Genomic DNA, 111,708 nt, shown 5'->3' with positions numbered 1-111,708 from the left:
CCCCGACGGGGCGGACGTCCCCGCCGCCGCGCCCCGGCTCCGGGTCGCCACCAGCAACGCCTTCATGGGCGGCATCTCGCCCCGCGCCGTGGTCGACCTGGTCCGCGAACAGCGCGTCGACGTCCTCGCCATGGAGGAGCTCGGCGACTCCGCCGCCGACGCCCTCGACCGGGCCGGCCTGCGCGAACTGCTCCCGCACCGGGAGAAGCCCGCGCACGGCGACACCGTCCTCTACACCCGACTGCCCGTCAGCTCCGGCCCCGACCCGGCCTGGCCGACCACCAACCTGACCGTCGACGTCGGCGGCCGGCCCGTGCAGATCGTCGCCGTGCACACCTACTACCCCCTCGGCGACCCCCGCGCCTGGGCCGACGGCCTGCACCGGCTGCGCGCGGCCGCGCCCGGACGGACCCGCAACGCCGTCCTGCTCGGCGACTTCAACGCCACCCTCGACCACAAGCCGATGCGCGACCTGCTCGCCACCGGCCTCACCGACACCCACGCCCAGCTCGGCGCCGGCCTCTTCCCGACCTGGCCGCAGGACCACCCCGACTACGACGCCCCGCCGCTGATCCAGATCGACCACGTCCTGCACGGCCCCGCGCTGACCGCCGTCTCCGTCAGCGAGCACGCGATGGCCCGCAGCGACCACCGCGCCGTGGTGGCCGAACTCGCCGTCACCGGCTGAGGTCACCGGCCGACACGACCGACCGCCGTCCGCGACCGCCGTTTGCGGCTGTCGTTTGCGGCCGTCGTTTTCGACCGCTGTCCGCGACCGTCTTCCGTGACCGTCGTCCGCGGCGGCGACGCGGCCCCGCCGGAACGGGCAGACTGAGGAGCACAGGAGGTGACCGTGCGAGAACTGGCCAAGGGTGCCAACCTGCCGATCGAGGCCGACACCGTCCGGATCGACCTGGGCCGGCGGGCCGGGCCCGGCACGCCCGGGATCGCCGTGGCCGCGCTGCTGCTGCTCGGCGACGGCCGGGTCCGCGACCGGGGCGACCACGTCGGCGCGCACCTGCCCCGGCACTCCTCCGGCGCCGTCGCCCACCGGGGCCGCACCGGCACCGCCGACGCCCCCGCGGAACGCCTGGAGGTCGACCTCGGCGCCGTCGAACCCGCCGTCCAGCGCATCGTGTTCGTCGCGGCCACCGTCGGCGACGCCACCTTCGGCCAGGTCCCCGACCTCACCCTGCTGCTCGGCGACGCGCGCACCGGCGCCCCGCTGGCCCGCTTCCCGATCGAGGCCGGCCGGGAGACCGCGCTGGTCTGCGGCGAGCTCTACCGCCGCGACGGCCACTGGAAGTTCCGCGCCGTCGGCCAGGGCTACGCGGACGGCCTCACCGGCCTCGCCGCGACCTACGGGCTCCCCGTCCTCCCACCGGCCGCCCCGCCGGCCGCCCCGCCGGTGCCTCCTACGCTCCCCGCGCCTCCTGCCGCTGTGCAGCCGACGGGCCGTCAGGACCCGGGCGCCGGTGCCGGTACCGGTGGCGGTATCGGCGCGGGGGAGGAGCACCTGCCCGTCGACATGCGCAAGCGCCTCTCGCTGCGCAAGCAGCAGGTCGCCGTCAGCCTGCGCAAGCACGGCGCCCAGGACCTGACGGCGCGGGTGATCCTGGTGCTGGACGCCTCCGGCTCGATGAGCACGCTCTACGCGCGCGGGGTGGTCGCCGACGTGGTCGAGCGGATGGCCGCCGTCGCCGCGCAGCTCGACGACGACGGCGAGATGCAGGCCTGGACCTTCGCCAGCAACCCGGCCCGGCTGCCCGACCTGCGCCTGCCCGAGCTGCCGCAGTGGCTCCGACTGCACGTCCGGGTCGGCGAGTTGAGCCTGTTCGGCCGCCGTCGCCCGCGCCCGCCGCAGCCCGACGGGCGGATCGACATGAAGGCCGTCGGCATCCAGAACGAGGAGCAGAAGGTCATCGCGGAGGTCCGCGAGTACGTCCGCCGCCACCCGGCCGCCGCCCCCACCCTGGTGCTGTTCTTCTCCGACGGCGGGGTCTACCGCAACGCCGAGATCGAGCGCGAACTGCGCGCCGCCGTCGAGGAACCCGTCTTCTGGCAGTTCGTCGGCCTCGGCCGGTCCGGCTACGGCGTTCTGGAACGCTTCGGCGAACTCCCCGGCCGCCGGGTCGACAACGTCGGCTTCTTCGCCGTCGACGACATCAGCACCCTCCCCGACCCCGAACTCTACGACCGCCTGCTCTCCGAGTTCCCCTCCTGGGTCACCGCCGCCCGCCGGGCCGGCATCCTGCCCTGACCCGGCGGCGGCCACCCCGGCCGGGAGCCCGTGGCGGGCCGGGACCGGTGCGGCGACGGGCTCAGCGGATGCCGTCCTCGCCCAGCACCAGTTCCCGTTCGACGGCCGAGCCGTCGCCGGGGGCCGGGTGGGTGAGGCCGCTGGGGGCGAAGCCGATCCGGCGGTAGAAGGACTCGGCGCGGGTGTTGTCCTGGTGGACGAAGAGGCGGACCCGGGACACCGCCGGGTCGGTCAGGCCGTGCACGAACTCGACGGCGGCGGCGAACAGTTCGCGGGCCAAGCCGGTGCCGCGCTGCTCGGGGCGGACGAACACGCCGACCAGGTGCGCCTGGTCGATCTCGGCGGGCTCCCCGAGGACGTCGTTGCCGCCGGCCCGTTCGATCAGCACCGTCACCGAGCCGTCCCAGCCGCCGTCCGCCCGCTCGGCGACGAACTGCCGCGACACCACCTCGCCCCAGCCGCCCGCCGCGCGCTGCTGCCAGAACTCGTCCGGCCGGGCGAGCGCGGTCCCGTAGGTCTCCAGGAAGGCGATCCCGGCCAGCGGGTCCTGCAGCGCGTCCAGCCGCAGGGACTTCACGAGGGGCCAGTCCTCGGCGGTGACGGGGCGGATGAGGTGCTTCATGCGCGCATCATCGTCGCAGGTCAGCGCCCATGGCAAGCGGATTTCCGGGAACCGGACCCGCTCCGGGACGAGCCGCTGCGCCGGATGCCCGACGCCCCCGCACGCACTGGGCATCAGGACCGGGCGCTCAGGCGGCCGGGAGGCGGACCACCGCCGTGCCGGCCTGCGACTCGCCGAAGCCCCAACCCGCGACCAGGGCGCAGCCGGTCGCGTCGAGCAGGTCGGACCAGGGCCAGTGCGCGGTGCCGTAGTAGTGGCCGCCCTCGCTGCGGGAGTCCCGTCCGGTGAGCGAGAGCATCCGCAGGTGGTCGCGCAGGCCCGGGTGGGTGAGTGCGGCGAGGCGCTGCTCCCACGGGTCTGCGGCGGCGGTGCGGGTGTGGCGGAGGTCGGCGGGGGAGACCAGGTGGGCGGGGCCGCGTTCGGTGAAGGTGGCGGCGCGCATCGCGTCGTGCAGGGTGCCGTCGGTGGCGACCCGGAGCAGGACCGTCAGCCAGGTGTTCAGCTTCTCGGCCCCGTCGCCGCTCAGGTCGACCCCGTGCCGGGCCAGCAACGGGCCCAACTCCGCGCCGGGCAGCAGGAGTCCGCCGTCCTCGTCGACCGTGGCGAGGGTACGCAGCTCGGCGGTGAACCCCGCCCCGAACGGGCCGGCCCCCTTGTGGCCGTCGGGGCCCCAGGCGCCGGTGCGGTCCACCAGGTCGGGGTCGAAGCGGAACAGCGAACCGGGCAGGTCGAACCGCCAGGTCCAGGGCGAGAAGGGGTACGGCCCGTCGGTGTCGGGCAGCGGGCGGGGCGCCGGGTCCACCAAAACCTCGGGGGTGGTCCAGTCGTTGGGGAACAGGAACTCGTCCAGCGTCTCCGAGGCGTGGTAGACCCCGTAGCGGGCCCCGGCCTCCGCTGTCCGCCCCGCCAGCAGGATCGTGAAGGCCCGCTCCAACTCGGCTTCCCAGCCGACCGGTTCGGCGCTCTGCTCGGTCTCGGACAGCACGATGGACACTCCTCGAATTCTTGTCGCTCCCCCGGCGTGCCACACCGTACCGGCCCCCGCCGACGGCGGCCCCGCCCGGCCCGTCGTCGGTGGGGACGGGCAGGATGGCGGGATGGAATTCGAGAACTCCGCCGCCCTGCACCGGATCTGCGTCGAACGGCTGGGGGAGCGGGCCGGGGCGCAGTTCGCGGCGATGGCCCGGCGCGGGTTCCGGCTGGAGCGGGCGACGGCGGAGCGTCCGGCCGCCGGGCGCTCCCGGCTGGGCGGGCCCGCGCTGCTGGAGCCGGGGGCGGCGTGGCCCGAACTCGACGGCGTCCCGCTGTCGTTGCTCGCCGTGCTGGACACCGACGCGCTCGCCCCGTGGCTCGGCGGGCAGCTGCCGGTCCGGCCCGGGCTGCTCAACTTCTTCCACTTCGACCCGGACGTGCCGTGCGAGGTGTACCGGGAGCTGAACAGTTCCGGCCCGGCGGCCTGGCGGGTGCTCGCCGCCGATCCGACCCGCGCCGTCGAGCGGGCCGCGCCCGCCCCGGCCACCGGGTACCCGGCCCGGCCGGTGCACGCGGCGGGGACGGTGATGCTGCCGGACTGCTGGGACGTGGACGACGGCGACCTCGACTTCGACCGGGACGCGCACTGGGGCGCGACCTCGCTGCTCATCGAGGCGATGGGCGACCTGGACGGCAACACCATGGGCCGGCACTGCGCCTTCGGCTGGCCCGACACCTCCTACACCGCCCAGGTCACCGCCCGGGACGCCGACGGCCCCGCCGTCCACCTGCTCCAGCTCGCCGAGGACGCCGAGCTGCGCTGGGGCTGGGGCGACGCCGGTTCGGCCTACTTCACCGTCCCCGCACGGGACTTCGCGCTCGGCGACTTCACCCGGGCCGAAGGGGCGTCGTACTGCTGCTGAGCCTGCCCCCGGGGTGGTTCCGGTACGGTGGGCCACCATGGTCGAATCCGCACGCGCACCCCAACCCGCACGCGCTCCCGAGTCCGTACCCGCACCCGCACCCGGGATCGAGATCACCGAGGAACTGGTCAGGGATCTGCTGCGGGAGCAGCATCCGGATCTGGCGGGGCTGTCCGTGCGCGAGGTGGCGGGCGGCTGGGGCAATCAGATGTGGCGGCTGGGCGAGGAGTTGGCCGTCCGGATGCAGCGGATGGACACCGGCCCGGGGCCGCAGCTCAAGGAGCGCCGGTGGCTGCCGGTGCTGGCCCCGCGGCTGCCGCTGCCGATCCCCGTCCCGGTGCGGGAGGGCGTGCCGTCGGAGCGCTTCCCCAAGACGTGGACGGTGATGACCTGGGTCGAGGGCACGCCGCTGGAGCACGGCGCGATCACCCGGGGCGAGCACGCGGCCGACGCGCTGGCGGACTTCCTGGCGGCGCTGCACGCGGAGGCGCCCGCCGACGCGCCGGACGCCGCGGACCGCGGCGGCCACCCCGGCCGGTACACCGAGGGGTTCGAGCACTTCCTGCGGGGCGCCGAACTCGGGCCCGCCGTCGAGGCGGACGTCCGGGCGGTGTGGGCGGACGCGGTCGCGGCCCCCGCCTGGGCGGGCCCGCGGCTGTGGGTGCACGGCGACCTGCACCCGGCCAACGTCGTCGTCGCGGACGGCACCCTGGCGGGCGTCGTCGACTTCGGCGACCTCTTCGCGGGCGACCCGGCCTGGGACCTCGCGGCGGCCTGGCTGCTGCTCCCGGAGGGCGGCGCCGCCCGGTTCTTCGAGCGCTACGGGCGGGCGGACGGGGCGGCGGTCCGGCGGGCCCGCGGGCTGGCCGCGCTGAAGAGCCTGTTCCTGATCCTGATGGGCCTGAGCGGCGACCGCGGCCTGCCCGGTGGCAAACCGCACTGGGGCCCGGCGGGCCGCTCCGCGCTGGAACGCGTCCTGCGGGAACGGCCCGAGCTGCCCTGAACTGCCTTGGTCCTGGACGGCCTTGGTCCTGGACGGCCATGGTCCTGAACTGCTTCGACCCGCCCTGATCGTCCACAGCCCGGCCGCCCAGGTGCGCCGTGGGCTCGGGACGGATGGCTCGGGCCGGAGGGCTCAGAGGTGGGCGCGGGCGGTGGCGACGAAGGCGTCGACCAGGTCGCGGGTGGCGTCCCGGCGGGCGATCAGGTCGGGGCGGTCGACGGCCCGGTCGACCTTGCCGATGGCGGTGAACGCCTCCTCGGCGGCCGCGGCGACGGCGGGGGAGCCGGTGCTCAACAGCACCTGGAACAGCGCGTGCTGGGTGGCCGAGCGCAGCTCGAAGGAGCGCCGCCGGATCGCGGTCTCGTCGGCGGCGTCCTCGCCCTCGTGCAGGCAGGTCCAGTGGTGGAACACGGCCTGCCGGAACTCCACCAGCAGGCCCGCGTAGGCCCCGTACGCGGCCAGCCGCTCCTGGCGCAGGCGCTCCTCCTGGCCGGCCCGTTCGGTGCGGCGGGCGGAGCGCTGCTGGAAGACGTGGGTCACCGTCGAGCCGAGCAGCGTGCCGAGGACCGCGATGACGCTCGTGACTATGGCACTCATGGGCGACCATGCAACCAGAACGGGGCCGGGTCCGGGACGCGACGGCTACGAACCGGTCACGGTCCGTTCAGTTAATAGAACTGTTTGTATGTTCACCGTCAGGATTCTGGTCGGCTACCCCTCAGCTACCCCGACTGGAGTCCCGAGTGAGCCCCTCCTCCTCCGCGCGCCGTCGTACCCTCCCGGCCGCCGCGCTGGCCGCCACCGCCGCCCTGCTCCTGACCGGAGTGCAGTACGGCACCGCCTCCGCCGCCACCGGCGGCCGTGACGCGGCGGTCGCCCGGGCCCAGGCCAACGTCGCCTCGCACGCCGACCTGTTCGGCTTCGGCCCCGGCCAGGCCCTGGTCGTCAAGGACGTCGTCACCGACGCGGACGGCACCCAGCACGTCCGCTTCGACCGCACCTACAACGGACTCCCGGTGATCGGCGGCGACCTGGTGGTCCACCAGGACGCCCGCGGCCGGCTCCGCGACTCCTCCCGCGCCAAGGGCCACAACCCGACGGTGAAGACCACCGAGCCCGCCGTCGCCGCGCACACCAGCGCCGCGAACGCGCTGCGCGAGTCCGAGGACATCGCCGGCGCCACCTCCGCGCCGGAGCTCGTGGTGTGGGCCGCCGACGGCGGCGCCCGCCTGGCCTGGCAGACCACCGTCAGCGGCACCGGCAAGCAGGGCCAGCCCACCGGCCGGGTCGTCGTCACCGACGCCACCACCGGCGAGGCCATCGAGAGCTACGACTCCGAGCACAGCGCCGCCGGCACCGGCCACTCGGAGTACACCGGCGACGTCACCATCGACACCACCGCGCAGGCCGGCGGCGGCTACGCGCTGATCGACCCGGTCCGCGGCCACACCACCAAGGACGCCCACAACCTGTCCGCGAGCAGCGTCAAGGCGACCTCCGGCACCCTCTACACCGACGCCGACAACGTGTGGGGCGACGGCAAGAAGTTCTCCACCGACCGGGCCACCGCCGCCGTCGACGCCCACGCCAACACCGCCTGGACGTACGACTACTACAAGAACACCTTCGGCCGGAACGGCATCAAGAACGACGGCAAGGGCGCCACCGTCTTCGTGCACGTCGGCACCAACTGGGACAACGCCCAGTGGTCGGACGCCTGCTTCTGCATGATGACCGGCGACGGCAACGGCACCACCGACCCCGAGCAGGTCGACCTCGACACCATGGGCCACGAGATGACCCACGGCGTCACCAGCGCCACCGCCAACCTCCGCTACAGCGGCGAGTCCGGCGGCCTCAACGAGTCCACCAGCGACATCTTCGGCACCATGGTCGAGTTCTACGCCCACAACGCGGTCGACCGCGGCGACTACCTGTTCTCCGACCAGTCCACCCCGCCGTGGCTGCGCCGCTTCGACAAGCCCTCGCTGGACGGCAGCTCCGCCGACTGCTGGAGCAAGTCGGTCGGCCGGCTGGACGTCCACAACTCCTCCGGCGTCGGCAACCACTGGTTCTTCCTCGCCAGCGAGGGCAGCGGCGCCAAGACCCTCGACGGCGTCAGCTACAACTCGCCGACCTGCAACGGCTCCACCGTCACCGGCATCGGCAACCAGAAGGTCGCCAAGATCTGGTACCGGGCGCTGACCGTCTACATGACCTCCACCACCAACTACTCCGGTGCCCGCGCCGCCTCGCTGAACGCCGCCAAGGACCTCTACGGCGCCGGCTCCGCCGAGTACAACGCGATCGCCGCCGCCTGGAGCGCGGTCTCCGTCTCCTGACGCCGCCCCCGAGTCCCCGCCGGAGCGCCCGACGCCCCGGCGGGGACTCCGGCGTTCCCCGGCACCCCGGCCGGTCCGGCCCGGCGCCGAGACGATCGCGAAAACCTTGTCGGCACAGAGAATTGACTTCCTGTCAGGCACGGATCCGGGCGTGGACGTGGACGTCGTGGCGGCCGTCGGCCTGCTGCCAGGCACTGCGCAGGACGCCTTCGGCGGCGAAGCCGGTCTTCTCGGCGACCCGGCAGGAGGCGGTGTTGGCGACCGCGTGCTGGAGGCCGAGACGTTGGAAGCCGGCGCTCCCGAAGGCCCAGGCGACCACGGCTTCGACGGCGCGCGGGCAGCTGCCGCGGCCGCGGGCGGCAGGGGCCGTCCAGTAGGCGAGTTCGGCGGAGCCGTCGGCGAAGGAGAGGCGTTTGAGGGCGGCGCGGCCCAGCAGGGCATCCGTCCGGGCGTCGGTGACGGCCCAGTGCGCGCCGCTCTCGGCAGCCCAACCGCCGTGCCAGTCGGCGATCCAGGCCGCCGCTTCGGCGAGCGAGTCGGCACGCTGCACGTGCCAGCGCTGGATCTCCGGGTCCTGGTAGACGGCGAGGACGGCGGGGGCGTCGTCCGGGGACCAGGGGCGCAGCAGCAGGTCCCGGCCGGCCCGCAGGGTGGGTTGCGGCCGGGCGGCGAGCGAGCCGGGCGGGACGGCGGGGGCGACGAGGGAGGGCACGGCCCGATTGTTCAAGATCGACGGCCGGGCCGTCCACACCCGTGTCGGGGTGTGGACGGCCCGGCCGTCGGGGTGGGGTGGGTCAGGCGATCGACCAGGTCTGCAGGGTGGTTCCGGTGTCGGTCTGCTGGGTGATCAGGGCGCCGTTGGAGCCGGAGGCGGCGGTCAGGGCCAGGCCGCTGAGGCGGCTGGTGATGCGGTAGCCGCCGGTGACGGGGGTGACGTTCCAGCGCTGATTGGTGCCGCTGGTGCAGGTCCACTGGATGATCGCGGTGCCGGGGCTGGTGGCGCCGCCGTTCACGTCCATGCAGAGGCCGGACTCGCCGCCGGTGAAGGTGTAGGAGCCGTCGGACTGCTGGGTCAGCGTCCAGCTCTGGTTGGCGCCGCCGTTGGCCGTCCAGAGGGCGAGTTGGGTGCCGGCGGTGGTGGAGTGGTTGGGGACGTCCAGCGCCTTGCCGGAGACGGTCAGGCGGCGGGCGCCGGTGAGCACCGAGCCGATCGTCCAGGTGAAGCTGGTGGAGCCGGTCGCGGTGCCGGAGGAGGCGGTGACGGTGACCGTGCCGGAGCCGGTCGTGGTGGGGGTGCCGGAGACCAGGCCGCCGGAGCTGATCGAGAGCCCGGCGGGCAGGCCGGTCGCGGACCAGGTGAGCGCCTTGCCGAGCGAGTCGGTGCCGGTGAACTGGACCGAGACGGCGGTGTTGACGGTGCTGGAGCGGTCGCCCTGGCCGGCGACGGTGACGGTCTCGGGGGCGCTGCCGACGGGGGTCAGGGTCAGGGTCTGCTCGGCCGCGGTGCGGGTCGAGCCGACGCTGTTGCCGGTGGTGTTGGTCCAGGTCCGCACCGGCGTGGTCTCGGCGGTGCGGGCGCTGTCGGCGGACAGGCCGAGCACCAGCCCGCTGTAGCGGTTGACCAGCTGGAAGGTGCCGGTGGCGGTGGCGCCGTTCTTCCCGGCGATCGGGAACCACTGCTGGCCGACCGTCGGGCCGCCTGCCGGGGCCGCGGTGACGGTGGGCTTGGCGCCCCAGGCGCGGCCCGCGTTGGCGGTGGCGTCGACGCCGAGCAGCTGGCCGGTGGAGCCGTTGGCGATCCGGTAGGAGCCGTCGCCGTTGGCGGCGAAGGTCCAGCTCTCCAGGGCGGAGCCGGTCGCGGCGGCGACCGAGGTGGTGGCGGAGGAGCCGGGGACCTGGGCGAGCACCCGGCCGGAGCCGTTGGCGATCCGGTAGCTGCGCGACAGGTCGACCGGCGGCGCGGCGGGCGCGCCGTTGTCGAGGGTCAGGTCGACGTACTGGCCGGAGGCGTTGTTGGCGCAGCCGAAGGCGCAGTAGGAGCGGAAGCTCTTGCCGACGATCGCCGAGGAGGTGCGGTTGGTGCTGTCCAGGAACCAGCGGTACCAGGACGCGGTGTGGTAGCTGCCGCTGTTCCCGATCGGGTACCACTTCTGGGTCGTCAGGTCGTCGGTGGCGTAGTACTGCTGGGGCGCGTTGCCGCTCTGGTCGACGGCCTGCGGCTCGCCGATGTACAGGCCGAGGTAGGCGTTCCAGGTGATGTCCATGACGAACAGCGGCGAGGTCGCCGGGGTCGTCCCGGCGGCGATCTGCTGGGTGGTGGTGCCGGTGTTCGCCGGGTTGTACTCGCCGGCGGCGGGGGTGTAGCCGGTGGTGCTGGAGCCGTCCACGGGCACCATGTTGGACTCGCGGCCGCCCGTGCCGGGCTCGCTCCACGCGCCGTTGTACCACTTCTGCCAGGTGCCGGGCGCCATCTTGCCGGAGATCGGGGCGCGGGCCACGTGCTCGTGGAAGGCCTTCCAGCCGCCGCTCTTGTCGACCACCCGGGAGCCGTAGAAGACGTAGAAGTAGCCGGAGGCGGTGTCGACGAACAGGCGCTGGTCGCCGTCGCCGTAGTAGTACGTCTGGTTGGGGAAGGCCGCGGTGTCGTTGCGCGCCGTGCTGTACGGCGAGGTGATGACGTGGTCCAGGATGCTCCAGGTCCGGCCCTGGTCGGTGGAGCGGGCGTAGTCGATGGCGTCGAAGTGCAGGCCGTCGCCGAACGGCTGCGGGGTGAACTCGTTGTGCACCAGGCCGTACCAGTCGCCGGTGTCCGGGTCGATCCACATGCTCGACAGGTCGCAGTAGTTCTTGTGCGCGTAGCTGGCGCTGCCGACGGCGAGGGTGGCCTGCAGGCCGGTGGGCGAGTTGTCGCAGCGCCAGCTGGTGTCGTTGTTGCGGTCCTGGCTGTTGGCCGGGTTGACGTAGTCGCTGACGGTGCTGGAACGGGTCGCGGTGTCGAAGTCCCGGCCGGTGAAGAAGTCCCAGTAGCGCGGGTCCTTGGCGCCGTACAGGGCGGCGGACTGCTGGAACCAGAAGCTGCCGTCCTTGTCGAGGAACGGGACGGCCGGGGTGTCGGTCGGGTGGCTGTACGTCACGGGGCTGCCGACGGTGACGGTCCAGCCGGAGGTGGGCGGGGTGGCCGAGGCGGTGGCCGGGGGCAGGCCGGTGAGGACGACGGCCGCGGCCGCGAGGGCCGTGGCGATTCTTCCGCGGAGGGCTGGCACTGGTGCGGTCTCCAATTCGCGTGTGGGGGCGCGCGGTTCCCGCGGCCGTCGGGGACGGCGGCGGGCGTGCGAAGGTCCCGTGCGGCGGGGGTTGCCGGAGGACCCGAAAGCGAGGGTGTGTTTATTTCTGCTCGGAACCGCCGAGTTTCGAACAAGTTAGAGCTGCCTCGCCAGGCATGTCAACGCTTGCGCACCGCCCGGGAGATCGGACCGAACGCAACCGAACACGGACCGGCACGACCGCACGGAGCAGGAACCGCTTCGGAATGCCGCCGGAACGCCGACGGGCCGCCCGACCGAGGTCGGGCGGCCCGTCCGGAGGGCGCGCGGGGGCGGCTCCCGTCAGCCGAGGAACGCCTCCGCCAGCGTCCAGGCCGCCAGCAGGGCCATGCACGCGCCGCCGACCCGCTGCACGGTCTTCAGCGGCACCCGCTTGGCGATGAACCGGCCCACCAGCAGGGCCAGCGCGGAGACCGACATCAGCGCGGCGGCCGAGCCGATCGCGGTCGGCAGCCAGCCGTTGGTGGCGGCCAGGTTGGCGGTGGTGATCTGGGTCAGGTCGCCCCACTCGCCGATGAACACCGTCATGAAGGCGGTGCCCCAGACCGGCCAGAAGCCGGTCACCGTCTTCGTCCCGGCCGCGTCATCGTCGTCGTCGCCGCCCGAGCGCAGCAGCACGAACGCGCCGAACGCGAACAGCGCGGCCGAGACCAGGCTCACCACCAGGTGCGGCAGCAGGCCGAGCAGGCTGCCGGCGCCGACCGCGAGCGCCACGTGCACGAGGAAGGCCGCCGAGGTGCCGAACCACACGTACAGCGGGCGCATCCGGGTGCCCATCGCCAGCGAGGCGAACATCGTCTTGTCGGGGAGCTCGGCCAGGAAGATCAGCCCGAAGGCGGTCAGCATCGCCAGGGGGTCGAAGGACATCGGAGTGCTTTCTGCAGGGGCCGGGCCTCGGGCTCGAACGGCACCTGGAAGGCGACGGGCAAACCTTTCGGCCCGACACGACGGAGCCCGGCGCACGGCAGGTGCACCAGGGGTCATGCAAGGGCCGAAGGTCTCGTCCACCCCGGCGACACGCCGCGGCCCGCGGGCCGGGACGGAAAAATCCGTCCAGTATGTCGACCGGCGGTGTTTCGGGACTACTCCCCTTCGCTCCGTCGAGTGTAGGTGATCGTGAAACGCCGGGTAAAGCCGCCCCTGCCGGGCCCCGTACGACGGTCCGGCCGGGGGAGTGGCCCGTTCTCGTCCGTGCGGGCGGGCGGCGATCGGCGGGCTGCGGCGTGGACATGACTGGTGGGTCCGGGAGTGGGGCGGGCGCGGGGTGATTCGTGGACGGCCAGAATCCGGACAGAATCCGCCGCGGGGGCCGGGCGTCCTTTCCGGCGCCGTGGCGCGCGAGTTAGCGTGACGGCGAGTTGGTTGCCCGAGGCACCTTTCCCCGGGCCGCCCCACCGCCGGGTCCGCCCGCGACCCGTCCTCCGGGAAGGGACACCACGATGGCCACCGCCACGCCCGCCTCCCCCCTCCAGCACCCCGCGCCCCGCGGCGGCTGCCCGTTCGCGCCGCCGCCCGCCTACCAGGACGCCCAGCAGCAGGCCCCCGCCGTCCGGGTCTCGCTCTGGGACGGCGCCCCCTGCTGGATGATCACCCGCTACGAGGACGCCCGCGCCGTCCTCTCCGACCCCCGGTTCAGCGCCGACTCCACCCACCCGGGCTTCCCGTTCATCAGCGCCGGAGCCCGCCAACTCGGCACCACCAAGCCGACGTTCATCCGGATGGACGACCCCGAGCACAACCGCCTGCGGCGGATGCTCACCGGCGACTTCACCCTCCGCCGCACCGCCCGGCTGCGCCCCGCGATCCAGCGGATCGCCGACGACCTGATCGACCGGATGACCGAGGGCCGCGACCACGCCGACCTGGTCGCCGACTTCGCCCTCCCGCTGCCCTCCCTGGTCATCTGCCTGCTGCTCGGCGTCCCCTACCAGGACCACGCCTTCTTCCAGGAGTGCAGCCGCGCCCTGCTCAACCGCGAGGCCGGCCTCGACGAGATCGTCGCCGCCCAGGACCGCCTGACCGACTACCTGGACGCCCTCACCGCGACCAAGCGCGACCACCCCGACGACGGCATCCTCAGCCGCCTGGTCGCCGAGGGCGAACTCCCGATCGAGGAGATCGGCTCGATGGGCCGCCTGCTCCTGATCGCCGGGCACGAGACCACCGCCAACATGACCGCGCTGTCGATCCTCGACCTGCTCCGCAACCCCGACCAGCTCGGACGGCTGCGCGCCCACCCCGAGACCACCCCCGCCGCCGTCGAGGAACTGCTCCGCCACCTGAGCATCGTGCACTCCGGCCTCACCCGGGTCGCCGTCGAGGACGTCCAACTCGGCGACGTCCTGATCAAGGCCGGCGAGGGCGTCATCGTCCAGATCAACACCGCCAACCGGGATGAGCACCGCTACCCCGACCCCGACACCCTCGACCTCGACCGCGACACCCGCCGCCACCTCGCCTTCGGCTTCGGCGTCCACCAGTGCCTCGGCCAGCCGCTCGCCCGCCTCGAACTCGAGATCGCCCTGGAGACCCTGCTGCGCCGCCTCCCCGGGCTGCGCCTCGCCGTCCCGTTCGAGGAGATCCGGTTCCGCAGCGAGATGCTCATCTACGGCGTCCAGAGCCTCCCCGTCACCTGGTAGTCCCCCTCGGCCTCCTTCGAAAGGAACCGCACCGTGCGCCTCCACCTCGACCAGGACCGGTGCTGCGGCTCCGGACAGTGCGTCCTCGCCGCCCCCGAACTCTTCGACCAGCGCGACGAGGACGGCATCTCCGTCCTGCTGGTCGCCGAACCGGGCGCCGAACAGCTCCCCGCCGCCTGGGAGGCCGTCGCGGCCTGCCCCGGCGGCGCGATCCGGCTCCGCGCGGACTGACCACCCGCCGGACGCCACCCCGGTAGGCTGCTCCACCGTCCTCGGCGCGGAGCCCAGCAGGGGTCCGACGAGGTTCGACGGCTATGCGGAACGGAGCAGCGGTGGAGACGCGCGGCACGGGTGGCGTCGGAGCGGCCGGGCTCGCCCCGCGCGGGGTCACCGACCTGCGCGGCCGCGGCGGCCCCGACCTGACGCTCCGTTACGCCCGCACCGCCGCCGTCGTGGTCGGCGGCGTCCCCGGCAGCGGCAAGTCCACCCTGCTGCGCCGCTGGGACGCCGCCGTCCCGGTGGTCGACCCGCGCACCACCCGGCTCGCCTGCCAGGCCCGGGTGCCCGCCCGCGTCCCGTACCCGCTCTACCGCCCGGCGGTGCGCCTGCTGCACCTGCTGCGGACCCGCGCCGCGTTCGCCCGGCCCGGGCCGCTGCTGGTGCACGACTGCGGCAGCCGCCGGTGGATGCGGTACCTGCTGGCCCGCTGGGCCCGCCGCAACGGGCGCGAACTGCACGTCGTGCTGCTCGCCGTCCGCCCCGCCGAGGCCCTCGCCGGGCAGCACGCCCGGGCCCGCACCACCGCCCCGCGCACCTTCCGCCTGCACGTGCGCGGCCTGGCCCGGCTGGTCGCCGCCCTGGAACGGCGCGGCCGGGCCGGCTACCCGGGCGCGCACTCCGTCCTGCTCGCCGACGCGTGCTCGCGCGGGCGGCTGGCGGGCGTCCGCTTCGAGGACCCGGCGGGCTGACGGTACGTCAGACGCCGTCCTGGATCCGGCGCCACGGCCGGTCCGCCTCCAGGGCGAGGCCCAGCTCCAGCAGCAGGCGCTCCCGGCCGTGCGCGGCCGACAGGTGGACGCCGATCGGCAGGCCCCCGGCGGTGGCGCCCGCCGGCAGAGCCAGGCCCGGCGCGCCCGTCACGTTGTGCACCGGGGTGAACGCCACGTAGGCGTGCAGCCGGGCCATCAGCTCCTCGAACGGCAGGTTCGGGCTGAGGTGGCCGATCGGCGGGGTGGTGTGCGCCAGCACGGGGGAGAGCAGCACGTCGTACTGCCGGAACACGCCCGTGTAGGTGCGTTCGGCGGCGCGCAGCCGGCGCAGCACGCCCGGGGTGCGGAGGAACTCGCGGTGGAAGGTGTCGCGCAGGCCCGAGGTCAGGCCGTCCAGGCCGGCGGCGCGGAAGCTGCGGTCCAGCAGCAGGCGGCCGGTGGAGGCGATCAGGAAGGCGATGAAACCCCAGTAGAGGGTGAAGTCGCGCTGGAAGTCGGTGCCGAACGGCAGCACGGCGGGCTCCACCCGGTGGCCGAGCGCCTCCAGCCGCAGCGCCGTCCCCTCGACGGCGGCCCGGGTCGGGCCGTCCACCGCGGCCAGCGGCGAGTCCAGCACCAGGCCGACCCGCAGCGGCCGGTCGCCCGGGCCCTCGACCGGGCCGATCGGGGGCAGCGCCGGGGCGCGGCGGACCAGTTCGGCGGCGGCCAGGAACGCGGCGGTGTCCCGCACCGTGCGGCTCACCACGCCGTCCGTCACCAGGTCGATCGGCAGCCGCCGCCCCTGCTCGTTCGGCGCCAGCCGGCCCCGGGTCGGCTTCAGCCCGACCAGCCCGCAGCAGGCCGCCGGGATCCGGATCGACCCGCCGCCGTCGTTGGCGTGCGCCAGTGGCACCACGCCCGCCGCGACCAGCGCCGCGGAGCCGCCCGAGGACGCGCCGGGGGAGTGGCCGGTGTGCCACGGGTTGCGCACCGGCTCGGCCGCCGCGTACTCGGTGGAGGCGTTCAGCCCGAACTCCGGCAGCCGGCTCTTGCCCAGCACCGCCAGGCCCGTCCCGAGGAACTGCTCGACGAACGGCGCGTTCCGCCCGGCCGGGCGCGGCGTGAACGCGGCACTGCCGTGCCCGGTCGGCACGCCCGCCAGGTCGACGTTGTCCTTCAGGTACGTCGGCACGCCGAACAGCGGCCCGCCCTCGCCCCGGCGGCTGCGCGCGGGCGGGCCCGGGACCGGCGCCGCGACGGGCCGCAACTCCCCGTCCACCCGCGCCGCCCGCTCCAGCGCGGCCGCCGCCAACTCCGCCGGACTCACCGCCCCGGACCGCACCAGCGCGGCCAGCGCCACCGCGTCGTGCTCCCCCAGCGCATCGTCCCCGAACGCGTGCACCCGCCCCACGGCCACCCCGCCCCTACTCATCGGTAATCCCCTTGGCCCGCCCGAGTCTAGAGGCTGCCCCACGCCCCCGACAGTGCCCGGCCACAGCCCTCGACGCACCGCAGGCCCCTCCCGCGCGGGCGGGGAGCGGGGCCGGCTCCTCGGCCGGTGCGAGGGGAGGCGGTCGCGTGCGGCCTACTGGCCCGCTGTCCGGGCTGCTGAAGCCCGAGGCGGCGAAGGCACTCCACCTACTGGCGAACTCTGGCTGAACGCCCCGTTGTCGGACGGAAGTTGCCGATAGGCCTGCGGGTGCGGCACTTCTTCTGCGACCGCGCCCGGTGTCGGCGGACGACCTTCGTCGAGCAGGTCGCCGGGCTGAGCGAGCGCCACATCCGGCCCAGCGTCGGACTGAAGGAGTGGCTACGGGCCGTCCGTCGCCACCGAGTTGGGCGGCCGGGTCGGCGAACGGCTGTGCCACAAGCTCGGCATCGCCGCCGAACGGGCGGAGCCGGCGCCCGAACTCCCGGTGATCGACCTACTGGCACCGGAGCTGCCCAGGACGCCGATCGTCGAGCGCACCCGGGACCGCCATGCGGACGTCCACCGGCTGCTGGAGCAGAAGCGGACGATCGGCGCCATCGCCATCCTCACCCGGCCGTGGGACGCGACTCCTGAGCATCCTGGCGGAGCGCTCCGCAAGCGAAGGCATCGAGCAGTGTGCTCACTTGCAGCCTGAGTTCGGGAGCAGAAGCGCCCAGGACACGGACAGAGACCTCACTGCCGCCGGTGGCGTTCGCCAGATACACCTCGACCTGGCAGCTCACCCCGGCGAGCGGATAGCAGTACCAGCCGTTCGACCGCTCGTCATCGGTTGCTTCCAGACCGAGCGCCACCGCCTGCCAGTCGGTGGCATCGAAGTCGTAACCGACGTACTGACCCACAAGGGTCAAGAACGCTTGCACGTTCGCACTCCAGATCCAACCGCCTACAGCCCCATACGGGTCAACCTCTGCCATCGCGCCAGTGTCCCACACGGCCACCTGGCCCATGGTCTACCGCGAGGTCCCTGTTCGCGGAACTCCGGTCAGAGCCCTGAAAACGGCCGCCCGGGACCCGCCGGTCGGCCGGACCTGCTCGCCTCGATTCCCCACCTGCGGGCGGGTGCGACGGGGCGCCGCAGTTCGTGAGTGGAGCGGCTCGGTCGGCGACCTTGTCAGCGCACGGCGCTCCGCACTGCCGAGGCCCGGGAGCGTGCCGATCAGGACATGGTTGAATCGGCGGATGAGTGAGCCCTTTGCCGACCTGGGCGTCGTCACAGCACCGTCCGGCGTACTGGTCCTGGGGATGGCCGGCTGGATCGACCAGTGGTCCGAGCACGGCGCACCGCTGTCCGGGCGGGCACTGGCTGCCGGGCAGCGCGGTGGCGGCCACCTCCACGAGCCTGCGGACGGCCCGTGCGAGGAGTGGTTCTGCGAGGCGGTCGCCGTGCCGGCCGCGCCCGACCGGCCGCTGAAGGTCCGCGCGCAGACGTGGTATGCGTACGACGGGCCGGTCATCACGGTCCTGGAGGTCGACCTCGGCCTGCCCTGGCCGGGCGATCCCGGCGGTGAGCCGATCCTCCTCGGCGACCTGCCGATCGACCGGTGCGGCATGGTCCTCGGGGACGCCCGCGCCCTCGACTCGTTCGTCGGGCTGTCCGGCGAGTCCATCGACGGGCTCGCCGACGTCACCTACTGGGGGAAGGACGAGGACGACGCCCACGCCCGTTTCGGCGGCGACCCGCTGTCCCGGGCCGACGGGCGCAGCGGCCCCTACGGACACCTCGACCTCCCCCTCCACGAGGCCCGGGAGCTCGCCGACCGGATCCGGAACTGGCTCCCGGACGGGCCCCGTAGCGGCCTGGTGGTCTCCGCGGACGCCCACACCCACTTCCACCTGCTCAACCGGTCCGGCGAGAGCCACCCCCTGCTGGCGGGGCAGATCGAGCTCGACGGAGCCCGGATCATCCAGCTGGGCTGGGATCCCGGCGACCACTCCATGCGCCACCACGGCGAACGCGCCTGCGGCCAGGTCCATGCCGTCACCCTGGAACGGTCCGGCACCACCACCCTGCTGCGCTGGACCATCCCTGCGGAAACCGACGGGCCCGCCTAGGCAACCGTCCCGGAGGACGGGCGGCCCCACGGCCCTCGCCCGCCGATTTCTCCCCTGCTCCACCGGTCCGAGCGCCCGGCCGCCCGCTGGGAACGACGCCCCGACCTCCGCAACGGCCGTGTCGCTCAGGCTGCTCGTTCCGCCGAGAGGATGATCAACCGGCTTTCTTGTACGGCCTGTTGGTCGGACCGGAGTCCGGCTGCGACTCGGACGGTGTCGGGCAGGTGCTCGCGGTGGCCGTGGTGTGCCGGGCGAGGGTGCGCCGGTTCTTGAGGGGGCGAGGATCCCGCACCGGTGGTCACCCAGGGAGCAGCAGCAGGGGTGGCGCGTCACTGCGGAACGCGCGGGGCCGTCCCCGCAGGCGCGGAGAAGGGCCCCACCACGATCAGATATGTTCGAAGCCGTGGCTCTGGAGTGCGCGGTCCAGGAACCAGAAGGTCCTGCTGATCGCGTGGCGGGGGAAGGTGGTCGCGTACGGGGCAGCGGCCGCAGGGACGGAGTCGCAGCCGTCCTCGACGAGGACCAGGACGCGGTCGAAACCGCGGTGGCCCTGGAAGAGGCCGATCTCGTGGATGACGTTCTGACGGGCGATCAGGTGACCGTCGCCGGTGGCGTCCTCGGCGGTGAGCACGCATACCGCGAAGCTGCACCGCTGCAGGTAGTCGCCGAGGGCGTCGGTGACCGGGCGGCTGCCCCAGGAGTCGGATTCGAAGGAGTAGACGGGAACACCGAAGCGCTGCTCCACGAACGCTTTGACCGCAAGCCATTCGGGGCTGCGCCCGTGGGCGATGAAGACGCCGGCCGGTTGGGCGGCGGTGCGTCGTGCGGCGTCCAGCGTGCGGATGAAGTCGCGGGTGACGTCGGCGAGTTGGGCGTGTCCGTGACTGCCGACGTAGCGCAGCTTGTGTCGGGCGAGGGTCATGCCGAGCAGGCAGCCGAGTTCGATCTGGAGCCGGTCCCCGGCCAGTACGGCGAGCAGGCCGGCGGCGAAGACGTCTCCGGCACCGGTGGCGTCCTCGATCTGGTCGTCGGCGAGGACGACCTGGGGGTAGAAATCGTCGAGTGCCTTGGCGTTCTCGCGACGCCACGCGTGGATTCCGGTGCGGCGTTTGACGATGACGACGCCGTGTGCGCTGTCGAGGCGCTCCAGCAGGCGCCAGGCGACGTCCTGGTCGGTGTCGTGGTCGGTGCGGTGGCCGAGTTCGTGGAATTCGCGGTGGTTGAGCAGGAGGTAGTCGGCGAGAGCGATGATCGCGTCCACCTCGGGGGTGGGTTCGGTGCTCCAGACGTGTCCGGGGTCCAGGCTGATACAGGTGGCGGGGCTGGCCCGTTTGACGGCCCGGAGGAGGGCGAGGAGCCGAGCGGGAGTGCGGTCGTCGAGGAAGGAGGTGACGTGGACGACGCGGGCTGTGGCGAGGTAGGCGACGAGTCGGTCGAAGGAGGCTTCCAGGTGGTCCGCCATCGCGGTGTTCGCGCCCGCGTGGGTGAGCAGGGTGCGTTCGCCGTCCTCGGTGTAGGAGAAGCAGACACCGCACAGGTGCTCCTCGTCGTGGAAGACGAAGGGGTGGTCCACGCCAAGGGCCCGGAGCTGCTGGACGGCGGACAGGCCCGGGCCGGGGACGCGGCCGGCGACCCCCACGTAGCCCAGGCGCAGATCGAGCTGGAGCTGGGCGAGGGTGTTGATCGCGTTGAACGCGGAGCCGCCGAGCGAGGTCTGCAGACCTGAAGCGTTGGCCGCTTCCAGGGCCGCGTACACGGTGGCTTCGTCAACCGCCGCTTCGGTTCCCCACTCGGGTGCGGGACGGCCGTTGTCCAGCAGTTCGGCGATCCGTGTGCCCAGCGGTGGGAGCCGGTCCGCTCCGGTGCCGCGTTCCGAGTGGGTGATGTAGTCGAGGTTGAGTGCGCCGATCCCGACCACGTCCAGGGCGAAGTCCGCGCGGGGCGCCGGCGGCGTTCCCCCGTCCGATTCAGCTGTCATGCCGGCTGCCTCCTTGGGGCAGGAGCCCTTCTCTGACCAGCATTCTTTCCAACTCCATGAAGGTGCTGTCGATCCGCCCGGGGGCGAAGTCCATGCGGATCAGGCCGGCGTTGTTCGAGAACGGTTCACAGCCTTCCTCGGCCAGGATCGCCACCCGTCCGAACCCGTAGTAGCCCTGGAAGATGCCCACTTGGTGAACAGTGTCCTCACTGGCCCGCCGCTGGCCCGCCGCCATCAGCCGGGACGCCGACAGTACCGAAACGGCGAAACCGCAGCGGACCAGTTGATCCCGCAACAACTGCGGGAAGTCCGGGCCCGACGGGTGGGTCCGGTCCAGGGTGTGGACCGTCAGGTGGCAGTCCTCCTCGAGGAACTGACGCAGTGCCTCCCACTGCCGCCCGCCGTCGTGGGCCACCAGCACTGCGGTGGGGCGGGTGCCCGGGCCGGTGAGTGTCTCCGCGGACTGCAAGAACCCGTCACGGCCCAGTGCCGGCAGGGCCGACGCGGGCAGGTCGCGGTGAGCGATCCGGTAGCGGGACAGGCTCAGTCCGAGGAATGACCCCAGCTCGACCTGCAGCCGCCCGGAGACCAGGGAAGCGAGAACGGAAGCGGCGAATACGTCGCCGGCTCCCGTCGCGTCCTCGATCGCGGTCTCCCGCACCGGCCGACGCAGATGGAAGCGCTGCGCGAGGACACCGGCCGGAGAGGACCGGAAAACCTCGATCGCGTCGTAACGCTTGGTGGCGAACACCGTGCAGCCCGGCGCGCAGCGGGCCAGGATCCGACGTGAGAGGACTTCGTCCGATTCGCCGAGCGCGTATTCGCCCAGTGCCTTGAACTCCCGGTGGTTGACGAACAACAGGTCGCTGAGCGCCAGGATCCCGTCGATCGCCGCGTTGCGGTGCGCGGCCCAGTCGAAGCCGGGGTCGAAGCTGATCCGCAGAGCCGGGTTGAGACTGCGCGCCCGTGTGAGTACGTCGAGCATCACCGAGGGCGTGGTGTCGTCCAGGAAGGAGGTGACGTGGACGATCCGGGCGCCGGCCAGGTAGGCGGAGATCGCCTCGCCGTTGATCTGCAAGTGTTCGGCCATCGCGAAGTTCGCACCTGGGTGGGTGAGCATGACCCGCTCCACGTCGTCCAGGTAGGACAGGCAGATCCCGCACAACTGGCCGGGCCTGCGTGCCACCCAGCGGCGGTCTATCCCCAGCAGGTCCATCTGCCGGACGAACGACAGCCCCGCGGTCTCGATCCGGCCCACCACGCCCACATAGCCCAGTCGAATCCCCAACCGCATCTGCGCCAAAGTGAACACCGTCAGCCAGGCCGAGCCGCCGAGCGAGGCGTCCAGCGACGATGTACCCAGACGCTCGATCGCTTTGGTGATGGTGTGCTGGTCGACCGGCCCCTCGGTGTTCCACTCGAACCGCGCTGTCGACTCGGAGACCCGCTCGGCCATGCGGGCGGACAACCGGGACGCGCTCGCAATGTAGTCCACATTCAACGCCCCGAACCCGACGATCTCCGGAGAGCGATTGCCGGTCGAGCCCCTGCCAGCCCCCATGACGCCCCCCGTCAGACCCAGCGAAGTCCCTCACGAGGACATACCCGTCCTCGCGTCCGTTCACCACCCGGGCACCCAAGGGATATTCGGGCGGACGCCGTCCACAGCAGGGGCCATCGACCTGCGGGCGTGAGCCCGCGTCCGAGCGGGCTCAGCATGCCCACCGGTCGTATCCGGGCGGGAACTCACCACGAAGAAGTCCGGTGAAGGCACGACCACAGGCCAACAGAGGGCCGGTGGGCAGGTCCGCGTCGAACGCCTCATGATCACCGCCCGTGCCGAAGGAGTTCGCGAGATCCTTCGGGATGGCCGGAGCCCATGCGAGCAGTCGCTGGACGGCGCGCTCCGAGAGCCCAAGCACGAGCGCGACGCGATCGGGCTCCGTTCCAAGGTGCTTGTCCAAGCACGACGAGACACATCCCATGAAGCCGGCCGTGGCCTGCGCCTGCCAGTCGTCCCGGGCGTCGGCCAGCCATACCGGAGCCTCAGCGACCGCCCCGGCTTCCTGCGCCAGGAGGTAAAGCCATACTTCGGCCTGGTAGTCGCGGACCCAGAACCCGGAGTCGCGGAAGTCCATGTTCGAGCTGCCCATCCCGCGAGTAGACCACATGGGCGCAGGGAGCCCGCACGGAATTCCGGGCAGAGCCACTTCTGACGGTCGGGACCATCTCCCCGCGCGCGGAGGCGGAGCGCCTGGAAGCCGCTCAGGACGGGGCCATCCCCGCGCGGGCGGGGAGCAGCAGGTGCTGGTCGACGCCGAGACCCGTCGGCCCGTGGACCCGCTGCCCGACCGGGAGGCGTCGAGCTTGGCGGCCTGGCTGGCTGAGCGGCCGGACGTCGAGATCGTCTGCTGGGACCGCGCGCCGTTCTTCGCCGAGGGCACCACGGCCGGAGCCCCGCAGGCCGTCCAGGTCGCGGACCGCTGGCACCTGTGGCACAACCTCAGCGAGGCGGCCGAGCGGGCCGTCGCCCGCCACCGGTAGTGCCTCCGTACGGTAACTCCAGCTCCGAGTAAGGCCGTTACCACCGAATCCGTGCTCCAGGAGGACAACGCGGACCAGCCGTGGCCGACGGGCTTCCGGTTCGCCGATCGCACCCGGGCCCGGCACGCCGCGGTGCACGGCCTGCTGGCCGCGGGCCACAGCCGACGCGCCGTCCAACGGCAGCTCGGCATGACCTGGTGAACGGTCAAGGCGCTGGCCGACGCGGTGATCCCGGAGGATCTCTTCCAGGGTCAGTGGCAGAACCGGCCGTCCGTCCTCGACGGCTTCAAGTTCTACCTCGACGACCGCTGGAGCGAGGGCTGCACCAACGCCTGGAAGCTCTGGGAGGAGATCGTCCCGCTCGGCTACCAGGGCAGCTACCGGCGCGTCCGGGCCTACCTCCGATTCAAACTCACCTCGCCGCAGTCGGTGACCGCACCGCCGCCGTCGCCCCGCACCGTCGCCGACTGGATTCTCCGACGGCCCACGGTGCTGCCCGGGGCCGAGCAGATCCAGCTCAAGACCGTCCTGGCTCACTGCCCCGAGCTCGACGCCCTGACCCGGCACGTCCGCTCCTTCGCCGTCATGCTCACCGAGCGCCAGGGCGAGCGTCTCCCCGATTGGCTCGACGCGGTCCGCCAGGGCGACCTTCCCAGCCTCCACACCCTCGCCGCCGGCGTCGACCGCGACCGGGACGCCGTCGTCGCGGGACTCACCCTCCCCTGGAACTCCGGCGTCGTCGAAGGCCACGTCAACCGGATCAAGATGCTCAAACGCCAGATGTTCGGCCGCGCGGGTTTCGCGCTCCTGCGAAACGGGTCCTGCTGGCCTCATGACGGCCTTGTCGGTGGCCGCTGCGATGATCGCCGCACAACGGTGCGAGGAGATCATCATGGGTACCTGGGACATCGGCCCGTTCGAGAACGACATGGCAGCAGACTTCGCCGACGCGCTGGACGAAGCCGCCGAGGACGAGCGCGAGGCCCTGGTCCGGATGACGCTGATCCGCACCGTCCAGACCCGGGACTACCTTGAAAGTCCTGAGGGAGCCGAGGCCGTGGCCGCCGCCGCCCTCATCGCCGCGCAGTGCCCGGGCGGTGAACCAGTCAGCACAGGTTACAGCCCCGATGAAGCCCTTCCGATCTTCGCCATCGATCTTCGGTCGCTCGCCGTCGAGGCGCTCGACCGCGTGGTTGCCGCGGAGTCCGAGCTCGCCGACCTCTGGGACGAGACAGTGGACGGTCCGAAGTGGCGGCAGACCATCAGCCGCATCCGCGCCGTCCTCGCACCCGAGCCTGAGCCTCAGGAAAACCGACTCTTCGATCTCTAACCGAGTAATGCCAGTGTTACCTGTCATGGAAGTGATGCTGGTGGTGATCTTCGGCAGTTGTCCGTCCTTCGGGTCCTGCATGCGGACCGGGCGGGCCCCGCCACGACTTGAGGCAGTTGGTCTGCCATGATCCTCCGGACCGATGGAGGTACGACATGGCCCTGGACGACCGGACCGACCCGGTTCAGATCATCGCCAAGGTGGGCAACTTCGAGAATCGCGAGCGCGCCATCGAGGTGTGGACGTACCTCGCCATCAAGGCCGGTTGGCAGGTGAGCCTGGCTGTAGCCACACCGGAGAAGTCCCAGGACGGGGACTGCGGAATCGTCGATGTGGAGGGCCTGCATTACCGGATCCGCCTCACGCCGCGCGTTCGGACCATGCTCGCCGAGACGGAGGGCGGCACGCTCACATGGCGCACGGTATTCGCGCACGCGGCCTGGGCCGAGCCAGTTTTGGGGCCGGACAACTACGTCCCCCACCTTGGCCGCGGCTGACCCCGGTCTGCGGCCACCAGAACCGTTACGAGCGGTCATCGCTCCACAGGGAGTGTGCTGTTAATGATCTTCACTGGACAGGGTGAGATTGCCGCGATCGGCAGTCGTTGAGCATGCCTGCCTGCTGTTCTGGCCTGGAGGTTCGGGCTGTTCAGTGGGGGTGGGCTGCGGTGGCGATGGGTTCCTGGTCCGGGCGGGAGATCCCGGCGTTGACCGTGCGGATGGCTCGGGCGAGCAATCCGCGGGGCACGGCGGCGATGTGGGTGCGGGATCACCTGGAGGGTCTGTTTACGGACAGCGACTTCGAGGAGTGGTATCCCGCTGACGGGCGTCGTGGTCTGTCGCCGGCCCGCTTGGCGCTGGTGTCGGTGCTGCAGTACGCGGAGAATCTCACCGACCGGCAGGCCGCCGAGGCCGTCCGGTGCCGTCTGGACTGGAAATTACTGTCTGGGGCTGGAGTTGGACGATGCGGGCTTCGATTTCTCGGTGCTGAGCGAGTTCCGTGACCGGATGGCCGAGGGCGATCGGGCGGACCGGTTGCTGGCGGTGATGGTCGAGCGCTTGGCGGAGGCCGGGTTGGTCAAGCGGCGCAGGCGACAGCGGACCGACTCCACGCACGTCCTGGCGGCGGTGCGGCGGCTGGACCGGATCGAGCTCGTCGGGGAAACCCTGCGGGCGGCCCTGGAGGAGCTGACCGCCGCCGCCGACGACGAATGGGTGTCTGTCCTGGTCACGGACGAGTGGGCCCGGCGTTACGGCCGGCCGGTGCGTTATGACCGGCTGCCCAGGGAGAGCAAGGAGCGCGAGCAATACGCACTCACGGTCGGCGAGGACGGCATGCGGCTGTTCCACGCCCTCCTCGCTCCCTGCGCCCCGGCCGGGCTTCGGCGGCTGCCGCAGGTGGAGGTGCTGCGGCAGGTCTGGGTCCAGCAGTACTGGTACGGCGAGCACGAAGCTCTGCGATGGCGCGGGCCCAAGCAGACCCGAGACCGGCAGAGCCGACGCCATACCATCCGCCGGACGACTCCCGCGGGGGCGGCCGCCGAGGGCAGACCCGATCCGGCGACGGCACGTGTCCCCTGGTCGTCGGTGGAGATCGTCTCCCCTCACGACCCGCAGGCGCGCTTCAGCCACAAGCCCGGCAAGGCCGAGTGGGTCGGCTGCAAAGACCACCAGACCGAGACCTGTGACGACGGCCTGCCCAACGTGATCGTCCACGTCGCCACCACGCCGGCGCCCGAGCAGGACATCGACGCCCTGGAGCGGATCCACGCCGACCTCGCGACGCGCGCTCTCGCCCCGGCCGAGCACCTGGTCGACGGCGGATACGTCACCCCGGCCACCATCCACCGGGCCGGGACCGAGCACGGGATCGACCTGGTCGGTCCGGTCCGCCTCGCTCCGACCTCCCGCGCCCACCCGGGGTTCAACAAGGAAGACTTCACCCCCAACTGGCAGGAGAGAAATCTGACTTGCCCGAACGGCGCGACCAGCCCTCCATGGAAGCCGACACTCTCCGACGGCCAGGAGCGCATGTCGGTGCTCTTCCCCCGCGCCACCTGCCGGGCCTGCGACGACCGCCTCAAATGCACCGGCAACGTCGACGGGAAGGGCCGGCACATCCTTCTGCTACCCCAGCCTCTGCAGGAGATCCAGAACCGGGTGCGACGCGACCAGCAGACCAGGCCCTGGCGCGAGCGATACGCCCTCAGGGCCGGCTGCGAGGCCACCGTCTCCGAGACCGTGCACGCCCACGGCCTACGTCACTGCCGCTACCGCGGCACAGCGAAAACCCACGTTCAACACGTCCTCACCGCAGCCGGAACCAACATCATCCGCCTCCACCAGCATCAGCCTGGAGACAACCGGACCAGCCCCTCAACCCACTTCACGCGCCTCTGCCGGCAGACGACCGACCGGACTCGAACCGGCAGTCACTGAAGATCACCAACAGCATCTGGAAGTTGAGCCAGAACCGGTTCTCGTGAACAAAGCCACGCTACGAAGGCCCGCCTCCAAGGGGCCATCCGGTGCTCCCCGCAGGGGCGGCAGCGGTTGGTTCGGGTGCGGGTGTCGTCGGTGTGGGCCGGGCCTCGCTCGGCGTCGTGGCGGGGTTTTGCTGCCGGTGGTGTCTGCGGCTGCGCCTGAGGCCCCCCGACCGGTCGGGGGGCCTCAGGTGGTTCACTCCGCAGGGCTCACGGGGCGGCGATGGGCACCAGGAAGAACGCGCGTCCGTCGGGACCCACGATGCGCAGTGGCGTGTCGGGCAGGGATTCGAAGACGGCGTCCACCACCGCCTCCGGGTCCGTGGCCCGGGTCAGCGGTTCCCGCAGGGCGCCCCGGACCGCCAGGCGGGTCTCCGGCGACGGGGCCGGCGCCGAGTCGTTGTCCCGCGCCTCGGCAATGCACTCCAGCAGCTGATCGTCGGTCAGGTCCGGGCCCAGGCCGCGGCGCAGGGCGATGGCGGCGGCACCGGTCGCCAGCGCCGCCCGCGAGTGCGCACGGCAGATCTCACCGGGCGTTCCCACGGGCTGGAAGGAAACGGCCGTGCCGATATTGGTCTTCACAGCAAGCCTCCAAAGTGAGCGGAAAGGACACGGAAGTCGGGGGCGAAGAGCGGGCGGATGAGCTGCTCTACCCCCTTGGCCTGCACATACATTGTCTCGCCCGGCACTGACATCCGACCGGCCCCACGGCCTGGCGCCGACCCGGCGGACGGGATGGGCCCTGGTGGTAGGACCGCGCCGACGGGGTCCTGCGCCCGGGCGGGTCGATCGCGGCGCGGGCGCCCTCGCCCGCAGCGACGCAACGACGCAGCGATGCAGCCGAGAAGCCGGTCCCGCTCGGCCCGTCACCGCGTCACCGCGTCACCGACCGCCCCGGCACGGGTGTCTCGGTGGGGGTCTCTCCGGGGCTCAGGTCCTGGGTGCCGAGCACCGAGAGGAGTTCGAGTTGCCGCGCGCCCGGGCTGCCGGGTGGGGCGGTGAACCAGAGCAGTCGCTGGCGGCCGTCCTCGCTGAGCAGGTTGTAGCAGTCGAGTCCGACCACGCCGAGTGCCGGGTGGACGATCCGCTTGCGGTCCATCCGGCGGACCGCCACGTCGTGGGTGGCCCAGAGTTCGGCGAACTCCGGGCTGCGGCGGCCCAGTTCGGCGACCATCCGGGCGACCTCCCGGTCCCGGCCGCGCCGGGCGGCCACCGCCCGCAGGTCGGCGACGAACACCCGGGAGTGGCGCGGCCGGTCCTCGGGCGGGTACAGCTCGCGGGCCTGCGGATCGGTGAACCAGCGGTACACGAAACTCGCCGCGGGGCCGCGCCGCGCCGGGGACGGCCCGAGCAGCGCCCGCGCCAGGTCGTTCTCCACCAGGGTCTCGTGCAGGTCGGTGATGACCCGGGCGGGCGTGTCGGAGAGCCGGTCCAGCAGGCCCAGCAGCGCGGGCTCCACGTGCGTCGACGGCCCGTGCGCGGACGGCGGGACCGGCCGCTCGGCGAGCCGGAACAGGTGGTCGCGCTCGTCCCCGTCCAGCCGCAGCGCCCGGGCCAGCGCGGCCAGCGTCTGGGCCGAGGGCTGCACCCCGCTCTTCGCGCTGCCGCGCTCCAGCTCGGTGTAGTAGTCGACCGACAGCCCCGCCAACTGGGCGACCTCCTCGCGGCGCAGCCCCGGGACGCGGCGGCGCGGCCCCAGCGGCAGGCCGACCTCGGTCGTGCGGATGCGGTCACGGCGGGTCCTCAGGAAGGCACCCAGTTCTGGAAGGTCCACCCCGCCATGGTCGCCCGCCCGGCGGACCGCAACCAGGGGGTGGCGCCCCCCGGGTGGGCTCAGCCCTGGCTGCGCCCGGCGAACCGGCCGAAGGTGGAGGAGTCGGCAGGACGGCGGCAGCACCGCGGCCCGACCGGCATCCCGATCCGTACCAGATCTCTGTCCCGACCCGTACCCCGATCTGTGTCCCGACCCGTACCCGGATCTGCAACCCGATCCGCGCCGAACGCCAGGAGCCCGCCGTGTCCGTCCCCTCTTCCCCCGCCGCCCCCTCCTCCCGGGTCGTGATCGTCACCGGCGGCTCGCGCGGCATCGGCCGCCGCACCGTCGCCCGGCTGGCCGCCGACGGGTACGCCCTCGTGGTCGGGTACGCCGGCCACCGGGAAGCCGCCGAGGACGCGGTGGCGGAGGCCGTCGCCGCCGGCGGCCGGGCGGTCGCGGTGCGCGCCGACGTCGCCGACGAGCACCAGGTCGCGGCGCTGTTCGACGCGGCCGAGGACGCGTTCGGCGGCGTCGACGCCGTCGTGCACGCCGCCGGGCGGATGCACCTGGCCCCGGTCGCCGAACTCGACCTGGCCGACCTGGACGCGCTGTACCGCACCAACGTCCGCGGCACCTTCGCCGTCGTCCAGCAGGCCGTCCGCCGGGTCCGCCCCGGCGGCGCGATCGTCACCTTCTCCAGCTCCGTGCTGGGGCTGGCCTTCCCCGGCTACGGCGCGTACGCGGCCGGCAAGGGCGCGGTCGAGGCGCTGACCCCGATCCTGGCCCGCGAGCTGCGCGGCCGGGACGTCACCGCCAACACCGTCGCGCCCGGCCCCACCGCCACCGACCTCTTCCTGGACGGCAAGGACGCGGAGACGGTCGCCCGCCTCGCCGCCCAGCCGCCGCTGGAACGCCTCGGCACCCCCGCCGACATCGCCGAGGTCGTCGCCTTCCTCGCCTCCCCGGCCGGCCACTGGATCAACGGCCAGGTCCTCCGCGCCAACGGTGGGATCGTCTGACCCGCCGCCCCGTCCCACCGACAGCACCGACAGCACCGACAGCACCGACAACGCCGACAACGCCGACAACGCCGACAGCACCGACAGCATCGACAACGCCGACAGAACAGGAACGACCCGCCATGCCTTTCGCCAACTTCAAGGTCCTCCAGGGCACCCTCACCCCCGAACAGAAGGAGCAGATCGTCACCCGCACCACCGACCTGTACGCCGAGATCTGCGGCGAACGGGCCCGCGCGACCACCATGGTCCTGATCGAGGAGGTCCCCGACGGCGGCTGGGGCATCTCCGGCCGGGTCCTGACCCTCGCGGCGCTCGACGCAACCGCCGACGCAACCGCCGAGGGCGCAACCGCCGACGCCTGACCGGGCCACCCCGGCGCGGGGAGGCCGCGGACCTCATCGTCCCGGCCTCCCCGCCCTGTGCTGCCTCCCCGGTGGAGAACCGGCCGCCCGGGCCGTCCGCGGCGGCCTGCCCTCGCGCGGTGACGAAGGGGACGGCCGACGACGGACCGGAGCGGGACCCGAACCGGTACGACGACGCGGACCCCGGCGAGTCGGGTTGGCACTACCGGCGCCCCGGTCGCCTGCTGGGCGCGCTCCGGCGCGGGCACGGCACCGGCTGCGCCACGGCGGGCGGGGCCACCCGGGAGTCGATGATCAGCGGGGGCGTCCCCACCTGCGGACCGGTCCCGCCCGGTGGGGGCGGGGGAGGAGCATGCGTGCCGTGCGCCGAGCCTCTCGGATCGCACGGCGACCACGCGGTCTTTCGGAGCCGGATCCCCTGCTGCCTCCGCCCGCACGCCGCCACCGTATCGGGCCGGTGGCGGCGTGCGGGGCGAAACCCAGCAGGGTCAGGACGTGGCCTGCGCCCTGATCTGCAGGTAGGTCGTTGCCAGGGTCGGGCTGAGCCCCAGCACGATGCCCCCCTCCACCGGCGGGGCGGGGGTCGGGGGCCGGTCGGTTCCGGAGGGGCTCCGGGCGTCCGCCAGCTGTTGGGAGATCCAGGTCCTGTGCTGCTCCGTCACCTTGCTGCCGAGGACGCCGTCCAGGCAGCCCGCCAAGGTCCGGGCGGCCTGTTCGGACAGGGAGTTCTGGATCTGGCACATGACGATCCGGGGCCGGCCCTCGGTGTCCTGCTGGATGAGGACGGAGAACCTGAAGCCGTCGGGCATCTGTTTCGCCGCGCCGTACTCGGTGTCCTGCGGGAGCCGCGCCGCCGCGTTCGCGGGGTAGTCGTTCTGGTGGAACTCCAGGCCGAACTTCGCGGCGAGCCGGTCCCTGATGGCGACGGCCGTGGACCCGGGAAGCGGCCCGACCTGCCACTGCGGCGATGCGGAGGCCCCGGGCCCGCCCGGGGAAGCCCCGGTTCCGTCCGGGCCGCCTCCCGGGCCGCCGCCCGGGGGAGGAGCCTGCGAGGGCGCGGCCCCCGGGGCGGAGCCGTTCGCCGCCGGGGCGGCGGAGTCCCCGGCGGATCTCGGGTGCCCGCCGGACGAGCAGCCGACCAGCAACAGCAGCCCGGTCACGGCCACGGCCGTGCGGACGTTCGCGCGGATGCCCGCGCTCCGGCCGCTCACGGGACGAACGCCATCGCGTCGATGGCGAGGTCGGGCCCGCTGAAGCCGCCGCCGGAGATCAGGTTGGAGACCATGACCCGGGCGTTGGAGCACATCGGGAACGCGGTACTGCCCAGCTGGAACCAGCCCTGCCCGGCGCTGGACTGGGACTGGTCCAGGGTGACCGTGGTCGGGCTCAGCGCCTGGGCCGGGGTCCCGCACCCGCTGTAGACGAAGTAGGGGACGCTGGTGGCCTGGGCGCCGTGCGAGGGCAGGTGGACGAGGATCTTGTAGGCCTGCCCGGTCAGGTCCGGCGACCAGGTGGCCACCACCTTGTGCGAGACGTTCTTCGGGAGCCACAACCCCGGGCCGAACGGTATCTGGTAGGCGTCCTGGACGATGGTGCCGTTGTCGTAGGTGTGGGTGAAGAGCATGCGCCCGCCGAAGCCCGCCCCGAACTGGTGCAGGTCGACCTTGGCGAAGTAGGTGGAGTTGTCCCAGTTGTCGCCGGTGCGCAGCGTGAACTTGCCGCCGCTGGTGCTTCCCGAGCAGCCGAAGGTGTTCTTCCCCGGGTCGCTCTGGGTGTACACGACCACGGCGCCGCTGCCCCAGGACGCCGGTACGGTGCAGTCGGGCGCCGGGTAGCGGGACACCAGGGCGGGCTCAGGGTCGGTGTCGCTGTAGGCGAGCCGCTGGGTGCTCCCGTTCGCGGACATCGGTGCGGAGACCCAGCTCACCGCCGGACCGTGCCAGTAGCAGGTGGAGTTCAGCGCGGGGCAGCCGGTCCCGGGGGTGCAGTTGTTGCCGCTCCCGCAGTAGAGGTTGTAGTTGGTGGACAGGCTGAGCTTGCCCGCGAGGGGAAAGGTGGGCTGCAGGTAGGCGAAGCGGCCGTTGACGTCGTTCTCCGGCCGCTCGGCGAAGCCGAGCACCTTCTCCTGGTACGGCCACTGGCCCGGGTTCGCCGCATCGGCGTACGAGGCGCGCAGGAACGGCTGCCGGTTGGCCGGGTAGATCGGGTTGGACGGGTTGTTCCGGTAGCCCAGGCCGTACCCGTTCGGGTCCTCCCCGTACGCGTGGTAGCCCGTGTTGTAGGCCCACAGCGCGGTGTACCAGTTCTCGATGTAGTGCGGGTCGCCGCCGTTCGGGAGCAGACCCGCACTGCTGATCTGGTTCCACTTCGCTTCGAGGATCTGCAGGCCCGCCGCGATGTTCGCCGCGTAGTCGGTGGTGATCGCCGTCTTCTGCGCGTCGGTGTACGTGGTGGTGTCCTCGGTGGTCATGCCGGTGGTGACCTGGCCGATGCCGTAGCCGCAGTCGGCCGCCGGGTAGTTGATCGCCGCCGGGGCGGTCTGCCCGGCCGCGGCGCTGGCGGTGCTGCGGAGCAGGTTCTTGTTCCCGTAGAAGTCGTCGACCAGCGGATTGCCGGAGTCGCCCGCCACCGCGTGCCAACTGGCCTGGGCCAGGTTGGTCTCCTGGGCCAGGACGCCGAGCAGCAGTTGGGCGGGGACCATGCCGTGCCCGTAGCCGTTGAGGCCCAGCTCGGGGAACATGCCCTGCGGTGTGTAGGCGGCCTGGCCGGCCGCCAGGTAGTTCGCCGGACGCTGGACGTACAGCGTGTTGCTCACCGCCCGGTCCACCGCCCACTGGACCATGGCCGGCGTGGGCTGGAGCACCTGGTTGTTCGGGTCGTTGCGGTTGATCGCGCACTTCTGGACGATCCAGTTGCTCTCCGACGAGGTGTCCTTGACCTGACCGCCGGTGACGTCGCCCCAGCTGCTGCTGTCCGGGTAGGTCGTGTCCGCGGGAGCCGCCGGGCCCGCCGCGGCGGACGGGGCCGCGGACTTCGCGGCTCCGGACGGCGCGGCCGCCGACGGTGCGGCGGGGGAGCCGGTGCTGAAGACCAGGGTCGGCGCGTCGGCGGCGGTGGTCACCTCCGACGCGTGGCCGGTGCCGTTGCGGACCGTGCGGACGCTGGTCCGCAGCTGGTGCGCGAAGGCGCCGGGGTCGTCGCCGTGGGCGGCCGACCGGGTCACCCAGCCGGGTTCGACGGCGTCCGCGAGCAGGTGGCCCTGCCGGGACAGCGCCACCACCGGTCCGGTGGCCGGCACGACGCTCGGCGCACCGGCCACCGAGGTGTCGATCCCGGTGGTGTCCCCGACCAGCGCGTTGCGGCCGTTGTCGAGGCGGAAGAGCTGGAGGCGGTCGAGTGCGGCCTCGCCCACCCTGGCCAGGCCATGCCGGGTCCAGTGCTCGGCGACGGCCCGCCTCTCCTTGGCGTTCTCCTGGGCGGAGAGCAGGTCCAGGCCGCCGTCGGGCGACGTCGAGAGCGCGAACACGGCGCCGGCCGGCTTGGCGACCTGCTCCAGCTTCCCGTCCGCACCGATCCGCACCACGGCCGAGGCGGCGACGCCGTAGTCGCCGTCGGCGGCGGGCGTCAGGTTGGTGAGCTGCTGGTCGGAGTGGACCGTGCCGGTGATCTTCGCCGAGGCGGCATCGAGCTCCAGCACGTCGGTCGCCCTGCCCTCCGGTCCCGTGTACCGGGAGAGCAGCGCACGGTCCCCGGGGCCGCAGCCGGGAGCGAAGTAGGCCAGCGACACGTTCGACGCCACCTCGCGGGCCCGGCCGGTGGCGGTGTCCACGACGGCCGCGAACCCTCCCGCGTCCGTGCCCTCGGAGTGGTTGGCGACCGCGGTGGGCGCGTACACCACCACCGCGTACCGTCCGGAGCCCGTCACGCAGAGGTTGCCGGTCCAGGTCCCGCCGGTGGTGACCGGAGCGGTGAGGGTGGCGAGCGTCTGCCAGGCGAACGCCTTGTTCTCCCGCGCCGCGTAGACGTGGAACCCGGTCTCGTCACCGGCCCCGGTGATCAGCACGTCGGTGGATTTCCGCCATCCGGAGCCGAGGCTGGAGTCCGGGTCCGGCACGGCGCTGTCCTGTCCGGGCGCCTTCGGCGCGGGAGCGGCGACGGCCGCCTGCGGGAGCACGACCGCGAACAGGGCCGCGGTCACGGTGGCGGCCGTCCACACACGGCGCCGTGCGCGCGACTGCCCGCGCTGGGTGGAGGAGCGCATCAGAACCACTCCCCGCAGACGCTGCCGAGGTGGTCGTCGGTACCGGTCGGGCCGGGCACCGCGAACCTGTCCCGGTCGTCGATGCTGTACTGGTCGCACACCCGGACCGACCGGTGCCAGTCCCTCATCCAGGTCGTCTGGACGTAGGGGTAACTCGTCTGCCCGTACGGATAGTTCAAAGTGTAGGAGGCAACCTCCCGGCCCCCCTCCGGCGCGATCGTCCAGAAGATCGCGTAGTAGTTGTCGGCTCCCTGATTGACCGTCACCTCCGCCCACGTCGACTGGCAGGCGGGCGAGCGGTAGAGCCTGATGAGCGCGTTCCTGCCGCTGACCTCCTGAAGGAGGGACTTGTCCGCCGAGCATCCCGCGGCATCGGGGTACAGCCCGTCGCAGCTGTTGGCCGTGCAGGACACGGCGGCCTGGGCCGGAGCGGCCGGAACCAGCATCGCCAGGAGTGCGGCGAACACCCCGCAGGCCGCTAAGCGAATTCTTCCGCGCACTTCGCTTTCCTCTCTTGTGCGGAATTTCCGCCCGAGGTCCGGATTCCACCGGTCGGCGGCGTCGGACTTTCCTCGGGCAGGCCGACCCTAGGGTATAGAACGCAGACGCACCACTGGATCGAGAAGATTTTTGGTGGATCAAACGGGGCAAAATGGACAGATGGAATGGGCCATCTGTCGACCGGTCCGACGGAGGGTATTCATTTGGCAAATGAAAGGCCCAGAGGTGGTAAATCCAGGCGCATCGGTCGGGTGTCGAAGTCGGCCGGAGAGTGCGGGCGCCACCGGATCGGGCCGTCCGGGCGGCCCGTGCCCCGTGGCCCGGGCGTGGCGCCGACGCGATCGGCCGAATGCCTCGGCTGCCAGAATTTGATCGAGTTCGACCGGAATTTGCCGGGTTGGTCACGGGGTCCACCGCTCCGGCAGTAGAGTTTGCTCACGGAGCGGTGTCGAATTGCGGGGGTTTTGTCACGCGCCGGGCCAGGACGGTGCATCCTGCCGGAAAGGTCTATTTTCCCGTGCGGCCCGGGTATCGGTCGATTTCGACGCCCGGGCCGGCAGGGCTCGGAAAAGCCCCGGGGTGGCCGGCGGTCAGTGGCCGCGGGCGATCCAGGCGGGGAGAGCGGGGGATTCGGCGGCGATGGTGGTGGAGTCGCCGTGGCCGGTGTGGACGACCGTTTCGGGCGGGAGGGTGAGCAGGCGGTCGCGGATCGAGTCGATGATGGTGGGGAAGGAGGAGAAGGAGCGGCCGGTGGCGCCCGGGCCGCCGGCGAAGAGGGTGTCGCCGGTGAAGACGACGCCGAGGTCGGGGGCGTGCAGGCTGACCGCGCCCGGGCTGTGGCCCGGGGTGTGCAGGACGGTCAAGGTGGTTCCGGCGACGGTGAGTTGCTGGCCGTCGGCGAGCGGGGCGTCCGGCTTGCGGTCGGGGTGGGTCTGCTGCCAGAGCACCTCGTCGGCCGGGTGCAGCAGGACCGGGGCGCCCGTCAGGTCGGACAGCGCCGGGGCCGCGTCCACGTGGTCGTTGTGGGCGTGGGTGGAGACCACGGCCAGCAGGCGGCGGCCGCCCAGCGCGGCGGCGATCGCCTCGGCGTCGTGCGCCGCGTCGATCACCACGGCCTCGGTGTCGTCGCCGACGATCCAGACGTTGTTGTCGACCTCCCACGTCCCGCCGTCCAGGCTGAACTCGCCGGAGGTGACCAGCCGTTCGATCCGGGCCGCCATCAGAACACCACCACCGAGCGCAGCACCTCGCCGCGCTGCATCCGGGCGAACGCCTCCTCGACGCCGTCCAGCGGGATCGTCTCGCTGACGAAGGCGTCCAGGTCGAGCCGCCCCTGCAGGTACAGGTCGATCAGCATCGGGAAGTCCCGGTCCGGCAGGCAGTCGCCGTACCAGGAGGACTTCAGCGCGCCGCCGCGCCCGAACACGTCCAGCAGCGGCAGTTCCAGCGTCATCTCCGGCGTCGGGACGCCGACCAGCACCACCGTGCCCGCCAGGTCGCGGGCGTAGAACGCCTGCTTGTACGTCTCGGGCCGGCCGACGGCCTCGATCACCACGTCCGCGCCGTGGCCGCCGGTCAGTTCGCGGATCGCCTCCACCGGGTCGACCGCGCGCGAGTCCACGGTGTGGGTGGCGCCCAACTGCCGCGCCGTCTCCAGCTTGCGGGCGTCGACGTCCACCGCGATGATCCGGGCCGCGCCCGCGAGCCGGGCACCGACCACGGCCGCGTTGCCGACGCCGCCGCACCCGATCACGGCGACGCTGTCGCCCCGGCCGACCTGGCCGGTGTTGATCGCCGCGCCCAGCCCGGCCATCACGCCGCAGCCCAGCAGGCCGGCCGCGGCCGGGGACGCCGCCGGGTCGACCTTGGTGCACTGCCCGGCCGCGACCAGGGTCTTCTCGGCGAACGCGCCGATGCCGAGCGCGGGGGAGAGCGGGGTGCCGTCCTCCAGCGTCATCTGCTGCGTCGCGTTGTGGGTGGCGAAGCAGTACCACGGGCGGCCGCGCCGGCAGGCACGACAAGTGCCGCACACCGCACGCCAGTTGAGGATGACGAAGTCGCCGGGCGCGACCTCGTCGACGCCCTCGCCGACCGACTCGACGACGCCCGCCGCCTCGTGCCCGAGCAGGAACGGGAACGCGTCGTTGATGCCGCCCTCCCGGTAGTGCAGGTCGGTGTGGCACACCCCGCACGCCTGTACCCGCACCACGGCCTCGCCCGGTCCCGGGTCCGGCACGAGGATCGGCACCACCTCCACCGGTGCGTCCTTCGCACGCGCGATCACACCCCGGACCAGCTGAGCCATCCCGAAACCCCTCTCCGTACCCGGCGCGGTCGCGCCTGCGCACGAGCGTATGCCGAACGGGGGTGCCGGACGGGCCATTCGGCCCGGCGGGTCAGGAGGGGGAGGCGGGGGAGCGGGGCCCGTCCGGTGCGGCCGGGCGCGGGACGGACAGCAGGGACCGGCCGCGGGCCCGGGTGAGCAGTTCGTCCAGCAGCGGTTCGGCGAGCAGCGAGACGGGCGCGAGGTGGTCGTGGTCGACCGGCCGCCAGAGCGGAAGGGCCGCCAGGAGCTCGGCCCAGGCGGCCTCGGCGAGCGCGTCGGGGAAGCCCGGCTCGGCGCGCGGCGGGACCGGGTGGGACGCCGGGCGCGGCGCGGGCGCGGCCTGCAGGTGCCGCAGGGGCGGGGCGGCGGCGCCCGGGCGGGCGCGCAGCGCGCGGAGCGCAGCCGGCGACAGCGGTTCGGCGGGCGACAGAGACGCGCCGGGCGACAGCGACGCACCGGGCGACGGGTCCACGGGTCGGGCGGCGGCCCGGTACGCGGCCAGGCGGTCGACCACGGCGTGCACGGCGGCGTCGAACGCGGGCGGGCCGAAGCACAGCCGGAAGCCGGGCTCGGCGGACCGGACGGCGTGCCGGGCGATCAGCTCCCGGACGGGCGGCGGCGCGCACCGGGCGATCCGGGGCAGCGGGCGCGGGTCGCCCGGGCGGGCCTCGCGGTCGTGGCGGGCCAGCAGCGGCAGCAGCTCCCGGGCGAACAGCCGGCCGGTCAGCAGCACGTCCCAGTCCCGGACGTTCCAGAACGGGCCGGTGATCCGGTGCCGCCAGTCGCCCAGCAGCAGGTCGAGTTGCAGGCGGAGCAGGCCCGCGCGCGGGCGGCCGAAGGCGTCGGCCCGTTCGAACAGGCGCAGTGCCGGGTCGACCTGCCCGGCGAGGGCGGCCCGGCGGCCGCGCTCCACCTCGCGGTCCCAGTGCTCCCGGGTCGGGCCGGGCGGGCGGCGCACCGCGTGGAAGGTCCGCCACTGGGCGCGCATCAACTCGCCGAAGGAGCCGAAGCGTTCGGGCCCGGATCCGGACCAGGAGGCCAGCCAGTAGGCGGCCCACTCGCCGTCCGGGGCGACGTCCTGCGGGTCGAGCACCACCAGCGCCGCGTCACCGGACAGCGAGACCCGTAACGCGCGGGCCAGCATCCGGGCCTCACCGGCCGGCCCGCCGCCGGTCGGCCCGCCCGTCGTACCGTCGGACGCCCGCCCCCAGGAGTCGATCCAGTCGCGGTCCGGGGTGTCGCGCAGCCAGGCCAGCCCGGCCGGGCCGGCCAGCCGGTAGATGGACGTCCCGGCGTCCCGCCAACCGTCCGTGACCAGCAGGAACTCCCGCAGCGAGGGCGGCAGTCGGCGGCCCAGCCGGGCCTCGGCCGCCGCGATCGAGGTCTCGCTCGCGGGGGCGAAGCCGAGCCAGCCCGCGCGGACCACCGCCGGGTCGAGCGGGTCCTGCCGTTCGGGGTCGTGCGCGGCGATCCACTCCGCGCTCCACAGCTCCAGGAACGCCCGCCACTCCACCCGGTCCATGCCCCACCCCGTCCGTCCGCACCCCCGGCCGCCCCCGCGGCCGAGGAGCCCACCCCATCACACCGAGCTGACACCCCGTCAGGTGTTCGGTCCGGTATCGGGGACGGGTCAGGGTCGGGGTCGGGCGAGGGGACGCGCCGGGGGGCGGGGTCGGCTTCCCGGGCCGGGGGGCGCGGGGCGCGGTGGGTGTGCGCCGTTCGGGGTGCGGTCGTGGAGCGGTCGGGCGGCCTCGGTGAAAGTTCTGCGAGGACGCGCGGATTCCGGCGGTGGCCGGGTAGCCGGGTGCTGCCTGCACCGACTCCGGAAGGAAGGCCGCCGCGGATGACCGTCGCCACCTGCTGGTCCACCACCGTCACGCTGCCCCGCAGTCCGTACCCGCGCCAGGAGGTCGAGGCGGCGCTGCACTTCGACTCGGCGCTGCCGTACGCGGTGCGCCTGGCCTTCCCGCCGGTCGGACGGATCGGGGCCACCGAGTGGTACTTCGGCCGCGACCTGCTCAACGAGGGGCGCCACGCCCCCGCCGGGGACGGCGACGTGACGGTGGCCCCGGGCGCGGCGGGCGACGTGCTCGTCACCCTGCGCGGGGCCACCGGGGACGCCGTGATCAGCGTCCCGGCCGGGGTCGTCACCGGCTTCCTGCTCGACAGCTACACCCTCGTCCCGGCCGGGCAGGAGCACGCCCACCTGGACCTGGACGGCCTGCTGGCCCGGCTGCGGGACTGACGGCCCCGCGGCCGGGCCGGGCGGGGGTCAGGAGGTCGGCATCAGGACGGTGTCGACGATGTAGACGGTGGCGTTCGCGGTCTGCACGTTGCCGCACAGCACCTTCGAGTTGCCGTTGACGGTGAAGTCCTGCCCGGAGCCGGTGACGGTCAGGTTGCTCCCCTCCAGGGTCTTGTGGCTGCCGGCCAGCGCGGTCGGGGCCAGCCGCCCGGGCGCGACGTGGTAGGTCAGCACCTTGGTGAGCTTGGCCTTGTCGGCGAGCAGCGCGTCCAGGTCGGCCTTCGGGACCTTGGCGAAGGCGTCGTTGGTGGGCGCGAAGACGGTGATGTTCTGCGCCGAGTTCAGGGTGTCGACCAGGCCGGCCTGCTTGACGGCGGTGACCAGGGTGGACAGCAGCGGGTTGTTCGAGGCGGCGGTGGCCACCGGGTCCTGGGCCATGCCGGTGAACGAGCCGGCCCCGTCCTTGGGGACGGCGGCGCAGGCCGCGCCGAACGGCTGGTCGCCGGTGGACGCGCCGGCGGCCGTGGTGGCGGAGGTGCCGCCGCCCGCCATCGGGGCGGACGCCGAAGTCGAGGCGGACGAGGCGGAGTTGTTGTCGGAGCCGCTGCTGCTGCAGGCGCCCAGGGTCAGGGCCAGCGCGCCGGTGGCGAACAGGGCGGTCAGGGTCTGGCGGCGGGTGCGAACGGACATGGTGAAGTGCTCCTCCGAGCTCGAAAAGGTGAAAAGGGAAAGGAAGTTGACGAGAGGTCAGGTGACGGTGACGACGGCGCTGTGCCAGCCCGTCGCGCCCGCCGGGAAGGGTTCGGCCCGCTGTTCGGGCTGCACCGCGCCGGTCGCGTCGGTGGCCCGGACCTCGATCCGGTGGGTGCCGGGCACCGCGCCGCTCCACCGGTAGGACCACTGGCGCCACAGGTCCGGGCCGGCGTCCGCCGCCAACTCGGCCTGCTGCCAGGGCCCGCCGTCGAACCGCAGCTCGACGGCGGCGATGCCCCGGTGGATGGCCCAGGCGGTGCCCGCGACGTCCACCTCCCCGGCCGGGACCTTGGCGAACGGGGCGGGCACCTCGATCCGGGAGGCGGTGCGGACGGCACCGGTGCGGTCCCAGCCGCGCCGCACCCAGTACGGGTCGAACGCGGCGAAGGTGGTCACCTCCAGGTCCACCAGCCACTTGGTGGCGGAGGTGTACCCGTAGAAGCCCGGCACCACCGTCCGGCACGGGAAGCCGTGCGCGACCGGCAGCACCTCGCCGTCCATGGCGACCGCGAGCAGCGCCCGGCGCCCGTCCAGGACCGACTCCAGCGGCGTGCCGATGGTCATGCCTTCCTTGGACCGGCCGACCAGCTGGTCGGCCCCGGCCCGCACCCCGGCCCGCCGCAGCAGCGCCGGGAGCGAGGCCCCCAGCCAGCGGGTGGTGCCCACGTACGGGCCGCCGACCTCGTTGGAGACGCAGGACAGCGTGTGGTCCAGCTCCTCCAGCGGCTCGCGCAGCAGCTGGTCGAAGGTGATCAGCTGCGGGCGGTCGACCAGTCCGTGCAGGCGCAGCGCCCAGTCGCGCGGGTCGATCCGCGGCAGGGACAGCGCGGTGTCCACCCGGTAGAAGCCGGGGTTCGGGGTGCGGAACGGGGACAGTCCCGGCACCTGCGGGTGGACGGCGGCGGGCAGCGGCGCGAGCGGGACGGCCGGCGCGGGCAGCCGGACCGCCTCCCGGGCGGCGGACACGTCGAACCGGCGGTCCGTCAGGGCCCGCCCGCCGACGCCCGCGACGGCACCCGCCGCGAACGTCCCCGCCAGCAGCACCGCCCGGCGGGACACCGGGGGGCCGGCGGCGGGCGCCGCCGCGGCGGGACGCGACAGCAGCACCACCGCCACCGCCCCCACCGCGCCCGCCAGCAGCGCGGGCAGGCCGTCCGCCCGGGCCGCCGTCGGGCGGGACCACGCGGCGACCGCGCCCAGCACCCCGAACGCCCCGAACACGGCCGCGCCGACCCGGGGGAACCGGGACGCCAGCACCCCCGCGACGGCGGCCAGCAGGGCCGTGGCCAGGAAGATCCCGCCCAGCAGCACCGCCTTGTCCCGGGTGCCGAAGGTGCGGACCGCGTACTCCTTCAGCGGCGTCGGCGTCAGGTCGATCGCCGCCGACCCCACCGCGAGCACCGGCGAGCCGCCCGGCCCGGTGGCCCAGGCGAGCAGCTCGCCCGCCCCCAGCGCCGCCGCGGCGGCGGCCAGACCGGTCAGGGCCGGAAGGGCGACGCGCCGCAGCGCTCGGCGGGGACGGTTCTCGTTGCTCACACCCGGCATTCGGGTGCACCGGGGGAGCGGATTGGTGCCGGGGTCGAAGAATTTTCCCCGCCCCTGACGGCCGGTCAGCGAGCGGCGCCGGTCAGGCCGGCGGCTCCAGGAACTCCAGCCGGTTGCCCAGTAGGTCGGAGGCGTAGCAGCGCCGCATGCCGGCCCTGGGGAACCCCGTTCGTGCGGCGCGGCACCGGGGTGGTGCGCCGACCTGCGGCGCCGTGTCCCCGGCAGGACGGCCGCATCATGATCGATCGGGTGTGCGGTGTCCATCGAATTCCGCCGAACTGCGCGGGACCCGTGCCAATCCGGGGCGGGCCCCGGTTCCGAACAAGTGGTGTCGTGTTGTCCAGGTACGCGCGGCCGGGCCGCCCGCGGTCCGCCGCGCCCAGGAGGTCCCCGTGCCAGTCGTCCGCACCAGCCGTGCCGTCCGCGGGACGGTCCCCGGATGAACAGCGTCGTGCCGCTGGGCCTGCCGCGGCGGCCCGGACCGGACCTGAAGGAACTGGTGGCGCGGGTGGTCCGCGGCGACCAGGACGCGTTCTCGGCCCTGTACGACGCGCTCGCCGGGCCGGTGTTCGGGCTGGTGCGCCGGGTCGTCCGGGACGCCGCCCAGTCGGAGGAGGTGGCACAGGAGGTGCTGGTGGAGATCTGGCGCACCGCGGCGAGGTACCAGCCGGAGCGCGGGGAGGTGATGTCCTGGGCGCTGACCGTCGCGCACCGGCGGGCCGTCGACCGGGTCCGCTCCGCGCAGGCCGCCGCCGACCGCGACCGGCGGGCCGCCGAGTCCGCGTACACCGCGGCCTACGACGAGGTCGCCGAACAGGTCGAGGGCCGGCTGGAGCGCGAGCAGGTCCGGCGCTGCCTGAAGACCCTGACCGAGCTGCAGCGCGAATCGCTGACCCTGGCCTACTACCGCGGCTACAGCTACCCCGAGGTCGCCCAGGTGCTCGGCGCGCCCCTCGGCACCGTCAAGACCCGGATGCGCGACGGACTGATCCGGATGCGCGACTGCCTGGGGGTGGGCGCGTGAACACCGCCGACCGGCCCGGCCGCACCGACCCGCACGCGCTGACCGGCGCGTACGCCGTGCACGCCCTCGACCCCGCGGAGAACGATGCCTTCGAACAGCACCTGGCGCACTGCCCGTCCTGCGCCCAGGAGGTGGCGGAATTCGCCGCCACCCTGGCCCGGCTCGGGGCGGCCGAGTCCGTCCCGCCCCCGCCGGAGCTGAAGCGCCGCGTCCTCGCCGCGCTGCCCGCCGTCCGGCAGGAGGCCCCCGCGGTGCCGCGCCCCGCCGTCCGACGGGTCGGCCGACTCGCCCGCAACGCACCGAAGTTCGCCCTCGCGGCCTGCCTGGCGCTGGCCGCCGGCGCGGGCGCCGTCGCCGTCCAGGAGCACCGGGAGGCCGACCGGGCCCGGGACCGGGTCGCCGCGCTCCAGCAGCAGCGGGACGCCGTCGCCGCGCTGCTCACCGCGCCCGACGCCCGCACCGCCACGGTGAGCGCCGACGGCGGCACCGGCACCGTCGTCTGGTCCGCCGACCGCGGCCGGGCCGGCTTCCTCGCCGCCGGACTCCCCGCACCGGGCCCCGGCCGCACCTACCAGCTCTGGTTCGACGACGCCGGCACCATGCGCCCCGCCGGCCTGCTCCCGGCCGGCGACGGCACCCTGCTGCTCACCGGCCCGCTCAACGCCGCCACCGGCATCGGCGTCACCCTCGAACCCGCCGGCGGCTCCGCCCACCCCAGCGGTCAGCCGCTGCTCCTGCTCCCCTTCAGCTGACGAATCGTCACATCGGCCCGGTGAACGGGTCCTCGGCGAAGTGCACGGGAGAGCCGAGGGCCCGTTCGTAGGCCGGCCGGGGGAAGGCGAACGGCCCGAGGGCGAGTTCGCCCCAGGCCGGACGGTGCGGCTGGCGGAAGCCGGCCCAGACGACGGCCCCGGGGGCGGCCGTGATCCGGGTGAGCAGCGGCCAGCACTGCCACAGGCCGCAGTCGCACCCCAGGACCGCGGTCGAGCCGTCCCCGGGCCCCGGCCCGGCGGCCTCGCCCAGGAAGTGCGCCACCGGGTCGCCCAGGTCGGCCTCCGCCAACCCGGCGTACTGCCGGAACAGGAACTCCTCGACCTCCGCCGGTTCCTCGGGGCGCTGCTCCTCCTCCCACCGCGGCCGCACCGCGTCCGCCGCGTGGACCCGCAGATCCGCCCCGTCGATCCGCGCGCCCCACCGCCGGTCGGAGGTGTACGTGAAGAACTCGATCCGCGCCATGGATCGCATTCTCGCCCACCGGGCCCGCCGTCGCGGAGGACGGCGGGCCCGGGGCGGACCTTTCGGCGGGGCGTCAGCGGCGGCGCGGGGGCAGCGGGAAGAAACCGCTGGTGCGGGCGGTGTACTCGGCCCAGCCGGGGCGGTCGGGCGAGAGGTGGCGCTCCAGCATCGGCTTGCCGCTGCCGAAGGCGAGCAGCCAGGTCATCAGGAGCGGGCTCGGCAGGAAGGCCCAGCCGATCGGGGTGTGGGCGACGAACAGGAACAGGCCCCACCAGACGCAGGCGTCGCCGAAGTAGTTGGGGTGCCGGGTCCAGCGCCACAGGCCGCGGTCCATCACCTGCCCGCGATGGGCCGGATCGGCCTTGAAACGGGCGAGCTGGGCGTCGCCGACGGCCTCGAAGAACAGGCCGACGGCCCACAGCGCGGTGCCCGCCCAGGCGAGCGCGCCGAGCCGGTCGGGCAGGTACTGGGCGGCCTGGACGGGCAGCGAGACCACCCAGACCAGGGCGGCCTGCAGCAGGTAGACCATCCGGAACGCGTACCGGGTGCGGGCCGGCCCGGCCGGGGCGCGGGAGAGCATCCGGGCGTAGCGGGCGTCCTCGGGCAGGCCGCGGGCCCGCCACCACAGGTGGACGGCCAGCCGCCCGCCCCAGGCCGTCACCAGCGCGGTCACCAGGGCGCGCCGCCCGCCGTCACCGTACCCGGCGGACAGGCCGTAGCCGGTCAGGGCGACGGCGGCGAAGGCCAGGCCCCAGGCGACGTCCACGCCCCGGTGGCGGCCGGTGCGGACGCCGACGGCGAAGGCGAGCAGCATCACCGCGAGCGCGACCCCGGCGGTGACGGCCAGGTTGAGGCCGAACGCGGCGCCGTTCACCGCGCGCTGTCCCGGGTCAGCAGGACCTGGTGGACGTTCAGGTAGCCGGTCCGGAAGCCCGCCTCCGAGTACGCCAGGTACAGCTCCCACATTCGGCGGAACACCTGGTCGAAGCCGAGCGCCCCGACCTCCGCCTCCCGCGCGGTGAACCGCTCCCGCCACAGCCGCAGGGTCTGCGCGTAGTGCGGCCCGTACGCGTCGGCGGCGGCGACCCGCAGCCGGGTGTGCCGGGCGGTGGTGTCGGCGATCGCCCGCAGCGAGGGGATCTGCCCGCCCGGGAAGATGTACTTCAGGATCCAGGTGTAGGTGTCGCGGGAGGCCAGCATCCGCTCGTGCGGCATGGTGATCGCCTGGAGCGCGACCCGCCCGCCGGGGGCCAGCAGCCGGTCCAGGGCGGAGAAGTACACCGGCCAGAACGGGCGGCCGACCGCCTCGATCATCTCCACGCTGACGATCGCGTCGAACTCGCCGCGCACCGCCCGGTAGTCGCTGAGCCGGACCTCCACCCGGTCGCTCAGCCCGGCGTCGGCGATCCGGCGGCGGGCCAGCGCGGCCTGCTCCGCGGAGAGGGTGACGGTGAGCACCTGCGCGCCGCGGGCGGCGGCCCGGAGGGCGAGTTTGCCCCAGCCGGTGCCGACCTCCAGCAGCCGGGTGCCGGGGCCGACCCGGGCCAGGTCCAGCAGCCGGTCGATCTTGCGGTGCTGGGCCGGGGCCAGCGCCTCCCACGGGGCCGCGGCGGGCGGCCCGTCGAACAGGGCGGCGGAGTAGCTCATCGTCGGGTCGAGGAAGAGCGCGAACAGCTCGTTCGACAGGTCGTAGTGCCGCTGGATGTTCTGCCGGGCGTTCGCCTCGGTGGACAGCTCGGCGGCCGGCGGCCTGGTCACGTACAGGCGGCGCAGCAGGCCCGCGCCGGGCGGCACCAGGGTCTCCGGGCGGTCGGCCAGCGCGGTCAGCAGGCCGGCCAGGTCCGGGCTGTCCCAGTCGCCCGCCTGGTAGGACTCGCCGAAGCCGATCAGGCCGTCCGCGCCGACCCGCCGCAGGAACGCCTGCGGCCGGTGCAGCCGGAGCACCGGCGCCCCGGGCGGGGCGGCGAACAGCACCCGGCCGTCCGCGCGTTCGACCCGCAGGCCGCGCCGCGCCGCGATCCGGCGCAGCAGCCGGGCGGCCACCGCGGCGCGCAGCGGGGCGTGCGGCACCCGGGCGACGTCCGGCCAGCGGTCCGGGTCGACGGCCGGGGCGGACGCGGGGCGGGTGGTGGTGACGGTCATGCGTGGGGTACCTCTTCCACGGTGGGGGCGGGGACGGCGGCGTTGCGGGGGTGGACGGGCAGGCCGCGCAGCCACAGGCGGATGCCCTGGGCGCGGATGTGCAGGCTGACCGCCCAGGTGGCGAACGGGTGCCGCAGCAGGGAGCGGAGCAGGGCGGCGGGCCCGGCCGGGCGGCCGGTGCCGCTGACGGTGGCGGTGAACGCGGGCCCGTCCGGCAGGTCCAGGTGGACGGTCAGCCGCAGGCGGTCGCCCGGCTCCGGGAGCAGCATCCGGTAGTGGCCCTCGACGGGCAGGAACGGCGAGACGTAGAACTCCTTCGCCGCGTCGGCCCGCCCGGCGGCGTCCGGCCGCAGCACGTAGCGGTGCCGACCGCCGTAGGTGTTGCGGACCTCGGCGACGGTGCACAGCGGCGCGCCGTCGCGGTCGCGGCACCAGTACACCGTCAGCGGGTCGAAGACGTGCCCGAGCGAGCGGGCCTGCGCCAGCATCAGCACCCGGCCGCCGTCCAACCCGATGCCGTGGGCGGCGAGTTCGCGCTCCAGTTCCTGACGGATCGTCAGGCCGGGCGCGCCGCCGTGGTCGGCGGTCCGGAACCCGGCCAACCGGCGCAGCGGGCGCGGGAGTTCGGGTATCTGGTCGAGGTCGACCAGCCAGAGCGGGGTGCGGTGCCGGAACACCCGGCGGGGGGTGCGGCGGACGTGCGTGATCCGGGCCTCGTACAGCAGTGCGCCCCACGGCCCCGGCAGGGTCCGGGGGCGGGCGGCGGGCCGGGACGGGTCGTTCACGGTGCCACCGCCCCTGCGGCGAGCAGGTGCCGGGCCGCCGCCAGGCCCGCCCGGCAGCCGTCCTCGTGGAAGCCCCAGCCGTGGTAGGCACCCGCGAACGCCGTCCGGTCGGTGGCGAGTTCGGGCAGGCGGCGCTGCGCGGCGACGGTCGCCGCGGTGTACACCGGGTGCTCGTAGACGGTGCGGGAGACCACCAGGTCGGCGGGGACGGGGCGGTGCCGGTCCTCGTTCAGGGTGACCAGGTAGTCCTCGGCGCCGCCCAGGCCGAGCAGCCGGTTCAGGTGGTAGCTGACCCGGACCTTCTCGGAGGCCGCCTCGCAGCCCGGCATCCGGTAGTTCCAGGAGCCCCGGGCCCAGGCCGCGCGCGGCAGCACCGACGGGTCGCGGTGCAGCACCGTCGGGTTGCGGGAGTAGGCGAACGCGCCGAGCACCTGCCGCTCGGCCGCCGTCGGGTCGGCGAGCAGCCGCAGCGCCTGGTCGGCGTGGGTGGCGATCACGACGGCGTCCACCCGGGTGTGCCGCCCGTCCTCGGTGACCACGTCCACGGCGTCCTGGTGCCGGTGGACGGCGCGGACGGGCGCGGAGCGGTGCACGGCGGTGATCCGCTCGGCGATCCGGTCCACGTAGCTGCGCGAGCCGCCGACCACGGTCCGCCAGGTCGGGGAGCCGGTGACGGAGAGCATGCCGTGGTTCGACAGGAAGGCGAACAGGTACCGGGCCGGGTAGTCGCCCGCGAGGTCCGGGGCGCAGGACCAGACCGCCGCGACCACCGGCGTCATGAAGTGGTGGACGAAGTAGCGGGAGAAGCCGTGCTCCACCAGGAAGTCGCGCAGGCTCGGGTCGCCCTGCCCCGGGTCGGCGAGCAGGCGGCGGGCCAGCCGGTGGAAGCGCGGCACCTCGGTCAGCATCCGCAGGTACCGGCCGCGCACCAGGTTGCCGGGCGCGGCCAGCAGCCCCGAGGGCCCGCGGGCGCCCGCGTATTCCAGGCCGCAGCCCTCGCAGCTCACCGACATGCTCATGTCGCTGTCCCGGGTGCGGACGCCGAGCTCCTCGAACAGCCGGATCAGCTCCGGGTAGGTGCGGGTGTTGTGCACCAGGAAGCCGGTGTCCAGGTCGAGGGCGCGGCCGTCCGCCGCCACCGTCCGCTGGGTGTGCGCGTGGCCGCCGAGCCGGCCGTCCGCCTCGAACAGGTCCACCGCCACCCCGGCCCGGACCAGCTCGTGAGCGGCCGTCAGACCCGCGACCCCCGCCCCGACCACGGCCACCCGCCGCACGGGCCGCCCCGACCGGCCCGGCCTGTGCCGTGCGGGTGACCCCGACCCGTCCGTGGAAATCCCGCCGAGCGCCGTCACGTCGTGTCCCTCTCCGCCGCCTTCGAACCCTTGCACCGGCGATTCGGAACCGCCCGCGCACCGGATTGGTCCGAACGGGCGGCGGGGGCCGGGTTGAGGGGTTCCTGGATGCGTTGAGGGGTTCCTGGAGGCGGGGGCCGGGTCGAGGGCTGCCGGGCGGCGGGGGTCCGGGGGAGGGCTGCCGGGCGGCGGTCGGCCTGGGGCTCAGTCCTCCATGTCCGCGTAGTAGGCGTCCCGGGCGGCCGCGTACGCGGCGACGCTGAAACCCGCCAACTCCCCCTGCTGCTCGGCCTCCCGGAGCCGGGCCAGGGCCGTCGCGGCGTCCGGTGCGGGGTGGGCGGCGAGGTGGGCGAGGGTGGCGGGGAGGCCGTGGCCGAGCAGGAGTTCCAGGTCGACGGAGCAGGCCGCGTCGAAGCTCGCCCCCTTCGCCCGCCAGATCAGCAGCACGTCGTCGAGGGTCCCGCTGTTGAACAGCTGCACGCAGCAGAGCGTCATCAGCTCGGTGTCGCCGTCGCCCTGCGCGCGGCGCTCGCGCGCGGTGTACTCGGCGAGCAGGGCGCGGACCTCCGCCAGCTCCGCCCCCGCCGGGCGCAGCCCGTAGCGCTCCAGGCAGCTCTCCTCGTCCATCGCCGTCCCCCTCCGCTCGTCCGTCCTCGTCGTCCGGGCCCCATCATTCCCGAGCCCCCGGACGGGGCGCGGAACCCCGTGCGGGGCCCGGCCGGCGACTCCGGGATCATGGAGCGATGGACGCCGAGACGCACCGCCTGGACCTCCGGATCGCCGTACCGCCCGCCGACCGCCCGCACGACCCCGTGGAGTGCCGCCCGGTCGTCGACGGGCGCGACCTGCTGGGCCGGGTGCCGTTCGACAGCCGGGCGGCGGAACCCGAGCGACTCCTCGGCCCGGACGGGCTGCTGCACGCGGCGGAGGAGCCGCGCGAGGTGCGGCTCGCGGAGTCCGAGTGCGGCGCCGAGTGCTGCGGGGCGGTGGACGTCACGATCCGGCGCGAGGGGTCACAGGTGTGCTGGGGCGACTGGCGTAACCCGGCGGGCGGCACCCTGGCCCTCCCCGAACTGTGCTTCGACGCCGGACAGTACGCCGCCGAGGTCGACCGGGCCGGCGCCGACCACGCCTGGGAGTGGCCGGCCCGCACCACCGCCCGGCTGCTGGCCGCCCGCCTCCGCGAGCGCACCGACTGGCAGGCCGCCCACACCTGCGAACTGCAGGCCGTGGTCTCCGGCACCTGGGCCCGCGACCAGGTCCTCGTCCTGCTGGTGCACCCGAACCTGGCGGCCGTCGGCGGCGACCTGCCCTGGCTCCAGTTCAAGCAGTCCTTCCCCGTCACCGACCAGGACCCCGCCGTGCGGGCCGCGGCGCTGGAGGCCCTGCTCACCGCCGACGACCCGCGCGAGACCTTCGAAGTCTGCGGCGGCACCCGCGAGTTCGCCGAGGAGCTCGGCTACCCGTGGCCCGGCCCGCGCCGCGCCGCCCGCCCGTCGGCGTCCTGACCGGCTGTCCGGCGTCCGGGCTGACCGGCCGTCCGGCGTCCGGACGTCGCTACTTCCACCGGACCCAGTAGGTGTGCGCGTCGTCGGTGGCCGGGGTCTCCGCGGTGGACGACGGCTCGGTCCAGCGGGCCCCGGTGACGGTGAGCGGGCTCCCGGCGGGAACGCTGACGACCGCGCCCTGCTCGACCGACTGGCCGACCGCGACCCTCCCGGGGGCGTGCGGGCGGCAGGTGGGTGTCTCGATCGCCCCCCGGTTCAGGTGCGAGGTCGTCGTGCCGTCCGAGAGCACCCCTTCCACCAGGAGCGCCTGCCGACCGTTGACGGTCTGGTTCTCGATACCGTCCAGCAGGCCGCGGGTGAAGGTCTCGCGCGGGTCGGCGTTCCACGCCGTGACGCCGTCGGTCGGCAGCTCGGCGGGCATCTCCCCGGTGCCGAGGTTGGTCGTCCTGAAGTGGACGCAGTAGAGGCTGTCGTCGGTCCCCGGGACGGTCGATGTCCTGATCACGGTGATGGAGGTGACGGTGACACCCAGGGTGGTCCGGACGAGGGAGGTGTGCTGCTGATCGGGGCCGGTCTCGTAGACGAAGGGGATCCGGGCCGTCTCCCCCTGCGCCAGGACGCTGCCGGAGGCCGTCTCGCCCGTGCGCAGTGGATGCACGTCGACGGGAGGGTCACGCCACCAGCGGTCGCCGGTCATGTAGTAGCCGGCGGTGGCGAAGGCGCCGATCGCCACCAGGGCGGCGACACCCGTCAGCACGTTCTTCCGCCGCTCGCCGGGCGGGCGGGGGGTTCCGGCGGGCCCGGTGGTGCCCGGTCCGGCGGTGCTCGGCACCTCGGTGCCCGCCGCGGTGGCGGCCGCCGTCGGGGGCGGAGGAGCCGCCGGAGCTGCGGGTGCCGGGTCCACGGGCGGCGGCTCGGCGGGTGCCGGTTCGGCAGCTGACGGGTCGACGGGAAGCGGCTCGGCGGGTGACGGGTCGGTGGGCGGCGGGTCGGTGGGCGACGTACTGCCCGGTGTGTTCAGCAGGGCGAGGGCGGCCGCCGCCGTCGGGGGCCGGTCGGCGGGGTCCTTCGCGAGCAGCGAGAGCACGAGCCGGTCGAGGTGCTCGGGGATCTCGGGGCGCCTGCTGCTCGGCGCGGCGGGCACCCGGTCGAGGTGCTGGTAGAGCAGCGAGGCGACACCGGTGCCGGGGTCCACCCAGACCGCCCCGGTGAGCAGTTCGTACAGCACGCAGCCGAAGGAGTACAGGTCGGTGCGCCGGTCGGTGGACCCTCCCCGGATCTGCTCCGGGGCCATGTAGAGCGGTGTCCCGGTGATGCCGCCGGTCGAGGTGATCCGGGTGGCGTCGGCGAGCCGGGCGATGCCGAAGTCGCACACCTTCACCCGGCCGTCGGTCAGCAGGAAGAGGTTGGCGGGCTTGATGTCCCGGTGGGTCACGCCCTGCTCGTGGGCGGCGCCCAGTGCTTCCAGGACCTGCCGGCCGAACTCCGTCACCTGCCCGATCGGGACGCCGCCGGGGTGCTGGGCGACCACCGCGTGCAGGTCCCGCCCCCGGAGCAGCTCCATGACGAGGAAGAGCAGGGTCTCGCCGCTCTCCTCGACGTGCTCGTCGATGTCGAACACCGTGGTGATGCCGGGGTGGTCGAGGTTGGCCGCGATCTCCGCCTCCCGGCGGAACCGGGCGACGGCGTCCCGGTCGAGCGCGGCGGTCGGTGGCAGCATCTTCACGGCCACCGGCCGGTGCAGCCGCTCGTCCTGGCCGCGCCACACCTCGCCCATGCCGCCGCGGCCCAGTGGCTCGTGGAGCAGGTACCGTCCGGCCAACCGCATGCCGCTACGCAAGATCATCCCCCGATGAACAGGCCATATGACTGATGGGTGTTCAGGTATCGGAGGAGAGCATCTCATCCCGCCCCCGCCCCGCACCGGGAAGGGGCACCCGGCGCACCGGCGGACGCCCGGCCCGGCGCACACCGCCCACACCGTCGCCTTCCGGGGCCGAGCGCGCCCGCGCCACGAAACGCTGCACCAGCGGTGCGAGTGGGGCTCCCGTCCGGGCCGCGCGAGTGTGGAATTCCGGAGCCGGGTGGACGCGGGGACCGCGCCCCCGCAGGCTCCGGGGCGGAGCGGGCGAAGAGGAGCGAGACCATGACCGGGACATCGCTGACCGCGCGGGAACTGGCCCTGCTGGACGGGATCGAGCAGGGCCTGCGCCGGGACGACCCCCGGCTCGGCCGCCTGCTGGAACGCCCGCCGGGACCGCTCACCCGGCTCGCCCACCGGCCCCGACCGCTCGCCGCCCTCGTCGCACTGCTCTGCGTCCTCACCGCGACGGCCGCGCTCTGCGCCGGTGCCGCCGCCGGACCGGTCCGGCTCCCGGCGGCGCTGGCCGCCGGCGGGGCGGCCCTGCTCGGCGGATGGGCGCTGCGCCGCCTGGCGGCGGTGCGGCAGGACTGACGGCCCTTCCGGGCGGGCCGCCCCGCCGAGGAACGTCCGCCGAGGAAGGCCCGTGGGGGCGGCCTGCCGGGGGTGTCCGCCGGGCGGTTGCACCGCAGGAAGGAAGCGGGGCGGCGGACCGTGTCCGCCGGTGGCGGACGGGAGTTGGACGAGGTGTGACAGAGCCCGCGCATACCAGCCCGCTGCCCGTCGTCCGGTTCCAGTGGACGCTGCTCCAGCCCCTGCTCGCCGCGCTCTCGGAGACCGGCGTCCCGCTCCGCCCCGGCGACCTGGACCAACTGCAGCGCGCCGCCGCGATCGGCCCCGACTTCGCCCACGCCCTGGCCCGCTGGATCCGCACCGCCCACGCCTCCGCCGCCCCGCCCCCGTCCACCTGGCCGACCCCGGCCGCCCCGGCCCACCCGGGTCGCCCGGAGCGGCCCGCGCTGCCCGCGCCCCCGGACCGGGATGCCGTCCCGGACTGGAACGCCGTCCCGGACCGGCCCGTGTTCCCCGATCGGCACGCCTCCTGACGGCCCGTCGGGCCACCGCGTTTCCGTTCACCGACCACCCGAACGCTCCGTCGGCGTAACCGTGGCGGGCCGTGACCCGTTGGAACGGACATGCCCGTGATCAACGAACCTCGTCACGTCCACGGCGAGCAGTCGTCCGCCCCGTCGGGCGGCGCGACCACCAGGCCCGTCGCCGGTCGGCCCGTCGCCGCTCGACCGGTCGTCGCCCGGCCCGCCCCCGCCCAGTCGGTGGGGCAGCAGTCGGCGGGGCACCAGGCGGCCGCGCAGCTGCTCGGCCTGCGCGAGGTGATGCTGCCCGCCGCCGTGGTCGCCGCCGCCGACCTCCTGCTCAACGAGGCCCTCGACAGCGAGGACCCCGTCACCCGGGAGGCCGCCGCCGCGACCCGCGGCCGCCTCCGGGCCGCCCTCGGCCAGGCGTAGCCCCCTTCGGCCACCCCTCCGCCGCCCCGCCGGCCGGGCGCGGGCCGAACCCCTCCGCGCCGGGAGCGGCCCCGGTACGCCGAAAACCCCGTGCGCGGCCACCGGCCGTGTGCCAGCCTCGGGCGCATGCCTGCCCGCAACCGCGGCCTCCCGCGCGACCTGTCGTGGCCGCTCACCCCCGGCGACCTCCGCGCGGCTCTCGGCGAGGGGGAGCCGGATGCCGTCGACCTGACGTTCGACGGCCGTTGCTGGGACGACGGGACCCTGCTGCACGCCGAATGGGTTCCGCCGATCTCCTCCAACCACGGCGGCGGCATCCACCCCGTCCTGTGGTCCAGCGTGCGGGTCTCCGTCGCCCCGCTCCCGGCCGCCCGCCGGGCGCTCGCCCGCCGGGTCCTGCGGCAGCACGCCCTGCCCGACCTCGCCGCCTGGATCGGCGCCCTCCGGAGCGCGCCCGAGGCCCGGACCCTGAGCCGGCGCAGCCGGTCCTGGCGCCTGGTGGGCGACGCCGTCGCGCACCGGGACGACGGGCGGGCGTACGGCTGAACCCCGCCCGCGTGAATCCCGCCCGCGGGTTCCGGCCGCCGGAGCGGTCAGGAATCGAGAAGCCCGGGGCGGTGGGGCGGGCCTACCGTCGTGGGTATGGCAATCATCGACACCCTCACCCTCGACGTGGCCGACACCGAGGCCGCCGCCCGCTTCTACTCCGCCGCCTTCGGGCTCGGCGCGGACCGGTTGCGGCTGCGCGCCGCGGCCGAACCCTCCACCGGCTTCCGGGGGTTCACCCTCGCGCTGACGGTGGCCCGGCCCGCCGACGTGGACAGTCTCCTCGCCTCGGCGGTCGCCGCCGGCGCGAGCGTGCTCAAGCCCGCCGCGAAGTCGCTGTGGGGGTACGGCGCGGTGGTGCAGGCGCCGGACGGGGCGATCTGGAAGCTGGCCACCTCGGCGAAGAAGGACACCGGGCCGGCGACCCGGCGGATCGAGGAGTTCGTGCTGCTGATCGGGGTGGCGGACTTCGCGGCGACGAAGAAGTTCTACGTCGGGCAGGGCCTGGCGGTGGCGAAGAGCTTCGGCCGGGTCTACGCCGAGTTCGAGTCGGCGGGCGGCCCGGTGAAGCTGGCGCTGTACCGGCGCAAGGCGCTGGCCAAGGACCTCGGGGTCGACCCGGAGGGCAGCGGCTGCCACCGGCTCACCGTGCACGGCGACGGCGCGGGCGCGGCCGGGTACACCGACCTGGACGGCTTCCGCTGGGCGGCGGCCGCCGCCTGACCCCGCGCCGTGCTACCTTTCCCTCGGCCGTGCGAGAGACAGTGGAGGTGGTACCCGTGAACGCAGTGACGACATGGGTGCTCCCCTCCGGGGTCACGGTCGGGCGATAGGTCGCCCGGGAGCGCCGTTCAGAGCCCTCCCGAAAGGCACGACCGTGCAGAACGCGCAGCACACCGAGAACGCGCAGCACATCCGGAACGCGCAGCACACCGAGAAGATCCGCTTCACCGCCGAGCAGCGGCACGAGGACGGCGTCCTCGAACGCGAGTTCCGACTCGGCGAGATCCCGGGCACCCTGTGGACGCCCGGCGACGGACCCGCCCCGCTGATCCTGATGTCCCACAACAACGGCCTGCCGAAGGCCGATCCGCGCCTGGTGGCGCGGGCCCGCTACACCGCCGCGCGCGGCTACGCGGTGGCCAGTATCGACGCCGCCGGGTGCGGCGACCGGGCGAAGTCCCCGGCCGAGGATCGGGCCCGGGCCGAGTTCCGGGCGGCGATGCAGGCCGGTGGTCCGACCGAGGAGGCCTACGAGTCCTTCATCGGTCCGCTGGTCGAGCGGGCCGTCCCGGACTGGCTGACCGCGCTGGACGCCCTGCTCGAACTCCCGGACGCCCGGGGGCCGGTGGGCTACTCGGGCGGCTGGGCCGCGCTCGGCATCCGGCTCGCGGTGCTGGAGCCGCGGATCGCCGCCGCCGGCTTCTTCGCGGGCGGCTACGTCCCGTTGGCCCGGCGCGCGGAGGCCCCGCGGGTCACCGTCCCGCTGCTGCTCCTGCTCCAGTGGGACGACGAGGGCAACCCGCGGCAGCGCGCCCTCGACCTGTTCGACGCCTTCGGCAGCACGCAGAAGACCCTGCACGCCAACCTGGGCGGCCACACCGGCATCCCGTGGTTCGAACTCGAGGACGGCGTGCGGTTCTTCGACCGGCACCTGAAGGGGCGGGACGCCTGAAGCGTCCTGATTCGGCGTCACCGTCCGCCTGAAAAGCGGTGGTTGGGGCCGGTCGGGGGCACCTAGGATCGGCGACCATGGCTGATCTCCACCCCCCGACCGGCCCCTACGACACCGGGTTCCTCGACACCGGCGACGGGAACCGCCTCTACTACGAACAACTCGGCAACCCCGAAGGCCGGCCCGCCCTGTACGTGCACGGCGGGCCGGGCGCGGGCACGCCGGACCGGCCCACCCGGGCCTGGGACCCGGAGCACTGGCGGCTGGTCCGCTACGACCAGCGCAACTGCGGGCGCAGCACGCCGCACGCCAGTGACTCGGCGGCGGACCTGGCGCTGAACACCACCCGGCACCTGATCGAGGACATCGAGCGGCTGCGCGAACACCTGGGCATCGAACGGTGGTTGCTGAACGGCGCGTCCTGGGGCTCGACGTTGCTGCTGGCGTACGCGCAGCAGCACCCGGAGCGGGTGACCGGGATCATCATCCAGGCGGTCACCACCACCCGGCGGGCCGAGACCGAGTGGCTCTACCGGGGCAACCGGCTGTTCCGGCCGGAGGCCTGGGACCGGTTCGCGGCCCTCGTCCCGGAGGCCGACCGGGAGGGTGACATCTACGCGTTCCTGCTCCGCTACGCCGAGTTGATGGAGCACCCGGACCGCGCGGTGCGCTCCCGGACCGCCGACGCCTGGCTGGCCTGGGAGGACGCGGTGATCTCGGACGAGCCGAACGGCATCCCGGGCATGTACAGCGACCGGGAGCAGGACGCCCGGATCGCCTTCGTGCGGATCTGCGCGCACGTCTTCGGCCACGGCGCCTGGCTGGCGGAGGACCAACTGCTGCGCGACGCGCACCGGTTGGCGGGCATCCCGGGCCGGCTGGTGCACGGGCGGCACGACATGGGCAGCCCGGTGCAGACCGCCTGGGAGCTGGCGAAGCGCTGGCCGGACGCCCGGCTGGAGATCTTCGACGACTCCGGGCACGTCGGGAGCGCGGCGATGCGGCAGGCCGCGCTGCAGGCGATCGAGGACTTCAAGTACCTGACGTAGTGGGGGAGTTGCCGGTCCGCCCCGGCGCGCCCGAGGGGCGCGCGGGGCGGACCGGGGCGGTCACTTCTGCCAGCCGACCGAGGTGATCACGGTGTCGGCGAGGCTGCCGGCGCCGTAGTTGGCCAGGCCCTTGCGGACCGCGACGATGCTGGGGCGCTGGTACAGCTCCAGGGTGTGGCCGAGCTCCCAGATCTTGGCGTCGGCCTGGTTGTACAGCTCGTCGGCCTGCGCGGGGTCGAGGGTGGCGGCGGCCTTGCGCAGCAGGGTGTCGATCTCGGGCGTGCTCAGCTTGGAGTAGTTGCCGAACACGTTGTCGCCCTGCGGGGCGCGGTAGATCGGCACCGTCTTCGACAGCGGGAAGGAGCCGGTGTTGCGCCAGCTGGCCAGGTCGAACTTGCCCTGGTCGATGTACTTGGAGAAGTACTCCTTGCTGGGCACCTTGTCGAGGGTGAGCTTGACGCCGACCTGCTGGAGCATGTTCTGCGCGGCGGAGGCGATGTCCTGCTGGGCCTGGTTGGAGCCGTCGCTGAGCACGTAGTGCAGCTCCAGCGGCTGTCCGTCCTTGGCCCGGGTGCCGCCCGCGTCCTTCCAGCCGGCGGCGTCCAGCCAGGACTTGGCGGTGGCCGGGTCGTAGGCGGCCCAGTCGGCGGAGTTGTTGCGGTAGCCGTTCTGGTTGGTCATGTAGAGGTGGCTGTCCAGCGGCTTGAACTCCACCGGCACGCCCTTGTTGGCGATCTTGATCAGGGCGTTGCGGTCGAGCGCCTTGGCCAGCGCCTGCCGGACCTTCTGGTCGGCGAGCGCGCCGTTGCCGCCGAAGGAGATGTGCACCTCGTCCCAGGGGGTGCCGGTCCGGATCACGCCGTCCTTGGCGTCCTTGAGCTGGCCGTAGGTGGCGGCGGAGCCCGCGGTGGCGAAGTCGATCTCGTTGTTCAGGAACGCCTGGGTGGTCGCGGCGGCGTCCAGCACCCGGTAGGTGAGCCGGTCCAGCTTGGGCTTGGGGCCCCACCAGCGCGGGTTGGGCGTCAGGGTGATGGTCTGCGCGGTCTTGTCGGCGTTGGCCAGCACGTACGGGCCGCCGAAGACCGGGACCTTCTCGACCCAGCCCTCGTTGAAGTCCTTCGGGGTGGAGATCCCGGAGGCGGGCAGCAGCGGGCTGAACAGGCTCTGCCAGTCCGCGTACGGCTCGCTGAAGGTCACCTTGACCTCGCTCGGGTCGGCGCCCTGCTCGACGGCGGAGATCTGCTCGTAGCCGGAGGAGTCGGCCAGGTTGTACGCCGGGTCCTTGCCGTTGGACGCCTTCCAGACCGCCTGGAAGTCGCGGGCGCCGATCGCCGTCCCGTCCGACCAGACCGCCTTCGGGTTGAGTTTGTACGTCACCACCTGCGGCGAGGCCGAGGTGACCTGCGCGGAGGCCAGGTACTCGGGGACGGCGTGGTAGACGCCCTTGGCGTCCGAGCGGAACAGTCTGGGCTCGACGTAGCCCATGATCTCGACCGCGTCGCCGTAGGTGCCGTCGACCTGGTACGGGTTCCACTGGGTGATCCACTGCTGGAGCGGCGAGCGCAGCTCCCCGCCGTCCTTGACGTTGTCCAGCGGCTGCGGGTTGTTGTCCTCGGCGTCGACGGTCGGGGCCACGGTCTTCGCCACGTCCGCCGAACCGCCGCTGGAGCTGCAGGCGGTCGCGGCGAGCAGGGCGGCGAGGGCCGCCGCGGCGGCGCGGCCGATTCGGCGGGTGGCGGGTGTCGAAGGCATCGGGGGAGTCCTCGGATCTCGAAGAGGTGGCGGCCGCCAGGTGTGGCGACACTTGATGGTGGGCAGCCAAGTCGGTGCCGGCGGGCCGAACGTAACAGCCCGTCAGTCCGTCCACCAGGGGGTCGTGCGCAGAACTGATCGAAGTGAAACGCGGCGCAACACCGCCGCAACACCTCGTCCGTATCCGTCTGATCAGCTGTGACCTGCGGGTTCGTCCGACCGTTCGGACCCGTCGGCGCAGCGGGCGCTGGACGGACCGTCCGGGGTGGCGTACAACTGCTGCGCACCAGTGCGTCAAAGTCCGCTCTAACGAAGGCAAATGACCATGTTCCGCAGGTGTGCGAACCACACCGGAGGCAGGCCGTGACCGGGTACCTCGCCAAACGGCTCGGCTACTACGCCGTGCTGCTGATCGCCGCGGTGTTCCTGTCCTACGCGCTCACCAGCACCGCGCTCGGCCCCCGCGCCTACTTCGAGGCCAAGCAGCCGCGCCCCTCCGCCGCCTCCGTGGACCGGCAGTTGACCGCGCTCAACCTCAACGACCGCACCCCCGTGGTCGAACGCTTCGGCACCTGGGCGGACGGACTGCTGCACGCCGACCTCGGCCGCACCATCCACAACACCGCTGTCAACGACGAGTTCGGCCGCCGGATCTGGGTCTCGCTCCGCCTGCTGCTGGTCGGCAGCCTGCTCGGCATGCTGCTCGGCGTCGCCGCCGGGGCCTGGAGCGCGGTGCGCCAGTACCGGTTCTCCGACCGGGCGTTGACGATCCTGTCGTTCGTGCTGCTCTCCACCCCGGTGTTCCTGCTCGCCCTGCTGCTCAAGAACGGCGCGATCGCCGCCAAGGACGCGGCCGGGCACGAGGTGGTCCCGTTCACCGGCTACGAGACCCCCAACCTGGCCGGCGGCGTCGGCGCCCACCTCGCCGACTGGTCGCTGCACCTGCTGCTGCCCACCCTCTCGCTGGCGCTCGGCGGACTCGCCACCTACAGCCGCTACCAGCGCGCCACCATGCTCGACGTGCTCGGCGCGGACTACCTGCGCACCGCCGAGGCCAAGGGCCTCACCCGGGGCCGCGCCCTGGTCAAGCACGGGCTGCGCACCGCGATCATCCCGATGACCACGATGTTCGCCTACGCCTTCCTCGGCCTGTTCACCGGCGCCGCCTTCACCGAGACCATCTTCGGCTGGCACGGCATGGGCGAGTGGTTCATCCAGGCCGTCAACGAACAGGACGTCAACTCCGTGGTCGCCGTCAACCTCTTCGCCGCCGTCCTCGTCCTCGCGGCCGGCTTCCTCGCCGACGCCCTGCACGCCGCCCTCGACCCCCGGGTGAGAACCGCATGACCGCCGAACCGCTGTCCGGTGCGGACCGGAAAAGTGTCGAAGTCGCTTCCGGCGCACAGGCGTTGAGCGTCTCCTCGGTCGCGCCGCGGGGGCGGTTGCGGTTGGCGGTGGGGCGGGTGCGGGCCTCGCGGGGGGCGGTGGTGGGAGTGGTGGTGCTGGTGCTGCTGTTCCTGCTGGCCTTCCTCGGGCCCTGGCTGACGCCCTGGGACTACGCCGTGCCCGACTACACCAGCCTGCGCCAACCGCCGTCCGCCGCCCACTGGTTCGGGACCAACGGGCTCGGGCAGGACGTGTTCGCACAGACCGTCCGGGGCCTGCAGAAGTCCCTGGTGATCGGGCTGCTGGTGGCGGTGCTCTCCACCGGCCTCGCCTCGCTGGTCGGCGCCTGCGCCGGGTACTTCGGCGGCTGGACCGACCGCGCGCTGACCTTCCTGGTCGACCTGCTGCTGATCTTCCCGGCCTTCCTGGTGATCGCCGTGATCTCGCCCCGGCTGCGCGGCACCGGCTGGATCGCCTTCGTCCTGCTGCTCGCCGTCTTCAACTGGATGATCACCGCCCGGGTGGTCCGCTCGATGACCCGCTCGCTGCGCGAGCGCGAATTCGTCGCCGCCGCCCGGTTCATGGGCGTCGGCCCGTTCCGGATCATCTGGCGGCACGTCCTGCCGAACGTCTCCTCGTTCCTGATCATCGACGCCACCATCACCGTCGGCGGCGCCGTGATGAGCGAGGCCGCGCTCTCCTACTTCGGCTTCGGCGTCCGCCCGCCCGACGTCTCGCTCGGCACCCTGCTCGCGGCCGGCGCCTCCGACGCCCCGGTGTTCCCCTGGCTGTTCTACTTCGCCGCCGGACTGCTGGTGCTGTTCGTGCTCGCCGTCAACCTGGTCGGCGACGGCCTGCGCGACGCCCTCGACCCGACCGCCGAGGCCGCCCGCCGCCCGCGCCGCGGCCGCCGGGACCGCAGTCGCCGCAGCCGCCGATCCACCGCCAACTCCCCGCGCCGGAGCAGCACATGACCGCCACCGCCACCGACACCCTGCTCGCCGTCCGCGGCCTGACCGTCGACTTCGGCGACCACCCGGCCGTCCGCGGCGTCGACCTCGACCTGCGGCGCGGCGAGACCCTCGGCCTGGTGGGGGAGTCCGGCTCCGGCAAGTCCGTCACCGCGCTCGCCGTCCTCGGGCTGCTCCCCGGCACCGCCCGGATCGGCGGCTCCGTCACCCTCGACGGCCGCGAACTCGTCGGCCTGCCCTCCCGGCAGCTCGCCGCCGTCCGGGGCCGCCGGATCGCCATGGTGTTCCAGGACCCACTGTCCGCGTTCACCCCCGTCCACCGGATCGGCGACCAGATCGCCGAGGCGATCCTGATCCACCAGGACACCGGCAGGTCGGCCGCCCGCAAGCGCGCCGCCGACCTGCTCGACCTGGTCGGCATCCCCGACCCGGCCCGCGCCCTGGACGCCTACCCGCACGAGTTCTCCGGCGGCATGCGGCAGCGCGCCATGATCGCGATGGCCGTCGCCAACGACCCGGACGTCCTGCTCGCCGACGAACCCACCACCGCCCTCGACGTCACCATCCAGGCCCAGGTCCTCGACGTGCTGCGGACCGCCCAGCGCGAGACCGGCGCCGCGCTCGTCCTGGTCAGCCACGACCTCGGGGTGATCGCGGGCAGCGCCGACCGGGTCGCCGTCATGTACGCCGGACGGATCGTCGAGACCGCCCCCGTGGACGAACTCTTCGCCGCGCCCCGCCACCCCTACACCCTCGGCCTGATCGGCGCCGTCCCCCGGCTCGACGGGCGCGGCGGACCGCTCGTCCCGATCCCCGGCCGCCCGCCCGCCGCCGGTGAACTCACCGGCCCCGGCTGCCCGTTCGCCGACCGCTGCCCACTCGTCGAGGACCGCTGCCGCACCGCCGAACCGCCGCTGGCCGGTGCCGACGCCCACCTCGCCGCCTGCGTCCGCGCCGAGCACCTGGCCGCCACCCGGCCCCGGCCCGCCGAGGTCTACCCGGTGCCCGCCGTCCCGGCCGCCGACGCCCCGCCGCGCGAGCAGCGCGAGAGCGTGCTGACCGTCCGGGGCCTGACCAAGAGCTTCCCCCGGCACGGCGGCGGGCTGCTGCGCCGCCGGATCGGCGAGACCCACGCCGTCGACGGCGTCGACCTCGACCTCCGGCGCGGCGAGACGCTCGGCCTGGTGGGGGAGTCCGGCTCCGGCAAGTCCACCACCCTGTACGAGATCCTGCGGCTGGCCGCGCCCCAGGGCGGCCGGATCGAACTCCTCGGCCGGGACACCGCCACCCTCGACCGGGCCGCCGTGCACGGGCTGCGCTCCCGGCTGCAGATCGTCTTCCAGGACCCGGCCGCCTCGCTCGACCCGCGGATGCCGGTCGGCGACGTGATCGCCGAACCGCTGCTCGCCCAGCGCGTCTCCGGGGCCGAGGCGCGCGGCCGGGTCCCCGAACTGCTCCGCCAGGTCGGTCTGGACCCGGCGCACGCCGACCGCTACCCGCACGAGTTCTCCGGCGGCCAGCGCCAGCGGATCTCGATCGCCCGCGCCCTCGCCGTCCGCCCCGACCTGCTGGTCCTGGACGAACCCGTCTCCGCGCTCGACGTCTCCGTCCAGGCCGGGGTGCTCAACCTGCTCCAGCAGCTCAAGGCCGAACTCGGCCTGTCCTACCTGTTCGTCTCCCACGACCTGTCCGTGGTCCGGCACCTGGCCGACCGGATCAGCGTCATGTACCTCGGCCGGACCGTCGAGACCGGCACCGTCGACCGGGTCTTCGCCCGCCCCCGCCACCCCTACACCCGGGCCCTGCTCGCCGCCGTCCCGCTCCCCGACCCCGCCGCCGAACGGGCCCGCCCCCGCCTGCTGCTGGCCGGCGACCCGCCGTCCCCGACCGTCCGCCACACCGGCTGCCCCTTCCGGGCCCGCTGCCCCGTGCACGCCGCCCTCGCCCCCGAACGCCGCGAGCGCTGCGCCACCGAGACCCCGCTGCCCGAGGCCGCCGCACCCGGCGTCGACCACACCGCCGCCTGCCACTACCCGGAAGGAGACTGACGGGCCGTCGGCGCCGGGGGGTAGGGTCCACGGACCCGCCCTCCGTCGACGGGAGAACCCCGATGACCCGCACCACCCCGCCGCGCCCGGTGGACATCGCCGCGGCCTTCCCCGAACTCGCCCCGCCAGGGCCGTCCGCCTGCACCCGCGCCCCGGCGCGCCGACCGTCCACGACAGCTCGGTCGGCGGTCCGCTGCTCTGGCCCGCCGACGAGCCGTGGCCGGTCTGCGCCGGTCCGCACCCCGAGCAGGACGAGGGCGGCGACCTGCCGGTCTCGCTCGCCGACCTCCGGCGGCGGCGGGAGCTCTGGAAGGTGGAACCCGGCCCGGAACGGAACGCCGCCCTGGACGCCACCTACGACGGCCACCCGTGGAGCCCCGGGCCGAACGCGATGCTCCCCGTCGTCCAGCTGTACGCCCGCGACGTCCCCGCGCTGCCGCGCCCGGACGGCACCGACCTGCTCCAGGTGCTCTGGTGCCCGCTGGACCACGACCCGGAGTGGATGCCCACCGCCCGCCCGGTGTGGCGCTCCTCGGCGGCGGTCGACCGCCCGCTCGCCGCCCCGCCGGAGCCCGCGGACCTCTCCCACTACGGCCAGTACCTCCCCGAGCCGTGCCTGCTCCACCCGGAGGAGGTCACCGAGTACCCGGCCCCGCTGGAGCTCGACCCCAGCCTCCGGCAGCGGGTCGCCGACCACTGCGAGCACGCGTACCCCGGCCTGACCCGGCACTCCTACCAGGAGGAGCTCTCGGTCGCCCCCGGCTGGAAGCTCGGCGGCTGGGGCCCCTGGAGCTTCCGCGACCCCGAGCCCCTCGGCTGCGCCGCCTGTGGGACGGCGATGGTCCCGCTCCTGACGATCGCCTCCGGCGGCATCCGTGACGGCAACAGCTGGGACCCGGTCGAGGACACCGGCCCCGACCGGGACCTCGGCGTCCTGATCGGCCGGGGCTACCACCTCCAACTCCACCGCTGCCCGGCCTCCTTCGAGCACCCGCACCGGGAGGCCATGCAGTAGGCCCGCCGGGAGCCGAAGAAACGGATGGGTCATCCGTATGTGCTAACGTCCAGTCATGCGGATACATCATCCGTTTCTTGCTGCGGGAGGGCACATGACGAAGACGGCCGTGGTCACGGGCGGTACGGGCGGGATCGGCCTGGAGACGGCGATCGGACTGGCCGCGGCCGGGTACGCGGTCACCGTGGTCGGGCGGGACGCGGAGCGCGGAGCCCGGGCGGTCGAGCGGATCGACGCGGGCGCGGCGGCCGGGCCGGCGCGGTTCCTGGCCGCCGACCTCGGCTCGCTGGACCGGGTCCGCGCACTGGCCGGCCGGCTCGCCGCCGAGCACGCCGCCTCGGGGGAGCCGCTGACCGTCCTGGTCAACAACGTCGGCGCGATGTTCCCCCGGCGGCGGACCCTGGACGGCGTCGAGGCGTCCTTCGTGGTCAACCACCTCTCGCCGTACCTGCTGACCGAACTGCTGCTGCCCACCCTCACCGCGGGGGCGCCGAGCCGGATCGTGAACGTGACCTCGGGCGCGGTCGGCGTCGCCAAGCGGGTGTTCGACGGCGTCGAGCCGCCCGGCGGCTACTACGGCTTCCACCACTACGGCCGGGCCAAGCTCGCCAACCTGGCGTACACGCTGGAGCTGGCCGCCCGGCTGGACGGCACCGGCGTCTCGGTGTTCGCCGCCGACCCCGGCGGCGCCGCCACCGGGATGACCGACGGCACCATGACCGACCCGCGGATCGTCTCCCCGGCACTGCGACTGCTGTGGCCGCTGGTGCGCCGCCGGTTCGCACGCTCCACCTCCGGCCCGGCGTCGGCGGCCGCCCGGTCCTCGATCGCCGCCGCCACCGACGCCGCCCTGGAGGGCCGCACCGGCCTGGTCATCGGCCCCCGGGCGGAGCCGGTCGCCCCGTTCCGCGCCGCCACCGACCCGCGCCTCGCCGCGGCGGTCCGCCGCCTCGGCGAGCTCCACGCCCCCGTGGCGGCAGGGTGACGGGCGGCGGGGGTCCGGGCCGTATGATCGGGCGGCAGTCCCCGACACCCGTACGAGCGACCTGGACCCCCGCCGCATGACGACCGCACCGCTGCGCAAGGACGCCGCCCGCAACTGGGAGCGGATCGTCGCCGTCGCCCGCGAACTGGTCGACGGGGGAACGGCGTTGCAGCTCAACGACGTCGCCCGCCGGGCGGGCCTCGGGGTCGGCACGGTCTACCGGCACTTCGCCACCCCCGAGGCACTGCTGGAGACCGTCGCCACCCCCTGCCTGGAGGACCTGGTCGAGCACGGCCGGCGCGCCCTGGCCGACCCCGACCCCTGGCGCGCCCTGAGCGGCTTCCTGGCCCGGGTCCTCGAAGCCCAGGTCACCGACGCCGCCCTGCCCCCGGTCGCCGCCGCCGCCACGGACGCCCTCCCGCGCACCACCGAACTCAAGACCGCCCTCCGCACGGTCGGCACCACCCTGCTCCAGCGGGCCCACCGGGCCGGAGCCGTCCGCCCCGACCTCACCGCCCCCGACCTCGTCCCCCTGGTCTGCGGCCTCGCCCACGCCGTCGCCGTCCACGGCGGCCCCCTCCCCGCCCGCCTCACCACCGCCCACCGCTACCTCGCCACCCTCCTGGAGGGCCTGCGCCCCACCGACCGGGGAGCGGCGGCATGACTGCCCCGCAGCGGACGCCCGAGCAGGCGGTGCGGCCGGGCGCGCTCCTGGACGAGGGGGAGGTCGACCTGCTGCGGCGGGCTCTGCACGAGTGGGGCGGGCCGGCGCGCTGCAGCGACCAACTCGCCTTCGGCATGGGCTTCGCGGACGCCCGGGACCTGCTCGACCGGTGCGGGGCGCTGAGCGGGGCCCTGGCCGACGACATCCCGCTCCGGCCGGCCGACTGGGCGCGGATCCTGCTGGCGGCGGAGATCGTCTTCGTCAGCGACCTGGTCGGCTCGGGCGTCGAGTGGCAGACGACCACGGGACTCGACGACGCGGCCACCCTCCGGACCCTCCGGGGCATCCAGCGCAAGCTCGTCCGGACCCTCAGTGGCCACTAAGGGAAGCGCCCGGAGTGACGCGCCGTCAGGGGTGTGGCGGTGTGGCGGGGATCAGGCGCGGCGGGCCCGGTCGGCCAGCCACGCGTCGTCGGTGAGGGCGCGGCCGAGCAGGGGGCCCGCGTAGACCGTGTAGCCGACGCCGACCAGCCAGGACTGGACCACCAGGACGGTGCCGACGGTGCCGTAGGAGACCGCGTTGGAGACCAGCAGGGGGGCGAAGACCAGGCGGGAGAAGACACGCAGCCCGACCAGGGCGGCCATGGTGGCGACCGCGCCCGGGAGCAGGCGGCGGCCCGGGACCCGGCCGGCCAGCAGGAGGCGTTGTAGGCCCCAGAACAGCAGGATGCCGCCGACGCTGTCGACCGTGATGCCCAGGGCCGGTTGCAGCGGGGTGCCGCGCCAGGGGGAGCCGATCCAGGCGGCCAGCACGATGTAGCCGACCAGCGCGGCCAGTGCCAGCGTCTGCCGCCACACCGAGTGCCACGGGCCGCGGTCCAGCCGCCAGACCCGCTCGTAGCCGCTCTGGACGGCCGACATCAGCGAGATCCCGAAGACCGCGAGCGCGGCCAAGCCGAACGCCGTGGTGGTGCTGAGCACCTGCCCGCGCGAGGCGAACAGCCCGCGCACCGCCTCGCCGCCCCGCCCGTCCAGGCCGAGCGCGGTGGTGATCCACTCCGCGATGCCCGGGCCGCTGGCCGGGAGCGCCGCCGCGATGACGATCAGCAGCGGCACCAGCGTGACGAAGAACAGCGCCGCGAACGCGAAGGAGCGCTGGAGCAGCTCGATGTCCCGCCCGTGCCGCCAGACCTCCAGGGCCGCGTGCCGGAGGTTGCGCGCGCCGTCCGCGACCCGGGGCTGGTGGTGCGGCCGCTCGTTCCGCTGGGGCATCATCACCCCATCCTTGGCACCCGCGGACCGCAGGACAAGATCATCGGCGCGCGCCCGCCCACGAACGGCCGAGCATCCGCCCGGGAACGCCGCCGTTCGGCCGCCCCACGAACGCCTCCGCCCGGCCGATCGGGACGCGGGGGCACGCGGGGGGCATGAGGTCGGGGGAGCCGGGTAGACGGCGGTCACGGCGCGCCCGGTCGGCCCACCCCCCTCCGGCCGGGCCCGCCGCGCGGCACCGGCCGCGTTCCGAGTCCGTCCTTCCGGAGGGAGACCACCATGAACGTCCACCCGCTCCCGCTGGCGGCGGAGTCCGGCGGGCCGCCGCTGCTGGTCGTGATCATCCCCGCGCTGATCATCACCGCCCTGCTGATCGCCGGGTTCTTCTGGGGCAGCCGCCGGGTGCTGGCCCGCCGCCCGCCGCGCCGCCCGGCCGGGCCGCCCGCCGCCCGCGCCGACTCCTGGGAGACCCCGGACGGGGACGCCGCCCCCCGGCCCCCGCACCGTCCGGGAGGCTGACCCGCCGTCAGGACCGCGACCGGCCCCGCCGCCCCGCACGGGCGCCGGGGCCGCGCGCCGTATGATCGAGCGGATTCGGACCGTCCCGGCCCCGGTGCCCGCGCAGGGCGGCGGGCGTCGCGGCTCCGGTCCGGTCCGGCCGTGCGGCCGGCCGAGCGGCGAGGATGAGGGCATGAAGAGCGGGATCAGGGCATGAAGATCGGGATCGTGGAGATCGCCGCGCACGCCGGGGTCAGCGAGGCGACCGTCAGCCGGGTGATCAACCGTCGGCAGGGCGTGGCGAAGAAGACCCGCGACGCGGTCGAGCAGGCGATGGCCGAGCTCGGCTACGAGCGCGCCGTGGAGGGCCAGCTGGTCGCGGTGATCACCGAGCACGTCTCCAATCCGTTCTTCGCCGACGTCGCGGAGCGGATCGAGTCGGCGCTCGCCCCGCACGGCCTGAAGACGATCCTGTGCCCGGCCTTCGCGGGTGGCGTGCAGGAGCGCGAGTACATCTCCGCGATCATCGACAAGGGCATCGCGGCGGTGGTGTTCCTGTCCGCCTCGAACACGGTGGACGGCGCGGACACCGAGATCTACGAGCTGCTGCGCTCGCGCCGCATCCCCTATGTCGGGGTGAACGGCGAGTTCGCCGACGGGGTGCCGGTGCCGGTGTTCTCCACCGACGACCGGCTGGCCGCCGAACTCGCCGTCGACCACCTGCACCGGCTCGGGCACCGGGCGATCGGGATGGTCTCCGGCCCGGCCGGCAACCATCCCGCCGACCGGCGGGTGCGGGGTTTCCTGGACTCGATGGCCCGGCGCGGCATCCCCGACGCCGAACGGCTGGTGGTCCGCCAGTCCTACACCGTGGAGGGCGGCCAGGCCGCGGCGGGCGCGCTGCTCGGCCTCGGGGCCACCGCGATCGTCGCCGCCAGCGACTGGATGGCGCTCGGCGTGATCCGCGGCGTGCGGCGGCTGGGCCGGGCGGTGCCCGAGGAGGTGTCGGTGGTCGGCTACGACGGGTCGATGATCACCGAGTTCACCGACCCGCCGCTGACCACCGTCCGCCAGCCCGCCGACCGCCTCGCCCTGGAGGTCGGCCGCAGCGTCCTCGCCCTGGTCGGCAACCGCGACACCCCCACCGGCGAACTCCTCTTCGACCCCGAACTGGTGATCCGCGCCACCACCGCCCCCGCACCCACCACCGTGCCCACCGCCGCGCCCGCGCCCGGGGCCTGACGGGTCGTCAGGACGGGACGGCGGTGCGGGCCAGGGTCACCACCCGGTCGAAGTCGGCGTCCAGGTGGTCGTCGCCGTGGTGGACCACCAGCAGGCCCCGGCCCGCGGTGCGGGCCTTGAGGGCGTGCAGGACCAGGGTGCGGCCGTCCTCGTCGAGGTTGGCGAACGGCTCGTCGGCGAGGTACAGGTCGGCGTCCTCGCAGAGCAGGGCGGCGATGCCGACCCGCTGGCGCTGGCCGGAGGACAGGTCGGCGGGGAACTGCCCGGCGAGGGCGTCGAGTTCGAGCGCGGTGCGCAGCTCCGGGTCGCCGACCAGCTCGCGCACCGGCAGCGGCGGCAGGTGCACCGGCGCGGTCAGGCCCGCCACCCGGGCGGGGAGGGTGACCAGGCCGCTGTCGGGCGCCAGCGTGCCGGACAGCACGTGCAGCAGAGTGGTCTTGCCGCAGCCGTTCGGGCCGCGCAGCAGGACGTGCTCGCCCGCGCCGAGGGTGAAGTCCTCCAGCGCCACCGTGCTGTCCTCGCCGTAGCGGACCCGGGCGCCGTGCACCGCCACCGCGGGCGCCTGCGCGTGGTACTCGGCCGGCCGGGAGCCGCGCAGCGCCTCGATCCGCCGCAGCACGGCGCCGCTGCGGCGGGCCAGCGGGATCAGGTTGATCAGGTCGAAGATCCCGGTGACGGCCCGCCAGAGCGTGTTGACGAAGGCCAGGAAGCTGCCGAAGGTCATCCGGCCGAGGAAGACGAAGTACGCCCCGATCACCATCGACGCGGTGTCGGACAGGTTCATCACCAGGTCGCTGAGCGTGCTCTGCCGTTGCGCCAGGCGGTAGTTGACGAAGGTGATGCCCAGGTAGCCGTGCAGCGCCTCGCGGTTGGCGGTCCGGGTGCCGGGCAGCAGCAGCCGCAGGCCGCGCAGCGCGTGGAAGGCCTCCAGGGTGCGGGTCAGCCGGTTGATGTACTGCGCCTCGGCCTCCCGCTCGGCCTCGGTGTTGTCGGCGATCCGCCGGGCGACGGCGTTGCTGGCCACTACCAGCGGCGGCACGATCACCAGCAGGATCAGGCTGGCCTGCCAGGACAGGTAGAGCAGCACGCCGAGGAAGGCGGTGGAGGACACCGCCTGCCGGGCGATCCGCACCACGACGTCCACGGCCGGCAGCACGCCCTCGTGGACGTCGTGGTGGACCCGGCTGACGTAGGAGGCGTGCCCGGCCTCGGACAGCTGCCGCCCGTCCAGGCCCAGGGAGCGGTCCAGCAGCTCCAGTTCGAGTTCCAGCACCAGCGCGTTCTCGAACCGCTTGCGCCCGCAGGCCACCCAGTAGCCGAGGGCGTTCAAGGTCAGGCCGAGCAGCAGGTAGCCGGCGCCCAGCAGCAGGAAGCGCCGGAAGTTTCCGGCCAGGATCGCCTGGTCGAACAGCGCCTTCAGCAGCAGCGGGTGCAGCACGGCCTCGGCGCCGCCGGTGACGGCGACGGCCGCCACGATCAGCCCGAACCGGGCCCGGTGCCCGCGCAGCAGCTGCCACAACTCCTTCACCGCGCACCTCCGGCCACGACTTCGTCGAGCAGGAAGTCGGCGGTGCCACCGGAGTTGGCGCGGTGCAGCACCCGCAGCACCCCGGCCGAGCCGGTCAGGTAGTCGGTGGAGCAGCGCAGCAGCCCCTCGCCGGGCACGCCCAGCGGCACCACCCCGTCCCGGCGCGGCATCCCGAAGCGCTCGGCCGGTTCGAACAGGAACACCCGTCGGACGAAGTCGAGTTGGCGCAGCGCGGTGTCCCGGTAGGAGGTGTCGCCGGTGAACGCGGCGGCGTCCAGCATGGCGTCGGCGATCCCGGACATGCCGAACCCGTAGCCGGGCAGCACGCTCTGGCCGATCCGCACGGCGCGCAGCACCTGCCGGGCGGCGTCCAGGTCGCCGTAGCGCAGCAGGACCTGGGCCACGCCCGCCGAGCCGACCTCCACGTACGGCTCCAGCGTGCCCTGGTGGTCGAACATCACCACGCCCTCGTCGAGCAGTGTGGTGTGGTCCAACTCCCAGTCCAGCGCGGCGCGTCCGAGTTCCCGGTAGTGCTGCTCGCCGGTGACCTGGTGCATCCGGAGCAGGAACAGTGCGACGCCGGCCTGGCCGAAGCCGAGCCCGGTGAGCGGCCGGTCGGGGGAGAACTCGTTGCGCCAGAAGGCGTGTCGGCCCTCGCGTTCGACGCTGTCGTACAGTGCCCGCGCGCACCGGACGGCCGCGGCCAAGTGGTCCCGGCCGCCGTGCCGCAGGTGGAAGCGCAGGTCGGTGAGGCCGAGTCCGGCCAGGCCGTAGTAGAAGGTGTGGTCGCCGACCGCCGGGCCGCGCCGGTTCGCCAGCTCCAGCAACTCCCGGGCCCGGTCCGGGAATCCGAGGGTGTCGGCGGTCCAGGCGATCCCGGCCAGGCCGTTCATCAGGCCGTCGGGGTACGCCGCCGGGTCCAGGCCGGCCAGCTGCTCGCCCAGCCACTGCCGCCACTGCGGCCGGACGGGGACGCCGGAGGCGTGCAGCGCCCACAGCACGCCGCTCGCCCCGAAGCCGAGGCTGAGCGGGTTGGTGACGTGCGCGAACGGGTCGGTGGGGAACAGCGTCGCCCGGTCGGGGTCGGCGGCGGCCTCGGCGAAGGCGGCCACGCCGGACTCGACGGCGGCCAGCCCGAGCGCCGACTCGACCACCGGCCCCGGTTCCACCACCTTGACCGTGCGCAGGAGTTCGTCGGTCCGGTCGACCAGTGCGAAGACCTCGGGGAGGGCGGCCCGGCCCCGCGCCAGGTCGGTCAGCAGGCCGTGCACCTCCGGCGGCCAGCCGAGCGCGTCGGTGAAGGTCCGGAACAGGCCGAGCACGTCCGGCCGCAGGTAGGACATCGCCGCGATCGGGAAGACGAAGTAGGCCATGGTGTTCGCCAGGGCGCGCAGGTCGTCGGCCGGACCGGGCGGGCCCGAGCGGTCCTCGGAGTGGCTGAAGCCGGGCGTGTACAGCTCCACGGGCTGCGCCAACTCCCGGTCCCCGTCGGCATCCTGGGGGTCGGCGAGCCGGCAGGCCTCCAGGTCGATCACGGTGACGTGGAAGGTGTCCGGGTCGACCAGCAGGTTCGAGGGCGAGAGGTCGCCGAGCACCACGCCGCGTTCGTGGGCGGCCCCGACGGCGCGGGACAGGCCGCCCAGCACGGCCAGGAAGATCCGCAGGAACTCCCGGGCCCCCTCGGCGGTGATCAGCGGCCGGGCCAGCGGGTTGCGCTCCAGCAGCACCGAGCGGATGTCGGTGCCCGACACGAACTCCTGCGCGATGAACCGGTGTTCCCAGGCGTCGAAGCGGGCGATCGGCTCGGCGAAGCACCCGGAGCCGGCCAGCCGGTTCAGGAAGGTCCACTCCCGGTCGAGGATGTCCGTCGCGTCGTGGCCCCGGCGGGTGTTCGGATTGGTGTGCGGGCGGGCCTCCTTGAGGACGACCTCCCGGTCGCCGTCCGCGGTGTCCGCGGCGGTGTACACCCCGCCGGAGTTGGAGAACTGGATGGCGCCGGTCACCCGGAACCGGCCGCCGAGCAGCCCGTCGTCCTCCGCCCCGCCCTCGGCCGCGTCCTCCTCGACCGGCTTCCAGTCGTCGAACGGCCAGGACTGCCAGGAGGGTTGGGCGAAGCCGGGCTCCCGGTCGTCGGCGGTCGGGCCGTCCGGCCCGGCGATCTGCGGGACCTGCCGCCCCAGCACGTCGAGCCGGTGGGTGCGCAGGAACTGGCCGTAGCGGAAGTACAGCGACTTCGAGTCCCGGTAGCGCACGTCCGACAGCACGTAGGGGCCCTCGCGGCCGTCCAGCAGCTCGGCGAGCTCGGCCAGCAGGACGCGGAAGTCGTCCTCGTCGCGCGGGTAGACCGTCACCAGCTTGCCGCCGCTGCCGCGCGCCATGCCCTTCGAGTTGAGCATCTCGAAGATGTTCAGGTCCAGCGCGATCTTGAAGTCGCTGCCGCGCGCGGTCAGGTGGTCCACCACCAGGGCCGCCACCTCGCGCACCTCGCGGTGGTTCGCCGAGACGTGGATCTTCCAGCCCTGCGCGGGCAGCTCCGGGTCGTGCCGGTGGCTCCACCAGATCCCGCTGCGGACGAACCGGGCCCGCTGCCGCTCGTCCAGCGCGGACAGGAAGTGGTCGGCCCGCGGTTCGTAGTACACGTCCAGCGGGTCGAAGAACAGCGTGTCGTTCCAGGTGAACAGGAACCGGTGGACCCATCGTTCGTCGCGCATGTCCGCCTCTGTCTGGGATCGTCCGCCGCGGGGCGTCGGGGTTGCCCGCCGCGGCGCGGCCGGGGGAACGGCAGGGCCCGGGCGGGAGCGGCTCGCGCCCCCGCCCGGGCCCCGGACGTCAGTTGGTGCCCGGCTTCTCGGGCTCCTTGCAGCAGTTGCTGGAGCTGCTGGTCAGGCTGACGACGCCGGCCTTGGCCGGGGTCACCCGGGGCTGCAGGTTCTGGAGCTTGAGAACGCTCATCCTGGTCTCTCCTTCACGAGGGGTGCGAGGGGGTGGTGCCGGAGGGTCCGAACGAGGCTGCGGCGCCCCGCCCGGGCCCAGGGGTCAGGCGCCGGTCGGCGGCTTCGACGGAGACTTGCAGCAGTCGCTGGAGCTGCTGGTCAGGCTGACGATGCCGGCCTTGGCCGGGGTCACGCGGGGCTGCAGGTTCTGGAGCTTGAGCACGCTCATCCTGATCACTCCTTCACGAGGGGGTGCGCTGACGACGGACCGGTCGGACCCGGACAGGAGCACGGCGCCACCGCCCGGGCCCGGGGCATCAGTTGGTGCCCGGCTTGGTGGTGGTCTTGCAGCAGTCGCTGGAGCTGCTGGTCACGCTGACGATGCCGGCCTTGGCCGGGGTCACCCGGGGCTGCAGGTTCTGGAGCTTGAGAACGCTCATTCCGATCACTCCTCAAGGGGTGGTGGACGCACCGCTGCGTCCACGGGGAAAGGGGCCGTGCCGATCGGCAGGCACAGTCAACAGCAGCCGGTGATCGTGGACATGGCGGAGAACTCCCCATGTTCCGCGCCGCCGTCCCCCATGTTTCCCACCCCCCGCACCGAGCCCTCCCGCCCCTGCCCGCGCCACCTGCCTCCGTCCGTGCCGTCCCCTCTCCGTCCGTGCCGCCCCCTCACGCCTCCCGTTCGGCCGCCAGCTCGGCGGACAGCCGGTGCAGCGCGGCCCGGTCCGGCAGGCCCGTCTTGCGCAGCAGGCTCGCCAGGTGCTTCTCCACCGTCCGGGGCGAGATCACCAGCCGTTCGGCGATCTCCCGGTTCCCCGGCCGGTCGACCAGCAGCGCGAACACCTCGTACTCCCGCAGCGTCACCCCCCGGGCCCGGACCGCCTCCGGAATGCGCTCCCGGCCGCTGCGCCGCTGCACGACGGTGGCGCCGCTGCGGCGCAGCAGCGCCCGGCACGCGCCCGCCGGCGCGGCCGCCCCCAGCGCGTGGAAGTACTCCTCCGCGCCGCGCAGCCACCCCACCGGGTCGCCCCAGCCGTCCGCCAGCGCCGCCTCCGCCACCAGCCGCAGCGCCAGCCGTCCCCCGGTGGGGAACAGGTCCTGACCGCGCACCAGCTCCGCGACCGCGAGCTCGGCCTCCGCCGGCCGCCCCTCCCGGCCCAGCAGCACCGCGTCCGCCGCCACCAGGAACTGGCGGTTCCAGGCCAGTTCCGCCGCCGGCATCGCCGCCACCTCCGCGTACCGCTCCCGCCCGGCCCGGCCCGCCAGCACGTCCAGCAGCGGCCGCAGGCCGTACCGGCCGGTCAGGTAGAAGACGTTCGGATGGCCCCGCTCCCACTCCGCCGCGGCCGCCAGCTCGGCCTCGGCCAGCGGCCGGTCCTCGCGCAGCAGCGCGCACACCGCCCGGCACAGCCCCAGCATCATCGGCACCAGGAACGACCGTCCGCCGCCCGCCCGTTCGAAGGCCAGCAGCCGCTCCTCCATCTCCTTCGCCCGCCCCCGGTGCCCGGCCAGCGTCGCCGCCGTCAGCAGCAGGTACTGGTGCGAGGCGAGGTCGCGCATCCGGCCGGTGGCGTCCAGGCAGCGCGCCACGATCTCCTCGGCCCGCTCCGGATCGCCCGTCAGCACCGCGTACATCGCCAGCAGCGACTCGGCCCGGTGCTCCCGGCCCGGCGACCCCAACTCCCGTGCGGCGGCGAGCGCCTCCTCCAGGATGCGGGCCTCGCCCCGGCGCATGAACGCGTTCGCGCCCAGCCGCACCAGCGCCTCGAACCGCCAGTGCGGCAGCCCGCTCGACTCGGCCACCGCCAGCATCCGGGCCAGACACCCGTCGGCCTCGTCGAACCCCCGCTCCCGGGCCAGCATCGCCAGCAACTGCCAAGCCTTGCAAGCCAGTTCCGGTAGCCCCACCTGCTGGGCGAACTCGGCGGCCAGCAGCGCCCGCCGCTCCGTCCCCGGCAGCAGCTCCGCCCGGCCCGGCTGCAGCGCCAGGTGCCCCCGGGCCACCGCCAGCGCCGCGCGCTGGGCCGGCTCCGGCCGGTCGCCCAGCAACTCCTCTGCCGCCGCCAGCTGTTCGGCCCCCTCCGCGCTGCGCCCCGCCATCAGCGCCGCCCAGGCCAGCCGGGCGTGCAGGTCGGCCCGGCACTCGACGCTCGGCGCGGCCGCCCCCGCCGTCGGCAGCGCGCCCAGCAGTTCCAGCGCCCGGTCCAGCCGCCCCGCCTCGGCCGCCGCCCGCACCAGCGACTCCGCGACCCCGGCCCGGTCCGGCCCCGCCGCCAGCCGGTGCGCCCGCTCCAGCAGCTCCACCGCCACCCCCGCGGCCCCGGCCTCCAGCGCCCGCCGCCCCGCCCCGGCGTGCAGCAGCGCCGCCCCCGCCGGGTCCCCGGCCACCTCCAGCAGGCGGGCGGCGAGGTGCTGCCGCTCGGTGCTCCCCGGGGCGGGCGGCCGCGCGCCCTTCGCGGTACTGCTGCCGCGCGGCCCGTTCCGGCACAGCGCGGCGGCGGCCCGGCGCGCCACGGAGGCCCGTTCGGCGGCGGGCAGACCGGCCGCCAGCGCCTCCCCGACCAGGGCGTGCCGGAACGCGTACCCGTCGGGCACCGTGAGGTCCGAGACCACCAGGTCCGCCTCGACCAGCTCGCGCAGCTCGGCGAACAGCCGCCGCTCGGTCCGCCCCGTCACCAGGTGCAGGGTGTCGACGGTGAACCGGGGGCCGAGCAGCGCCGCCAGCACCACCAACTCCCGGGTCGCGGGCGCGAGTCGGGCCGCCCGCCCGGCGTACGCCCGGACCACCCCCGCCGGGACGGTCGCGGCCAGGTCCCCGACCACCCGCCAGCCCTGGCCCTCCGGCCGCAGCGCGCCGCCGCCGACCATGTCGGCCAGCAACTCCTCCACCAGGTAAGGGTTTCCGCCGCCCACCTCGGCCAGCCGGGCCACCACGCCCGCCGGCACCGCGTCCACCGGCACCCCCAGGCAGGCGGCCGCCAGCTCGCCCAACTCCGCACCGTCCAGCGGCCCGAGCGGCAGCACGGTGGCGACCCGCCGCCGCTCCGCCGCCTGCGACAGCTCGAACGCCGCGCCCGGCTCCGGCCGCAGCGTCGCCATCAGCAGCACCGGGAGCCCCGCCAGGTTGTCGATCAGGTACTCCAGCACCGCCAGCGTCCCGGGGTCCGCGTCGTGCACGTCCTCCAGCACCAGCAGGCAGCCGGCCTCCCGCCCGATCGCGGCCAGCAGTCGCAGCAGCCCCTCCGCCAGCTCGGTCACCTGCTCCGGCCGGCCCCGCTCCTCGCCGGTCCGCCACTCCGGCACCACCGGGGACAGTGCCGCCCGGTACGGCAGCAGCTCCGCGTCCTGCGGCGGGCCCGTCCGGCGCAGGTGCGAACTCAGCGCCTCCGCCAGCGGACGGAACGGCGCCGCCGCCGTGCTCGCACTGCCCCGGCCGCGCAGCACCGCCAACCCCAGCGCGCCGGCCCGCCGGGCGCACTCCCCGGCCAGCCGGGACTTGCCGATCCCGGCCTCGCCCAGCACGAGCACGGCCCGGGCGTCCGGGTCCGGACCGGTGCTCGGGTTCGGACCGGTGGTGTCCGTCGCGGCGCTCGGGTCCGGCACGCCCTCCGATTCCCGACAGTGCGTCAGGAACCTCTCCAGCAGGGCCGTTTCGGCGCCCCGTCCGACCGTGACGGGTGATCTGGTAGCCATGGCCGCAGGCTAGTGCGCGCCCGTCGCGACCCGGTAGGGCCTCGGGGGTCGTGCGCCGCCGGGACCGGGCGGAGCGCCCGGGGACGCCCCGCCCGGTGGGTGGCCTACCAGTCCGCCGAGGCGACACCGTCCCGGTAGGTCCAGGTCATCGTCTCGTACGGGGTGTGCGACAGCATCAGCATCTCGTCGCCCCCGGACAGCGCGGCCGCCCGTCGCCCCAGGGCGCCGCCGGTGCCCCAGAGCCCGCTCCCGCCGGACGGCTGCGCCGCCGACTCGGCGAGCCCGGCCGGCCGAGGATGCTTCGGAGTCTGCATGGGTGGATACCTTCCTTCCGCTGACGGTGACACTGCCGCACACCCGGAAACCGCTCCCCGGGCCGGTGGTCCCCCTCCACCGCGATCACAGGCCGAGCTTCCCACCGGCCACGCCTCCACACAAGATGCCCCCAACCTCCACCTCCCCACCCGATGCACTCCCGAATTGCCCGAGCCCCCGAGCTGCCGACGGCGGCCCGGTCTCCTGGCCGACCGGTCCGGGCGGGGGGTGAGTGGCGCACCGTCCGGCCGGGTCGGCGGAGCGGGACTCGCCGAGAGCCGACGTGTCGGCGCGCCCTGACAGCATCACGGTCATGACCGATCTCGACGACCTCGTGCAACGCGTTTCCCTCCGGGCCGCATCCGACAGCGACAGCCTTCCCGCACCCGTCAGCAGCGCCCGGATCGCGGAGGCCGAGGCGCAACTGGGCTTCGCACTGCATCCCCTGCTCGTGCGCCTGTACCGCGAGGTCGCCGACGGCGGCTTCGGCCCCGACTACCGACTGCTGCCGCTGCTCGGTCCGGGCTCCGGCGTCGTCGGCGAGTACCTGACGCGACGGGAGGCGTCCGTCGGAGTGGAGCACCCGGAGTGGCCCGAAGGCGTCGTACCGATCCTGACCTGGGGCTGTGCCATGTACGCAGGCGTTGACTGTCTCAGCGAGAGCGGCCAGGTCCTGCTCTTCGAGCCGAACCCGTACAGCGGAGGATCGTGGGATCAGTGCTGGTTCCTCGACTCCGACAGCCTCGCAGCGTGGCTGGAGACGTGGCTCGCGGGGACGGGCTGGTTCGAGGAGGACGCCTCCGACGGGGACGACCTGATCGACCCCCGGCCGTGGGACCGGGCCGCAAGCCGACTGTCCTCCGGCGCATAGCGAAACATCGACCCTCCGTCCCACCGACGCAGGCGCTGGCATCCGACGCAGGTGCCGTCATCCCGGGCATGCTCACGGCTTCCTTCGGAGCGTCGGCATCGGGAGGGCGACCGGCGCACTGGCTGCGCCTCTGGCTGTCTGCGCGAGTCCGTCTTCCGCTCCGGCCGGGCGGGGAGTTCCCTGCCGGGGCTCAGGCCGTCGGTGGTTCCTGGAGGTCCGGCAGGAGGCGCCGGCGGAGGCGGGTGAAGGCGGTGGGGGTGGGGCGGTGCGGGAGGAACTCCTTGATCCGGTGGGCGCATTCGAGGGGGCTGGTGGTGCTGGTGTCGCACTCCAGGTCGTAGTCGCCGTGGCGGTGGACCAGGCCGTACTGGTGGGCGGCGAGGCCCGGCGGGCGGTCTCCCCGGGCGGCTTCGCGGCGGGCCAGTTCGTCCGGCGAGCAGTGCACGCCGACGAACAGCACGTCCTCGGGCCGCAGCACCGTCAGGCAGTCGAGCAGCCGCCACGGCTCGCTCAGCACGTGGTCGACCACGATGTCGTTGCCGACCCCGGCCATGGCCGCGATCGAGCGGTGGAAGCCCATCCTGGTCCGCCGCAGCGCGGCGTCGAGTTCCGCCGTCCCGAGCTCGCGCTTGGTGCGCATCGCGTTGAACCCGTCGACCGCCAGGTGGAAGAAGACGCCGTCGGCCAGGACGTCCAGCAACTCCCGGGCGATGCTCGACTTGCCCGAACTGGAGGTGCCGTTGAGGAAGATGATCCGACCGGATGTCATACCGCCATGATCACATGCGGCCCGTACCGCACTCCGGCCGCGCCTGCCCGGGGGCGCGGAGCGGCCGATTCGGCATCACCGGCGGGGGCGTGGGGGCGTGGGCGCACCGACGGGACGAGGGCGGCTGGTGCCGCGTGCAGGGGTGGTGATCGTCGGCTGTTTCGCGGGGGTCGGGCCGCTGCTGCGCAGGGGCGCGGGGCGGGCCGGCTCGGCGTCACCGGCCGGGGCGCAGGTGAACGGGCGCCGGGGGTTGCAGGAGGAGCACCGACGGGACCTGGGTCGGGGAGGCCAGTCGCAGCAGGGTGTGGCCGATCCCGGACAGTCCCACCAGCAGGCCCGGTACCGGGACGGCCCCCGGGGTGCCGCAGCGTGGGCGGCCGTCCCGTTCGATCGTGGCCACCAAGTGCTGCGCCTGCCGCTGTCGGGCCGTTCGCAGGTCCGGGGCGGTCCACCGGGTGAGGAGTTCCAGGCCGCCCGTCCCGCCGTGGCAGAGGCTGTGCTCCGGCAGCGGTCCCGGGCGGGCGGCGACCTGACGGGCCGTCCGCTCCGCGAACTCCGCCAACTCCGGGTCGCGCGCGGCCGACGGCCGGTCGGCCACCGCCAGCGCGACGCCCACCCGGCCCCGGCACCAGCCGTCGAGCCGGTTCGGTGCATGGGCGGCGGACCGCAGGGCGGCCAGTCCGGCCTCCGCCGCCCCGGTCTCCGAGGTCTCCGAGGTCTCCCCGGTCTCCCCGATCTCCTCCGTGGCTTCCGCCCAGCCGAGCAGGGCCCAGCCGACCCCGGCCGCGCCGGTGGCGAAGCCCGCAGCGGGGGGCGGGGGAGCGGCGAGGAGACGGGACGCGAGGGTACGGGCCCCGTCCCGGGCCGCGGTCGAACCGGTCGCCCGGTGCACGGCCAGCAGCGCGGCCAGGCCGCCCGCCAGACCCTCCGCCAGCCCCGGCGCCGACTCGGTCGCGGCGGCCCGCACCGTCAACTCGACGCTCGGCCCGACCAGCGCGGACAGGGCCGGATCGTCCAGGGCGGCGGCCACCGCTGTGACCGCGTACGCGATGCCGCCGAGACCGGCGAAGCCGCCCGGGCCGACCGCCGCGAGGTCCGCCGGCCGGCCCGCCAGCCGTTCCAGCAACGCGGGCAACGGCGCCAACGCCCGGACGGCCGCCGCCGCGTAGCGCTCTTCCCCGGTCCGGGTGGCGAGCCGGGCCAGGAACAGCGCCACCCCGGTGTACCCGCCGCCCAGATCCGCGCCGCACGGCCGCAACTGCCAGTGCCGGTCCCCGAGAAGCTCCAGCCCGAGCCAGTTCGTCCGCCCGCCCCCGTCGAACCCGGACGCCAGCAGCAGGTCACCGACCCGACGGGCTGCGCCCAGCAGGCGCGCGGGGGAGAGGTCGGGGGGGGGGGGGGGGGCGGCTGCTGCGCCGGGCAGTTGTGCGGTGCCGGTGCCGGTGCCGGGGAGCGGGGTCCCGAGGGCCGGCTGCGGCTGCGGGGGCGGGGTGTGGGGGTCGGCGGTGGCGCGGGCGGTCATGGTGGCGCGGACGATCCACTGCTGGGTGGTGAGGTCGGAGTCGTTCAGGGCGCGCAGCCGTGCGGCGGCCCGGGCCAGGCCGGTTCGGGGGAGGGCGGCGGGGATGCGGGTGCCGTCGCCGGACCACAGGTCGGTCGAGCCCGGGCGGGTGGTGAACAACGGGATGTCGCCGTCCCAGAGTTGGGCGATCTCGTGCTCCAGGGTGCCGGGGTGGCCGGGGCCGGCGGCCGGGTCGGTGCCCAGCAGGTGGAAGAGTGCGTCGCGGGAGGCCGCGTCCCGCAGCACCTCCGGGCGGGTCGACTCGGCGAGCAGGGTCGCGTACGTCCGGGTGGGGCGGATCACGACCCGGACCTCGTCGTCCGCGAAGCGGGCCAACGGGCCCTGGGGGTCGAGGAGTTCGGACCGGCCGTCGGCCACCGCCCGGTAGCCGGCGCGGAAGCCGTCCAGCAGGGCGTCCAGGTGGTCGGCGGGTTCGGCCGCGGTGCCGGCCAGGCTGGGGCGGTTGGCGGCACCGGCCAGGGTGCGCGGGCGGCGGACCAGGCGCATCCGGTCGGTGCCGGGGTCGGCCCAGGCCGCCGCGTCCGCCGGGAGCGGGGCGCCTGCGTCACCGCCCAGGCCGGAGGCGTCCAGCGCGGTGCGGTCCCCGAGTTGCAGGTGCGGGAGCAGGCCGGTCCGGTACACCGAGGACTGCAGGGCGGCCCCCGCCGGATCGTCGGCGCCGAGGCCCGCCGCCGGGGGGTGGAACAGGGTCTCCACGTCGACCAGGAACGGCTCCGCGCCCCGGGCGATCAGGTTCTCGTGGTGCACGTCGGTGCCGTCCAGCGCGTACAGCAGCGCGAGCAGCGCCCCCTGGCGACGGTAGAAGGTGGTCAACTGCCGTGCAGTGGAACAGCTTTGCGCTTCGATGTACTCGACCCAGCCGTAGTCGTCGCGGTCCAGCAGTGCCAGGACCGGCAGGGTCGGCAGGTCGGGCGTGCCGGGTCGGGCGTTGAACCAGCGGACGAGTGCGTTGAAGTGCCGGTGCGCCCGCAGCGGGCGCGGCTTGTGGACCACCCGGCGGCCGTCGGCGAATCCCAGTACCGCGACGCTGCGGCCCCGCCGGTGCCCGTCGCCCGCGCCGGTCTCCACCGTGACCAGCGGGCCGGGGTCGGTGCCGTCCAGCAGGGTGGCGACGATCTCGGCCCGGTCGGCCGCGAAGTGCGCCAGCAGCTCGGCCAGCGCCTCCGCCGCGTGCAGACAGGTCTGCCCCAACAGCCTTGCCAGCACCGGGTACTGGGCGAGCAGCGCACCCAGACCGGCCCGGCCGGCCGTCGCGGTGGCGAAGCTCCGGAACCGCTCCTCCGGAGTCCGCCCGGCCAGGTCGCCGCGCTCCCGGGCGGCGTCGAGCTCCCGCACCAGCGTCCGGGCCGAGCGCCGGGCCAGTACGGCCGTCAACCGCTGGACGAACTCGGCGCGCAGGGAGCCGAGTTCGACCGTCCCGCCCCCGTCCCCGGCAGGCAGCAGCCCGGCCGCCGCCCGGGCGAACGGCGCCACGACGTCCTCGAACCCGACTGCGGTGAAAGGCAGTTCGTCCGGCACCGTGGCCAGCACCGCCTCGACGAACCCGGCCCACCCCGGCCGCCCCGCCCCGCCAGATCCGTCCGGTTCGCCCGCCACGACCCCGGCCGACCACCACCCCGCATCGATCACCGGCCGAGCGTCCCACCGGCCCGTCCCCCGCACAAGGTGCCGTTCGGCCCGCCGATCGGCCCCGGTCGACCCGCCCCCGGGGGGCGTTGGCGCCACCGCCCGGGGCTCAGCCGAGCTGCAGGGCGTGCTTCAACTCCGCGGTCAGCATGGCGTCGTCGTAGTATCCCGGCTCGCCCGGGTTGTACATCGCCAGGGCGTAGGAGAGGTCGTCGAACTCCTCGGGGCCGTCGAGGCCGACCGCGATGATCATCTCCATCCGGGTCAGCGATGTGGTGGACCGGTCGGTGCGGGCGACGAATGCCTCGGCCCGACGCCGGAGTTCCTGCCGCAGCTCGGCTTCGGTGCTCACGGTGGGCGGTCTCCTCGCAGGCCGGGCGGTGTCGCACCAGCCTAACCGGGGCCGGACGCCGGGGGCAGCCGTCGCGGGTTGCCCAGGGAGCGAGCCGGAAGCGGATCGACGGGCCGGTGCGGGAGCCGAGCCGTTCAAGTGGCGGGGAGAGGGCGCGGCGGCCGGTGCCGAGCGGTGCGGCGATGGTCCCGCCGGTGGCGTCGGCGCACCGGGAACGCTGCCTCGCCGTGCGCTGCCGCGCCGCCACCCGTGCCTGCCGCGCCCGAGCAGCCTGAAGCAGCAGGGCGGGCTCAAGCAGGAGGGCGGGCCGGCCGAGGAGGAGTCCGCCGCCGCCCGGAAGGCCAGCGTCCTCGGCAGCCGAGTCGGACCGGGTCCTCGGCAGCCGAGTCGGACCGGGTCCTCGGCAGTCGAGTCGGACCGGGCGCCAGGGGAGTGGGGAACGGAATCGGGGCCGGTCGGGGCCGTTCGATCGATGTCCGGCCGAGCCCCTACGATGACCGCCATGACTATCGGGGGGCCCGGAGCCCAACTCATCGACGGCCGGTTCGAGTTGCTGGAGCGGCTCGGCGGTGGCGGCATGGGGCTGGTCTGGCGGGCCCGCGACACCGTGCTGCAGCGCGAGGTCGCGCTCAAGGAGGTCCGCCCGCCGGACCCGGCGATGCTCGCCGCCGACCCGGCCGCCGCGTACGAACTGCGCGAGCGGGTGCTGCGCGAGGCCCAGGCGCTGGCCCGGCTCCAGCACCCCAACGTGGTGATCATCTACCACATCGTGGACAACGCCGAACTCCCGCACCCCTGGCTGGTGATGGAGCTGGTCAACGGCGGCTCGCTGCACGACCGGATCAACCGCGGCGCGCTCTCCCCGCAGGAGGCGGCCCGGATCGGGCGCGGCGTGCTCTCCGCGCTGCGCGCCGCCCACGCGGCCGGCATCCACCACCGCGACGTCAAGCCCGGCAACGTCCTGATGCGCGCCGACGGCACCCCCGTGCTCACCGACTTCGGCATCGCCGCGCTCAGCGAGACCCCCAGCCTGACCGCCACCGGCTCGCTGATCGGCTCGCCCGAGTTCATCGCCCCCGAACGCATCCGCGGCCACGAGGGCAACCCGTCCTCCGACCTGTGGTCGCTCGGCATGATGCTGTACGTCGCCGTCGAGGGCCACCACCCGCTGCGCCGCGGCAGCACCATCGCCACCCTGGCCGCCGTCCTGGACGAACCGCTCCCGCCGCCGCTGCGGGCCGGTCCGCTCGGTGCCACGCTCACCGCGCTGCTGGCCCGCGACCCGGCCGCCCGCCCCGACGCCGTCCAGCTCGACCGGCTGTTCGCCGCCGCCGAGCAGGGCATCGACGGCACCCTCGGCGGCGGCTCGGCCTTCTCGCCCACCCAGCTCAACGACACCGTCCCGCCGGGCACCGGCTCCGGCTCCGGCGCCGCGCCCACGTACGGCGGGCCGGGGTACGGGCCGACCGAGGTCAACGGGATGCCCGCGCACCCGACCGGCCCGACCACGCCCGTGCCCGTGCCCGTGCCGGACGCCGGGCGGAAGCGGCGGACCGGGCCGGTGCTGGCCGCCGTGGTGGCCGGTGTCGCGGTGCTCGGCGTGCTGGGCTGGTCGCTGAACGGCAGCGGCCTGCTGGGCGTCGAGCAGAAGGCCAAGGACTCCCCGGCGACGGTGGCCGGCGTCACCCCGGCCCCGAACGCCGCCGGGACGGGTGCGGGCGCCGGTTCGACCCCGAAGACGCAGGCGCCCCCGAGCACGGGCGGCGACGGCGGCGCGGGCGCCGGCACGGGGACGGGGACGAACAAGGACCTGCTCACCCCCGACGGGGCGCGCGGCCTGGTCGACACGATCCGGGCGTCCGTCGGCAACGCGACCATCGTCTCGATGAGCATCTACCCCGACTACGCCAACGCGAAGGTGGTGACCAAGGACAACCCCAAGCACTACGACGACGTCAGCGTCCGCAACGGCAAGGTCACCAGCAGGCCCGGCGGCATCGTCAGCAGCACCGACAAGACCGTCGACCTCAGCAGGATCGACTGGAACCAGATCCCCACCGTGTTCGCCACCGCGAAGACCCAACTCGCCGTCGACACTCCCAAGTCCCGCTACATGCTGGTCGACTACGGCTGGTTCGCCGACGAGATCACCATCCGCTACTACCTCTCCGACGACTACAACGGCGGCGGCTACGTCACCGCGGGCGCCACCGGCAAGATCCTCAAGGTGGTCAAGTCCGGCTGACCGTCCCGCCCGCGCCGGACGGTGACGTTCGGTAGTGTGAGCGGTCCGTTGCGTGAGCGCGGACGGGTCGGGCGGACTGGGGAGGGCGGGGCCGGTGGCGGGGGAGCGCGAGGCGCTGCGGGTGGCGCTGGGGGAGCTGCGCGGCCGGGCGGAGCATGAATCCGGGTGTTCGCTGCGGGAGTTGGAGCGGGCCGTGCGCCGGTCCGGGCTGCCCGGGACGGCGGGGTTCCACGGGCAGCGGGCCAGCGAGTGGGCGGCCGGGAGCACGGCCGGGTTCCGGGTGCCGCAGAGCACGGAACCGCTGCTGGCCGTGGTCGCGGTCTGGCTGTCCTGGACCGGGCGGCCCACGCTGGACGAGTCCGGCGCGGTCCGGCGCAGCTGGTTGGGCGGCGCCGAGGCCCGGCAGTGGCGGCAGCGCTGCGAGGGCGCCGCCGCCGAGGGCCGGCCGGCCCGGAGCGGCGGCGACCTGTCCGGTTACCTGGCCCGGGTGGTGCAGACGTACGACCGCCTCAACCTGGACGTCCTCGGCGAGCCCGGCCGGGCCGGGGAGCAGCCGCGGATCGGCCTGCGCCAGGTCTTCGAACCCCCGCTGCTGGCCTGGGAGTGGCCCCGGCACCGCCTCCCGGCCCGGCTGCGGGGCCCGTGGGAGGAACTGCGGGGCCCGTGGGAGGAACCCGGCGAGGAGGAGCCGTCCGAGGCCGACGAGTCGCGGCCGCCCGAACCCGTCCTGGACGTGCTGGGCGCGGAGGCGGGCCGGCGGCTGGTGGTGCTCGGCGACCCGGGCGCGGGCAAGACCACGCTGAGCAAGTACCTGGCCCTCGCCCTGGCCGGTGGCCTCGACGAACTCCCGGACGGGCTGGCCCCGTTGAAGGGCGCCGTCCCGATCGTGGTGGAGCTGCGGCGGCTCGCCGACCCGCGCTGGTCCGGCCGGACCTTCGAGGAGTACTGGGAGCAGTACAACGCCACCGAGCGGATGGGCCTGCCGCGGGAGGCCCTCGAAGCGCTGCTCGCCCCGTCCGGCAAGCACCCGGTGCTGCTGGTCTTCGACGGTCTGGACGAGGTCTTCGACCCGGTGCGCCGGGCCGAGATCGCCCGCCACCTCGCGGCCCTCGCCCAGAGCCACCCGCAGGTCCGGACGGTGGTCACCTCCCGCCCGGTCGGCTTCGCCGAGGGCGAGTTCGCCCGCGCGGACTTCCGGATCGGCAAGCTGCGGGAGCTGACCCGCCCGCAGGTGGAACGCTTCGTCGGCCGCTGGTACCGGGCGGCCGAGGCGGAGGAACCGGCCTGGCAGGCAAGGAAGTTGACGGACGCGGTGCGGGACTTCCCGTCGGTCGGCGAACTGGCCGGTAACCCCCTGCTGTTGACGATCCTGGCGGCGATCGGCCTCGGCGCGACCATCCCGCGCGACCGCCGCGACGTCTACCGCCACGCGGTCGAGGTCCTGGCCGGCCGCTGGGACCGCGACGCCAAACACCTGCGCCTCCCGCCGCACGCCCACCCCGATGTCGCCCACGCCGTCGAGGAGTTGGACGGCCGGATGCTCCAGGAACTGCTGGAGCGCATCGCCGCCCGGGTCCAGCAGGGCCGGGTGGGCGGCGAGTCGGACGCACCACTGATCGGGGCAACCGAACTGGACGCCCTGATCCGGGAGTTCGTCGAGAACCTCGGCTACGCCGCACCGATCGCCCGGACGGTGTCCCGGGCGATGATCGAGCGCCTCTACGAACGGGCCTTCCTGATCCACCCGTTCGGCGCCGAGACCTACGGCTTCGTGCACCGCACCTTCCTGGAGTACCTGGCCGCCCGGGACCTCTCGCACCGCTACCAGCGCCGGGACGAACCCGAGTTGGCCGCGGAACTCGCGCAGCGGGCCGCCGACCCGGTGTGGCGGGAGGCGGTGCTGCTGTTCCTCGGCATGGTCAGCCGCGACGCCCCCGCCCTGCACGCCCGGGTGATCGCCCACCTGCTCCACATGCACCGCCACGCGGGCGGCGCCCCGTACTGGCGGGACGAGGACGACAGCGAGTTCCTGGGCCTGGCGGTGCGCGCCCTGGCCGAGGCCCACCGGATCGGTCGGGCCCGGCCGGGGCCGCCGGAGACCTCGCTCGCGGCCCAGAGCGACGCGGTGGTCGACGCGCTCACCGAGGAGGAACTCCGCGGCCTGCCCGCCGAAGCGCTGGCGGTCCTGCCCGACTTCCCCCGCGCCTGGCCGGGCCGGGAACGCTACCGACGGCGCGCCCTCCCGTGGCTGGCCCGGGGACCCCGTCCGACGCGCACCGACCACAACAAGGTGCTGGCCGCCCTGTGCGGCGACTTCGGGGAGGTGGACCTCCTCACCCGGATCACCTGGAACGGGGCGGCGCGCGAGGCGTTCCGGGCACTCGGCGCGCTCTGGCGCCACGATCCCGCAACGGGGGAGTTGGTCCGTACGGCGGCCACGGACCGTGGCACCGATTCGGCGGTTCGGACGGTCGCCCTGCGGACGTACATCGAACACTTCGCCGCGGAGGAGGACGCCCGGGCCCTGCTGATGGGCCTACTGGCCGAGGGAACCGAGGACCAGGCGGTCCTGGAGGTCGCTGTTGATCTGTTGGTGGCGCATCGGCCGACCGACCCCGAGGTCCGCGGTTTCGTGCTCGCCGCCGCGGGCCCGACGGCCGACGACCTCCTTCGGCTGCGGGCCCTGGCGGTACTCCCGCTGTGCTTCCCAGGAGATGCCGAATCGCTCCGAGCGGCTCTCACCGCATCGCAGGGGATCGACTTCCTCATCGGAAAACAGGCCTGGAGCACGCTGGGCGCAGTAGCACCGTCGAACCGCGCTGCCCGCGACGCGGCCCTCACCGTGCTGACAACCTCATCGCCGACCAACACGCTGGCGGCCAGTTTCCTGTCCCGCTGTTGGTGGGACGAGGCCGAGGTCAAGGTGGCGCTGCTGGACGCGATCCGGGCCGTTCCTTTCCTCGCTGTCTTCTTCGACCGGTCCGCCGCGGCGTACCCCGAAGTCCGGACGGCGCTACTCGACAGCGCGCGGGAATCCTCCCGCGCGCCGATCGTGTGGAGTGCCGCGATGGGGCAGTTGGCCTTGCTCGGTCACGACGGCTCGGAACTGCTGCGGCTGGGAATGGACAAGGCCGCCACGGAGGAGCCGGAGATGCGCCGGGAGGCCCTCTATCGACTGTCGGTGCACCTGCCGGACCACGAGGAAGTGCGGTGCCTCGTCGGGGCGGCGACCGCCGACCCGGTGCCCGGCATCCGGACGTTGGCACTCCAGAGGCTGGACCGCTTCCGTTCCGGGGACCGTGCGGTGTACCTCGCCGGTACGCAGGACGAGGACGGGGAGGTCCGCGCGGTCGCGCTGCGGCTACTGGCCCACCGTCACTTCGACGAAGAGGTCCGGCGGCGGGTGCTGGACGCACTGGGGGACCAGGACGAACGGGTCCGCCTGGTCGCCGTCGAGGCGCTGCGCCGGTACTGGGCGCACTGCCCGGAGGCACGCACAGGTGTGCTTGCCGCCGTCCGAGACGCGGACCCGAAGGTCCGGAGCGCCGCACTGCTCGCCCTCGGCGCCCACTGGTCGGACGGCGAGGACGTCCGGCAGGTGGTGCTGGCGGCCCTGGCCGACCGGGCGCATGAGGTGGCGACCACCGCTCTGGTGGTGCTGGTGCAGCGGTGGCCGGAGCGCGAGGAGACCTTCGCCGCCGTCCTGCACTGCGTGGACGGCCCGCTGCGGATCGAGGCGCTGCGGATGCTCGCCCTGGTCTGGCCCGCCCGCCCGGAGTCGGCGGCCGCCGTCGAACGGGCCGGAACCCCGGACGAGGTCGGGCAGTTGCTGGGGCTGATCGAGGCGGCCCGGTCACGGGAGTCAGCGGGCTGAGCGGGTCGGCTTCAGGCTTTCCGACGTGAACGCCGCACCAGTAGCGGCACCCTACCCGGTGGGTACCGGGGCGGGAGCCGGGTGGTGGCGGGCGGTGCGGGTGAGGCGGTGCACGGCGGTGGCGCAGGCGAGGCCGGTGGCGGTGAGGGCGAGCCAGGGGAGGGAGGGGGCGTGGTGGCGGGTGCCGAAGTCCCAGAGGGCGCCGACGGCCAGGTTGCCGAGGGTGATGCCGAGGCCGGAGACGGTGTTGTAGAGGCCGTAGTGGGTGGCGACCAGGCGGTTCCGGGCGAGGGCGACGACGGTGTCCATCTCGAAGGGGTACACCGCCGCGCCCGCGGCGGCCAGGACGGCCACCGCCAGGCCCAGGGCGAGGAGTTGGGCCGCGCGGTCGGACGGGGGCAGCAGGGCCAGCGGGAGGAAGGCGGCGCCCATCGCGGCCAGGCCCGCCACCAGGGCCCGGGACGGTGTGCGGAGCCGTTTCGCCCGGGCGGTCAGCCGGAGTTGGCCGAGGACGGCGACGGCCGCCGAGACCGTGAACAGGCCGCCGGTGGCAGCCGGTCCGTCCGTGCCGAGGGCGCGCCCGGCGGCGAGCGGGAGGGCCAGGTACACCTGGAAGGTCAGCACGTACGAGCCGGTCATCGCGGCGGCGAACAGCAGGAACGGCCGGTTCGCCAACACCGTCCGCCACTGGGCGAGGACGCTCCCGCGCTGCTCGGCGGGCCGTTCGCGGCGGGCCGGCAGGAACCGCCACTGGAGGACGGTCAGCGCGCCGAAGACCGCCGCCGCGACGGTGCAGACCGCGGTGAAGTCGACGGCCAGCAGGGCGAGTCCGACCAGCGGGCCGAGCAGCATCCCGGCCTGGTAGTGGACGTTGAAGAGGGCGAACGCGTCGACCCGGCGCTCTGCGCCGACCTCCGCCGCGAGGTACGCCCGCACGGCCGGGTTGAACAGGGCGCCCGCGAGACCGGTGGCGGCGGAGGCGGCCAGCAGCGCGGGCAGCGAGTCGGCCAGGCCGAGCAGGGCGAAGCCCGCGGTGCGCAGCAGGCAGCCCGCCAGGATCGGGGCCCGGTAGCCGTAGCGGTCGGCGAGGGTGCCGCCGAGCAGGAACATGCCCTGCTGGGAGAGGTTGCGGACGCCGAGGACCAGCCCGACCGTCCAGGCGGCCATCCCGAGGTCGTCGGAGAGGTGCGCGGCCAGGTACGGCATCAACAGGTAGAACGCCAGGTTGATGCCGAACTGATTGACCATCAGCAGGCGGACGGTGGGGCCGAAGCTGCGGGTCCGCCGCCACAGCGCCCTCACCGGGAGGCCCCTTCGCCGGTGCCGGCCCTCGGCGCGGCCGGTGCGGTCGGCACGGTCGGGTCGAGCGGGTCGAGCGGGTCGAGGACGGTGCGGCAGCGGGTCCAGCGGGTGACGGTGCGTTCGGCGGGGTGGGCGATCTCGTCGGGGTGCTCGGGCAGGCGGTGGCCGAGCAGGTCGTGGGCCCGGCACCAGGGGTCGTCGAAGACGGTGCCGACGTAGCGCTGCGGGCCGTCCGGGAAGACCGTGGCGATCCGGGTGCCCGGCGGGGTGGTGGCGGCCAGCCAGCGGGAGACCAGGGCGACCGCGCCGACGCTCCAACCGCCGCTCGCGCAGCGGGTGGCGGCCAGGTCGCGGGCGGCCCGGACCGCCTCGGGGGCGGCCACCCAGTGCACCTCGTCGAACAGCCCGTACGCGACGTTGCGGGGGTGGATGCTGCTGCCGAGGCCGCGCATCAGGCGGGGCAGCGCGGGCTGGCCGAAGACGGTGGAGCCGGTGCTGTCGACGCCGACCACCCGCAGCGCGGGGAAGCGTTCGCGCAGCACGCCCGCGACGCCCGCCGAGTGGCCGCCGGTGCCGACGCTGACCACCAGGGCGTCGATCCGGCCGAGCTGGGCGACCAGTTCCAGGGCGAGCGGGCGGTACGCGGCCACGCTGTCGGGGTTGTGGTACTGGTCGGGGCACCAGGCGCCGGGGTGCGCGGCGAGCAGGTCGGCGACCCGTTCGCGGCGGGCCTGCTGCCAGCCGCCCACCGGGTGCGGGGCGTCCACGATCACGACCTCGGCGCCGTACGCGGTGAGCAGGCCCGTCATCAGCGGTTCGATGCCGGGGTCGGTGACGACCGTCACCGGGTGCCCGTACGTGACGCCGGCCAGGGCCAGGCCGAGGCCGAAGGTGCCGGAGGTGGACTCCACGATCCGGGCGCCGGGGCGGAGTTCGCCGCGGTCGCGGGCGGCGCGCACCATGTGCAGGGCGGGGCGGTCCTTGATGCCGCCGGGGTTGCGGCCCTCCAGCTTGGCCCAGAAGCCGCGGCCGGGGGCGGTGAACGGTGCGCCGATCCGGAGCACGGGGGTGTCGCCGACCAGGCCGGCGGGCGTCCGGGCGGTGCGGGCGGTGCGAGGGGTCCTCGACGCCGCCGGGTGGAGCGGGTCGGTGGTGGGGGAGAGCAACGCGGACATGGGTCTCCTGCGGCCCGCGCCACCGCGCGGTGGCGGGCCGGGATCTGAGGGACGGTCGGGACTGCGCGGCCGCGGGCCGGTTCCGGCACCGCAGCGGGGCCCCTCAGGTCCGCCAGACCCCGAGCACCGCTCTGGCCCGCCCGCCGTCCCCGGGCACCGCCCGCGGCGCGGGCGGGACGCGTGGCGGCACCCCGACCGGGACGTCGGCCGTCCCGGCCGCGGCGGGCTCCTCGACCCCGGCCGGTTCCTGATGCGCCGTCACGGGCTGGTCGAACCCGGCGCACTCGGCCCGGTGCCCGTCCCCGTCCTGGTGGTCCGCCGCCGACGACGCGGAACACGCCACCGGCGCCACCGCCACCACGGAGACCGCGTCCACCGACGGCCTGGAACCCCCGTCCCCGGGACCGTGCGCACACATCAACAGGTGCACCAGCACGGCCAGCAGCACCGCCGGTACCCACCCGGGCCCGGACCCGCGCCGCGCCTCCGACCGTGCCGTCATGTCACCGAACGTACCCGCCCGCACGCGTAAGGTTCCCGTCAACCATCGTACGAATCCCCCGCCCCGGCCCGCCCCCGCCCGGCCCCCGCCTCGAACACCCACCTCCACACCCCGGGCGTGTCACCACCCGCAGGAGTGAACGCCGGCGGCGTCAGCAGCGCTCCCAGTAGAACCGGCCCTCGCGGTGGTCGGGGCTGACGAAGCCCCAGCCCCGGCCGTAGCCGAAGTTGAGGAAGTACGGGTCGTCCTCCCCGCCGTCGGGGCGGTCGCGGAGGACGAAGAGGAACCGCCAGGGGGCGTCGACGCGGGCACACCGGTGGGGGTAACGGGCGGTGCCGCCCAGACGGTCGTCCGGGTCCTCGCCGTCCGGGTCCTCGTCGTCCGGCGGGACCGGGGGCAGGTCGAGCCGCCACTCGACGGGGATCTCGGTGTCGTCCGGGCCCAGGCGCCAGAGCGTCCGGCCCCGGGTGCCGGGCGGGCCGACGACGGCGAAGGACGGGACGCGGCCGCCGGGTTGCACCAGCAGGACGGCCTCGCCGGACTCCGGGTCGGCCGCTCCGCCCATCACGAGGTCCTCCTCGTCGAGGAAGAGGTAGGCCAACCGGAGCGTGTCGCCGGGAACGGGGAACTGCCCGACGAACACCAGCGGACGGCCACTGGCCGGCTCCAGCGGCCAGGCCGGCTCCTCCAGCCAGACGGGCTGCCCGCCGAGCTTGGCCACCGGCGCGGTCACCGGCCGCCCGGCAGCGGCCGGGACCAGGCGGCAGGACGGCAGGAAGGCGGCGTCGTACGGCCCCTCGGCCGTCCCCGTCGGACGTGTGCGCATGGGCGGGATCGTAGGGCGTCCCACCGACGGGAACGCGGCGGCCCCGCGCCCTCCGGGGCGGGAGGGGCGGGGCCGCAAGGGAAGGGTGGGGGTCAGCCGGTGGCCTTGGTGGTGAATTCGGTGGTGTAGGTCTTGGCGAGGTCGATGGTGGATTCCTTGCCCTGGACGTCGGGGTGGAAGGCGGCGAGGACGGCGAGGACGGTCTTGGGGCCGTCGGGGGGCATCACGCCGTCGGTGGTGAACATCGGGAGGGTGGCCTTGATGGCGGCGGCGTAGTCGGCGGCGCTGCCCTGGGAGTAGTCGGCCGGCATCTGGGCGGCGATCTCCTCGGGGGTGTGGGTGTTCATCCACTTGAGGGTCTTCACGAAGGCGTTGGTGAGCTTCTGGACGGTGTCCTTGTTGCCGTTCACCCAGGCGGTGTTCATGTAGAGCGAGGAGGAGGGGTAGAGGCCGCCGAGCGCGGCCCGGGAGCCCTCGGGGGTGCGCATGTCGTAGAGGACGGTGCCGAGTTGCTTGGAGAGCAGGGTCGCCACCGTGGGGTCGGTGGTCATGCCGGCGTCGATCGAGCCCTGCTGCATCGCGGCGATGAAAGTCTGGCCGGCGCCGACCGCGACGGGGCTGAACTCGTTGACGGCGACGCCGTTCTTGACGGCCAGGTACTTGGTGAGGAAGTCGGTGGAGGAGCCGATGCTGGTGACGCCCAGCTTGCGGCCCTTGAAGTCCGCGCCGGACTTGATCGCGTCGGCCTGCTTGGCGGAGACCACCTCGACCTCGCCGGGGGCCTGCGAGAACTGGACCACCGACTCGACGCTCTTGCCCTTGGCCTGCAGGTCGATGGTGTGGTCGTAGAAGCCGACGGCGCCCTGCACGTCGCCCGCCAGCAGCGCGGTGGTCGCGTTGACGCCCGCCGGTTCGCTGAGCAGTTCGACGTTGACCCCGGCGTCGGCGAAGTAGCCGAGCCGCTGGGTCAGCATCGCGGGCAGGTAGATGACCTTGTCCAGGCCGCCGACCATGATCTTGACGGTGGGCCCGTCGACCTTCTTCCCGGCGGGGGCGGCGCCGGTGTGGGTGGAGGAGGCGGCGTCGTTGGCACAGGCGGCCAGCGGCAGCAGGAGCACGGCGGCGAGGGCAGCGGCAGCGGTTCTGCGCATGGTGGGGGAGCCTCTCAGGACGAACAGGACGAAAAGGAAGGGGGGTCTCAGCGGCTGTCGCCGGCGTCGGCCGGCTTCCAGCGGAACAGGCGCTTCTCGGCGAAGGTCAGCAGGCCCTCGGTGAGCAGCGCGACCACCGCGAGGATGGCCATCGCGGCGTACACGCCCGCCGCGTTGAAGGTGCCCTGGGCGGCGGCGACCAGCAGGCCGAGGCCCTTGGTGGCGCCGATGTACTCGCCGACGATCGCGCCGATCAGCGCGAAGCCGAAGCTGACGTGCAGGCTGGTGAAGATCCAGGTGGTGGCGGCGGGCACCACGACCTGCAGGGTGACCTTCCGGCTGTCCGCGCCCAGGATGCGGGCGTTGGCGACCAGGTTGCGGTCCACCTCGCGGGCGCCCTGGAAGGCGTTGAAGAACACCGGGAAGAACACCAGCACCACCGCGGAGGCGACCTTGGACGCCGGGCCGAGGCCGAACCAGATCAGGAAGATCGGGGCCAGCACGATCCGCGGGATCGCGTTCAGCACCTTGACGTACGGGCCGAACACGTCCGCCAGGAAGCGGACCCGGCCCAGCGCGATGCCCAGCAGCACGCCGCCGACCACGCCGAGCACCCAGCCGGTCAGCGCCTCGTACAGGGTGTAGCCGATCTGCTCGCCGAGCGAGCCCTGCGCGGTGCCGTGGGTGATCCACTGCCAGATCTGCGCCCAGATCTTCGACGGCCGGGAGAAGTTGAACGGGTCGATCACCCCGGTCGCGGCGGCGGCCTCCCACAGGCCGAGCACCCCGGCCAGCACGGCGGCCCGGGCCGCGTACACGCCCAACTTCCGTTGGCGGGCCGCCCGTTCGCGCACCTCGGTGCGGGAGGCGGCGGGGGCGGCGGGGGCGGCGGCGGCCTTCGTGGCGGCGGTCTCAAGCGGCACGGTCCGCTCCTCTCTCACGGGTGATGCGGACCTCTTCGCCGAGCGACGCCCAGATCTCGCGGTACAGCTCCACGAAGCGCGGCTGCAGGCGCACCGCCTCGACGGTGCGCGGGCGCGGCAGGTCGACCGGGAAGACCTCCTTCACGGTGGCCGGCCCGGCCGTCATCACCACCACCCGGTCGGCCAGCGCGATCGCCTCGTCCAGGTCGTGGGTCACGAAGACCACCGAGGAGCCGGTGCCCGCCCACAGGTCGAGCAGCTGGTCCGACATCAGCGCCCGGGTCTGCACGTCCAGCGCCGAGAACGGCTCGTCCATCAGCAGGATCCGCGGGTCGTTGACGAAGGTCTGCGCCAGCGCGACGCGCTTGCGCATGCCGCCGGACAGCTGGTGCGGGTAGCGGTCCTCGAACGCGGCCAGGCCGACCCGGCCCAGCCAGTCGCGGGCCCGCTCCCGGGCCTCGTCCGCCGGGACGCCCCGGAACCGCGGCCCCGCCATCACGTTCGACAGCACGGTGCGCCACGGGAACACCGCGTCCTGCTGGAAGACGAAGCCGACGTGCGGGTTGATGCCGGACACCGGCTCCCCGTACACCCGCACCTCGCCCTCGGTGGGCTCCTCCAGCCCGCTGACCAGCGTCAGCGTGGTGGACTTGCCGCAGCCGGTCGGGCCGACCACGGCGACGAACTCGCCCGGGGCGACCGTCAGGTCCAGCTCCCGGACGGCGGTGTGCAGGGCGCCGGACGGGGTCCGGAAGCGTTTGGTCGCCCCGGTCAACTCGATCGCCGGGACGGCCCCGGCCTTCTGCGGGTCCACGTGAACCACCTACCTCCCCGGCCGGCTCCCTCGCCGGCCAGTTGTGCTGTGGACCGGGACGCTACGAGGCCGACCGGGCGGGGCGGGAGCCTTCCGGGCGTAACGCGGGTTTGCGGCACAGAGGGCTGTTCTGCTCGTTTTGCTTCCGCTACAACAAACCGGGCGGGGGCTGACAGAAACACGCCGGAAACATAGGGTGGCCCCCGCCCGAACCCCCGCTGAGCTGGAAGGAGACGCCGATGGGACGGCTGCACTGGCCCCGCCGGGTCTTCGCCCAGCTGCTGCTCGGCCAGACCGTGGTGACCGTCGGCGTCACCGCCGTCACCGCCGGGCTGTTCCTCGCCCCCGTCAGCCGCGAACTCGACCGCGACGCCATGCAGCGCGCCCTCGCCATCGCCCAGGTCACCGCCACCGACCAGGACGTCGCCCGGGCCGCCGCCGACCGCGACCCCGACCGCGCGCAGGCCATCGCCGAACGCGTCCGGCTCGCCAGCCGCGCCGAGTTCGTGGTCATCACCGACGACGCGGGCATCCGGCTCTCGCACACCGACCCCGCCCGGATCGGCCTGCGGGTCTCCACCGACCCCGAGCCCGCGCTGCGCGGCGAGAGCGTCACCGCCATCCAGGACGGCACCCTCGGCCGCACCGCCCGCGGCAAGGTCCCGCTGCGCACCGCCGACGGCCGGATCGTCGGCGAGGTCTCGGTCGGCCTCAGCGACGACTCGATCCGCCGCCGGCTGGTCTCGATGACCGGCGGCATCCTGCTCTGCGCCGGCGCGGGCCTCGCCGCCGGGACGGCCGCCACCCTGCTGCTCGCCCGCCGGCTCAAGCGCCGCACCCACAACATCGCGGTCGCCGACATCGCCGCCCTGCTGATCGAGCGCGAGGCCATGCTGCACGGCATCCGCGAAGGCATGGTGGCCCTCGACCCGGCCGGGCGGATCAGGCTCGCCAACGACGAGGCGCTGCGCCTGCTCGCCCTCCCCGACGACTGCACCGGCCGCACCGTCGACCAGCTGCTGCCGCCCGGCCGGCTCGCCGACGTCCTCACCGGCCGGGTCGAGGGCGCCGACCTGCCCGCCGTCCGGGACGACCGGGTGCTGGTCGTCAACCGGATGGCCACCGCCGACGGCGGCGCTGTCACCACCCTCCGCGACCGCACCGAACTGGAGTCCCTGGTGCGGGAGCTGGACCACACCCGGGGCCTCACCGAGGCGCTCAGGGCGCAGGACCACGAGCACGCCAACCGGATGCACACCCTGCTCGGCCTGCTCGAACTCGGCCGCCACGACCAGGCCGCCGCCTTCATCTCCGAACAGTCCGGCACGCACGCCGCGCTCGCCGCCGCCGTCGCCGCACACGTCCGGGACCCGCACACCGCCGCCCTGCTCACCGGCAAGGCCGCCGTCGCCGCCGAACGCGGCGTCCGGCTCCGCGTCACCCCCGACAGCCACCTGCCCGACGCCCTGCTCGACCCCCGCGCCCTGGTCACCGTGCTCGGCAACCTGGTCGACAACGCCGTCGACGCCCTCGCCGCCGGCGGCACCGTCGAGGTCCGGCTGCGCACCGCCGGCACCACCCTGCTGGTCGAGGTCGCCGACAGCGGCCCCGGCATCCCCGCCGAACTGCGCGAACGCGTCTTCGAGGAGGGCTGGACCAGCAAGGACGCCCCCGCCCACCGCCCGCGCGGCCTCGGCCTGGCCCTGGTCCGCCGCCTGGTCGGCCGCACCGGCGGCCGGCTCGCCGTCGGCACCGGCCCGCTCGGCGGCGCCCGCTTCACCGTCGAACTCCCCGAGGCCCTGCGCGCCACCGACCCGCCCTGCGCCACCGACCCGCCGAACGCCGCGGAACCGTCCTGCGCCGCGGAACCGTCCCGCGCCACCGCCCCCGTGCCCCCCACCGACCCCCTGCTGGAGCGCGCATGATCGACGTCCTCGTGGTCGACGACGACTTCCGGGTCGCGGACGTGCACGCCGCGTACGTGGCCAAGGTCCCCGGCTTCCGGGTCACCGGCACCGCGCACAGCGCCGGCCAGGCCCTCGCCGCCCTCGAACGCCGCCCCACCGACCTCGTCCTGCTCGACCACCACCTGCCCGACGAGACCGGCCTCGCCCTGGTCCGCCGCCTGCGCGAGGCGGGCATCCGCACCGACGTCATGATGGTCACCGCCGCCCGCGACGTCTCCACCGTCCACGAGGCCATGCAGCACGGCGCCCTGCAGTACCTGGTCAAACCGTTCAGCTTCGCCGGGCTGCGCGACAAGCTCACCGCCTACGCCGACCTCCGGCACGCCCTCGCCGGGCCGGCCGCCCGGGAGACCTCCCAGGACGAGGTCGACCGGATGTTCGCCGCGCTGCGCACCGCGAGCGCCCCCGCCGCAGCCCTCCCCAAGGGCCACAGCGCCCCCACCACCGACCTGGTGCTGGCCGCCCTCCGGCGGGCCGGCCGCCCGCTGTCCGCCCAGGAGGTCGCCGACGCCACCGGCCTCTCCCGCTCCACCGCCCAGCGCTACCTGCGCCAGCTCGCCCAGGACCACCGCCTGCGCCTGACCCTCCGCTACGGCGACACCGGGCGGCCGGAGCACCGCTACGTGCTGACGCCGGAACGCTGAACGGAGAGCCCGGGACGGAACGCCGAACGGAGAGCCCGGGACGGAACGCCGAACGATGCGTGCGGAGCGGGCACGCGTCGGACCGGGCGGGCCGGGTAGGCGCGGCCGTGCCCGTGTCCCTCCGCCCCGAAAGGCGCCCCGCCATGAACGTGCAGACCCTGCTCGGCCCCGACACCGCGCTGGACCAGGTCTTCGAGCTGGCGCAGCAGCTGCGGGTCGACGCGATCCGCGCCAGCACCTCCGCCGGGTCCGGGCACCCCACCTCCAGCCTGTCCGCGGCCGACCTGGCGGCCGTGCTGATGACCCGTCACCTGCGCTACGACTGGGCCGACCCCGACAACCGGGCCGCCGACCACCTGGTGCTCTCCAAGGGGCACGCCTCGCCGCTGCTGTACGCGATGGCCAAGGCCGCGGGCGCGGTCACCGACCGGGAGCTGATGACCGGCTACCGCCGGTTCGGCCACCGCCTGCAGGGGCACCCGACGCCCGTGCTGCCCTGGGTGGACCTGGCGACCGGCTCGCTGGGCCAGGGGATCGCCTGCGCGGTGGGCATCGCGCTGGCCGGGCGCGACCTGGAGCACCGGGACTTCCGGGTCTGGACGCTGTGCGGCGACAGCGAGACCGCCGAGGGCTCGGTCTGGGAGGCGCTGGACGCGGCCGGGCGGCACCGGCTCGGCAACTTCACCGCGATCGTCGACGTCAACCGCCTCGGCCAGCGCGGGCCCACCGCACTCCAGTGGGACACCGCCTCGTACGCCCGCCGGATCGAGGCCTTCGGCTGCCGGGCGCTGGTGGTGGACGGGCACGACCTGGCGGCCGTCGACGAGGCGTTCCGCACCGCCGCCGACGGCTCCGCGCCGACCGTGGTGGTGGCCCGCACCGTGAAGGGCCGGGGCGTCGCCGAGGTCGCCGACCGGGAGGGCTGGCACGGCAAGCCGCTGCCGGAGGACCTGGCCGAGCGGGCCGTCGCCGAACTCGGCGGCGTCCGCGACCTGCGGGTGCGCGGCCCGCGCCCGCCGCAGGACGCCCCGCGGGCGAAGACCGCCGCCCCGGCGGTCGAGCTGCCGGAGTTCGAGATCGGCGACGAGATCGCCACCCGGGTCGCGTTCGGCAAGGCGCTGGCCGCGCTCGGCGCCCGCCCCGAGGTGGTGGCGCTGGACGCCGAGGTCGGGAACTCCACCCACGCCGAGGACTTCGCCGAAGCCCACCCCGACCGGTACGTGCAGAGCTACATCGCCGAGCAGCAGCTGGTCGCCACCGCCGTCGGGACGGCCGTGCGCGGTTTCCGCCCGTACGCCACCACCTTCGCGGCCTTCCTCACCCGGGCCCACGACTTCGTCCGGATGGCCGCCGTCTCGGAGGTCGACCTGACGCTGTGCGGCACCCACTGCGGGGTGGAGATCGGCGCCGACGGCCCGTCCCAGATGGGCCTGGAGGACCTGGCGATGATGCGGGCCGTCCGCGGCTCCACCGTGCTGTACCCGAGCGACGCGGCCTCCGCCGCCGCGCTGACCGCCGCGGCCGCCGACCTGCCGGGCATCGGCTACCTGCGCACCACCCGCGGCGCCTACCCCGTGCTGTACGGGCCCGCCGAGGAGTTCCCGGTCGGCGGGTCGAAGACGCCGCGCGGCGGCGGCCCCGAGGACCGGGTCACGCTGGTCGGCGCCGGGGTCACCCTGCACGAGTGCCTGGCCGCCGCCGACCGGCTCGCGGCGGAGGGCGTCGAGGCCCGGGTGATCGACCTCTACTCGGTCAAGCCGCTCGACGCCGACACCCTGGCCCGGGCCGCCCGGGAGACCGGCGCCCTGGTGGTGGCCGAGGACCACCGCCCCGAGGGCGGCCTCGGCGAGGCCGTGCTCGCCGCCCTGGACGAGGCGGGCGAGCACCCGGCGCTGGCCCGGCTCGCCGTCACCGTCCTGCCCGGCTCCGGCAGCAGCGCGGAACAGCTGCACGCCGCCGGGATCGACCGGGCGGCGATCGCGGCCGCCGCCCGCCGCCTGCTCAGCGGCGGCGGAGCACCGGGCGGCGGAGCGCCGGGCGCCGGGGCGTGAGCAGCGCGGTGTGACCCGCGCGACGCCGCCGGCCCGGGCGTGCCGCGCTCCCGGGCCGGCGGCGGCGTGGCACGGTGGGGCCGACAGTCCGCCGTCCCGGGAAGCAGGAAGCAGTCATGATCTTCATCGCGGTCAAGTTCACCGTCCGGCCCGAGCGCAGCGACACCTGGCTCGACCTGGTCGCGGACTTCACGGCGGCGACCAGGGCCGAGCCAGGCAACCTGTTCTTCGAGTGGTCGCGCAGCGTCGACGACCCGCACTGCTTCGTGCTGCTGGAGGCCTTCGCCGACGGCGCGGCGGGCGCCCGGCACGTGGAGTCGGCGCACTTCGGGGCGGCGATGGAGGCGATGGCGGGTGCGATCGCCACCGTCCCGGAGATCGTCAACGTCGAGACCCCCGGCACCGGCTGGTCCGCGATGGCCGAGCTGCGCCCCACCTCCTGAGCGGGCCCGGCCCGGCCCCGTCCGGCGGGTCTACTTGGTGACGACGGCGGCGGCGAGCTTGGAGAGGGGTTCGCCGAGGGAGTTGACGGCGTCGGAGAAGGTCTTGCGGCGGTCCTCGGGGACCTGGTCGTAGGGGGTGTAGGTGCCGTCGGGGTGGCGGTACTGGGCGAGGAGGGCGGTGATCTTCTCGAACTCGGTGTCGAGGGTGCGGGTGAGGGCGGGGTCGTGGTCGGCGGCGACGGGCTTGAGGAGTTCGTAGGCCTGGCGGGCGCCCTCGACGTTGGCGGCGAAGTCGGACAGGTCGGTGTGGCTGTAGCGGTCCTCCTCGCCGGTGATCTTGTTCTTGGCGACCTCGTCGAGGAGTTCCTTGGCGCCGTTGGCCATGCCGGTGGGGGTGATCTCGGCGGCGGGGATGCGCTTCTGCCAGTCCTTGAGGTCGGTGACGAGCTGGGCGGCGAGGGCCTTCTCCTCCTCGCCCACCTTGTTGTCGGCCCACAGGGCCTTCTCCAGGCGGTGCCAGCCGGTCCACTGCTGGCCGTCCTCGAGGGCGTCCTCGCGGGTGTCGGTCTTCGGGTCGATGTCGCCGAAGCTCTCCGCCACCGGTTCGGTGCGCTCCCAGCCGACGCGGGAGGGGGCGAACAGGGCCTTGGCCTTGTCCAGGTCGCCGGCGGTGAGGGCGGCGGCGAACTGCTCGACGACGGGGATGGTGGCGTCGGCCTGCTCCTGGGCGTAGGCGCGGTAGTCGGCGACCGCGCGGGTCAGGCGCTCGTCGGTGGGGGCGGCGGCGGTGGTGGCGGCGGTGACGGTGATCTTCTGGCGGATGCCGTCGCCGGTCATGCCGGGCTTGCAGGCCACCTCGTAGGCGCCGGCCTTGATCTCGGCGTTGACGGTGGCCTTGGTGCCGGGGCCGATGTTCTCCCGCTCGGTGACGATCCGGTCGCCCTCGGCGTAGACGTAGACCTCGGTGGTCTTGCCGCCCTTGTTGGCGACCTCGAACTCCACGTGCCCCGCCGGGAAGGACGTGCGCGACAGCTCGCACTTGTCGTCGGTGGCGGTCACCCGCACCGGCCCGCCCGCCGCGTCCGCCGAGCCCTTCCCCGCGTCCTTCTTCGAACAGCCCACCAGCCCCGCCCCCGCCACGGCGAGGACCAGGAACGCGGCAGCGACGGAACGACGACGGGCAGACATGGGAACTCCGGGGGTGCAGAGGGGAAGTGACGCGTGGTCGAGCGGTCGTACGGCTCGGCGGCGCGCCAAGGCGAGGCACACCTTACTAAGGTTTGCCTAACCTGTCTACTTGCCTTGTAGTCCCCCCGGCCGGCGGAGCGGCGCCCCCAGCAGGAACACCCCCAGCGCCAGCCAGCCCGCCGCCAGCAGCCACCCGCCCAGCACGTCCAGCGGCCAGTGCACCCCCAGGTAGACCCGGCTCAGCCCGATCGCCCCCGCGAACAGCACCGCCCCGACCCGCGCACCCACCCGGACCGCCCGCCGCCCCGACCCCGCCAGGGCCAGCGCCAGCAGCCCCGCCGACACCGCCGAGGTGAACGAGTGCCCGGACGGGAAGGAGAACCCGGACGCGTCGAACGCCCACCCCGAGGCCGGCGGACGGGGCCGCCCGAAGCCGTGCATCAGCGCCTGCCGCAGCAGCTGACCCGCGATCAGCCACCCCACCGGCAGCAGCAGCCATCGCACCCCGGCGGCCGTCCGGTACCCGTACGGCCGGGCCGCGCACGCCCCGGCGGCCAGCGCCAGCAGGTACGGGAACACGTCCGTCCCCAGCGAGGTCAGCCACTCGGCGGCCGTCTCCGCCCCGGCCGGACGGTGCGCCACCGACCAGTCCACCGCCGCCCGTTCGAAGCCGAACGGCAGCCAGTCGCGCCGGGCCAGCACCACCGCCAGCACCGCGAACAGCGTCCAGCACACCGCCAGCACGGCCCGCGGCCGCCGCGCGCTCACGCCGCCGCCAGCCAGGGCCGCAGCCGCCCCGCCCGGGCCCGCTCCACCAGCGGCGCGCCGTACCGGGCCAGCAGGCCCAGCAGGTACCCGGCCGCCGTGCCGACCAGCGCGCCCAGCAGCACGTCGTGCGGGTAGTGCACCCCCACCAGCACCCGGGACAGCCCCATCGCCACCGCCAGCACCGCCGCGAGCGCGCCCAGCCGCCGGTCCGCGTGCCACAGCACCGCCGCGCCCGCGAACACGATCACCGTGTGGTTGCTCGGCAGCGACCAGTCCCCGACGCCCGGGCAGACCTCCAGGGTCCGCCCCGCGTCCAGCACCTGACAGGGCCTCGGCTCGCGCAGCACCGACTTCAGCGCGGTGTCCGCCGCGAACGCCAGCACCACCGCGAACGGGGCGGCCAGCACCCGCGCCATCGCCGCCCCGTCCGTCCGGCGGGCCCGCCACCAGGCCGCCAGCATCAGCACCGCGAGCAGGCCCAGGCCGTACGCGGAGAACCCGGCGACCAGGTGCTGCACCGGCCCCGGCAGGTGCTGGGCCCAGTGGTCGACCCGCAGGTACAGGCCGCCGTCGATCGGCCGGCCGTCCAGCGCGAGCGGCGCGCTCATCGGGCCCCGGCCCGGCGCGAGCGCAGCAGCTCCAGCCCGATCGGCAGCAGCGAGAGCGCCACCACCAGGGCGACGATCGGCAGCAGGTAGTGGTCCACGTTCGGCACCGAGGAGCCCAGCCCGTACCCGGCCAGCACCAGCCCCACCGTCCAGACCAGGCCGCCCGCGACCTGCCAGAGCGTGAAGGTCCGGGTGCCCACGCCCAGTGCCCCCGCCAGCGGGTTCAGCACCGTCCGGACGATCGGGACGAAGCGCGCCAGCACCACCGCCCGGCCGTGCCCGTACCGGGACAGGAACTCCTCGGCCCGCAGCGCGCCCTCGTGCAGCCGCTTGTTCCGCGACCTGGCCAGCAGCGCCCGGCCGCCGCGCCGCCCGAGCAGGAAGCCGACCTGCGCGCCCGCCAGCGCGCCCGCCGCGGCCGCCACCAGCACCTGCCACAGCACCAGGTGCGGCCCGCCGTGCCCGCCGGTGGTGCACAGCAGCCCGGCGGTGAACAGCAGCGAGTCGCCCGGCAGGAAGAACCCGACCAGCAGGCCGGTCTCGGCGAACAGCACCGCGGCGATGCCCAGCGCGCCGAACGCGCCGAGCAGCGAGCCCGCGTCCAGCGGATTGACGGCCAGCTGGGCCGGGAGGGCGTGCAGAACGGACATCAGGGGGAGCGCCTTTCCGAAGGGCCGGGAGGAGCGGGCCGGGGAACGTCCGGCCCCGCCCGCCGCCGACCCGACCAGCATGGCCGATCGGGACTGAAGGGTTGCTGAAGACCTGAAGGCGTCTTCAGCCGGTGTCGCCCGGACGGGCCCGCCGGGCGGCGAGTACCTCCCGCAGCACGGCACCGGCCACCACCGCGCCCAGCACCAGACTCACCGGGCCGGTCCCCAGCCCGAGGCCGCCGCGGGCCGGACCGACCCCGGCCCAGTCCGCGAAGGACGCCCCCAGCGGCCGGGTCAGCACGTACGCCCACCAGAAGGCGGTCACCGGCGGCAGCCGGAACACCCGGTGGCCGAGCGCGGGCACCGCGATCAGCGCCGCGAACAGCCCGCCCGAGGCCAGGTAGCCCCAGCCCAGGGTGGCCGCCGTCAGGTCGCCCACCGCCGTGCCGAGCGCGAAGGTGGTCAGCACCGCCGCCCAGTACCAGACCTCCCGGCGCCCGCCGCGCACCTCCGCGACCGCGAGCGTCCCCTCGGTGCGCCGCCACAGCACGAACACGGCGGCCAGCACCAGCGCGAACACGGCCGCCGAGACGGCGTACGGCACGCCCAGCGCCACGTGCGCGACATCGGCGGCCATCGTGCCGAACACGCTGACCAGCACCACCGCCCCCCAGTACACGGCCGGCCGGTAGCGGTCGGCCCGGGCCTGCGCCAGCAGCGCCGCCGCCAGCAGCACGGCGGCGCCCGCCACCGCGGGGACCGGCCCGAGCGTGCGGGCCAGCCAGTCCGAGGCGGTCTCGCCCAGGCCGGTGGTGAGGACCTTGACCGCCCAGAACCCGGCGGTCACCTCCGGCACCTTGCTCCACGGCCGGGCCGGCGCCCCGTCAGGACGCCGTTCGGCGAAGGTCGTTGTGGTGGCGCTCACGGCCCAGCGGCTCCTCTCGCGGTCCGCACCGCGCGGACGACCGGCCCAGCATGGCCGGGGCGCGCTGAAGGGTTGCTGAAGACCTGAAGGCGTCTTCAGGATTCCGGCCCGGCGGCCTGCGACCCTGGAGGCATGCGCGTACTGGTGGTGGAGGACGAACGGCGGCTGGCCCTGGCGATCAAGCACGGGCTGGAGGTCGAGGGCTTCGCCGTGGACATCGTCCACGACGGGCTGTCCGGCCTGGCCCGGGCCACCGCCCACGCCTACGACGTGATCGTCCTGGACATCATGCTGCCCGGCCTGAACGGCTACCGGGTCTGCTCCCGACTGCGGGCCGCGGGCAGCGACGCCGGCATCCTGATGCTGACCGCCAAGGACGGCGAGTGGGACGAGGCCGAGGCGCTGGACACCGGCGCCGACGACTACCTGTCCAAGCCGTTCTCCTTCGTGGTGCTGGTCGCCCGGCTCCGGGCGCTGGCCCGGCGGATCGGCTCCCGCGCGCCGCGCCGCACCGTGCTGGGCGACCTGGTGGTGGACTCCGCCGCCCGCACCTGCACCCGGGCCGGGGAGCCGGTCGCCCTGACGCCCCGCGAGTTCGCCGTTCTCGACCACCTGGCCCGGCGGGCCGGGGAGGCCGTCTCCAAGCGGGAGATCCTGGCGGAGGTCTGGGACAGCGGGCCCGACAGCGACCCCAACACCGTCGAGGTCCACATCAGCGCGCTCCGCCGCAAGATCGACGCCCCGTTCGGGCGCTCCGCCGTCCAGACCGTGCGCGGCGCCGGGTACCGGCTGGCGGCCGACGGTGGCTGAGCGGGAGCCCGCGCTGACCGGGCGGAAGGGGCCCGGTGGGGTGCTGCGGCGGTTGCTGGCCCGGCCCCGGGTCGCCGCCGCCGTCGAGCGGTTCGCGCCGCGCTCGGTCCGCACCCGGACCACGCTCGCCGCCTGCGCCAGCGTCGCCGTCGTGCTGCTGGTCGCCTCCGCGGCCGTCCTGCTGGTGCTCCGGGTCAACCTGCAGCGCACCGTCGAGGCCGGGGCCCGCGAGCAGGCCCGGGCGGTGGCCCGGATCGCCGCCGAGGGCCGGCTGCCCGCGCAGCTCCCGCTCGACCACGGCACCGACTTCATCCAGGTCACCGACCGGGACGGGACGGTCCTCGCGGCCAGCCAGAACCTGGCCGGCCACCCCGCGCTCGCCCCTGGCGCCGACGGCGGCCGCGGCACCTTCGACCTGGGCGCCCTCGGCGACGAGCACCACCAGCGGGTCAGCACCCTCACCGCCGACACCCCCACCGGCCCCGTCACCGTCCGGGTCGGCGCCTCGCTGCACACCGCCGACACCGCCGAGGACCTCACCACCGCCGCGCTCGGCGCGCTCAGCGCCCTGCTGGTCGCCACCGTCGGCGTCCTCACCTGGCGGACCACCGGCCGGGCGCTGCGCCCGGTCGAGGCGATCCGCTCCCGGGTCGCCGCGATCGGCGACCGCGAACTCGACCGCCGGGTCCCCGAGCCCGCGGGCGACGACGAGATCGCCCGCCTGGCCCGCACCATGAACGCGATGCTGGACCGACTGGAGGCCGCCGGGGTCCGCCAGCGCCGCTTCATCGCCGACGCCTCGCACGAACTGCGCAGCCCGCTGGCCGTGCTGCGCACCCAGCTCGACGTCGCGCACACCCACCCCGACCCGGAGGTCCGCGCCGCGATGGTCGAGGGCGCCCGGCAGGACACCGAGCGCCTCCAGTCGCTGGCCGCCGACCTGCTGCTGCTGGCCCGGCTCGACGCGGCCGGCGACGACGGGCCGCGCACCGGCGTCGACCTGGCCGAGCTCGCCCGCACCGCCGCCGGGGCCCGCGGCCCGCTGCCGGTGGCCGTGACCGGGCCGCCGACGCTGGGCGTCACCGGCAACCCGCTCTGGCTGGGCCGGCTGCTCACCAACCTGCTCGACAACGCCCGGCGGCACGCCCGCTCCCGGATCGAGGTCCGGCTCGCCGCGGAGGACGGCCGGGCCGTGCTGGAGGTCGCCGACGACGGCCCCGGCATCGCCCCCGCCGACCGCGAGCGGATCTTCGAACGGTTCACCCGGCTCGACGACGCGCGCAGCCGCGACGACGGCGGTACCGGGCTCGGCCTCCCGATCGCCCGCGACATCGCGGCCCTGCACGGCGGCGCCCTCACCGTCGAGGACGCCCCCGGCGGGGCGACCTTCCGGCTGGTGCTGCCGCTCGCGGCCCCCGACGGTCCGTGAGGCGAGCCCCTGACGGTCCGCCGGGGGCGGTCTCCGACGGTCCGCCGGGCGGCGGTCAGTCCTCCGGGCGGTAGTCGGCCATGTCGCCGGTCGCCGGGACGCCGTCGGCGAGCGCGTAGCGCAGGAAGACCGCGCCGCGCGGGCCGGCGGCGGGCGGCTCCAGCAGGGTGAGGTTGGTGGGGACGGTGCCCTCCGCGAACACCTTCTTGCCGGTGCCGAGCACGATCGGGTGCACCAGCAGGTCCAGCCGGTCGAACAGCTTCTCGCGCAGCAGGGTCTGCACCAGGTCCAGGCTGCCGACCACCTTCACGTGCTCGTGCTTGTCCCGGATCTCCCGCACCGCCGCGGGCAGGTCCGGCCCCAGCTGCACCGAACCGGCCCAGGGCAGCTCGATCGCGCTCCGCGAGGCCACGTACTTCGGCACCCGGTTGAACAACTCGGCGAACGGGTTGTCCCCGGCCTGCGGCCAGTAGGCGGCGAAGATGTCGTACGTCCGCCGCCCGAGCAGCAGGGCGTCCGTCCCCACGTACGACGCGTCGATCTGCGCCCCGGCGACCTCGTCCATCAGCGGCACCTGCCAGCCGCCGAACGCGAACCCCTCCGGGTCCTCCTCCGGCCCGCCCGGCGCCTGCCCGACCAGGTCCAGGGTGGTGAACAGCTCGATGTGGATCAGGCCCATGGCGTGCTCCCGGTGTGTCGGATCGTCCGACCGGTCTCTCCGGTCTCACCATGCAGACGAACCGGGCCGGGCGAACTCATCGGTCCCCGCCGCTCCGATCCGTTCCGGCCTCGTGCAGGCGGGTCAGCAGGGCGGTCAGCTGCTCGCGCTCGGCGGGGGTGAGCGGGGCGAGCAGTTCGGCGTTGGCGGCCTCGGCCAGGGCCGTGCAGCGGGCCAGCACGGCGGTGCCGTCCGGGGTGACGGTGACGACGTTCTTGCGGCGGTCGGAGGGGTGCGGGCTGCGCAGCACGAGGCCGGCCTGCTGGAGGTGGTTGAGGACGACGACCAGGTCCTTGGGGTCGATGGGCCGGTAGCGGCTCAGGTCGGCCTGGGTGACGGGGCCGTACTCGGCGGCGGCGGCCAGCACCGCGAACTGCAGGAGCCTGAGGCCCTCCGTGGCGATTGCGGCGGAGACCAGCTCCCGGCCCCGGTCTGCGAGCCGACCGGCGAGCCAGGACGGCAGGCTCTCGATGCGCTGGAGGTCTGAGGTCACGGGAACAGACTAGCGAAAGTCGTTGGACAGCCCCATGGTTTCATCCTATCGTTGGACCATCCAATGAATTTCCGGCGGGGGAGAGCACTGTGCTGCGCATTCGTCACAAGGCCGAGGGCAAACCCGGTGCGCTGCTCGCCGAGCGGGTCGACCGGCCGGAGCCCGCTGCCGGCGAGCTGCTGGTCCGGGTCGGCGCGATCGGGGTGACCCTGCCCACCGTGCGCAAGCTGTGGGAGCGCGGCGACGGGCCGGTGGCGCTCGGGGGCGAGATCGCCGGGGAGGTCGTCGCGCTGGGCCCGGGGGTCGAGGACTTCGCCCTGGGGGAGCACGTCACCGGCCTGTGCTTCGCCGACGCCTACGCCGAGTTCGCGGTCCTGAGCACCGCGATGGCCTCCCGGGTGCCGGCCGGGGTCACCGCGGTGGACGCCGTCGCCGTGGTCCGCAGCGGCCTGGTGGCACTCGGCGCCTACGAGGCGGCCCGCCCGCAGCTGCACGAATCGGTGCTGGTCACGGCGGCGGCCAGCGGGGTCGGCGTGATGGCCCTGCAGTACGCCCGGGCCCTCGGGGCGGGGCGCGTGGTCGCGGCCGTCAGCAGCCGGGCCAAGGTCGACTTCGTCCGCTGGATGGGCGCCGACGAGGTGGTCCGCTACGCGGACGCCGACTGGGGCGGCCCGTACGACGTGATCCTCGACGGCGTCGGCGGCGACCTGCTCGCCCCCGCCGTCCGCTGCCTCGCACCCGGCGGCCGGCTGGTCGCCTTCAGCTCCGGCGGCGGCGCCGTCGAGGCCCATGAGCTCCTGCTCCGCGGCGCCTCGCTGATCGGCTTCCAGATGCGCGCCGTCGCCGCGGGGCAGCCCGAGCGCCACGCCCGCTGGCAGCGCGAACTCTGGCAGCTGTACGGCGCAGGCACCCTCCGTCCCGCCGTCCACGCCCAGATCCCGCTCAGCCAGGCCGCCCGGGCCCACGCCCTGGTCGAACGGCGCCGCAACCTCGGCAAGGTCGTCCTCGTCCCCTGACGGGGGTTCCGCCGGCCCCGCGGGGCTGATGGACTTTCCGACCATGACGACCTTTCAGCCCCGGGTCCTGCAGGCGCTGGAGCGCTTCCACGCCGCCCGCCCCTGGGACCACAACGCCCACTACCACCGGTGGATGCTGCGCCGCCTCCCCGCCCGCTTCGGCACGGCCCTGGACGTCGGCTCCGGCAGCGGGGACCTCGCCAGAATCCTGGCCACCCGGGCGGCGGCCGTGCACGGGATCGACGCCGACCCCGCGATCGTCGACCGCGCGCGGGAACTCACCGACCCCGCCGCCCCGGTGGCCTTCACCGTCGCCGCCGCCCCGGAGGAACTGCCACCCGGCCGCCACGACGTGATCACCTGCGTCGCCACCCTCCACCACCTGCCGTTCGGCCCCGCCCTCACCCGCTTCCGCGCGTCCCTGGCTCCCGGCGGAACCCTGATCGTCCTCGGCCTCTACCACCCGCACACCCGGAGCGACCACCTGATCGAGGCCGTGGCCGTACCCGCGAACCTCGCCATGGCCTGGATCAGGAACAGGGGCCGGAAAGCACCCCGCCCGGCCTCGATGACCGCCCCGACCCGCCCGGCGACCATGACCTTCCCCGACATCACCCGCGAGGCCCGCCGCCTCCTCCCCGGCGCCCGCCTGCGCCGCCGCCTGTTCTGGCGCTACTCGCTGGTCTGGCAGCGGCCCGGGGAGACGGATTGACACCGATTTCCGTCGGAAATTCGAATGCGGGTGGCGGCCCGGGGTTCCGGAATTCGTCGGAAATGCGGGCGGGCGGAAATGGGAGACACAGCTGCGAAGGGAAAGTCAACATTTACTTTCCCGGGGGCGATCTGCATAGTGGTGGGTCGAATCGAGAGGGGGGCTCTTCTTTGGCGGAGATCCACGGCGACGCCGGGCAGCAGGTGGAGCTGGAGCGGGTGCAGGTGTCCGCGATCGGGGAACTGTTCGACGAGCGGCTGGCCGGGGCGCGGGCGCAGTTGCGGGAGGTGCTCGCGGCGGTGGCGGACGGCGCGGGCGCGGTGTACGAGCGGGAGGTCGCGGCCGGGCGGCTGGCGGGGGAGGTGCGGCGGCTGGAGGGGGCCGAGGGCGGGCTGGTGTTCGGCCGGATCGACCTGGCGGACGGGACGGCGCTGCGGATCGGGCGGCTGGGCCTGCAGCGGGACGGCGACGAACTGCCGGTGCTGGTGGACTGGCGGGCGGCGGCGGCCCGGGCCTTCTACGAGGCGACCCCGGTGCACCCGATGGGGCTGCGCCGGCGCCGCCACCTGAGCGTGGCGGACCGCACCGTGCTCGGGGTGAGCGACGAACTGCTGGACGGCTCGGCCCCGGCGGCGGGGGACGTCCTCGGCGACGGCCCGCTCGCGGCGGCGCTGCAGGCCCGCCGCACCGGCCGGATGGGCACGGCGGTGGCCACCCTCCAGGTGGAGCAGGACGCGATCGTCCGCTCCCCGCACCGCGGGGTGACGGTGGTGCAGGGCGGCCCGGGCACCGGGAAGACGGTGGTGGCGCTGCACCGCGCCGCGTACGTGCTGTACGCGTTCCCGAAGGCCGCCGAGCGCGGCGTGCTGGTGCTGGGCCCGAACGCGCGCTTCCTGGACTACGTCTCCCAGGTGCTGCCCTCGCTCGGCGAGAACGACGTCGTGCTGGCGACCTGCGAGGAACTGGCCGGGGTCCGGCCCGGAGCCGCCGACGGCTTCGCGGCCGCCCGCCTCAAGGGCCGCGCCGACCTGGCCGGGGCGCTGGCCGCCGTGGTCCGGGCCCGGCAGGCGCCGGACGGGGAGTTCGCCGTCCGGGTCGGTCAGGAGTGGGTCCGGCTGGACGCGGCGGAGGTCGCCGGGGCCCGCGAGGCGGCCCGGGCCGGCGGGGCCGCCCACAACCGGGCGCGCGAACTGTTCCTGGAACTGCTGGTGGACGCCCTGGTGGACACGCTGGCCCGGGGCACGGCCGAGACCCTGGAGCGGCTGGACGCCGAGGTCGCCCTGCTCACCGGCATCGACCTGGACCGGATGGCGGCCCGGGACCTGCACCGGCTCGGCCTCGACGCCGAACCCACCGCCGGCGGCGAGGAGTTCGACGCCGACGCGGTCCGGGCCGCGCTGCTGGACGACGCCCATCTGGACCGGGCCGTCGAACGGCTCTGGCCCCGGCTGACCCCCGCCGAGGTGGTCGACGCGCTGCTTGCCGACCCCGCCGTGCTGGCCGCGCACCTGCCGCAACTCACCGACACCGAACGGGAGTTGCTGCTACGCACCCCCGGCGCGCCGTGGACCGGGGCGGACGTGCCGCTGCTCGACGAGGCGGCCGCCCTGGTGGACGGGCCGCCTGCGCGGGACTTCGGGCACGTCGTGGTGGACGAGGCCCAGGAGCTGACGGCCATGCAGTGGCGGACGGTGCTGCGCCGCTGTCCGTCCCGGTCGATGACGCTGGTCGGCGACTTCGCCCAGGCGGGCCCGGCGGCGACCGCCCGGGACTGGGACGAGGCGCTCGCCCCGCACCTCGGCCGGCGCTTCGACCTGCGCACCCTGACCGTCAGCTACCGCACCACGCAGCAGATCCTGGCCACCACCGGGGAACTGCTCCGCCGGATCGCCCCCGGGCAGCCGCCGGTCCGCTCGATCCGGCAGGGCGACGAACCGCGGACCGTCACGGCCGCCCCGGAGCGCCTGGTCGACGCGCTCCTGCACGAACTCCGCACCCAGGCCGCCGCCCACCCGGGCGACCTGCTCGGCGTGGTCTGCGCCGACGACCGGCTCCCGGCCCTGGCCGCCGCCGGCGTCGAGCACCACGCCCGCCTGGTCCCGGCCTCCGAGGCCCGCGGCCTGGAGTTCGACGAGGCCCTGGTGCTCGACCCGGACGGCATCGCCACCGCCCGCCCGGCCGGCGAACGCGACCTCTACGTCGCCCTGACCCGCGCCACCAAGCGCCTCTGCACCCTCCGGCCCGACCCGAACGCCTAGGCGGCGAGCCCCGGCCGGACGGGGAGGACGAACAGGGCGGGCAGATGTGAACGCCTGGGCGGCGGGCCCGGCCTGGGCTGGGCCGACGCGGGCTCCTAGGCCGTGTCCTGCCGATCAGTTGAGTCGTTGATGCGACTATGGGGAGTAGGGGTGATCTGACTGATGGTCAGTGGGAGCGGCTTCGTCCGCTGCTGCCGGTGAGCAACGGGCGCTGCGGCAGGTGGCGGGACCATCGGCAGGTTATCGACGGGATCCTGTACCGGACCCGGACGGGTGTGCCGTGGCGGGACCTTCCGGAGCGCTACGG

General features: G+C 74.4%; 105 protein-coding genes and 1 pseudogene (1 of these 106 only partly in view). 51 read left to right on the top strand and 55 right to left on the bottom strand.

Features of this window, described 5'->3' with window-relative positions:
- Both ACIOHG_RS25010 and ACIOHG_RS25005 read left to right on the top strand, forming a co-directional pair.
- Positions 1-688, top strand: partial view of an endonuclease/exonuclease/phosphatase family protein gene (locus tag ACIOHG_RS25010; protein ID WP_400953824.1) — the 3' portion only. It extends 296 nt beyond the left edge of the window; 688 of the gene's 984 nt are visible here — the last part of the coding sequence; the start codon falls outside the window, past its left edge; its stop codon occupies positions 686-688.
- Between the two features lie 159 nt (positions 689-847).
- Positions 848-2,260 carry a VWA domain-containing protein gene (locus tag ACIOHG_RS25005; protein WP_400953823.1) on the top strand — a complete coding sequence of 471 codons (1,413 nt, stop codon included), beginning with the start codon at positions 848-850 and terminating at the stop codon, positions 2,258-2,260.
- Positions 2,261-2,321: 61 nt separating this feature from the next.
- Here ACIOHG_RS25005 and ACIOHG_RS25000 read toward each other — a convergent pair whose 3' ends face one another.
- Both ACIOHG_RS25000 and ACIOHG_RS24995 read right to left on the bottom strand, forming a co-directional pair.
- On the bottom strand, positions 2,322-2,882 hold the full coding sequence (locus ACIOHG_RS25000) for a GNAT family N-acetyltransferase (RefSeq protein ID WP_400953822.1): 561 nt from the start codon (positions 2,880-2,882) through the stop codon (positions 2,322-2,324).
- Positions 2,883-3,009: 127 nt separating this feature from the next.
- A complete protein-coding gene (locus tag ACIOHG_RS24995) occupies positions 3,010-3,876 on the bottom strand; it encodes a hypothetical protein (protein WP_400953821.1) in 867 nt (288 codons plus the stop codon).
- A 103-nt stretch (positions 3,877-3,979) separates the two neighbouring features.
- Here ACIOHG_RS24995 and ACIOHG_RS24990 point away from each other — a divergent pair, with 103 nt between their 5' ends.
- Positions 3,980-4,777, top strand: a complete 798-nt coding sequence (locus ACIOHG_RS24990; RefSeq protein ID WP_400953820.1) for a DUF1963 domain-containing protein — start codon at positions 3,980-3,982, stop codon at positions 4,775-4,777.
- Between the two features lie 37 nt (positions 4,778-4,814).
- On the top strand, positions 4,815-5,780 hold the full coding sequence (locus ACIOHG_RS24985) for a phosphotransferase (RefSeq protein WP_400953819.1): 966 nt from the start codon (positions 4,815-4,817) through the stop codon (positions 5,778-5,780).
- Between the two features lie 132 nt (positions 5,781-5,912).
- On the opposite strand, the gene ACIOHG_RS24980 is transcribed toward ACIOHG_RS24985, so the two are convergent.
- Positions 5,913-6,377, bottom strand: a complete 465-nt coding sequence (locus ACIOHG_RS24980; protein WP_400953818.1) for a hypothetical protein — start codon at positions 6,375-6,377, stop codon at positions 5,913-5,915.
- Between the two features lie 146 nt (positions 6,378-6,523).
- On the opposite strand from ACIOHG_RS24980, the gene ACIOHG_RS24975 reads away from it, so the two are divergent.
- Positions 6,524-8,122, top strand: coding sequence for a M4 family metallopeptidase (locus ACIOHG_RS24975; protein ID WP_400953817.1), 1,599 nt, complete (start codon positions 6,524-6,526; stop codon positions 8,120-8,122).
- 133 nt (positions 8,123-8,255) lie between these two features.
- Here the strand turns inward: ACIOHG_RS24975 and ACIOHG_RS24970 are convergent, their stop codons facing one another.
- The 3 genes from ACIOHG_RS24970 to ACIOHG_RS24960 form a co-directional block, all read right to left on the bottom strand.
- Positions 8,256-8,834 carry a GNAT family N-acetyltransferase gene (locus ACIOHG_RS24970; protein WP_400953816.1) on the bottom strand — a complete coding sequence of 193 codons (579 nt, stop codon included), beginning with the start codon at positions 8,832-8,834 and terminating at the stop codon, positions 8,256-8,258.
- A gap of 82 nt (positions 8,835-8,916) precedes the next feature.
- Positions 8,917-11,385, bottom strand: coding sequence for an RICIN domain-containing protein (locus ACIOHG_RS24965; RefSeq protein ID WP_400953815.1), 2,469 nt, complete (start codon positions 11,383-11,385; stop codon positions 8,917-8,919).
- Positions 11,386-11,727: 342 nt separating this feature from the next.
- Complete coding sequence (locus ACIOHG_RS24960) at positions 11,728-12,312, bottom strand: TMEM165/GDT1 family protein (protein ID WP_400953814.1); 585 nt, start codon at positions 12,310-12,312, stop codon at positions 11,728-11,730.
- Positions 12,313-12,884: 572 nt separating this feature from the next.
- Here ACIOHG_RS24960 and ACIOHG_RS24955 point away from each other — a divergent pair.
- From ACIOHG_RS24955 to ACIOHG_RS24945, 3 genes are all read left to right on the top strand, one after another.
- Positions 12,885-14,084: a cytochrome P450 gene (locus ACIOHG_RS24955; protein ID WP_400953813.1), complete on the top strand. Its 1,200-nt coding sequence runs from the start codon at positions 12,885-12,887 to the stop codon at positions 14,082-14,084.
- 33 nt (positions 14,085-14,117) lie between these two features.
- Positions 14,118-14,315, top strand: a complete 198-nt coding sequence (locus ACIOHG_RS24950) for a ferredoxin (RefSeq protein WP_400953812.1) — start codon at positions 14,118-14,120, stop codon at positions 14,313-14,315.
- Between the two features lie 83 nt (positions 14,316-14,398).
- On the top strand, positions 14,399-15,052 hold the full coding sequence (locus tag ACIOHG_RS24945) for an AAA family ATPase (protein ID WP_400953811.1): 654 nt from the start codon (positions 14,399-14,401) through the stop codon (positions 15,050-15,052).
- 7 nt (positions 15,053-15,059) lie between these two features.
- Here ACIOHG_RS24945 and ACIOHG_RS24940 read toward each other — a convergent pair whose 3' ends face one another.
- From ACIOHG_RS24940 to ACIOHG_RS24930, 3 genes are all read right to left on the bottom strand, one after another.
- Positions 15,060-16,484, bottom strand: coding sequence for an amidase (locus ACIOHG_RS24940; protein WP_400953810.1), 1,425 nt, complete (start codon positions 16,482-16,484; stop codon positions 15,060-15,062).
- A gap of 378 nt (positions 16,485-16,862) precedes the next feature.
- Positions 16,863-17,081, bottom strand: coding sequence for a hypothetical protein (locus ACIOHG_RS24935; RefSeq protein ID WP_400953809.1), 219 nt, complete (start codon positions 17,079-17,081; stop codon positions 16,863-16,865).
- A gap of 8 nt (positions 17,082-17,089) precedes the next feature.
- Complete coding sequence (locus ACIOHG_RS24930) at positions 17,090-17,458, bottom strand: hypothetical protein (protein ID WP_400953808.1); 369 nt, start codon at positions 17,456-17,458, stop codon at positions 17,090-17,092.
- A gap of 265 nt (positions 17,459-17,723) precedes the next feature.
- On the opposite strand from ACIOHG_RS24930, the gene ACIOHG_RS24925 reads away from it, so the two are divergent.
- Positions 17,724-18,596, top strand: a complete 873-nt coding sequence (locus ACIOHG_RS24925) for a hypothetical protein (RefSeq protein ID WP_400953807.1) — start codon at positions 17,724-17,726, stop codon at positions 18,594-18,596.
- Positions 18,597-18,981: 385 nt separating this feature from the next.
- On the opposite strand, the gene ACIOHG_RS24920 is transcribed toward ACIOHG_RS24925, so the two are convergent.
- The 3 genes from ACIOHG_RS24920 to ACIOHG_RS24910 form a co-directional block, all read right to left on the bottom strand.
- On the bottom strand, positions 18,982-20,574 hold the full coding sequence (locus ACIOHG_RS24920) for a PfkB family carbohydrate kinase (RefSeq protein WP_400953806.1): 1,593 nt from the start codon (positions 20,572-20,574) through the stop codon (positions 18,982-18,984).
- Entirely contained in the window at positions 20,564-22,135 is a 1,572-nt protein-coding gene (locus tag ACIOHG_RS24915; RefSeq protein WP_400953805.1) for a carbohydrate kinase family protein, read from the bottom strand. Before ACIOHG_RS24915 ends, ACIOHG_RS24920 begins: the two co-directional genes overlap by 11 nt.
- A gap of 151 nt (positions 22,136-22,286) precedes the next feature.
- Positions 22,287-22,727, bottom strand: coding sequence for a hypothetical protein (locus ACIOHG_RS24910; RefSeq protein WP_400953804.1), 441 nt, complete (start codon positions 22,725-22,727; stop codon positions 22,287-22,289).
- A 151-nt stretch (positions 22,728-22,878) separates the two neighbouring features.
- Here ACIOHG_RS24910 and ACIOHG_RS24905 point away from each other — a divergent pair, with 151 nt between their 5' ends.
- From ACIOHG_RS24905 to ACIOHG_RS24875, 7 genes and pseudogenes are all read left to right on the top strand, one after another.
- Entirely contained in the window at positions 22,879-23,118 is a 240-nt protein-coding gene (locus ACIOHG_RS24905) for a transposase (RefSeq protein WP_400953803.1), read from the top strand.
- A 51-nt stretch (positions 23,119-23,169) separates the two neighbouring features.
- Positions 23,170-23,319, top strand: coding sequence for a hypothetical protein (locus ACIOHG_RS24900; protein ID WP_400953802.1), 150 nt, complete (start codon positions 23,170-23,172; stop codon positions 23,317-23,319).
- Positions 23,320-23,343: 24 nt separating this feature from the next.
- A pseudogene (locus ACIOHG_RS24895) lies at positions 23,344-23,865 on the top strand (ISL3 family transposase); the annotation flags it as partial.
- A gap of 85 nt (positions 23,866-23,950) precedes the next feature.
- Positions 23,951-24,448: a DUF4259 domain-containing protein gene (locus tag ACIOHG_RS24890; RefSeq protein ID WP_400953801.1), complete on the top strand. Its 498-nt coding sequence runs from the start codon at positions 23,951-23,953 to the stop codon at positions 24,446-24,448.
- Between the two features lie 155 nt (positions 24,449-24,603).
- Complete coding sequence (locus ACIOHG_RS24885; RefSeq protein WP_400953800.1) at positions 24,604-24,945, top strand: hypothetical protein; 342 nt, start codon at positions 24,604-24,606, stop codon at positions 24,943-24,945.
- A gap of 113 nt (positions 24,946-25,058) precedes the next feature.
- Positions 25,059-25,451, top strand: a complete 393-nt coding sequence (locus ACIOHG_RS24880; protein WP_400953850.1) for a transposase — start codon at positions 25,059-25,061, stop codon at positions 25,449-25,451.
- The gene (locus ACIOHG_RS24875) at positions 25,405-26,886 is read left to right on the top strand and encodes a transposase (RefSeq protein ID WP_400953799.1); all 1,482 of its coding nucleotides are present in this window, start codon (positions 25,405-25,407) and stop codon (positions 26,884-26,886) included. Before ACIOHG_RS24880 ends, ACIOHG_RS24875 begins: the two co-directional genes overlap by 47 nt.
- Before the next feature lie 254 nt (positions 26,887-27,140).
- Here ACIOHG_RS24875 and ACIOHG_RS24870 read toward each other — a convergent pair whose 3' ends face one another.
- Positions 27,141-27,473, bottom strand: a complete 333-nt coding sequence (locus tag ACIOHG_RS24870) for a hypothetical protein (protein ID WP_400953798.1) — start codon at positions 27,471-27,473, stop codon at positions 27,141-27,143.
- A 331-nt stretch (positions 27,474-27,804) separates the two neighbouring features.
- Complete coding sequence (locus ACIOHG_RS24865; protein WP_400953797.1) at positions 27,805-28,704, bottom strand: helix-turn-helix domain-containing protein; 900 nt, start codon at positions 28,702-28,704, stop codon at positions 27,805-27,807.
- A 242-nt stretch (positions 28,705-28,946) separates the two neighbouring features.
- Between ACIOHG_RS24865 and ACIOHG_RS24860 the strand changes: the two genes are divergently transcribed.
- On the top strand, positions 28,947-29,705 hold the full coding sequence (locus tag ACIOHG_RS24860) for an SDR family oxidoreductase (protein ID WP_400953796.1): 759 nt from the start codon (positions 28,947-28,949) through the stop codon (positions 29,703-29,705).
- 122 nt (positions 29,706-29,827) lie between these two features.
- A complete protein-coding gene (locus ACIOHG_RS24855; RefSeq protein WP_400953795.1) occupies positions 29,828-30,070 on the top strand; it encodes a tautomerase family protein in 243 nt (80 codons plus the stop codon).
- A gap of 488 nt (positions 30,071-30,558) precedes the next feature.
- Here ACIOHG_RS24855 and ACIOHG_RS24850 read toward each other — a convergent pair whose 3' ends face one another.
- The 6 genes from ACIOHG_RS24850 to ACIOHG_RS24825 form a co-directional block, all read right to left on the bottom strand.
- A complete protein-coding gene (locus ACIOHG_RS24850) occupies positions 30,559-31,281 on the bottom strand; it encodes a hypothetical protein (RefSeq protein WP_400953794.1) in 723 nt (240 codons plus the stop codon).
- On the bottom strand, positions 31,278-34,331 hold the full coding sequence (locus tag ACIOHG_RS24845) for a hypothetical protein (RefSeq protein WP_400953793.1): 3,054 nt from the start codon (positions 34,329-34,331) through the stop codon (positions 31,278-31,280). The genes ACIOHG_RS24850 and ACIOHG_RS24845 overlap by 4 nt, the downstream gene beginning before the upstream one ends.
- Positions 34,331-34,798, bottom strand: a complete 468-nt coding sequence (locus ACIOHG_RS24840) for a DUF2690 domain-containing protein (RefSeq protein WP_400953792.1) — start codon at positions 34,796-34,798, stop codon at positions 34,331-34,333. The genes ACIOHG_RS24845 and ACIOHG_RS24840 overlap by 1 nt, the downstream gene beginning before the upstream one ends.
- A gap of 624 nt (positions 34,799-35,422) precedes the next feature.
- The gene (locus tag ACIOHG_RS24835) at positions 35,423-36,052 is read right to left on the bottom strand and encodes an MBL fold metallo-hydrolase (RefSeq protein WP_400953791.1); all 630 of its coding nucleotides are present in this window, start codon (positions 36,050-36,052) and stop codon (positions 35,423-35,425) included.
- A complete protein-coding gene (locus ACIOHG_RS24830; RefSeq protein WP_400953790.1) occupies positions 36,052-37,137 on the bottom strand; it encodes an S-(hydroxymethyl)mycothiol dehydrogenase in 1,086 nt (361 codons plus the stop codon). The genes ACIOHG_RS24835 and ACIOHG_RS24830 overlap by 1 nt, the downstream gene beginning before the upstream one ends.
- A 91-nt stretch (positions 37,138-37,228) precedes the next feature.
- Positions 37,229-38,680 (bottom strand): SMI1/KNR4 family protein, encoded by a 1,452-nt coding sequence (locus ACIOHG_RS24825; protein ID WP_400953789.1) that lies wholly within the window; start codon positions 38,678-38,680, stop codon positions 37,229-37,231.
- A gap of 321 nt (positions 38,681-39,001) precedes the next feature.
- On the opposite strand from ACIOHG_RS24825, the gene ACIOHG_RS24820 reads away from it, so the two are divergent.
- Complete coding sequence (locus ACIOHG_RS24820) at positions 39,002-39,403, top strand: SsgA family sporulation/cell division regulator (protein ID WP_400953788.1); 402 nt, start codon at positions 39,002-39,004, stop codon at positions 39,401-39,403.
- A gap of 27 nt (positions 39,404-39,430) precedes the next feature.
- On the opposite strand, the gene ACIOHG_RS24815 is transcribed toward ACIOHG_RS24820, so the two are convergent.
- Both ACIOHG_RS24815 and ACIOHG_RS24810 read right to left on the bottom strand, forming a co-directional pair.
- The gene (locus ACIOHG_RS24815) at positions 39,431-40,093 is read right to left on the bottom strand and encodes a fasciclin domain-containing protein (RefSeq protein WP_400953787.1); all 663 of its coding nucleotides are present in this window, start codon (positions 40,091-40,093) and stop codon (positions 39,431-39,433) included.
- Between the two features lie 57 nt (positions 40,094-40,150).
- A complete protein-coding gene (locus ACIOHG_RS24810; protein ID WP_400953786.1) occupies positions 40,151-41,701 on the bottom strand; it encodes a molybdopterin-dependent oxidoreductase in 1,551 nt (516 codons plus the stop codon).
- 439 nt (positions 41,702-42,140) lie between these two features.
- On the opposite strand from ACIOHG_RS24810, the gene sigK reads away from it, so the two are divergent.
- Both sigK and ACIOHG_RS24800 read left to right on the top strand, forming a co-directional pair.
- Positions 42,141-42,725 carry an ECF RNA polymerase sigma factor SigK gene (sigK, locus tag ACIOHG_RS24805; protein WP_400953785.1) on the top strand — a complete coding sequence of 195 codons (585 nt, stop codon included), beginning with the start codon at positions 42,141-42,143 and terminating at the stop codon, positions 42,723-42,725.
- Positions 42,722-43,477 (top strand): anti-sigma factor domain-containing protein, encoded by a 756-nt coding sequence (locus tag ACIOHG_RS24800; RefSeq protein WP_400953784.1) that lies wholly within the window; start codon positions 42,722-42,724, stop codon positions 43,475-43,477. The genes sigK and ACIOHG_RS24800 overlap by 4 nt, the downstream gene beginning before the upstream one ends.
- Positions 43,478-43,484: 7 nt before the next feature.
- On the opposite strand, the gene ACIOHG_RS24795 is transcribed toward ACIOHG_RS24800, so the two are convergent.
- The 6 genes from ACIOHG_RS24795 to ACIOHG_RS24770 form a co-directional block, all read right to left on the bottom strand.
- Positions 43,485-43,961: a hypothetical protein gene (locus tag ACIOHG_RS24795; RefSeq protein ID WP_400953783.1), complete on the bottom strand. Its 477-nt coding sequence runs from the start codon at positions 43,959-43,961 to the stop codon at positions 43,485-43,487.
- Between the two features lie 73 nt (positions 43,962-44,034).
- Complete coding sequence (locus tag ACIOHG_RS24790; RefSeq protein ID WP_400953849.1) at positions 44,035-44,775, bottom strand: DUF1295 domain-containing protein; 741 nt, start codon at positions 44,773-44,775, stop codon at positions 44,035-44,037.
- 56 nt (positions 44,776-44,831) lie between these two features.
- On the bottom strand, positions 44,832-46,103 hold the full coding sequence (locus ACIOHG_RS24785; RefSeq protein ID WP_400953782.1) for a class I SAM-dependent methyltransferase: 1,272 nt from the start codon (positions 46,101-46,103) through the stop codon (positions 44,832-44,834).
- On the bottom strand, positions 46,100-46,849 hold the full coding sequence (locus ACIOHG_RS24780) for a DUF1365 domain-containing protein (protein WP_400953848.1): 750 nt from the start codon (positions 46,847-46,849) through the stop codon (positions 46,100-46,102). The genes ACIOHG_RS24785 and ACIOHG_RS24780 overlap by 4 nt, the downstream gene beginning before the upstream one ends.
- A 35-nt stretch (positions 46,850-46,884) precedes the next feature.
- On the bottom strand, positions 46,885-48,162 hold the full coding sequence (locus ACIOHG_RS24775; RefSeq protein ID WP_400953781.1) for an NAD(P)/FAD-dependent oxidoreductase: 1,278 nt from the start codon (positions 48,160-48,162) through the stop codon (positions 46,885-46,887).
- Between the two features lie 282 nt (positions 48,163-48,444).
- Complete coding sequence (locus tag ACIOHG_RS24770; RefSeq protein WP_400953780.1) at positions 48,445-48,867, bottom strand: hypothetical protein; 423 nt, start codon at positions 48,865-48,867, stop codon at positions 48,445-48,447.
- Between the two features lie 116 nt (positions 48,868-48,983).
- On the opposite strand from ACIOHG_RS24770, the gene ACIOHG_RS24765 reads away from it, so the two are divergent.
- Entirely contained in the window at positions 48,984-49,748 is a 765-nt protein-coding gene (locus tag ACIOHG_RS24765) for a hypothetical protein (protein WP_400953779.1), read from the top strand.
- 49 nt (positions 49,749-49,797) lie between these two features.
- Here ACIOHG_RS24765 and ACIOHG_RS24760 read toward each other — a convergent pair whose 3' ends face one another.
- Entirely contained in the window at positions 49,798-51,594 is a 1,797-nt protein-coding gene (locus tag ACIOHG_RS24760) for a serine/threonine-protein kinase (protein ID WP_400953778.1), read from the bottom strand.
- Between the two features lie 300 nt (positions 51,595-51,894).
- Here ACIOHG_RS24760 and ACIOHG_RS24755 point away from each other — a divergent pair, with 300 nt between their 5' ends.
- The 7 genes from ACIOHG_RS24755 to pip all read left to right on the top strand — a co-directional run bounded on the left by ACIOHG_RS24755 (position 51,895) and on the right by pip (position 56,405).
- Complete coding sequence (locus ACIOHG_RS24755) at positions 51,895-52,203, top strand: DUF3040 domain-containing protein (RefSeq protein ID WP_400953777.1); 309 nt, start codon at positions 51,895-51,897, stop codon at positions 52,201-52,203.
- Positions 52,204-52,358: 155 nt separating this feature from the next.
- Positions 52,359-52,715 (top strand): hypothetical protein, encoded by a 357-nt coding sequence (locus ACIOHG_RS24750; RefSeq protein ID WP_400953776.1) that lies wholly within the window; start codon positions 52,359-52,361, stop codon positions 52,713-52,715.
- Between the two features lie 90 nt (positions 52,716-52,805).
- Positions 52,806-53,135, top strand: a complete 330-nt coding sequence (locus ACIOHG_RS24745; RefSeq protein ID WP_400953775.1) for a hypothetical protein — start codon at positions 52,806-52,808, stop codon at positions 53,133-53,135.
- A 126-nt stretch (positions 53,136-53,261) separates the two neighbouring features.
- Positions 53,262-53,681, top strand: a complete 420-nt coding sequence (locus ACIOHG_RS24740; protein ID WP_400953774.1) for a hypothetical protein — start codon at positions 53,262-53,264, stop codon at positions 53,679-53,681.
- A gap of 96 nt (positions 53,682-53,777) precedes the next feature.
- Complete coding sequence (locus tag ACIOHG_RS24735; RefSeq protein ID WP_400953773.1) at positions 53,778-54,404, top strand: VOC family protein; 627 nt, start codon at positions 53,778-53,780, stop codon at positions 54,402-54,404.
- 217 nt (positions 54,405-54,621) lie between these two features.
- The gene (locus ACIOHG_RS24730; RefSeq protein WP_400953847.1) at positions 54,622-55,356 is read left to right on the top strand and encodes a dienelactone hydrolase family protein; all 735 of its coding nucleotides are present in this window, start codon (positions 54,622-54,624) and stop codon (positions 55,354-55,356) included.
- A gap of 77 nt (positions 55,357-55,433) precedes the next feature.
- On the top strand, positions 55,434-56,405 hold the full coding sequence (gene pip, locus ACIOHG_RS24725) for a prolyl aminopeptidase (RefSeq protein WP_400953772.1): 972 nt from the start codon (positions 55,434-55,436) through the stop codon (positions 56,403-56,405).
- A 60-nt stretch (positions 56,406-56,465) separates the two neighbouring features.
- On the opposite strand, the gene ACIOHG_RS24720 is transcribed toward pip, so the two are convergent.
- Positions 56,466-58,157 (bottom strand): ABC transporter family substrate-binding protein, encoded by a 1,692-nt coding sequence (locus ACIOHG_RS24720; RefSeq protein WP_400953771.1) that lies wholly within the window; start codon positions 58,155-58,157, stop codon positions 56,466-56,468.
- Positions 58,158-58,520: 363 nt separating this feature from the next.
- Between ACIOHG_RS24720 and ACIOHG_RS24715 the strand changes: the two genes are divergently transcribed.
- From ACIOHG_RS24715 to ACIOHG_RS24685, 7 genes are all read left to right on the top strand, one after another.
- Positions 58,521-59,504, top strand: coding sequence for an ABC transporter permease (locus ACIOHG_RS24715; RefSeq protein WP_400953770.1), 984 nt, complete (start codon positions 58,521-58,523; stop codon positions 59,502-59,504).
- Positions 59,501-60,517 (top strand): ABC transporter permease, encoded by a 1,017-nt coding sequence (locus ACIOHG_RS24710; RefSeq protein ID WP_400953769.1) that lies wholly within the window; start codon positions 59,501-59,503, stop codon positions 60,515-60,517. The genes ACIOHG_RS24715 and ACIOHG_RS24710 overlap by 4 nt, the downstream gene beginning before the upstream one ends.
- Positions 60,514-62,562 (top strand): dipeptide ABC transporter ATP-binding protein, encoded by a 2,049-nt coding sequence (locus tag ACIOHG_RS24705; protein WP_400953768.1) that lies wholly within the window; start codon positions 60,514-60,516, stop codon positions 62,560-62,562. Before ACIOHG_RS24710 ends, ACIOHG_RS24705 begins: the two co-directional genes overlap by 4 nt.
- A gap of 313 nt (positions 62,563-62,875) precedes the next feature.
- Positions 62,876-63,577 (top strand): hypothetical protein, encoded by a 702-nt coding sequence (locus tag ACIOHG_RS24700; protein ID WP_400953767.1) that lies wholly within the window; start codon positions 62,876-62,878, stop codon positions 63,575-63,577.
- A 94-nt stretch (positions 63,578-63,671) separates the two neighbouring features.
- A complete protein-coding gene (locus ACIOHG_RS24695) occupies positions 63,672-64,562 on the top strand; it encodes an SDR family NAD(P)-dependent oxidoreductase (protein WP_400953766.1) in 891 nt (296 codons plus the stop codon).
- A 76-nt stretch (positions 64,563-64,638) separates the two neighbouring features.
- Positions 64,639-65,226, top strand: a complete 588-nt coding sequence (locus ACIOHG_RS24690) for a TetR/AcrR family transcriptional regulator (protein ID WP_400953765.1) — start codon at positions 64,639-64,641, stop codon at positions 65,224-65,226.
- Positions 65,223-65,609 (top strand): hypothetical protein, encoded by a 387-nt coding sequence (locus ACIOHG_RS24685; protein ID WP_400953764.1) that lies wholly within the window; start codon positions 65,223-65,225, stop codon positions 65,607-65,609. Before ACIOHG_RS24690 ends, ACIOHG_RS24685 begins: the two co-directional genes overlap by 4 nt.
- A 51-nt stretch (positions 65,610-65,660) precedes the next feature.
- On the opposite strand, the gene ACIOHG_RS24680 is transcribed toward ACIOHG_RS24685, so the two are convergent.
- Entirely contained in the window at positions 65,661-66,500 is an 840-nt protein-coding gene (locus ACIOHG_RS24680) for a ribonuclease BN (protein WP_400953763.1), read from the bottom strand.
- 276 nt (positions 66,501-66,776) lie between these two features.
- Between ACIOHG_RS24680 and ACIOHG_RS24675 the strand changes: the two genes are divergently transcribed.
- A complete protein-coding gene (locus tag ACIOHG_RS24675; protein WP_400953762.1) occupies positions 66,777-67,016 on the top strand; it encodes a hypothetical protein in 240 nt (79 codons plus the stop codon).
- Between the two features lie 192 nt (positions 67,017-67,208).
- A complete protein-coding gene (locus ACIOHG_RS24670; protein WP_400953761.1) occupies positions 67,209-68,237 on the top strand; it encodes a LacI family DNA-binding transcriptional regulator in 1,029 nt (342 codons plus the stop codon).
- A 7-nt stretch (positions 68,238-68,244) separates the two neighbouring features.
- Here ACIOHG_RS24670 and ACIOHG_RS24665 read toward each other — a convergent pair whose 3' ends face one another.
- The 7 genes from ACIOHG_RS24665 to ACIOHG_RS24635 form a co-directional block, all read right to left on the bottom strand.
- A complete protein-coding gene (locus tag ACIOHG_RS24665; RefSeq protein ID WP_400953760.1) occupies positions 68,245-69,765 on the bottom strand; it encodes an ATP-binding cassette domain-containing protein in 1,521 nt (506 codons plus the stop codon).
- Positions 69,762-72,476: a class III lanthionine synthetase LanKC gene (gene lanKC, locus ACIOHG_RS24660; RefSeq protein WP_400953759.1), complete on the bottom strand. Its 2,715-nt coding sequence runs from the start codon at positions 72,474-72,476 to the stop codon at positions 69,762-69,764. The genes ACIOHG_RS24665 and lanKC overlap by 4 nt, the downstream gene beginning before the upstream one ends.
- A 118-nt stretch (positions 72,477-72,594) precedes the next feature.
- On the bottom strand, positions 72,595-72,717 hold the full coding sequence (locus ACIOHG_RS24655) for a class III lanthipeptide (protein ID WP_400953758.1): 123 nt from the start codon (positions 72,715-72,717) through the stop codon (positions 72,595-72,597).
- Positions 72,718-72,801: 84 nt separating this feature from the next.
- Positions 72,802-72,927, bottom strand: a complete 126-nt coding sequence (locus tag ACIOHG_RS24650; RefSeq protein WP_400953757.1) for a class III lanthipeptide — start codon at positions 72,925-72,927, stop codon at positions 72,802-72,804.
- An 88-nt stretch (positions 72,928-73,015) separates the two neighbouring features.
- On the bottom strand, positions 73,016-73,138 hold the full coding sequence (locus ACIOHG_RS24645) for a class III lanthipeptide (protein ID WP_400953756.1): 123 nt from the start codon (positions 73,136-73,138) through the stop codon (positions 73,016-73,018).
- A 232-nt stretch (positions 73,139-73,370) separates the two neighbouring features.
- Positions 73,371-76,394 (bottom strand): AAA family ATPase, encoded by a 3,024-nt coding sequence (locus ACIOHG_RS24640; protein ID WP_400953755.1) that lies wholly within the window; start codon positions 76,392-76,394, stop codon positions 73,371-73,373.
- A 104-nt stretch (positions 76,395-76,498) separates the two neighbouring features.
- On the bottom strand, positions 76,499-76,708 hold the full coding sequence (locus ACIOHG_RS24635) for a hypothetical protein (protein ID WP_400953754.1): 210 nt from the start codon (positions 76,706-76,708) through the stop codon (positions 76,499-76,501).
- A gap of 314 nt (positions 76,709-77,022) precedes the next feature.
- On the opposite strand from ACIOHG_RS24635, the gene ACIOHG_RS24630 reads away from it, so the two are divergent.
- Positions 77,023-77,580: an SMI1/KNR4 family protein gene (locus ACIOHG_RS24630; RefSeq protein ID WP_400953753.1), complete on the top strand. Its 558-nt coding sequence runs from the start codon at positions 77,023-77,025 to the stop codon at positions 77,578-77,580.
- 190 nt (positions 77,581-77,770) lie between these two features.
- On the opposite strand, the gene ACIOHG_RS24625 is transcribed toward ACIOHG_RS24630, so the two are convergent.
- The 3 genes from ACIOHG_RS24625 to ACIOHG_RS24615 form a co-directional block, all read right to left on the bottom strand.
- The gene (locus ACIOHG_RS24625; RefSeq protein ID WP_400953752.1) at positions 77,771-78,349 is read right to left on the bottom strand and encodes a chloramphenicol phosphotransferase CPT family protein; all 579 of its coding nucleotides are present in this window, start codon (positions 78,347-78,349) and stop codon (positions 77,771-77,773) included.
- Positions 78,350-78,563: 214 nt separating this feature from the next.
- Positions 78,564-81,560, bottom strand: coding sequence for a type 2 lanthipeptide synthetase LanM family protein (locus ACIOHG_RS24620; protein ID WP_400953751.1), 2,997 nt, complete (start codon positions 81,558-81,560; stop codon positions 78,564-78,566).
- A 106-nt stretch (positions 81,561-81,666) separates the two neighbouring features.
- On the bottom strand, positions 81,667-81,909 hold the full coding sequence (locus tag ACIOHG_RS24615; RefSeq protein ID WP_400953750.1) for a hypothetical protein: 243 nt from the start codon (positions 81,907-81,909) through the stop codon (positions 81,667-81,669).
- A 502-nt stretch (positions 81,910-82,411) separates the two neighbouring features.
- Here ACIOHG_RS24615 and ACIOHG_RS24610 point away from each other — a divergent pair.
- Both ACIOHG_RS24610 and ACIOHG_RS24605 read left to right on the top strand, forming a co-directional pair.
- On the top strand, positions 82,412-84,154 hold the full coding sequence (locus ACIOHG_RS24610; protein WP_400953749.1) for a serine/threonine-protein kinase: 1,743 nt from the start codon (positions 82,412-82,414) through the stop codon (positions 84,152-84,154).
- A gap of 94 nt (positions 84,155-84,248) precedes the next feature.
- The gene (locus tag ACIOHG_RS24605; RefSeq protein ID WP_400953748.1) at positions 84,249-88,028 is read left to right on the top strand and encodes a HEAT repeat domain-containing protein; all 3,780 of its coding nucleotides are present in this window, start codon (positions 84,249-84,251) and stop codon (positions 88,026-88,028) included.
- A gap of 51 nt (positions 88,029-88,079) precedes the next feature.
- Here ACIOHG_RS24605 and ACIOHG_RS24600 read toward each other — a convergent pair whose 3' ends face one another.
- From ACIOHG_RS24600 to ACIOHG_RS24570, 7 genes are all read right to left on the bottom strand, one after another.
- Positions 88,080-89,330 (bottom strand): MFS transporter, encoded by a 1,251-nt coding sequence (locus tag ACIOHG_RS24600; RefSeq protein ID WP_400953747.1) that lies wholly within the window; start codon positions 89,328-89,330, stop codon positions 88,080-88,082.
- A complete protein-coding gene (locus ACIOHG_RS24595) occupies positions 89,327-90,505 on the bottom strand; it encodes a PLP-dependent cysteine synthase family protein (protein ID WP_400953746.1) in 1,179 nt (392 codons plus the stop codon). Before ACIOHG_RS24595 ends, ACIOHG_RS24600 begins: the two co-directional genes overlap by 4 nt.
- Before the next feature lie 103 nt (positions 90,506-90,608).
- Positions 90,609-91,007, bottom strand: a complete 399-nt coding sequence (locus ACIOHG_RS24590; RefSeq protein WP_400953745.1) for a hypothetical protein — start codon at positions 91,005-91,007, stop codon at positions 90,609-90,611.
- Positions 91,008-91,158: 151 nt separating this feature from the next.
- Positions 91,159-91,833, bottom strand: coding sequence for a hypothetical protein (locus tag ACIOHG_RS24585; protein WP_400953744.1), 675 nt, complete (start codon positions 91,831-91,833; stop codon positions 91,159-91,161).
- A gap of 92 nt (positions 91,834-91,925) precedes the next feature.
- On the bottom strand, positions 91,926-92,984 hold the full coding sequence (locus ACIOHG_RS24580) for an ABC transporter substrate-binding protein (protein WP_400953743.1): 1,059 nt from the start codon (positions 92,982-92,984) through the stop codon (positions 91,926-91,928).
- A gap of 47 nt (positions 92,985-93,031) precedes the next feature.
- Positions 93,032-93,907 carry an ABC transporter permease gene (locus ACIOHG_RS24575; protein ID WP_400953742.1) on the bottom strand — a complete coding sequence of 292 codons (876 nt, stop codon included), beginning with the start codon at positions 93,905-93,907 and terminating at the stop codon, positions 93,032-93,034.
- The gene (locus ACIOHG_RS24570) at positions 93,897-94,721 is read right to left on the bottom strand and encodes an ABC transporter ATP-binding protein (protein WP_400953741.1); all 825 of its coding nucleotides are present in this window, start codon (positions 94,719-94,721) and stop codon (positions 93,897-93,899) included. The genes ACIOHG_RS24575 and ACIOHG_RS24570 overlap by 11 nt, the downstream gene beginning before the upstream one ends.
- A gap of 239 nt (positions 94,722-94,960) precedes the next feature.
- Here ACIOHG_RS24570 and ACIOHG_RS24565 point away from each other — a divergent pair, with 239 nt between their 5' ends.
- The 4 genes from ACIOHG_RS24565 to ACIOHG_RS24550 all read left to right on the top strand — a co-directional run bounded on the left by ACIOHG_RS24565 (position 94,961) and on the right by ACIOHG_RS24550 (position 99,826).
- Positions 94,961-96,646, top strand: a complete 1,686-nt coding sequence (locus ACIOHG_RS24565; RefSeq protein ID WP_400953740.1) for an ATP-binding protein — start codon at positions 94,961-94,963, stop codon at positions 96,644-96,646.
- On the top strand, positions 96,643-97,332 hold the full coding sequence (locus ACIOHG_RS24560) for a response regulator (protein ID WP_400953739.1): 690 nt from the start codon (positions 96,643-96,645) through the stop codon (positions 97,330-97,332). Before ACIOHG_RS24565 ends, ACIOHG_RS24560 begins: the two co-directional genes overlap by 4 nt.
- A gap of 143 nt (positions 97,333-97,475) precedes the next feature.
- Positions 97,476-99,383 (top strand): transketolase, encoded by a 1,908-nt coding sequence (locus ACIOHG_RS24555; protein WP_400953738.1) that lies wholly within the window; start codon positions 97,476-97,478, stop codon positions 99,381-99,383.
- Between the two features lie 116 nt (positions 99,384-99,499).
- Positions 99,500-99,826: a putative quinol monooxygenase gene (locus tag ACIOHG_RS24550; RefSeq protein ID WP_400953737.1), complete on the top strand. Its 327-nt coding sequence runs from the start codon at positions 99,500-99,502 to the stop codon at positions 99,824-99,826.
- 30 nt (positions 99,827-99,856) lie between these two features.
- Here the strand turns inward: ACIOHG_RS24550 and efeO are convergent, their stop codons facing one another.
- From efeO to ACIOHG_RS24525, 5 genes are all read right to left on the bottom strand, one after another.
- A complete protein-coding gene (gene efeO / locus ACIOHG_RS24545) occupies positions 99,857-101,014 on the bottom strand; it encodes an iron uptake system protein EfeO (RefSeq protein WP_400953736.1) in 1,158 nt (385 codons plus the stop codon).
- 105 nt (positions 101,015-101,119) lie between these two features.
- Positions 101,120-101,782, bottom strand: a complete 663-nt coding sequence (locus ACIOHG_RS24540; protein ID WP_400953735.1) for a phosphatase PAP2 family protein — start codon at positions 101,780-101,782, stop codon at positions 101,120-101,122.
- Positions 101,779-102,390: a phosphatase PAP2 family protein gene (locus ACIOHG_RS24535; protein ID WP_400953734.1), complete on the bottom strand. Its 612-nt coding sequence runs from the start codon at positions 102,388-102,390 to the stop codon at positions 101,779-101,781. The genes ACIOHG_RS24540 and ACIOHG_RS24535 overlap by 4 nt, the downstream gene beginning before the upstream one ends.
- Positions 102,387-103,040 carry a DedA family protein gene (locus tag ACIOHG_RS24530; protein WP_400953733.1) on the bottom strand — a complete coding sequence of 218 codons (654 nt, stop codon included), beginning with the start codon at positions 103,038-103,040 and terminating at the stop codon, positions 102,387-102,389. The genes ACIOHG_RS24535 and ACIOHG_RS24530 overlap by 4 nt, the downstream gene beginning before the upstream one ends.
- A gap of 124 nt (positions 103,041-103,164) precedes the next feature.
- Positions 103,165-103,965, bottom strand: a complete 801-nt coding sequence (locus ACIOHG_RS24525) for a hypothetical protein (protein WP_400953732.1) — start codon at positions 103,963-103,965, stop codon at positions 103,165-103,167.
- A gap of 132 nt (positions 103,966-104,097) precedes the next feature.
- Here ACIOHG_RS24525 and ACIOHG_RS24520 point away from each other — a divergent pair, with 132 nt between their 5' ends.
- Together ACIOHG_RS24520 and ACIOHG_RS24515 are read left to right on the top strand one after the other, a co-directional pair.
- Positions 104,098-104,775 carry a response regulator transcription factor gene (locus tag ACIOHG_RS24520; RefSeq protein WP_400953731.1) on the top strand — a complete coding sequence of 226 codons (678 nt, stop codon included), beginning with the start codon at positions 104,098-104,100 and terminating at the stop codon, positions 104,773-104,775.
- Entirely contained in the window at positions 104,768-106,204 is a 1,437-nt protein-coding gene (locus ACIOHG_RS24515; protein ID WP_400953730.1) for an ATP-binding protein, read from the top strand. The genes ACIOHG_RS24520 and ACIOHG_RS24515 overlap by 8 nt, the downstream gene beginning before the upstream one ends.
- Positions 106,205-106,259: 55 nt before the next feature.
- Here the strand turns inward: ACIOHG_RS24515 and ACIOHG_RS24510 are convergent, their stop codons facing one another.
- Together ACIOHG_RS24510 and ACIOHG_RS24505 are read right to left on the bottom strand one after the other, a co-directional pair.
- Entirely contained in the window at positions 106,260-106,883 is a 624-nt protein-coding gene (locus tag ACIOHG_RS24510; protein ID WP_400953729.1) for a dihydrofolate reductase family protein, read from the bottom strand.
- A gap of 76 nt (positions 106,884-106,959) precedes the next feature.
- Positions 106,960-107,415, bottom strand: a complete 456-nt coding sequence (locus tag ACIOHG_RS24505) for a MarR family winged helix-turn-helix transcriptional regulator (protein WP_400953728.1) — start codon at positions 107,413-107,415, stop codon at positions 106,960-106,962.
- 89 nt (positions 107,416-107,504) lie between these two features.
- Here ACIOHG_RS24505 and ACIOHG_RS24500 point away from each other — a divergent pair, with 89 nt between their 5' ends.
- The 4 genes from ACIOHG_RS24500 to ACIOHG_RS24485 all read left to right on the top strand — a co-directional run.
- A complete protein-coding gene (locus tag ACIOHG_RS24500) occupies positions 107,505-108,431 on the top strand; it encodes a zinc-binding alcohol dehydrogenase family protein (RefSeq protein WP_400953727.1) in 927 nt (308 codons plus the stop codon).
- Between the two features lie 43 nt (positions 108,432-108,474).
- The gene (locus tag ACIOHG_RS24495; RefSeq protein WP_400953726.1) at positions 108,475-109,143 is read left to right on the top strand and encodes a class I SAM-dependent methyltransferase; all 669 of its coding nucleotides are present in this window, start codon (positions 108,475-108,477) and stop codon (positions 109,141-109,143) included.
- A gap of 170 nt (positions 109,144-109,313) precedes the next feature.
- Positions 109,314-111,401: a HelD family protein gene (locus tag ACIOHG_RS24490; RefSeq protein WP_400953725.1), complete on the top strand. Its 2,088-nt coding sequence runs from the start codon at positions 109,314-109,316 to the stop codon at positions 111,399-111,401.
- A gap of 137 nt (positions 111,402-111,538) precedes the next feature.
- A partial coding sequence (locus ACIOHG_RS24485; RefSeq protein ID WP_400953846.1) for a transposase occupies positions 111,539-111,708 on the top strand: 170 nt, incomplete at its 3' end.

Origin of the sequence: Kitasatospora sp. NPDC088134 (assembly GCF_044741705.1) — a bacterium.
Taxonomy (GTDB): Bacteria; Actinomycetota; Actinomycetes; order Streptomycetales; family Streptomycetaceae; genus Kitasatospora.
The sequence above is the reverse complement of the archived record's forward strand: the minus strand, read 5'-3'. Positions and strand labels throughout refer to the sequence as shown.

Excerpts from the sequence above, each read along its gene's own strand:
- efeO (WP_400953736.1), bottom strand. The coding sequence starts at position 101,014 with ATGTCTGCCCGTCGTCGTTCCGTCGCTGCCGCGTTCCTGGTCCTCGCC.
- ACIOHG_RS24940 (WP_400953810.1), bottom strand. The coding sequence starts at position 16,484 with ATGAGTAGGGGCGGGGTGGCCGTGGGGCGGGTGCACGCGTTCGGGGAC.
- ACIOHG_RS24810 (WP_400953786.1), bottom strand. The coding sequence starts at position 41,701 with ATGCCGGGTGTGAGCAACGAGAACCGTCCCCGCCGAGCGCTGCGGCGC.
- ACIOHG_RS24650 (WP_400953757.1), bottom strand. The coding sequence starts at position 72,927 with ATGAGCGTGCTCAAGCTCCAGAACCTGCAGCCCCGCGTGACCCCGGCC.
- ACIOHG_RS24855 (WP_400953795.1), top strand. The coding sequence starts at position 29,828 with ATGCCTTTCGCCAACTTCAAGGTCCTCCAGGGCACCCTCACCCCCGAA.
- ACIOHG_RS24550 (WP_400953737.1), top strand. The coding sequence starts at position 99,500 with ATGATCTTCATCGCGGTCAAGTTCACCGTCCGGCCCGAGCGCAGCGAC.
- ACIOHG_RS24495 (WP_400953726.1), top strand. The coding sequence starts at position 108,475 with ATGACGACCTTTCAGCCCCGGGTCCTGCAGGCGCTGGAGCGCTTCCAC.
- ACIOHG_RS24830 (WP_400953790.1), bottom strand. The coding sequence starts at position 37,137 with ATGGCTCAGCTGGTCCGGGGTGTGATCGCGCGTGCGAAGGACGCACCG.
- ACIOHG_RS24590 (WP_400953745.1), bottom strand. The coding sequence starts at position 91,007 with ATGACGGCACGGTCGGAGGCGCGGCGCGGGTCCGGGCCCGGGTGGGTA.
- ACIOHG_RS24785 (WP_400953782.1), bottom strand. The coding sequence starts at position 46,103 with ATGACCGTCACCACCACCCGCCCCGCGTCCGCCCCGGCCGTCGACCCG.
- ACIOHG_RS24645 (WP_400953756.1), bottom strand. The coding sequence starts at position 73,138 with ATGAGCGTTCTCAAGCTCCAGAACCTGCAGCCCCGGGTGACCCCGGCC.
- ACIOHG_RS24755 (WP_400953777.1), top strand. The coding sequence starts at position 51,895 with ATGACCGGGACATCGCTGACCGCGCGGGAACTGGCCCTGCTGGACGGG.
- ACIOHG_RS24670 (WP_400953761.1), top strand. The coding sequence starts at position 67,209 with ATGAAGATCGGGATCGTGGAGATCGCCGCGCACGCCGGGGTCAGCGAG.
- ACIOHG_RS24510 (WP_400953729.1), bottom strand. The coding sequence starts at position 106,883 with ATGGGCCTGATCCACATCGAGCTGTTCACCACCCTGGACCTGGTCGGG.
- ACIOHG_RS24740 (WP_400953774.1), top strand. The coding sequence starts at position 53,262 with ATGCCTGCCCGCAACCGCGGCCTCCCGCGCGACCTGTCGTGGCCGCTC.
- ACIOHG_RS24585 (WP_400953744.1), bottom strand. The coding sequence starts at position 91,833 with ATGCGCACACGTCCGACGGGGACGGCCGAGGGGCCGTACGACGCCGCC.
- ACIOHG_RS24520 (WP_400953731.1), top strand. The coding sequence starts at position 104,098 with ATGCGCGTACTGGTGGTGGAGGACGAACGGCGGCTGGCCCTGGCGATC.
- ACIOHG_RS24640 (WP_400953755.1), bottom strand. The coding sequence starts at position 76,394 with ATGGCTACCAGATCACCCGTCACGGTCGGACGGGGCGCCGAAACGGCC.
- ACIOHG_RS24625 (WP_400953752.1), bottom strand. The coding sequence starts at position 78,349 with ATGACATCCGGTCGGATCATCTTCCTCAACGGCACCTCCAGTTCGGGC.
- ACIOHG_RS24680 (WP_400953763.1), bottom strand. The coding sequence starts at position 66,500 with ATGATGCCCCAGCGGAACGAGCGGCCGCACCACCAGCCCCGGGTCGCG.
- ACIOHG_RS24820 (WP_400953788.1), top strand. The coding sequence starts at position 39,002 with ATGACCGTCGCCACCTGCTGGTCCACCACCGTCACGCTGCCCCGCAGT.
- ACIOHG_RS24685 (WP_400953764.1), top strand. The coding sequence starts at position 65,223 with ATGACTGCCCCGCAGCGGACGCCCGAGCAGGCGGTGCGGCCGGGCGCG.
- ACIOHG_RS24735 (WP_400953773.1), top strand. The coding sequence starts at position 53,778 with ATGGCAATCATCGACACCCTCACCCTCGACGTGGCCGACACCGAGGCC.
- ACIOHG_RS24530 (WP_400953733.1), bottom strand. The coding sequence starts at position 103,040 with ATGTCCGTTCTGCACGCCCTCCCGGCCCAGCTGGCCGTCAATCCGCTG.
- ACIOHG_RS24885 (WP_400953800.1), top strand. The coding sequence starts at position 24,604 with ATGGCCCTGGACGACCGGACCGACCCGGTTCAGATCATCGCCAAGGTG.
- ACIOHG_RS24880 (WP_400953850.1), top strand. The coding sequence starts at position 25,059 with ATGCCTGCCTGCTGTTCTGGCCTGGAGGTTCGGGCTGTTCAGTGGGGG.
- ACIOHG_RS24580 (WP_400953743.1), bottom strand. The coding sequence starts at position 92,984 with ATGCGCAGAACCGCTGCCGCTGCCCTCGCCGCCGTGCTCCTGCTGCCG.
- ACIOHG_RS24815 (WP_400953787.1), bottom strand. The coding sequence starts at position 40,093 with ATGTCCGTTCGCACCCGCCGCCAGACCCTGACCGCCCTGTTCGCCACC.
- ACIOHG_RS24720 (WP_400953771.1), bottom strand. The coding sequence starts at position 58,157 with ATGCCTTCGACACCCGCCACCCGCCGAATCGGCCGCGCCGCCGCGGCG.
- ACIOHG_RS24560 (WP_400953739.1), top strand. The coding sequence starts at position 96,643 with ATGATCGACGTCCTCGTGGTCGACGACGACTTCCGGGTCGCGGACGTG.
- pip (WP_400953772.1), top strand. The coding sequence starts at position 55,434 with ATGGCTGATCTCCACCCCCCGACCGGCCCCTACGACACCGGGTTCCTC.
- ACIOHG_RS24930 (WP_400953808.1), bottom strand. The coding sequence starts at position 17,458 with ATGGCAGAGGTTGACCCGTATGGGGCTGTAGGCGGTTGGATCTGGAGT.
- ACIOHG_RS24935 (WP_400953809.1), bottom strand. The coding sequence starts at position 17,081 with ATGGCGCCGATCGTCCGCTTCTGCTCCAGCAGCCGGTGGACGTCCGCA.
- ACIOHG_RS24765 (WP_400953779.1), top strand. The coding sequence starts at position 48,984 with ATGGACGCCGAGACGCACCGCCTGGACCTCCGGATCGCCGTACCGCCC.
- ACIOHG_RS24945 (WP_400953811.1), top strand. The coding sequence starts at position 14,399 with ATGCGGAACGGAGCAGCGGTGGAGACGCGCGGCACGGGTGGCGTCGGA.
- ACIOHG_RS24985 (WP_400953819.1), top strand. The coding sequence starts at position 4,815 with ATGGTCGAATCCGCACGCGCACCCCAACCCGCACGCGCTCCCGAGTCC.
- ACIOHG_RS24925 (WP_400953807.1), top strand. The coding sequence starts at position 17,724 with ATGAGTGAGCCCTTTGCCGACCTGGGCGTCGTCACAGCACCGTCCGGC.
- ACIOHG_RS24825 (WP_400953789.1), bottom strand. The coding sequence starts at position 38,680 with ATGGACCGGGTGGAGTGGCGGGCGTTCCTGGAGCTGTGGAGCGCGGAG.
- ACIOHG_RS24890 (WP_400953801.1), top strand. The coding sequence starts at position 23,951 with ATGACGGCCTTGTCGGTGGCCGCTGCGATGATCGCCGCACAACGGTGC.
- ACIOHG_RS24955 (WP_400953813.1), top strand. The coding sequence starts at position 12,885 with ATGGCCACCGCCACGCCCGCCTCCCCCCTCCAGCACCCCGCGCCCCGC.
- ACIOHG_RS24675 (WP_400953762.1), top strand. The coding sequence starts at position 66,777 with ATGAACGTCCACCCGCTCCCGCTGGCGGCGGAGTCCGGCGGGCCGCCG.
- ACIOHG_RS24705 (WP_400953768.1), top strand. The coding sequence starts at position 60,514 with ATGACCGCCACCGCCACCGACACCCTGCTCGCCGTCCGCGGCCTGACC.
- sigK (WP_400953785.1), top strand. The coding sequence starts at position 42,141 with ATGAACAGCGTCGTGCCGCTGGGCCTGCCGCGGCGGCCCGGACCGGAC.
- ACIOHG_RS24630 (WP_400953753.1), top strand. The coding sequence starts at position 77,023 with ATGACCGATCTCGACGACCTCGTGCAACGCGTTTCCCTCCGGGCCGCA.
- ACIOHG_RS24745 (WP_400953775.1), top strand. The coding sequence starts at position 52,806 with ATGCCCGTGATCAACGAACCTCGTCACGTCCACGGCGAGCAGTCGTCC.
- ACIOHG_RS24760 (WP_400953778.1), bottom strand. The coding sequence starts at position 51,594 with ATGATCTTGCGTAGCGGCATGCGGTTGGCCGGACGGTACCTGCTCCAC.
- ACIOHG_RS24990 (WP_400953820.1), top strand. The coding sequence starts at position 3,980 with ATGGAATTCGAGAACTCCGCCGCCCTGCACCGGATCTGCGTCGAACGG.
- ACIOHG_RS24695 (WP_400953766.1), top strand. The coding sequence starts at position 63,672 with ATGACGAAGACGGCCGTGGTCACGGGCGGTACGGGCGGGATCGGCCTG.
- ACIOHG_RS24565 (WP_400953740.1), top strand. The coding sequence starts at position 94,961 with ATGGGACGGCTGCACTGGCCCCGCCGGGTCTTCGCCCAGCTGCTGCTC.
- ACIOHG_RS24910 (WP_400953804.1), bottom strand. The coding sequence starts at position 22,727 with ATGGGCAGCTCGAACATGGACTTCCGCGACTCCGGGTTCTGGGTCCGC.
- ACIOHG_RS24960 (WP_400953814.1), bottom strand. The coding sequence starts at position 12,312 with ATGTCCTTCGACCCCCTGGCGATGCTGACCGCCTTCGGGCTGATCTTC.
- ACIOHG_RS24595 (WP_400953746.1), bottom strand. The coding sequence starts at position 90,505 with ATGTCCGCGTTGCTCTCCCCCACCACCGACCCGCTCCACCCGGCGGCG.
- ACIOHG_RS24710 (WP_400953769.1), top strand. The coding sequence starts at position 59,501 with ATGACCGCCGAACCGCTGTCCGGTGCGGACCGGAAAAGTGTCGAAGTC.
- ACIOHG_RS24770 (WP_400953780.1), bottom strand. The coding sequence starts at position 48,867 with ATGGACGAGGAGAGCTGCCTGGAGCGCTACGGGCTGCGCCCGGCGGGG.
- ACIOHG_RS24655 (WP_400953758.1), bottom strand. The coding sequence starts at position 72,717 with ATGAGCGTTCTCAAGCTCCAGAACCTGCAGCCCCGGGTGACCCCGGCC.
- ACIOHG_RS24980 (WP_400953818.1), bottom strand. The coding sequence starts at position 6,377 with ATGAGTGCCATAGTCACGAGCGTCATCGCGGTCCTCGGCACGCTGCTC.
- ACIOHG_RS24535 (WP_400953734.1), bottom strand. The coding sequence starts at position 102,390 with ATGAGCGCGCCGCTCGCGCTGGACGGCCGGCCGATCGACGGCGGCCTG.
- ACIOHG_RS24915 (WP_400953805.1), bottom strand. The coding sequence starts at position 22,135 with ATGGGGGCTGGCAGGGGCTCGACCGGCAATCGCTCTCCGGAGATCGTC.
- ACIOHG_RS24555 (WP_400953738.1), top strand. The coding sequence starts at position 97,476 with ATGAACGTGCAGACCCTGCTCGGCCCCGACACCGCGCTGGACCAGGTC.
- ACIOHG_RS24845 (WP_400953793.1), bottom strand. The coding sequence starts at position 34,331 with ATGCGCTCCTCCACCCAGCGCGGGCAGTCGCGCGCACGGCGCCGTGTG.
- ACIOHG_RS25000 (WP_400953822.1), bottom strand. The coding sequence starts at position 2,882 with ATGAAGCACCTCATCCGCCCCGTCACCGCCGAGGACTGGCCCCTCGTG.
- ACIOHG_RS24790 (WP_400953849.1), bottom strand. The coding sequence starts at position 44,775 with ATGCTGCTCGCCTTCGCCGTCGGCGTCCGCACCGGCCGCCACCGGGGC.
- ACIOHG_RS24835 (WP_400953791.1), bottom strand. The coding sequence starts at position 36,052 with ATGGCGGCCCGGATCGAACGGCTGGTCACCTCCGGCGAGTTCAGCCTG.
- ACIOHG_RS24610 (WP_400953749.1), top strand. The coding sequence starts at position 82,412 with ATGACTATCGGGGGGCCCGGAGCCCAACTCATCGACGGCCGGTTCGAG.
- ACIOHG_RS24690 (WP_400953765.1), top strand. The coding sequence starts at position 64,639 with ATGACGACCGCACCGCTGCGCAAGGACGCCGCCCGCAACTGGGAGCGG.
- ACIOHG_RS24795 (WP_400953783.1), bottom strand. The coding sequence starts at position 43,961 with ATGGCGCGGATCGAGTTCTTCACGTACACCTCCGACCGGCGGTGGGGC.
- lanKC (WP_400953759.1), bottom strand. The coding sequence starts at position 72,476 with ATGCGCGACGAACGATGGGTCCACCGGTTCCTGTTCACCTGGAACGAC.
- ACIOHG_RS24635 (WP_400953754.1), bottom strand. The coding sequence starts at position 76,708 with ATGCAGACTCCGAAGCATCCTCGGCCGGCCGGGCTCGCCGAGTCGGCG.
- ACIOHG_RS24920 (WP_400953806.1), bottom strand. The coding sequence starts at position 20,574 with ATGACAGCTGAATCGGACGGGGGAACGCCGCCGGCGCCCCGCGCGGAC.